This is a genomic window from Limnothrix sp. FACHB-881 (assembly GCF_014698135.1).
In the GTDB taxonomy this organism is placed as follows: domain Bacteria; phylum Cyanobacteriota; class Cyanobacteriia; order CACIAM-69d; family CACIAM-69d; genus CACIAM-69d.
This window is the reverse complement of the sequence record NZ_JACJSN010000020.1, coordinates 1-83521: the sequence shown is the minus strand read 5'-3', so window position 1 is coordinate 83521 and position 83521 is coordinate 1. Positions and strand designations below refer to the sequence as shown.

Annotated in this window: 64 protein-coding genes and 2 pseudogenes; 28 read left to right on the top strand and 38 right to left on the bottom strand. The window is 54.4% G+C overall.

The annotated features are described in order from the left end of the window. Nucleotides 1–476: 476 nt before the first annotated feature. The 3 genes from H6G52_RS16050 to H6G52_RS16040 form a co-directional block, all read right to left on the bottom strand. Nucleotides 477–1058, bottom strand: coding sequence for a pentapeptide repeat-containing protein (locus tag H6G52_RS16050; protein WP_190354693.1), 582 nt, complete (start codon nucleotides 1056–1058; stop codon nucleotides 477–479). Between the two features lie 230 nt (nucleotides 1059–1288). Beyond that, a complete protein-coding gene (locus tag H6G52_RS16045) occupies nucleotides 1289–2236 on the bottom strand; it encodes an alpha/beta fold hydrolase (protein WP_190529605.1) in 948 nt (315 codons plus the stop codon). Between the two features lie 204 nt (nucleotides 2237–2440). Next, a complete protein-coding gene (locus H6G52_RS16040; RefSeq protein WP_190529603.1) occupies nucleotides 2441–3031 on the bottom strand; it encodes a VOC family protein in 591 nt (196 codons plus the stop codon). Nucleotides 3032–3431: 400 nt separating this feature from the next. Here H6G52_RS16040 and H6G52_RS16035 point away from each other — a divergent pair, with 400 nt between their 5' ends. The 3 genes from H6G52_RS16035 (at nucleotide 3432) to H6G52_RS16025 (ending at nucleotide 7059) form a co-directional block, all read left to right on the top strand. Beyond that, nucleotides 3432–3899: a DUF3119 family protein gene (locus H6G52_RS16035; RefSeq protein ID WP_190529601.1), complete on the top strand. Its 468-nt coding sequence runs from the start codon at nucleotides 3432–3434 to the stop codon at nucleotides 3897–3899. A 218-nt stretch (nucleotides 3900–4117) separates the two neighbouring features. After that, complete coding sequence (locus H6G52_RS16030; protein WP_190529599.1) at nucleotides 4118–5554, top strand: DUF3086 domain-containing protein; 1437 nt, start codon at nucleotides 4118–4120, stop codon at nucleotides 5552–5554. A gap of 233 nt (nucleotides 5555–5787) precedes the next feature. Further along, complete coding sequence (locus H6G52_RS16025) at nucleotides 5788–7059, top strand: D-Ala-D-Ala carboxypeptidase family metallohydrolase (protein ID WP_190529592.1); 1272 nt, start codon at nucleotides 5788–5790, stop codon at nucleotides 7057–7059. A gap of 284 nt (nucleotides 7060–7343) precedes the next feature. Here the strand turns inward: H6G52_RS16025 and H6G52_RS16020 are convergent, their stop codons facing one another. The 5 genes from H6G52_RS16020 to H6G52_RS16000 form a co-directional block, all read right to left on the bottom strand. Then, nucleotides 7344–8504 carry a histidinol-phosphate transaminase gene (locus H6G52_RS16020; protein WP_099534619.1) on the bottom strand — a complete coding sequence of 387 codons (1161 nt, stop codon included), beginning with the start codon at nucleotides 8502–8504 and terminating at the stop codon, nucleotides 7344–7346. 746 nt (nucleotides 8505–9250) lie between these two features. Further along, entirely contained in the window at nucleotides 9251–10444 is a 1194-nt protein-coding gene (gene purT, locus H6G52_RS16015; protein ID WP_190529590.1) for a formate-dependent phosphoribosylglycinamide formyltransferase, read from the bottom strand. Nucleotides 10445–10711: 267 nt separating this feature from the next. After that, entirely contained in the window at nucleotides 10712–11620 is a 909-nt protein-coding gene (gene prmC / locus H6G52_RS16010; RefSeq protein WP_190529588.1) for a peptide chain release factor N(5)-glutamine methyltransferase, read from the bottom strand. A 198-nt stretch (nucleotides 11621–11818) separates the two neighbouring features. Further along, on the bottom strand, nucleotides 11819–14647 hold the full coding sequence (gene ileS, locus H6G52_RS16005; RefSeq protein ID WP_242026440.1) for an isoleucine--tRNA ligase: 2829 nt from the start codon (nucleotides 14645–14647) through the stop codon (nucleotides 11819–11821). Nucleotides 14648–14766: 119 nt separating this feature from the next. Next, entirely contained in the window at nucleotides 14767–14919 is a 153-nt protein-coding gene (locus tag H6G52_RS16000; protein WP_190529584.1) for a hypothetical protein, read from the bottom strand. Nucleotides 14920–15375: 456 nt separating this feature from the next. On the opposite strand from H6G52_RS16000, the gene H6G52_RS15995 reads away from it, so the two are divergent. Beyond that, nucleotides 15376–16653, top strand: coding sequence for a DUF6602 domain-containing protein (locus H6G52_RS15995; protein ID WP_190529582.1), 1278 nt, complete (start codon nucleotides 15376–15378; stop codon nucleotides 16651–16653). A 131-nt stretch (nucleotides 16654–16784) separates the two neighbouring features. Here the strand turns inward: H6G52_RS15995 and H6G52_RS15990 are convergent, their stop codons facing one another. The 8 genes and pseudogenes from H6G52_RS15990 to H6G52_RS15955 form a co-directional block, all read right to left on the bottom strand. Continuing rightward, complete coding sequence (locus H6G52_RS15990; RefSeq protein WP_190529580.1) at nucleotides 16785–17393, bottom strand: Uma2 family endonuclease; 609 nt, start codon at nucleotides 17391–17393, stop codon at nucleotides 16785–16787. Nucleotides 17394–17469: 76 nt separating this feature from the next. After that, nucleotides 17470–18093 (bottom strand): type I restriction endonuclease, encoded by a 624-nt coding sequence (locus tag H6G52_RS15985; protein ID WP_190529578.1) that lies wholly within the window; start codon nucleotides 18091–18093, stop codon nucleotides 17470–17472. A gap of 141 nt (nucleotides 18094–18234) precedes the next feature. Next, nucleotides 18235–18600 (bottom strand): chemotaxis response regulator CheY, encoded by a 366-nt coding sequence (locus H6G52_RS15980; protein WP_190354706.1) that lies wholly within the window; start codon nucleotides 18598–18600, stop codon nucleotides 18235–18237. A 409-nt stretch (nucleotides 18601–19009) separates the two neighbouring features. Further along, nucleotides 19010–19231, bottom strand: a pseudogene (yidD, locus tag H6G52_RS18630) (membrane protein insertion efficiency factor YidD); the annotation flags it as partial. An 83-nt stretch (nucleotides 19232–19314) separates the two neighbouring features. Then, complete coding sequence (locus H6G52_RS15970; RefSeq protein ID WP_190529574.1) at nucleotides 19315–19584, bottom strand: YciI family protein; 270 nt, start codon at nucleotides 19582–19584, stop codon at nucleotides 19315–19317. Between the two features lie 117 nt (nucleotides 19585–19701). Further along, nucleotides 19702–21195, bottom strand: coding sequence for a carotenoid oxygenase family protein (locus tag H6G52_RS15965; protein WP_190529572.1), 1494 nt, complete (start codon nucleotides 21193–21195; stop codon nucleotides 19702–19704). A gap of 130 nt (nucleotides 21196–21325) precedes the next feature. Next, nucleotides 21326–21607, bottom strand: coding sequence for a LuxR C-terminal-related transcriptional regulator (locus tag H6G52_RS15960; protein WP_099534603.1), 282 nt, complete (start codon nucleotides 21605–21607; stop codon nucleotides 21326–21328). A 183-nt stretch (nucleotides 21608–21790) separates the two neighbouring features. Then, nucleotides 21791–22609 carry a YdcF family protein gene (locus H6G52_RS15955; RefSeq protein ID WP_190529570.1) on the bottom strand — a complete coding sequence of 273 codons (819 nt, stop codon included), beginning with the start codon at nucleotides 22607–22609 and terminating at the stop codon, nucleotides 21791–21793. 565 nt (nucleotides 22610–23174) lie between these two features. Here H6G52_RS15955 and H6G52_RS15950 point away from each other — a divergent pair. The 4 genes from H6G52_RS15950 (at nucleotide 23175) to H6G52_RS15935 (ending at nucleotide 32606) form a co-directional block, all read left to right on the top strand. After that, the gene (locus tag H6G52_RS15950; RefSeq protein WP_099534602.1) at nucleotides 23175–23762 is read left to right on the top strand and encodes a hypothetical protein; all 588 of its coding nucleotides are present in this window, start codon (nucleotides 23175–23177) and stop codon (nucleotides 23760–23762) included. A 770-nt stretch (nucleotides 23763–24532) separates the two neighbouring features. After that, nucleotides 24533–26293 carry a glycosyltransferase family 39 protein gene (locus tag H6G52_RS15945; RefSeq protein ID WP_190529568.1) on the top strand — a complete coding sequence of 587 codons (1761 nt, stop codon included), beginning with the start codon at nucleotides 24533–24535 and terminating at the stop codon, nucleotides 26291–26293. Between the two features lie 632 nt (nucleotides 26294–26925). Then, complete coding sequence (locus tag H6G52_RS15940) at nucleotides 26926–31146, top strand: PAS domain-containing protein (RefSeq protein ID WP_370567727.1); 4221 nt, start codon at nucleotides 26926–26928, stop codon at nucleotides 31144–31146. A gap of 257 nt (nucleotides 31147–31403) precedes the next feature. Further along, nucleotides 31404–32606 carry a glutathione S-transferase family protein gene (locus tag H6G52_RS15935; protein ID WP_190529563.1) on the top strand — a complete coding sequence of 401 codons (1203 nt, stop codon included), beginning with the start codon at nucleotides 31404–31406 and terminating at the stop codon, nucleotides 32604–32606. 28 nt (nucleotides 32607–32634) lie between these two features. On the opposite strand, the gene dacB is transcribed toward H6G52_RS15935, so the two are convergent. Further along, the gene (gene dacB, locus H6G52_RS15930; RefSeq protein ID WP_190529561.1) at nucleotides 32635–34209 is read right to left on the bottom strand and encodes a D-alanyl-D-alanine carboxypeptidase/D-alanyl-D-alanine-endopeptidase; all 1575 of its coding nucleotides are present in this window, start codon (nucleotides 34207–34209) and stop codon (nucleotides 32635–32637) included. 375 nt (nucleotides 34210–34584) lie between these two features. Here dacB and hrcA point away from each other — a divergent pair, with 375 nt between their 5' ends. From hrcA to H6G52_RS15900, 6 genes are all read left to right on the top strand, one after another. Continuing rightward, a complete protein-coding gene (gene hrcA, locus H6G52_RS15925) occupies nucleotides 34585–35715 on the top strand; it encodes a heat-inducible transcriptional repressor HrcA (protein ID WP_099534280.1) in 1131 nt (376 codons plus the stop codon). Between the two features lie 145 nt (nucleotides 35716–35860). After that, nucleotides 35861–36814 (top strand): ribonuclease Z, encoded by a 954-nt coding sequence (locus H6G52_RS15920; RefSeq protein ID WP_190529559.1) that lies wholly within the window; start codon nucleotides 35861–35863, stop codon nucleotides 36812–36814. Between the two features lie 320 nt (nucleotides 36815–37134). After that, the gene (locus tag H6G52_RS15915) at nucleotides 37135–37962 is read left to right on the top strand and encodes a sulfotransferase (protein ID WP_242026435.1); all 828 of its coding nucleotides are present in this window, start codon (nucleotides 37135–37137) and stop codon (nucleotides 37960–37962) included. A gap of 90 nt (nucleotides 37963–38052) precedes the next feature. Beyond that, a complete protein-coding gene (locus tag H6G52_RS15910) occupies nucleotides 38053–41730 on the top strand; it encodes a Calx-beta domain-containing protein (protein ID WP_190529555.1) in 3678 nt (1225 codons plus the stop codon). A gap of 267 nt (nucleotides 41731–41997) precedes the next feature. After that, entirely contained in the window at nucleotides 41998–43422 is a 1425-nt protein-coding gene (locus H6G52_RS15905; RefSeq protein ID WP_190354718.1) for an NADP-dependent isocitrate dehydrogenase, read from the top strand. Nucleotides 43423–43959: 537 nt separating this feature from the next. Further along, nucleotides 43960–44292, top strand: a complete 333-nt coding sequence (locus H6G52_RS15900) for a rhodanese-like domain-containing protein (protein ID WP_190354719.1) — start codon at nucleotides 43960–43962, stop codon at nucleotides 44290–44292. 211 nt (nucleotides 44293–44503) lie between these two features. On the opposite strand, the gene H6G52_RS15895 is transcribed toward H6G52_RS15900, so the two are convergent. From H6G52_RS15895 to H6G52_RS15885, 3 genes are all read right to left on the bottom strand, one after another. Further along, complete coding sequence (locus H6G52_RS15895) at nucleotides 44504–46501, bottom strand: diguanylate cyclase domain-containing protein (protein ID WP_099534283.1); 1998 nt, start codon at nucleotides 46499–46501, stop codon at nucleotides 44504–44506. Between the two features lie 1111 nt (nucleotides 46502–47612). Beyond that, on the bottom strand, nucleotides 47613–48053 hold the full coding sequence (locus H6G52_RS15890; protein ID WP_099534284.1) for a response regulator: 441 nt from the start codon (nucleotides 48051–48053) through the stop codon (nucleotides 47613–47615). A 399-nt stretch (nucleotides 48054–48452) separates the two neighbouring features. Beyond that, on the bottom strand, nucleotides 48453–52346 hold the full coding sequence (locus tag H6G52_RS15885; RefSeq protein WP_190529553.1) for a PAS domain-containing protein: 3894 nt from the start codon (nucleotides 52344–52346) through the stop codon (nucleotides 48453–48455). 260 nt (nucleotides 52347–52606) lie between these two features. Between H6G52_RS15885 and H6G52_RS15880 the strand changes: the two genes are divergently transcribed. Further along, complete coding sequence (locus tag H6G52_RS15880) at nucleotides 52607–52813, top strand: hypothetical protein (protein ID WP_099534287.1); 207 nt, start codon at nucleotides 52607–52609, stop codon at nucleotides 52811–52813. Between the two features lie 106 nt (nucleotides 52814–52919). Here the strand turns inward: H6G52_RS15880 and H6G52_RS15875 are convergent, their stop codons facing one another. From H6G52_RS15875 to H6G52_RS15865, 3 genes are all read right to left on the bottom strand, one after another. Then, a complete protein-coding gene (locus tag H6G52_RS15875) occupies nucleotides 52920–53228 on the bottom strand; it encodes a hypothetical protein (protein WP_190529552.1) in 309 nt (102 codons plus the stop codon). Between the two features lie 229 nt (nucleotides 53229–53457). Further along, nucleotides 53458–53658, bottom strand: a complete 201-nt coding sequence (locus H6G52_RS15870; RefSeq protein WP_099534289.1) for a hypothetical protein — start codon at nucleotides 53656–53658, stop codon at nucleotides 53458–53460. 262 nt (nucleotides 53659–53920) lie between these two features. Then, on the bottom strand, nucleotides 53921–54091 hold the full coding sequence (locus H6G52_RS15865) for a hypothetical protein (protein ID WP_158234487.1): 171 nt from the start codon (nucleotides 54089–54091) through the stop codon (nucleotides 53921–53923). A gap of 313 nt (nucleotides 54092–54404) precedes the next feature. On the opposite strand from H6G52_RS15865, the gene H6G52_RS15860 reads away from it, so the two are divergent. Continuing rightward, on the top strand, nucleotides 54405–55838 hold the full coding sequence (locus H6G52_RS15860; protein ID WP_190529611.1) for a circularly permuted type 2 ATP-grasp protein: 1434 nt from the start codon (nucleotides 54405–54407) through the stop codon (nucleotides 55836–55838). Between the two features lie 127 nt (nucleotides 55839–55965). On the opposite strand, the gene rpsD is transcribed toward H6G52_RS15860, so the two are convergent. Next, entirely contained in the window at nucleotides 55966–56574 is a 609-nt protein-coding gene (gene rpsD, locus H6G52_RS15855; protein ID WP_099534291.1) for a 30S ribosomal protein S4, read from the bottom strand. Nucleotides 56575–57103: 529 nt separating this feature from the next. Here rpsD and H6G52_RS15850 point away from each other — a divergent pair. Further along, a complete protein-coding gene (locus tag H6G52_RS15850; RefSeq protein WP_099534293.1) occupies nucleotides 57104–57475 on the top strand; it encodes a DUF6464 family protein in 372 nt (123 codons plus the stop codon). A gap of 180 nt (nucleotides 57476–57655) precedes the next feature. Here the strand turns inward: H6G52_RS15850 and H6G52_RS15845 are convergent, their stop codons facing one another. The 7 genes from H6G52_RS15845 to H6G52_RS15815 all read right to left on the bottom strand — a co-directional run bounded on the left by H6G52_RS15845 (nucleotide 57656) and on the right by H6G52_RS15815 (nucleotide 61619). Further along, on the bottom strand, nucleotides 57656–58330 hold the full coding sequence (locus tag H6G52_RS15845) for a DUF3318 domain-containing protein (RefSeq protein ID WP_099534294.1): 675 nt from the start codon (nucleotides 58328–58330) through the stop codon (nucleotides 57656–57658). A 509-nt stretch (nucleotides 58331–58839) separates the two neighbouring features. Next, nucleotides 58840–58959, bottom strand: a complete 120-nt coding sequence (locus H6G52_RS15840) for a photosystem II reaction center protein J (RefSeq protein WP_099534295.1) — start codon at nucleotides 58957–58959, stop codon at nucleotides 58840–58842. Between the two features lie 224 nt (nucleotides 58960–59183). Further along, complete coding sequence (locus tag H6G52_RS15835; protein ID WP_099534296.1) at nucleotides 59184–59303, bottom strand: photosystem II reaction center protein L; 120 nt, start codon at nucleotides 59301–59303, stop codon at nucleotides 59184–59186. A gap of 12 nt (nucleotides 59304–59315) precedes the next feature. Then, on the bottom strand, nucleotides 59316–59450 hold the full coding sequence (gene psbF / locus H6G52_RS15830) for a cytochrome b559 subunit beta (protein WP_099534297.1): 135 nt from the start codon (nucleotides 59448–59450) through the stop codon (nucleotides 59316–59318). A 22-nt stretch (nucleotides 59451–59472) separates the two neighbouring features. Then, nucleotides 59473–59724 carry a cytochrome b559 subunit alpha gene (gene psbE, locus H6G52_RS15825; RefSeq protein ID WP_099534298.1) on the bottom strand — a complete coding sequence of 84 codons (252 nt, stop codon included), beginning with the start codon at nucleotides 59722–59724 and terminating at the stop codon, nucleotides 59473–59475. Between the two features lie 363 nt (nucleotides 59725–60087). Continuing rightward, nucleotides 60088–61119 carry a photosynthesis system II assembly factor Ycf48 gene (locus H6G52_RS15820; protein WP_190529551.1) on the bottom strand — a complete coding sequence of 344 codons (1032 nt, stop codon included), beginning with the start codon at nucleotides 61117–61119 and terminating at the stop codon, nucleotides 60088–60090. Between the two features lie 95 nt (nucleotides 61120–61214). Beyond that, nucleotides 61215–61619 carry a rubredoxin gene (locus tag H6G52_RS15815; RefSeq protein WP_190529550.1) on the bottom strand — a complete coding sequence of 135 codons (405 nt, stop codon included), beginning with the start codon at nucleotides 61617–61619 and terminating at the stop codon, nucleotides 61215–61217. A gap of 437 nt (nucleotides 61620–62056) precedes the next feature. Between H6G52_RS15815 and ndhC the strand changes: the two genes are divergently transcribed. From ndhC to H6G52_RS15800, 3 genes are read left to right on the top strand one after another with little or no spacing between them, the layout of a single operon-like run. Then, nucleotides 62057–62419, top strand: coding sequence for a photosynthetic/respiratory NAD(P)H-quinone oxidoreductase subunit C (ndhC, locus tag H6G52_RS15810; RefSeq protein ID WP_099534302.1), 363 nt, complete (start codon nucleotides 62057–62059; stop codon nucleotides 62417–62419). Continuing rightward, on the top strand, nucleotides 62410–63117 hold the full coding sequence (locus H6G52_RS15805; protein WP_099534303.1) for an NADH dehydrogenase subunit K: 708 nt from the start codon (nucleotides 62410–62412) through the stop codon (nucleotides 63115–63117). Before ndhC ends, H6G52_RS15805 begins: the two co-directional genes overlap by 10 nt. A gap of 12 nt (nucleotides 63118–63129) precedes the next feature. Then, entirely contained in the window at nucleotides 63130–63663 is a 534-nt protein-coding gene (locus H6G52_RS15800) for an NAD(P)H-quinone oxidoreductase subunit J (protein WP_099534304.1), read from the top strand. Nucleotides 63664–63816: 153 nt separating this feature from the next. Here H6G52_RS15800 and H6G52_RS15795 read toward each other — a convergent pair whose 3' ends face one another. From H6G52_RS15795 to H6G52_RS15785, 3 genes are all read right to left on the bottom strand, one after another. Further along, complete coding sequence (locus H6G52_RS15795) at nucleotides 63817–65073, bottom strand: helix-turn-helix domain-containing protein (RefSeq protein ID WP_190529549.1); 1257 nt, start codon at nucleotides 65071–65073, stop codon at nucleotides 63817–63819. A 324-nt stretch (nucleotides 65074–65397) separates the two neighbouring features. After that, nucleotides 65398–66186 (bottom strand): pseudouridine synthase, encoded by a 789-nt coding sequence (locus H6G52_RS15790; protein ID WP_190529609.1) that lies wholly within the window; start codon nucleotides 66184–66186, stop codon nucleotides 65398–65400. A 92-nt stretch (nucleotides 66187–66278) separates the two neighbouring features. Then, the gene (locus tag H6G52_RS15785; protein ID WP_190529548.1) at nucleotides 66279–66608 is read right to left on the bottom strand and encodes a hypothetical protein; all 330 of its coding nucleotides are present in this window, start codon (nucleotides 66606–66608) and stop codon (nucleotides 66279–66281) included. A 341-nt stretch (nucleotides 66609–66949) separates the two neighbouring features. On the opposite strand from H6G52_RS15785, the gene prfC reads away from it, so the two are divergent. From prfC to H6G52_RS15750, 7 genes are all read left to right on the top strand, one after another. Beyond that, complete coding sequence (gene prfC, locus H6G52_RS15780) at nucleotides 66950–68560, top strand: peptide chain release factor 3 (protein ID WP_190354728.1); 1611 nt, start codon at nucleotides 66950–66952, stop codon at nucleotides 68558–68560. After that, on the top strand, nucleotides 68560–69186 hold the full coding sequence (locus H6G52_RS15775) for a class I SAM-dependent methyltransferase (RefSeq protein WP_190354729.1): 627 nt from the start codon (nucleotides 68560–68562) through the stop codon (nucleotides 69184–69186). The genes prfC and H6G52_RS15775 overlap by 1 nt, the downstream gene beginning before the upstream one ends. Before the next feature lie 247 nt (nucleotides 69187–69433). Further along, nucleotides 69434–69730 carry a hypothetical protein gene (locus H6G52_RS15770; protein ID WP_143473083.1) on the top strand — a complete coding sequence of 99 codons (297 nt, stop codon included), beginning with the start codon at nucleotides 69434–69436 and terminating at the stop codon, nucleotides 69728–69730. A 300-nt stretch (nucleotides 69731–70030) separates the two neighbouring features. Further along, nucleotides 70031–72631 (top strand): endonuclease MutS2, encoded by a 2601-nt coding sequence (locus H6G52_RS15765; RefSeq protein ID WP_370567726.1) that lies wholly within the window; start codon nucleotides 70031–70033, stop codon nucleotides 72629–72631. A gap of 21 nt (nucleotides 72632–72652) precedes the next feature. Continuing rightward, entirely contained in the window at nucleotides 72653–74578 is a 1926-nt protein-coding gene (locus H6G52_RS15760) for a hypothetical protein (protein WP_190529547.1), read from the top strand. Next, entirely contained in the window at nucleotides 74575–75012 is a 438-nt protein-coding gene (locus tag H6G52_RS15755) for an NUDIX hydrolase (protein ID WP_190529545.1), read from the top strand. Before H6G52_RS15760 ends, H6G52_RS15755 begins: the two co-directional genes overlap by 4 nt. 35 nt (nucleotides 75013–75047) lie before the next feature. Next, the gene (locus tag H6G52_RS15750; RefSeq protein WP_099534166.1) at nucleotides 75048–75437 is read left to right on the top strand and encodes a RidA family protein; all 390 of its coding nucleotides are present in this window, start codon (nucleotides 75048–75050) and stop codon (nucleotides 75435–75437) included. Between the two features lie 132 nt (nucleotides 75438–75569). Here H6G52_RS15750 and H6G52_RS15745 read toward each other — a convergent pair whose 3' ends face one another. Continuing rightward, nucleotides 75570–78593 carry a glycerol-3-phosphate acyltransferase gene (locus H6G52_RS15745; protein ID WP_190529543.1) on the bottom strand — a complete coding sequence of 1008 codons (3024 nt, stop codon included), beginning with the start codon at nucleotides 78591–78593 and terminating at the stop codon, nucleotides 75570–75572. A 24-nt stretch (nucleotides 78594–78617) separates the two neighbouring features. After that, a complete protein-coding gene (locus H6G52_RS15740) occupies nucleotides 78618–79322 on the bottom strand; it encodes an SHOCT domain-containing protein (RefSeq protein WP_190529541.1) in 705 nt (234 codons plus the stop codon). 310 nt (nucleotides 79323–79632) lie between these two features. On the opposite strand from H6G52_RS15740, the gene H6G52_RS15735 reads away from it, so the two are divergent. After that, the gene (locus H6G52_RS15735; RefSeq protein WP_199312467.1) at nucleotides 79633–80430 is read left to right on the top strand and encodes an ABC-2 family transporter protein; all 798 of its coding nucleotides are present in this window, start codon (nucleotides 79633–79635) and stop codon (nucleotides 80428–80430) included. An 88-nt stretch (nucleotides 80431–80518) separates the two neighbouring features. On the opposite strand, the gene H6G52_RS15730 is transcribed toward H6G52_RS15735, so the two are convergent. Both H6G52_RS15730 and H6G52_RS15725 read right to left on the bottom strand, forming a co-directional pair. Further along, nucleotides 80519–82783 carry a bifunctional (p)ppGpp synthetase/guanosine-3',5'-bis(diphosphate) 3'-pyrophosphohydrolase gene (locus H6G52_RS15730; protein ID WP_099534169.1) on the bottom strand — a complete coding sequence of 755 codons (2265 nt, stop codon included), beginning with the start codon at nucleotides 82781–82783 and terminating at the stop codon, nucleotides 80519–80521. A gap of 621 nt (nucleotides 82784–83404) precedes the next feature. Next, a pseudogene (locus H6G52_RS15725) lies at nucleotides 83405–83521 on the bottom strand (IS1 family transposase); the annotation flags it as partial.

Below are 83521 nucleotides of genomic sequence, written 5' to 3'. Positions count from 1 at the left end.
ACGAGCCAAGCTCCAAGGCTTGAGGGTGCGTCCAGAGTCTCTACCGGATGGGAGATGGTCGATTATGCCTGAGCTTAACCTTCCTTCTCCACCGCCTTCCACATACAAGGGTGGGCAGTGCCCACCGAGCCGTTGCTTCATGGTATCTGTGATATGGTGTGCCAATTATTTTAGGTAAAGGCTGTATCAAGCGAATATCAGAATTAGACTTGAAACTCAGCCTCAAGTAACTGTGTGATCTTGTTGTGACTTTGCAATCAATTCTCAAATAAAAAAGATAAACCCTGATGACTGTCAGACTTTCTTGAGCATCCAAATAGGCATGGTGTCCAAAATTTCTGCCATTTTTGCAATTACTCACAGCGCCAGAAATGATTGATCAATGCCATCGATCCTTTGGATTACAAGTTTATGGCCTGCTTTTTTCACTGATGTACAGAGCGAAAACCACACTCCCAAAAATCAGTCAAGCGCCTTTAGGCCGTTTCAGCACTCGTGTCAGCGCTATGAATTCGATGGCGCTGATGTTGACGTAGTTTCAACATCAGATCGGGAGGCAACTTGGCAGACTTCCAATAGGCATCCTGGAAATTGGACTCGGCTAACTTTGCCATATGCAGGTCGGCCCCGGCAAAATTGGCTCCCAAAATATTTGCTTCTTGTAAGTTCACTCCCACCAACGATGCGCCCACAAAATCAGCCCCCAAAGCGCAGAGTCGATGAAGATTAGCGCCATCAAAGGTCGCCCCGGTGAAGACCGCTTCGATCGAGTTAGTGGCTGATAAATTGGCTCCGGTAAAGTTGGCCCCGATCGCCCTGACCCAAGTGAGGCTAGCTCGACTGAGATTCACCCCAATCAAATCCACCCCAATCAAGTTTGCACCGTTCAGATTGGCTTCACTCAAGTTGGCACGGGTTAGGTTAGCCAACACCAAATTGGCTTCGCTCAAATTAATTCCCGGTAGCTCAGCCGCAATCAGATTAACTTCACTGAGATCTGCACCTCGAAAATTCCGTTCTCCTAAGCGATAGCGCCCCAACAGTTCATCTGCATCCATGACGTTATTCACCCCATTGACTTCACTTGGCTTGGGAATGAGCCAAATCGATCGCCCCTTGTCGTCACAAAGGGCTGTTACTGCTCAATATGACTGAATTATGACGAAGTATTGTCATCAATTCTGGGCAATCGACAATCTCACTGCTTCCCTCTATTCTGTTCAGAATAACGATGAGTAGAAACAAGTTGGCTTAATTATCGATTGATTTAGTTTTTATTCCCTTCCAGTCAATCTATCTTTACAAGCAGTTTGAGGGTGAATTCTGAAACCGCATGGGTGAAAGCTGCCGTGGATTCATAGGGCAAAACATTCCGTCCTGGAAGTTTGTAGCCTTCACCTTGGGGAAGGTTTTCAAGGTAAAGATTGAGACGCTGATCGGGACTTTCCTGCTTGCCGCTTTTGCTGATGCTAGAAGCGGTTTCCCCAAACAAGGCTAAGGTTGGGTAGGGAATTTTGCGAATTTTTTCGGCATAGCCCTTCTGCCAAAACCGAGCCAGAAACGCAAAAACCGCATGGCGACTGGCCGGATCCGCAGCCCCTTGATCCAGCATGGAAAGCCATTCTTCGTCAATATCTGGCAAGGCAGCAAAAAGCTGTTTTGCCGAAAAAGAACTCAAAAATTGCCGCCGCTTCGCATATTGAAAAAAAGCAGCCCCGATCCAAGAGTCAAACAGCCCATTCCAGAGCAATTTCTGTTGCCACTTTGGCGCAACTTCGGCCATCACTTGCCAAGCAGGCGGCCCCGAGAGAATCAGGCCGCGAATGTCGATCGCCCCGTTGGCATTGTTGGCATGGGTCGATCGCTCCACCATCTCGAGCGCCACGGGAAACAACGCCCCTTGCACCACCAAAATCACCGGCCGCTGCACCACTGTTTGCACAAAATGCAGCAGTTGATCGGCCCAATCTTCTGGATAAAGGGCGTAACGAGGCTTGGCCGCATCCCCACAGCCCAACAGATCTGGATTAAAGATGGCTAAGGCACTGCCCGATCGCTCCCAAGCATTAATGAACCGCGTCCAAAAGTGTCGCGATAGGCCAACCCCGATCGGGTGAATTAATAACAAAACTGGCTGATTCGGCTGGGCTGTTCCCCACTGATCATAGCTACAGCGATAGCCTTGCCAATCATAAAATTGAGTGGCGCGATCAGTCGATTTTTGCAGATTAGTCATGGTAATTGCTCGCAAATAATGGCTAAATTCAGGTGTCTATTTTGGCTTTTCAGATATCTTCCGAAATTGCCTCATGAACTCGAGTTTTAAAACTGGCTCATGAACTTGAGTTTTGAAATTGGCTCATGAACTTGAGCTTTGAAATTGAGTTTTGAAATTGGGTTCAAAGATGGGGCGAAGGGTGAATGCAACAGCGGTGATTTCTTAACTGGACTCCGAAGACTTTGGATCCGGATCACAGCGAATTTCTACCATGAATCCGTCAGGGTCGTAAAAGTAAACACCGCGACCAGTGGGGCGAGTGACGGGGCCATGGGCGATCGCCACTTGGTGCTGCTGAAGGACGACAAGGGCGCGATCGAACGCTTCGGGAGCAATATCAAAGGCCAAATGATTGGCGCGGGTAAATTGCTGATCCGGATCCGGGTGCGGCGGCTGTAGGTCTGGCTCCCAAAACAAATCCAAAATCAAGCCATCGGGGAGCAAAAAGTTGGCAACCTTGCCTGCCGCCACCAGGGATTTGAGGGTGCTGGGAACCCGATCGCCCGTTAACTCCTCCAGACCCAACAGGCCGCCGTAAAAGCGACGGGCGGCCGCCATGTCCTTGACGTTGAGGGCGATGTGGTGAACCTTGCGCAGGGTGGCTGGTCCCAATCCAACGGACGTTGACGGGGCGGATGCCAACCCACAAGGCAAAGGAGACAAAGATGGCGAATCAACTTCCGGGGTCACTTCCGGGGTCACTTCCGGCGCGATCGCTTCAGGGTTCACCACTCGATCGACTGCTGTTTCCATCGCTCCATGCTTTCCCAACGCTTCGTGCCTTTCAGGTTAACAGGGCGATCGGGTGGGTGTCGTTGCCGTAAATTTGCGGAGAAAGGTGCTGAGAACCGGCGCATGAGTCACAGACCAGAGGTGAAGGGCAGGATCGATCGCGCCGTTCCAAACATCCTCTTAGAATGGGACAGCGAGTGCTGCCCTTGGTCATCCAATCGCTGCGTTTTGCCGCGTTGAAATGTTTGCCGCGTTGAAATGACTATGCTCAACGCCAAAGCGGTCTGGAGCAATCCCAGAGCCATACCCGGAGCTATTCCAGAGCTATTGCTGTATTTTTTTGATCTCAACTGATCCCAATTGATTTCAACATTGTTTTCAACTCGCGTCCCAATTGATTCCAACTCGCGATCGCCTAAGTATGTCTGAATCCAACGCAACCCCATCCGCTGTCCAGTCGCCCGACTTGTCCCCGATCGCCCCTGGGGAAACCACCGCTGGCTCGCTGCCCGATTCGGAGGTGATCGAACTGCCGCCGGATTTTGTGTTGCCCACGGGTTTGGCGGCCATCTCAATTCTGTTTTTGGCTTGGAACTTGTTGGCGGCGTTGGCGCTGGCGGCGTTTTCGGCGTTTTTGACCCTGCAAGCGGCCACCCTGCGGCTGTTGTTCACGGCAACGGCTTTGGACATTTACCGGGGCGACAAGCTGATTCGGCGCTTTCCTTACCAGGATTGGGAAAACTGGGATATCTTTTGGTACTACCTACCGACCCTGTTCTATTTCAAGGAAGTGAAGAGCTTGCATTTCCTGCCCATTTTGTTTGACCCCAAGCTCTTGCGGGCCTGCTTGGAAGCGAAACAACTACCTAAGCGCCGCGCTTGGCAATAGGGCCGCTGGGGCACGATCGAGCGCTCGGGAAATTTCTGAGGGCGATCGAGCGGGAGCGATGGGATTGGCGAGATCGGTCACTTTCGGGAAACCCGACCGAAAATCGGGTGGGGTTACGAATCATAATCGTTCAAGGAACTGGGATGATGGCGGCCAAGGTTTAAACGCTCAGTGTTGTTCCGCTTGAGCGTTCCACTGTTTGCAATCTAGTGCTTGAAATGTCTGATATTGCTGATCTGTCCGAATCGATCGATCGCCCCTCGGAAACCAACTGGGACGATGAACCGTTGCCCACCCCTGCCCCATCGCCTCAGGTGGGAGAAGCGGCGACGGCCGGAACACCGGTCAGCTCGGTGGATCGATCGAGCACAGCAGCGCTGACAGCCACAGGGGAATCGATCGCCGATTTCGCCGACTCGGTTCCCGAGGCTTCCCCCGCTCCCGAACCGGCAGCAACACCGGAAACGATCGATGCACAATCCCCGATCGACAGCTCCCCGGTGGCTCCGGCCCCGATCGTTGCGTCCCCAGAGTCGGCAGCACCTCCGGTGGCCGATTCCGTAACGGAAGTTAGCGATTTCGATCGGGCAACGCCATCTGATCGAGCAACGCCAGCAGCCACTTTAGGTGCAGATCCCGACCCAGATCCCCACCTCAGTTCGAATCCAAATCAAAATCTAGACCCCGAGCTAGATGCAAATACCAATTCAGCCAACCAAGCCTTGGCCGATCGCGTGGCCGATCTCCAAGAGCAACGCGATCAACTGCTGGCGGAAATTGCCCAAGCCCGTCGCGACCTCAGCCGCATTCTCAGCTTGGGAACTGCCGAGCTGGAACAGCGCCGCCAAAACCTGACCGCCAGCATTGAGCAACTGGAGCGCCGTCAGGAACGAATTCGCCAGGAAATGAAAAGCACGTTTGCCGGTGCATCCCAAAACGTTGCCGCCAGGGTTCAGGGTTTCAAGGACTACCTGGTGGGTAGTTTGCAAGAGTTGGTGGCCGCCGCTGAGGAATTATCCTTTGCGCCGCCGCCCGCCCCAACTCCGGCCCCGGCTCCGGAGCGATCGGCCCCCCCACCGCCCACCGCGATCGAGGGACAATTTCAGGGCGATCGCCGCAAAATTGAGCAAATCCTAGAGCGATATCGCACCCGACCGGACTATTACGGCCCCCCGTGGCGTTTGCGGCGCACCTTTGAGCAGGTTCACGCCGATCGGGTCAGTCAGTGGTTTTTTGACCTCAGTGGTCGAGGGGCCCTGCGCACCATGGGCAGCCGTCTACAAAACATCCTGGTGGTTTCCGCCACCATCTCCGTGCTGCGGGCCATCCATGGCGATCGACTCCGAACGCTGATTCTGATCGACAGTCCTGAGCGGCTGGGCGACTGGCGGCGCGGCCTGCAAGACTCCCTGGGCATTTCCCGTGCCGACTTTGGGGCCGAACAGGGCGTAATGTTATTTGAGTCCCCAGACCCCTTGGCTCAGCGGGCCGATCGAATCCAGCGGGGCGGCGGTGTGCCGTTCATTGTGGTGGATGAGTCTGATGGCCGCATTAGCCTTTCGTTGTTGCAGTTTCCCCTATGGCTGGCAATTGCGCCGGATCCCCGCATTGCGCCCCCCAGCGGCCTCGGCGGCAGCAGTTATGGCTACTACTAACGATGATCTGGCCTACACTGCTGGTCAGCATGGAGTGGCCACTGTGAATGAACTGTCAGGGCTAATCCAAGCGATCGAGGGCTAAAGCCCCATGGCGATCAAGCAACGAGAGTGGCAAAATTCGTAAAAATCCTTGAAGCTTCAAGCCATCCAGCCCATTGATGGCTAGCATGTCCAAGTAAGTGCAACCAGTTCATTGCAACTGGGCGCTGTATTTCGGTGTGGTGCAACCTATGGTGAAGCTGAAAATCGTTCAACCCACGATCTTCAAAAGCCGGCCAGTCTCGTCGAGTGAACTGCCAACCGCAGAAAAACTCTCGGTTGCCCCCCGCGAACTCACGGTAAAGGCGGCGGTCTTGGAAGGGAATCATTATCGGGTGACCCTGATTGAGCCGATCGGGAATCGCCAAGAGTGGTTCATCTTTAAGGATCATTTGGAAATTGCCGCCGTCCCCACCCTGGTTGTCAAGAGCGAAACCGTTTTTAAAACCCGCGTGGCCCTGTCTTCAGCCCTGAGCAGTGCAGAGAAGTTGAGCGTGGCTCGGGGTGAATTTCCCCTTGAAAGCTACGAAGAAGCGCCCGATTCCCACCTGAGCGTGGTGTTGATGCAGCCCCTGCGCGATCGCAAAAATTGGGTCGTGTTTAAGGGGCACATCGAGCTATTGAACGTGCCGCCCTACCCGCCGCCAAAGGACGCAACTAATTTTCCGCCCCTGCCCAAGATTCGGGTCAAAGTGCCCACCATCTTTAAGCAGCGCCCCGTCTCTTCCGCAGAACTCAAGGATGATGAAGAGGTGTCCGTATCGCCGGGCGATTTTCGGATTCGGGCCATCAGTCGATCGGGCAGTCACTATCAGGTGCAGCTCAGTGAACCGGTGGGCGATCGCCAAACTTGGTTTGTGTTTGCCGGCCACGTGGACTTAATCGATGCCGATCAACTGCTCTCGGCCAGTTCGGCTCCTAGCCCTGCCCCGGCTCCCACGCCTAGCCCCGCGCCAACCCCGACTCCTGCCCCCGCCCCAAGACCTGCCCCGACCCCTGCCCCGACTCCTGCGCCCAGCCCTAGCCCCGCGCCTTCCCGCGGCCCCGCTATTCGGATCCCTGGCTATGGTGTGGTGGGAACCCGTGATCCAATTGTTCCCAATGGCTCCTTTTTTTGGGGAGAAGCCACTAAGGAGGGCACCAGAATCCCTGAATCGGAAGAAATTGCCCGCAACATTGTGCGAATGGCTCAACAGATGCAGCGAATTCGCACCAAGTTGGGCGATCGCGCCATCACCATCACCAGTTGGTATCGACCGCCAGCGGTGAACCGGGCTGTGGGCGGCGCTTCCAACTCAACCCACATGCGAGGCCATGGGGTGGATTTTGTGGTGGAGGGTCTTTCGCCCCAAGCGGTGCAGCGGATTCTGGATCCTTGGTGGGAAGGGGGCCTGGGGTATGGCTCCACCTTCACCCATGTGGATAACCGGGGGTATCGGGCCCGGTGGAATTACGGCAATTAATGCCTGAGACAGGTAATCCCATCTAGCGCCTAAGCGGGTGTCTGAGAAGTAACTTGAGAGGCCTGCAAAGCACGAGTCGTCGTGGAGCAAGGGGCTGAAGCCCCTTGTCTTTGTTGATCGATGACAGTTGATCGATGAAACTTGCTCTGGCTCCTCACATCTGGTTCCTGAGACCTGGCTTCTAAAAAAGTGCTTCCCTCCGATCGATCAGGGGGAAGCGCTTTTGTTGCCAATTTCTTCAGCAAATTTTGGCAGCACGGTTCAGCAAATTGCAGCCCGATCGCCTAGCGGGAGGCAACAGTTTGCGCCAAGGCCACCCGCATTCGATCGACAGTACGCGCATTTTCCGCCGGGCTGCCCACGGTAATACGCAATCCGCCTCCTGTGTGACGAATCAGGGTTCCCTGCTGCTTAAGCTGCTGCACCAAATGAGCCATGGCTTCGTCGGTGTTGGCGGCTCCCTTCAAGCGAGCGTAAAGAAAATTCGCTTGGCTGTCCCACAGTTCCAGTCCTGGCAGGGCCCGTAACTGCTGGAGCAATCGATCGCGCTCCGTCAAAATTTCTGGGACGATCGCCAACAGGTCTCGGCGGTGGGCCAATGCGGCGAGGGCGGCCGCTTGGGTAAAGCTGGGCAGGTTGTAGGGTAGGCGTACCTTTTCCAGAATGGCGGACAACTCGGGATTGGCGATCGCGTAACCCACCCGATGGGCCGCCAATCGAAACGCCTTCGAGAACGTCCGCAACACCACCCAGTTGGGCCGCGCTTGCAGTTCGCCCACCACGGTGCGACGACTGAATTCAAAATAGGCTTCGTCAATCACCACCAAAATATTGGGTGGCAGTCCCCGCAACCAGTTGAGTTCCGCCGTCGTCAGGGCGTTGGCGGTGGGGGAGTTGGGATGCACCATCCACACCACTCGCACGGGCGAGGGGGTCAGTTGCGCTTGGGCAATGACCTGACGCGCGGCATCCAGATCAATTTCAAAGGTTTTGGGCGATCGGCCCACCCGTTCCACCGGAATTCCCAGGGTTTGGGCCAAAATCCCATACATGCCAAAGGTGGGCTGGGCCACCAACACGCGACCACGACCGCCCACACAGGTGGCAATCAGGATCGATCGAATTAATTCATCCGAGCCATTCCCCACGGAAATTTGCCCAGGGGCGATCGCCTCCGCCGTGCCGTTGGCAATGGCCGAGCAGGCTTCATTCACGTATTGGGCGATCGCCCGCTTCAGATCCGTATGATCGCCTCCCGGGTAACGGTTGGTTTCAATCAGGTTCTGATAGGTTAAGCAGAGTTTTTCTTTCAGCGCTTCCGGCAACTGATAGGGACATTCATTGGTGTCCAGACGATCAATCTCAACGCCCGTGGGTAACTCTCCCCCCGGGTGAGCCTGATAGGCGACAAACTCAACCAAATCTGGACGCAAAAACTCCAACATGGTGCGGGCTACAAATGGCTGTTAGGGAGGTTGACCGGCCTTCCGTCTTCAAACAACGGAATGGGCTGCACAAAAAATCTGAAACAAACCCCAAAAATTCAATTTCAACTGCAATTAGATGGGCAACACCGATATTGATCTGCTGTTGATCTGTTATTAATCCGTAGTGGGTCTGTGATTTGGCTAGGATCCCCCCCTTGAATCGCGAACTGAATCACAGGTAGAACACAAACTTAATCTAGTTCAAGCAAGCCAGTCTAATCAAGCGAGTTTCATTGGGCTAATTTAGTCGGGCTAATTCGCTCAGGCTCATTCAATCAGACTAATTCAACCGGGCTGATGCAATGCATTGGATAAGTTGATTAGTTGGGGCTTCCATAGCATCGGGTTGAAAAGCCACCAGTTAACGCAAAAATGATCAGCATTGAAACAAGAATTGATTGGCGATTTAACCTAAAGATGACTTGAAGATGGCTTGACCTGAAGGTGGCTGGATGGGGCTGAAGGTTCTTCAAAAATGATCTAGTCCCAAAACCACAGCGGCCAACATTTTTTCAAGATTTTTGAGGATGCATTTGGACGATCGCCCTCATCATACCGAGATTCTCCTTGCAAAAACACTGGACTCCAGAAAACGCAATCGAAAACCGGTTGGGGCCTCCGCTCTGCCCGACCTTGGGGAGCGATCGTCGCTGGCCTCGGGGGCGATCGCTCCCAGCAGCACATTCAGCGGCCCCATCGGCTCCCTATAGCCCCGTCAGGTTGACCTGAACCGATCGCGCCACTCGATTTGCCTTGGCCCGGGCCTGGTCGATCGAGTCAGCCCGCGCCAGGGCCACCCCCATCCGCCGATATTGACGGGTGCTGGGTTTGCCAAACAACCGTACATCCGTGCCCGGCTCCATCAGGGCTTCCGCCAACCCGTCATAGACCACCGACTCTGCGGGATCCGACTGGCGATTGGCCAAAATGGCGGCACTTGCAGCCGGTTCGTAAACCGTAATTTCTGGGATGGGCAACCCCAGAATGGCCCGCAGGTGCAGCTCAAACTCATTCAGGTTTTGGGAGATGAGAGTGACCATGCCTGTGTCGTGGGGACGGGGCGACAGCTCAGAGAAAATGGCAGCGTCAGGCGTGATGAAAAATTCCACCCCAAAAATGCCCGCGCCGCCCAGGGCCTCCGTCACCTGTTGGGCGATCGATTGGGCCTGCTTCAACAGTTCCGGAGCGATCGGGGCCGGTTGCCAGGATTCTTGATAGTCACCGCGTTCTTGACGATGGCCGATCGGGGGGCAAAACAACGTCGGCCCCGCCCACTGCCGAATCGTCAGCAGCGTGATCTCCAGCTCAAAGTGAATAAATTCCTCAACAATCACCTTGGACTGGTCACCGCGCCCCTGTTCGGTGGCGTATTGCCAAGCGGTGGTTAGCTCCTCGGGCGATCGCACCACGGATTGGCCCTTACCCGACGAAGACATCACCGGCTTCACCACATTCGGAAAGCCAATCTCCGCCGCCACGGCCTGCAATTCCGCCAAGGTGGCCGCATAGCCATAGCGAGCCGTGCGCACCCCCAACTCGCCCGCCGCCAAGTCCCGGATTCGATCGCGGTTCATGGTGTAGTGGGTGGCGGCGGCCGTCGGAATGACGGTGATTCCGCGTGCTTCAAACTCCGCGAGCTTTTCGGTGCGAATTGCTTCAATTTCCGGAACGATGAAATCTGGGCGATGCTTCGTCACGATCGACTCCAGCGCATCCCCATCCAACATTGAGATGACCTCTGCCTCGTCGGCCACCTGCATCGCGGGCGCATTGGCATAGCGATCGACCGCAATCACCTGGTTGCCCAGACGCTTGGCCGCGATCGCAAACTCTTTGCCTAACTCGCCGGAGCCAAGCAGCAAAAAGGTTTTAGGCAAAGTAGAACCGGTGACGGACATGAACTTTCAACACACCATAGCTGAACGATCATCAACGCCGCAGCCCCAGACCAGAGGCCACGTTTTCCCTGAACATTTTTGCCTGAACGCTTTCCTGGATGCGGTCAACGCCACTGAACTGGATTCGGCTCTTTCTGGAGGCGGCACTGATTCCAGCGCAACCACCCGATCAAGCACCCATCCCAGTCCCGATCGCCATCCCGATCGCCCCTTAGAAATCGCTCAGGCAACCCAGGGCCAAAGCCCGTTCAGATAACCTTCCTATTATCACGCGGTGGGGGCGATTTCCACAGAGAGCGGGCGACGCAGCGGTTGGTATCTAGCCGAAACAAATCGATCAATCCCCGCCAAATCCCGATGGGCCGTAATCTCCTGATAAGACCCCTTGGCCCACAACAGTTCCATCACCGTCGGAGCTTGCCCAGCCATCACCTCCACCAACCAAACGCCACCCGGTCGGAGATAGGCCGGAGCTGTCTTCACCAAGTGACGCAAGCAATCGAGACCATCGGATCCCCCATCGAGCGCCCCATGGGGTTCATGGTCAGCAACTTCCGGCTGCAACGCAGGCACTTCCGCACTCGGGATATAGGGCGGATTGGAAACTATCCCCGCCAGGTGGCCCGCCAGATCCGTCAGGGGTTCAAACCAGTTCCCCAACGCAAGGTGAATTCGGTGATCCAGCCCTGTGTGCATGGCGTTGAGATGGGCAATTTCCAGCGCCGCTGTCGATCGATCCACCGCCCAAATCGTTGCCTCCGGCATGGCTTCCGCCAGCGCCAGGGCGATCGCCCCGCTCCCCGTCCCCAAATCCGCCCAAACCCCCCGCCGCAAGAGGGCATTCGTCGCCGTCAGCTCCCAAGCCAAGTCCACAATTAACTCCGTCTCGGGCCGAGGAATCAGCACCCCGGGAGACACCTGCAGCCGAAAATTGCGCCAGCCCACCACCCCAGCCAGGTACTGCACCGGTACGCGATCGACCAATCGCCGCTGCCACAGTTGATCCAAGCGTTCTAGGTCGATTCCCGAAGGCAAATCGCCCACCTGGAGCCGCAGCCGCAGCCGATCGACCCCGGCCCATTCAACCAAGAGCCAGTCCAGTTCCCCAATGGGCACTTGCTGCTCCGATGCTTGGCGGCGCGCTTGCGCATACCAAGTCCAAAAATCCGCTGTCATGGATCACACCGCTCCGCAATTGCCACAAAGCCCCGAGTGAACAGTGCCCCGCTGCGATCGCTTTGTACCGCTTCATGGCCCTTCTCGCAATGACCGGGCCACAAATTGTGCCCATGGAACCCGCCCAAAAATCAACGGCAACCATCGGCCCGAGCACCCACTCAGGCGATCGGCAATCCATTTCAGGGATGATTTCGGCTAAAACACACCCGCTAAGGCCGAAATGCAGCGATCGCACGCTAAGGGATGTTCCTCAATCGTGCCGACCGAAGGCGAATAGTTCCAGCAGCGATCGCACTTGTGCCCCTCGGCATCCACCACGCCCACGCCCAGCGGCTCCGATTCAAAACTGTATTTCAAGCCCTGGAGCCGATCGACTCCATCCAGCAATTCCACCTGGGACGTAATGAACAAATAGCGCAATTCATCGACCCCATTGGTGTTATCGCCTAGGGAAGAAACCGGGTTGAATTTTGACAGTTGATCGCGCAGGGAATCATCGGCCACATAGAGCAGCAACTTGGCTTCCAGGCTGGCCCCGATCGCCCCGTCCTTGCGGGCCGCTTCCAAGACCTTGTTGGTTTCCATGCGGATTTGGCGCAGGTTCTGCCACTTTTCCGCGAGGGCCGGTTGTGACCAGGCGGGATCGATCGCCGTCCAACCGGCTTGGAACACCGATTGATGGGATTTGGCGTAGGGAATCGCTTGCCAGATGTCTTCGGCCATGTGGCAAAGCACCGGGGCGATCGCCTTGGCCAGATTTTCCAGGGCGATCGCCAAGACCGTTTGGCAACTGCGGCGACGGAAGGCGGCCGGCGCACTGATGTAGAGTCGATCTTTGGCGATATCCAGATAGAAATTCGACAGATCGACCACGCAGAAATTCTGCACCGTTTGGAAGAATTTGAAGAATTGGAAACTGTCGAAGGCTTCTGTAATTTCGCCAAACACTTCCGAGATCCGATGCAGCAAATAGCGATCGAGTTCCGGCAGTTGATCGTAGGGAACCGCATCCGTTGCCGGGTCAAAATCGTGCAGATTACCTAACAGGAACCGCGCCGTATTCCGGATCTTGCGGTACACATCGGCCATCTGTTTCAAGATCGTTTTCCCGATCGGCACATCGGATGAATAGTCCACCGACGACACCCACAACCGCAGCACATCCGCGCCGTAGGGCGGATTTTGTTTTTGATCCTTGCCGCCGTTGATGATTTCCAGCGGGTCGATGATGTTGCCCAGGGATTTGCTCATTTTGCGGCCCTGTTCATCGAGCGTAAACCCGTGGGTCAGCACGGTTTTATAGGGCGCATGGCCGGAGTTGGCGACGCTGGTGAGCAGGCTCGATTGGAACCAGCCCCGGTGTTGGTCGGAGCCTTCCAGGTAGAGATCCACCGGGTAGCCCAGGCCGCGCTGTTTGGCCACCGCCGCCCAGGAGGAGCCGGAGTCGAACCACACATCCATCGTGTCCGTGCCCTTGGTGTAGGTGCGGCCGTTACTGCGGTAGGGTTCCGGCAACAGTTCCGCCACAGACAGTTCCCACCAGGCATCGGAGCCGCGATCGCGGAAAATGTCGCGCACATGGGCGATCGTCTCGGCGTTCATCAGCACCTCGCCGGTTTCCGCATCGAAGAACGCCGGAATCGGCACGCCCCAACTGCGCTGGCGGGAAATGCACCAGTCCGATCGCTCGCCCACCATCGACTCAATCCGATTTTGGCCCGTGGCCGGAATCCAGCGCACCTCCCCGATCGCCGCCATTGCCGCCTCCCGGAAGCCATCCACCGACGCGAACCACTGCTCCGTGGCTCGGAAGATCGTCGGCTTTTTCGTCCGCCAGTCGTAGGGATATTTGTGAGCATAGGGTTCTCGCTTCAGCAGCGATCCCGCCTCGGTCAGGGCGGCGATTACCGCGCCGTTGGCATCCTTCAGCACGTTCAACCCGGCAAAGGGGCCCGCTTCCTCGGTGAAATTCCCCCGATCGTCCACGGGCGACAGCACGCCCAACCCATACTTTTGACCGGTGATGAAGTCCTCTTGACCATGGCCGGGAGCCGTATGCACCAGCCCCGTCCCCGATTCCGTGGTGATGTATTCGCCGCCGATCACCACGGGTGAAGTGCGATCGAACAGCGGATGCTTGTACTGGCAATGCTCCAACAGCGCACCCTTGAACGTAGCTCGCACCGTCAGGGCCGCCCCCAAGGTCGCCGCCAGCGACTCCGCCAAATCCTTGGCCACCACCAGATAGCGCGGCAGGCCCGACAGTTCCCCGGCCGTATCCACCACCGCGTAATCCAAGGCCCCATTCACAGCCACGCCCAAGTTACCGGGGATCGTCCAGGGGGTCGTGGTCCAAATCGCCACGCCCAAGTCCGCCGCGAACTCACCCAGCACCGGTTGAGCCGCCGCGCTCAGTTCCGTCACCCGAAACGCCGCATAGATCGACTGGGAAATGTGCCCCTCGGGATATTCCAACTCCGCTTCCGCCAAGGCCGTTTGAGAACTGGGACTCCAATGCACCGGCTTCAGACCGCGATAGATGTAGCCCTTGGTGAACATTTCGCCAAAGACTTCCAGTTGCGCCGCCTCGTATTCCGGCTTCAGGGTCAGGTAGGGATTTTCCCAGTCGCCCCACACACCCAGGCGCATGAATTGGGCTTTTTGGATCTCGACCTGTTCGAGGGCGTAGGCTTTGGCTTTTTGGCGCAGGGCGATCGGGGTGAGGCCGGCGCGTTCGTCTTTGCCCAGGGATTGCAGCACCTTCAGTTCGATCGGCAGGCCGTGGCAGTCCCAACCGGGAACGTAGCGCCCTTTGCGGCCGCGCAGCAGTTGGTAGCGGTTGATGATGTCCTTCAGGGTTTTGTTGAGGGCGTGGCCCATGTGCAGCGACCCGTTGGCGTAGGGTGGGCCGTCGTGCAGGGTGAAGGTTTCGCCGGGGTTGCCTGCTGCCAAGGTTTCGTAAATGTTGGCTTCTGCCCAGAAGGCCTGAATTTCCGGTTCGCGCTTGCTGGCGTTGGCCCGCATGTCGAAGGCGGTCTGGGGCAGGTTAACGGTGTCCTTATATTGGCTTTCGGCCTTGGCAGTTTTGTCGGCAGTCACGGCGGTGTCGCTTGCGTCATCAAAGGGTTGCAGTCCCTAAGATTCTACCGGCTGACGGCCGGGCTGGCGGGGTGGCTGAAATTCAGGATCGGTATAATGGTTTGTGAGGTTTTGTTGGCGGGGCGATCGGGGGTGGGGTGATGGATGCAATCATCTACTCGGCGCTGCGGGCGAATTTGGCGGGCACGATAATCCAAGGCAATCAAAAAGGTGATTAATTTTATTGTAGAAAACTTATTTATATTGGCAATATTGGAAGTAACGTCGTAACAGGAAGGGAAGCTTGACTATGGCGATCATTATTAGTATCTGCATAATTTTATTGTTGATAATTATTCTAGGTTCTGCCTCTGACAGTAACGCTTCATCCAATAAGCCTTTTGACGATGCAAGCGATAGAATTCCTGTAAGACCCCATCTTCGTAAAGGTAAACCTGTAAGAGGTCATACTAGGAGGAAAAGACGCAAGTAAAATCACCTTTACATCGTTTTTACACCGTTCCTAGGATCCGCCTAGGAACGATACGGATAAAACATTACTTCGGTTGAAGATTGCCAGTTCCAAAGTTGCAGTAGAAATGCTATCTTGGGAGACAGATTGTACCGCTGAAGAAATTTGCAAGTTAACTAAATAGGTATGAACCTATCAATTCATGAATGAACGTGATCTGACATTAAAAGAAATTCAAGAAGCTGCTGCTCAGCCAACACGAGAACTACAAGAGGTGATTAAAAGTCTCTCATTTTGGTTGAAAAATGTTCATCATCCATCTGAAGGAGGCTATATAGAATATGCAGTTAGATCATATCTACGCAAGCGAATTCCTCGACGTTTTGAAGTTTCTACAGGTTTCATTTCGACTTTACAGAAAAATGTAGTAGCAAATAATCAAAGCCAAATTTCCAGAAGAGTATCTAGACAATTTGATATTCTGATTTGGGATTCTTACAATTTTCCACCACTTTTTCGAGCTGATGACTTCGTGATTTTAGCTCCGGAAGCAGTAAAAGTAATAATTGAAGTAACAAAAAGCTTAGACAGTAAAAAGCTTTCTAAAGACTTAGAAAAATTTGATGATCTACTAGATTTTTATTCTGGAGAGCGACTACTATTTAAACCTTATACAGCAATTTTGGCTTTATCAGGTTCTGAACTTATAAAGTCCTTGCAGAATCTAGAGAAATTTTATTTATTCGAATCAAAAATACCAGTTTTATTTCGATACTTAATTCTTGATTCCTTTCTGAGGACACCGTCTTTCTGTTTGAATTCTTTCCTTTCACTACCAGGTTTCGTAGATTCAATTTGCATACTAGATCAAGGATTAATAAAAGGTCAATTTGAAAATCTAAAGTTCAAGCGAAATCAGACTAATGTTGTAAGATACTATGCTTTGAATAATCAAAATAGCACTGAAGTTACTTTTGGCTGTTTTGAACGAGATATAATTTTTTATCTTTCCAAATCTGCAGCTCAACTATCTGGATTTAGAGAAGTATCTATTGATATTTATAGAGAACTAATACCATCAAATTCTTTGTTGAAACCTTTTGCTTCAATCATCATTGAAAACTGGGCATCAGAATCAATTATGCCCAGCATAAATGCATGGGAAAAATCATCAAGGAAATCACTTACAGATTGTCCAAAAAAGATCAAAAATGTTTCCAGATTTATTGGCGCTGATTTTTCGATAAATCACCCACGTCCAATAAGGTATGTTGAAGAGTCTCCTAATTCAGAAGTTTGGGTATTTGAAAAGCATTCAAGCAAAGTTTTTGCAAGTGGTCGCTACAAAGACAGAAACCGCGTCAAACAATGGCACGTATTCAATATTGACAAAGATAGTGGAACTTCCGAAGAGAAAATTACAGAGATAAATGAATTCGCTGAAACCATCGAGAACTTCAAGATGAGTAATTTTTCTTGACTTTCTTGCTTATACTTTGATTCGATATTGAAAATTTTCAGTGTAAGTTGAATTCCAAAATCAAAAGCACTTAAAAGCTTTGCAACTTATTAAGTCTATTGCAGTACTACAACTGAGCTTGAGCCTAGTTATCAAACAGTGAAGAAGTTTACCCGTCGGTAGATTTCAGCTAAGGGAATCGAGAGTTGCAGATTGCTTAACCAGAGAGCCGCATCGATTTCCCCGTAGCTGGTGAACGTCCAAGCCACCGGGTCAGTTTTGCAATAGTGCTCGATGTAGGGTTCCTCAGCACTAATCAACAAATAATCTTGGAAGCTGGGGAGCGATCGATATTTGCGGAACTTTTCGCCCCGATCGTACCGCTCCGTTGAAGGCGACAACACCTCCACAATCAAACTAGGATTCAGAATTTCATCATCGCGATCGCCGTGAAATTCCGGCTCTCCCCGCACCACCATTCCATTCGTATAAGTGCAGCAGCGATAGTCAGGAGTCCAAACTCGCAAATCGCTGTTATACACCTGCCAATCCGTGTCCCGCAGCGCAAAATGCAGAAACGCCACCAGATTCACCGAAATTTTGCTATGGGCCTCTGATCCGCCCGCCATTTCCACTCGAATTCCATCGTGATATTCATGCCGCTGATCGGCGATCGCTTCCTGTTGCCAATAATCAGCCAACGACAGGCGATCGCCCTGCGATGGTGGAAAGCTCGGAGCGGATGGGGTTGACGCAACCATAGCGAAACCCGAAGGAAACGGGAACTTTAGGTTAATGCTTAGTTTAGCAAGGCGATTGAGAGGCTGCCGGTCGGCGTTATTGATTGCCGAGATTGCGCAGAATTTGAGTTGCGATCGCCAATTCCTCCAGGGAAGTTAGGGGCGAAAAAAGTCGCGAAAGATCGTAACAACGACGCGGTTGCTGTTGCAATTTCACGAAAAACATTTCATCCCCATTGGTGACAAAACCAAAACTGGGGCGATCGGGATCAGGATTCGCTGCCAAATAAGCCAATGATTGGGGCAAAGCTGTCCACACCGAAAGAGCCGTTTTTTTGGACTCAATCACCACAATCCAAAGACGATCGCGCAAGACCAACACATCCAAACGACCTTGCAGGCTTTCATCCCCATCCCCGATCGCCAATTCCACCGAGGGTTCCGCACAAATTTGAAACGGTGGATCGTAAAAACCCGCGATCGCCAACAGGGGTGAAGTGAGCAACAAATTCACCGTTCCTTCCAAAAGTTGCCCGGCCGATCGCTGATAGAGATATCGTCGTCGCAATTGCGCCAAGGCCGCGCGATCGCTCTCCGACAGTGGCGGTAAACGATCGCGCCATTCCGTGAAGAAATCGCCGCCCTCTTCCCAACGCGCCAACGCCAGGGTTTGTTCTGCAACCGCCAGACTTGTGATGGCATCAGTAACCGCGATCGGCATGAAATCAACCGTTAGGAATTGTTAGTGTGGCAGCATCGTTCTGGTAACCAAAGCCGATCGCCCAGATTTGGTTGAGTTTCACGAGCGATCGCCGGATGAATTGTCCCAATGACTAACCGTTAGGAGTTGACCGGGAGCAAACTAGCATCCCAAAACAGCCTGAATTTTTTGCTTCAGCGTCTCGGCATTGAAGGGCTTAACAATGTAGTTGTTAACACCGGCTTCCTTGGCAGCAATCACATTCTCCGTTTTGGATTCTGCCGTCACCATGATGAAAGGTGTGGTGCTTAGCTTGCTGTTAGCTCGCACTTCTTTCAACAGTTGCAGCCCCGTCATTGGCTCCATGTTCCAGTCTGCAATAATCAGCCCAAACTTGCTCTCTCGCAGCTTCTGAAGGGCGCTAACACCATCACCCGCTTCTTCAATATCGTCATAACCAATCTGCCTCAGCAAATTCCTGATGATTCGGCGCATGGTGGCGTAGTCATCAACGACTAGAACTTTCATCTTCTGTTGCTCCTATGGGTGAAGAGATGGTGAGCCATCAGGTTTATACTTGGGCGAAAAATGCAGCGCTTGGCAAATTTGACCGTGATGGCCGCGACAATGAATGAATCTTAATAGATTGGATTGGTTAATGCGGCTAAAAATATCGAGACTCAAAATTAGTTTATGTTTTTTAATTTTTTGGATATCAATCTTTTAGATTTCAATCTTTTGGCTGGATTGTTTCTGAATTTGCCACTTCCGAATTGGCTAAATTAACTGGTTCAATGCCCTCGGTTTCGATCGCCACAGAGGCGATCGACTGGTTGCCCGATCGCTGATATTTGGCCCAAAGGGGATGGGGCCGGCCGGCCATTGCATCGGAGTCGATCGCGCCGGGGCCCAGGGCCGCCCGCCAAGACCAGGTTTCCGGCAAGGGGTCATAGCCTCCCGGTTGGAAGGGATGGCAGCGCAGGATGCGGGCCAAGGCTAACCAGCCCCCGCGCCCCAGGCCAAATCGCTGAATCGCCCCGATCGCGTAGTGGGAGCAGGTGGGGTAATAGCGACAGTTGGGGCCCAACAGGGGCGATAACAGGACTTGGTAAAGACGCACCAGCCCGATCGCCAGTCGGCCAGGGAGCGATCGCAACAGGGAAATATGGTTGGTAAAACCTGTTTGGTAAAACCCGTTTGGTAGCTGTTTAGGCTTTTGAGATATCCTCTCAGGCATCTTTTTTAGAAGGCTTGAATCCATTCTTTGATTTCGTATTCTGTCCAAATACCGTTTTCCCAATAGGGATCGGCTTCGATGAGCTGACGAACGGTTTCTTCGCTGTCTGCTTCATAGATGCCAAATACTTTGCTGTTGTCTTTGGTGGGGCCCAGGGTGATCAAAATGCCTTCTGCTTTTTGTTTGGCTAAGCCGTCTAGGTGCGCTTGTCGATAGGGGGTGCGTTTTTCGAGGGCATCTTCACAGTAGCTGCCAAACAAAATGTATTTAGCCATGGTTCAAGAGTTGCGACGAATTAGGGATTTTGGGGCTGCCCATTGCATGGAAAAGCCAAAGCAAGCATGAAAGCGGTGGCTGAACGTGGCTCCTTTCAGCCACCGCCTTCAGGCAACTTAGGAAGTGGATTTGGGATGCCAAACTCCATGGAATCCGAGGTTAATCGGGTGGGGGAAGGCTAAGCGGGCGATCGGGACATCATCTAGCCGATCGCTCTGCCAGATGCGCAGGTCGCTGCAATCCCGGTTGCCATCATAGACCACGCTCAGGATCCAACCCGATCGCCCGTCGCCGGCCGGGTCGGCCACAAACAACGGCTCCGAAGGATAGCACCCCGGTTCTAGGCTGGCATAGGTGATGCGATCGGTTTGGGCATCGTGGCGGGCGATCGTGCCGAATTGTTCCTGTTTGAAAGCGGCGGGGCGATCGAGGTCGGGTCGATGGGCCGAAAAGTAGCTGTAGCGGTTGGGGGAGCCAACTTCGCTGGGGGCCACGGTCGGGAAGTCCGAATGGCGATCGAACAGGATCCGTTGATCCAGCAATTGCCGCCGCTGGAGATCGAACCGCAATTCCACGTATTGGGATGTTGCGAGGGTGTTGATTTTGCCGCTGGCCGCTTCCTTCAGGTGTTGGTTGGTGGCAAAGTTTGGGTAACGCGCCATGGTCAGGCTGACGGAGCGATCGGGATTCTGCCAACCGTTGCCAAAGTGCCACTGAAACCAAGGTTCCGCTTCAATGGTGGCGGCGAGGGTCAGGGTTTCACGATCGACAAACCAAACTTGCGTGGGCCGATCGCCCTGCCACTTCATCGCGTCACTGAAACATTTGAAGTTCAACAGCGCTGGCAACAGTTCCAAACTCAAGGGCGGAATGCAAAAGACCAGATAGGGCCCCGCTAACACACAATCATGGATTAAGGGCAGGGATCGCAGGGGCAGTTGGCGTTGGGCCAGGAGGCGACCGGCGCGATCGAACCGCAGCAAGTTCAGCTTGGGACGGGGGCCCGGCAACACTCCAAAGTTATAGATTTCGCCCGTGGCTGGATCCACCTTGGGGTGAGCAGAGAAGGCCTGACCCGGCTTCAGCACCCCATCCAAGGAATCGGGGCCGATCGTGGTCAAGTTGTCTAAATCCAGCGCATGGGGCCAACCCCCTTCCCACAGGGCCAGGAGCCGATCACCCCAGGGCAAAACGGAAGTATTGGCGGCATTTTTGAGATCGCGCCCCACCCGTTGCCACCAAGGTTTTGGAGCCAGTTGCCCGTAATTGGCAAACAACCATCGATCGGCCGCTTCTTCCTGTTCGTAGGCCGCCGTTTGCACCATCCGATAGGTGGCTCGGGCCTGGGGTGGGCCTTGGGGGTGATCGGGCGATCGGCCAAAATGCACCGCCAACACCGCCCCATCTCCATCAAACCAATGGCCCGTGGGTTGTCCCGATCGCACTATCCGGCCCGGCCCGTTGCGGTAAAGCGTGCCTTGCAAATTTTCGGGAATTGCCCCAGCGGTCACCGTCAAGGGAGTGAGCGGAAATTCGATCGCCGGTCGCTGCACGGCCGGCAACCACTGAGGATCGCGACTCGTCTGAGCTTGCTCTGTTGCTAAAACCATTAATTTCGCAATCTCCTGACGAATGATGGCCTGTGTTTCGCGGTTCAGCGCGGCCCTACGTCAATCTGGGATGACCTGGGGCGAGCTGACATGAACTGGCATGAATCTGAAGAGTCATCGTCGGCTGTTCCTAGGAAGCCGTTGCGCGATCGTTTTCCACTTCCACGGGCGGCACGTTGGGCAATGTGCAGCAATTGACCTGATCTAGGCAAACCTTGCCCCACTGCAACGCCCAACGCACCAAAGCCACCCGATTTTCGGTTCTGGTTTTGGTCAAGATATTACTGATGTGGTTATCAACCGTTCGCTTGCTGATCTCTAACTGCTCCGCAATATCTTGGTTGGTTAAACCAGCAGCCACTAGCTCAACAATTTGCAGTTCGCGATCGGACAGGGAGATCCAGTTATCCATGGGACGGTAAGACTTTCCGTTTGTTGAATCCGTATATTTACTTATTTTCCCCCAGTTGCTTGCGGCCTGGGGAAGCGACAACCGGGCCGAGCGCCCCGTTGCTTCAGCAACTCAGATCCCTATGAGTGTACTTGACGATTCTTAACATGCCTATGGGGCACGGGCCGATCGATCCCAGCGGCCCTAAATCCAGCCCCGTAACCAGTAAGCCACCATCCCCACATATTCTTTAATGGCCCGAGTGGTGGCCCGCAAATTATCCGCATCGGGCAAGAAATTCAACGCAATTCCCTCTGGAGAACTGCGCCGCTCACGCTCATCTTGATCACTAAAAAGAAAATCCGTGGGAGCCGCGATCGCCTCAATTCCCAGCTTGCGGAAAATGGCGATCGAGCGCGGCATATGCATCGCTGAAGTCACCAACAACACCCGCCGCAACCGTTCCCGCTCCAAAATCTTCTTCACCTCTTCGGCATTTTGGCGCGTGTTCAAGGAGTTGGGATCCTGCAACATGTCCTCGCTCGGAACTCCCATTACTCCCGCTAACTCCGCCATGGCCGCCGACTCCGGCTGACCGCCCCCGCCCCGCCAAGCAATTCGACCGCCACTAAAAATCAGCTTCGGAGCCTTGCGATCGCGATAGAGCTTCACCGCATAGAGGGTGCGATCGCCCTCATCAGCCAGATCAATCCAAGGGCGAGGTGGCTCCGTGGACTTAATGCCCCCACCCAAAACCACGATCGCATCGGCCCGGGGCAGGTCACCGGAGCCGCCCGTTTGTTGCTGAAGCACCAGGGCCCGCGACTCCAGCGATCGGGTCAGGGCCACCGCCACCCACCCATTCGCCGCCGTCCACAAAATCACCAGCGCCAAGGCCACCGCCCAAGCCGCCCAACGCCCGCGCCGCATTGACAGCAACGCCAACGCCGCCACCATCAGAGCGCAACTTAGCCCCAGGGGATAAAAAAACAGTGGCAACAGCTTCGATAAAAACAAAAACATGGGCAGCGATGGCAAGGGCAAAACAAGGACGAAAGCATAGTTCATCATTCATAATTCGCCTTTGCTTGTCAATCGCCGTTTCAGTTCCTAAGCCAGCATAAGACAATGAAATCGATGAGTGATTTTTAAAGGTTTGGCACAAAGTTTAAAGCAATTCTTAAACAGGAATTCAACACAAAAATTACTGGAGCGAGTTGAATCTTGATTTTGGATTGATTTTCGGCAAAACTTAAGATTCAGATTAAATTTTCGGTTATCTATCATCAAAATTGTCAAAAATATTTAGGAAATCATTAATTAATTCAGCAAAAACCATTAAACATCAATCAGTTCATGATCGTATGGATCAAAGCACTTAATACGGGCTTAACCATTCATTGAATAGAAATTAAATGAAAACCAAGCCAGTCAACTCAGTAAAATTCAAGCTATAATTATTGCCGATTATTTTCGGCCAATCGCTTTTGATTGGTTTTAATCACGCTCAGAGTAATTAAGATTACCCTTTTAATTGGTTTTCAGAATTAGTCTGCTGAATTGGCTCAATGAATTGAAATGGGATCCTATGCAAACATCGATGACCTTGCCGGAACCGATAACCTTTGAAGCGGCGATCGAGCTAACGCAAGAATGGCTCGATCGCTGGGCTACTGGATCCTGGACAACAACAGAATTCGCAACGGCGGCCGCTCAGTTAGTGGCCAATGTTGCCGGGGCCCGTGGTTTTTTTGTGGTCTATTTGACCGACGAGCGATCGATTGTGGATCCTGCGCCGGAAGCCCTTGTGGTCACCCTTGCTCAATCGCCAGACCAGGTGTTGGAACTTTTGGTGAAAAATCTGGCCATGGCGGCGGCCATGGTGGTGATTCACGAGCGAGCGGGCGATGGGGCCATGGCTGACCAATCTCGCCGCACCAGCCGCCGATCGGGCAACCTGCTTCAGCAACTGGATCAGTATTTCGCCGCCCATCCGATCCTCCTGGCAAAAGCCGCCAGCCCTTCCATCACAGAGCTGCTGCACCAACTCCGAACCGCAGCCACCGAGCAAACCGGGCCCTTCGCTGACTTCCTGGAACGGTGGGGCTATGACGATTTGCAACGGCGGGCGATCGTGCGGGCGATCGAACATGTGGGTATGCAACCGGGTCGCTAGGGCAACGGCCAAGCGTTTTCGATCGAAAATCCGGCTAGCCACTCAACCAGCGGGGAAGTTTAGCCCCGATCGTCGCACTTGTCTGGGGGCGATCGATCCCGATCGCTCAAATCCTCAACCCTGCGGGAGAACCCCATTGAGGCAAGGGGCTTCAACCCCTTGTCTTCACTAAATTTCAAGCGCTATTACCCATACTGATATCAACACTAAAACTTTGAGATTGATTTTTGAATTAATTTTGGGATTAATTTTTGAATTATTGTGCCCGTTGTTACCGGATTTGCTTTGTTTACGCTTGCTTGGGACTTTCGATGCAACTCCGTAAACTCGTTTGTTTTTGGGTGCTTTTTTTAACCCAACACTTAGACCAATTAGCTTTTATTTTCTAATTGATTATCTAGAATAATCGATCCTCGAAATCCATGACAAGCTCCAAAAAATAATTCGATGGGTAACCGAAAGTTATAAGATGCAAGGCTACCGACGGTAAAACACAGCCTCCACAGTCAAAAATCATTTTGACAATCTCTATCCATACCTTGGTGAATATCTGCGATTCATCAGTCAACTCATTCACAAATCAACCTATTCACAAGTAAAGGCATCACAAGTCAGCTTAAAAAGCAATGGAGATCTCCCTGAAATTTCATCGGGCGATCGCCTGTTTGTGGTTTTTGCTTAACGAAAATTCAAAATCAATGACACAAGAAACGATCGTGACCCGAAGCAAACAACCTTGGGGTAATCGTTGGCTCGCGTGGATTCTAGCCATGCTGGTTGGTGTGGGGGTTGTTCTCCGATTTAGCCATCTCGAAACCAAAGTGTATTGGGGTGATGAAGTATTCACCTCCTTTCGGATTGCGGGCTACACCCTCGCGGAAGTCAACCGGGAACTACTGGATGAGCGCCCCCGCACCGTAGCTGAACTGCAAGCCACCTATCAGCAACCCCATGAGCAGCGATCAATGAATGACACCATTCGATCGCTCGCGGAAGATGACCCCCAACACCCCCCTTTTTTCTATGTATTCGCCAGGATTTGGGAACAAATTTTAGGCAGTGAATTGGGCACGAAACGCGCTTTTGCAGCCCTTTGCAGCCTATTACTCATCCCAGCATCGGCCGGCATTGCTGTGGAATTATTTGGTAGTCAATTGGCTGGCTGGATTGCGGCGGCCATGGTTTCCCTGTCGCCATTTCACTTACTTTATGCCCAAGAAATGCGGGAGTATGGCCTTTGGTCTGCCATGATTGCTCTCACCGGTTGGCTGCTCTTGCGGGCACTCAGAACGGGTGGCGTTTGGGCTTGGGTCGGGTGGAGTTTATCGCTCACCCTGTTGCTCTATACCCATCTGTTTTCAGTCTTAATTGCTGGGGGATATTGCTTGGTTGCGGCCTATTGGCTCTGGCGATCGAGTCAGTCTGTTCCGGCTGATCAATCTACTCTCACTCGATCATCTTCTGCGGCTAATCAATCCGCAATAACCGAGCAAGTTGCTCCAGCAAATGCTCCCCCAGCGCCCCTGTCCAGGCAATGGCAATCCTTTGGAATCAGTACCCTCAGTGCTGGCGTTTTATTTTTGCCTTGGATCATTGCCACTCTCCAAAACCTCAGCACCATTTCCCGCACTAACGGATTTACTGCCCAAGCCGTTCCTCTCAGCACATTGCTTTATAACTGGTGGCTGAATTTGGCCCGACCATTTGCAGATTGGGAGCCAGCAGGACAGATTTTGAGCAACCCGATCGCGGCGCAGGGAATTGTCTTGGGTATTGCCATTTTAGTGGCCATTAGTTTTTGGAACTTGGCTTATCGTCAACCGCTGTTGAGTCGGTTGTTGTTGTGGGCAATGATGGGATCGCAGGGCTTGGCATTGGTGATTTTAGACCTCAGCCAAGGAGGATTTCGATCGGCCATTATTCGCTACCTTGCACCTTGTTATTTGGGCTTACAACTGACCATCACGGGCTATTTGTCAACGCTGTTGCTGCCAAATACCATTCCCGATCGCCCTGCTCAGCAAGCTCATCACTCATCCAAATTCTTGTTCATCAAGCAGAACATTGATCAGAACATTCATTACATTCATCGGCGGCTCATTGCCTATGGGCTTTTGGCTATGCTGTTGGTCGCGGGCGGCAGTTCTTGCGCCATGATTTTGCCTGCCAATACTTGGTGGAACAAACAAGGGAGCTATGCAATTCCTCCCTTGGCTCAAGTCATTGAGCGCTATGAATCACCTTGGATTGTTGCTTACGACACCATGCCGCGCATGTTCTCCCTCAGCTATCACCTCAATTCTCGGGTCGTGATGCAATTTATACATGCTCAGTCACCTGTAAATGTGCCCCCAAATTATGATCTTCTGTTGTTTCGTAGTTCCCTTGAGGTGCGCGATCGACTGCAACGTTCTGGCTGGCAGCTCGATCGCCAATTTCAAACCAACACCATCTATCCCTATCTATCTCCCCTGGACGAACAGGCTCAACTTTGGCTGGATTCGGCGCAACGCAATTCCCTGCTTCCTTGAACGGGCCTTCGATTGACCCAATCTCGATTGGGCGCAGTCAAACTCGATCAGTCTCAATGAATTTCGATCCATTCCGACTCATCCAGACAAGTCGAAATTCATTGGGATTGATCCGACCCAGCCGCGTCAGGCTAAGGGGGAATTTACCGGATTCGGTCTGTGTCGCCTGTCTAGTTAGTTATCAGTAATTTTGAAAGATAATTAAACCCAGAGAGGTGAATTAGTGCTAGAACAAATTTAGAGCGTTGCAGGAAGCTTCTATGCGATCGACTACCATTTAGTCCACAATGGAGAAGGTGCTCAGTTTGTTCTTTGTTTTTTTCGATTCGGATCGCCCTCGAATTCAACTGCCTCGTAATGTATAAAAAAGCTCTTTGCTATCACGGAAATAACGATTAAATGGAAATTGATAGCCACTTTGATAAAATTATCAGCGAGAATTGATACAACTCCTTTGCCCTAGATTTGCAGAACTCTTGGGCTGTTCCAGTCAGCAGCAGCGGATCCAGCAAAAAATCGGTGAAAAAACTTGAATCTCAAATGACGACGATCGACTCATTTTCTTAAAGATAGTAAGGCGCTGATAGTTGCATAATCTTTCAAGGAATTAAACTTCCAAGGAATTAGTAGTCATGAAGCCTATTCTTAGCTTGCTATTGTTTCAAGCCTCAGATGAGGATGTTTTATCGATTATTCGAGAACTCTATCATCATCACTTTAATTTAAGTTGGAAGTGGGTTAAAAACACCAAGCAATTACAAATCGCTTTGGCGAAACAGTCATGGGATTTAATTATTTCTAATCATCAAAATCCTGGATTAAGTGCCTTCGATGTGCTTAAAATCTTGCAATCATCCAAACGTGATATACCGCTGATTGTTATTTCAGAGGCGATCGAGGATAGTCTAGCCGTTGACCTCATGCAGGCGGGCGCGGTGGACTGTTTTGTTAAGGGAAATACAACCCGTCTCCCGGAAGTGATCCGTCGCGAAATTCGCGAAGTCCAAATTCGCAGGGAACAACGCTTAGGGGCATCCCAATTAGAAGCAGTTCAAGAGCGGTTGCAATTGGCGATCGAAAGTTCAGGGTTGGGATTGTGGGATTGGTTTATCGATCGCGGCGAGGTCACTCTCAACGAACGTTGGGCTGAGATGATTGGCTACACCCTCGAAGAACTGGCCCCCATTCAATTAGGAACCTGGCAAAAATACACCCACCCTGAAGATTGGCCGAAGGCAGTCTCGGCGTTGGACAGCCATTTTCAGAATCAAACCAGCGCCTATGAATGTGAATTGCGAATGCGCCATCGATCGGGGCACTGGGTTTGGGTGCTAGCAAGGGGCAAAGTTGTTGAGCGCGATGCAACGGGTCGTCCTCTGCGGATCACAGGAACACATCTAGATATTACAGAGCGCAAAGAATCTGAATCCTTGCTCAGCAAACGGGAGCGTTATCTAACCGCAATTGTTGAGATCCAAAAGCAGCTTTTATCCAACCACACGGATCAGAATATCTATCAAATAATTTTGGAAATTTTGGGCCCAATTGCCGGAGCCGATCGGATCTATGTGTTTGAAAAGCATCAGGATCGGTTTGGCAATTCTCTCATTAGCCAACATGGAGAATGGTGCCGCCCTGGTATCCAACCTCAGCTCAATAATCCCAAATTTCAGAACTTGCGTTGCAACCCTGAGTCAAGCCATTGCCTTTCTCGGCTGACTCAGGGGCAGTCAATTAACAGCTTAGTTTCTGATTTTTTGCAATCGGAATTGCAGTCTTTAATTGCACCAGAGGTGGCGGCGGTTTTGATGCTGCCCTTGATGGTGGATGGCCAATTTTTTGGATTTGTTGGGTTCGATCGCGTCGCTCCAGATTTGTGGGACACGATCGAAATTAATCCCCTCAGTTCCGTTGCGGCTGCGATTGCCCTGTTCAAAGAACGGGAACTGGCGGTGCGGGCCTTGGCGCGCTTAAACCAAGAGCTAGAAGAGCGGGTGGAACAGCGAACCGCTGCCTTGCAGGACAGCGAAGCCCGATTACAAGCAATTATTGATTTTGCACCTGCTGTTATTTATGTTAAAGATCTCCAGGGTCGTCACACTTTGGTTAATCGATCGTTCTTGAAGTTTTTTAGCTGTACCAAGCGCGAGATTTTAGGTAAGACAAACCAAGACCTGTTTGAGCCAGAATTAGCAAAAATTCTGGATGAAAATGACAATGAGGTCTATCGGCTTGGTCGTTTTCAGCAATATGAAGAAGAGGTGGAAATTAATGGCAAACTCTATACGTTTTTGTCGAATAAGTTTTTGTTGCTCGATCGGGACTGGCAGCCCTACGGTCTTTGTGGAATTTCGGTAAACATCACATCCCGCAAAGAAGCTGAAAAAGCCATTCAGCGACAACTGGCAATGATGGAAGCTGCCATTGATGGCATTGCTCTCATCGAAAATGGTCAGTTGACCTATGCAAACCAAGCCCATGCCAATTTGCTTGGTTTTGATCGGGTTGAAGAACTCATCGGTCAGCCTTGGCAACGGTTCTATGACCCTCCAGAAACTGAACGATTTGAGCAGCATATTTTGCCCCAGCTCCAGCGCGATCGCTCCTGGCAAGGAGAGGCGATCGCCCGGCGCAAAGATGGCAGCACGTTCTATGAAGGGCTATCTCTCACACTGTCCGAAGATGGCACTTTAATTTGTGTCTGTCGGGATATTAGTCATCAAAAACACACGGAAGCACAGCTAACTAGTCTTTCTAATCGTTTGGCCTTGGCGTTGCAATCGGCAGCGATCGGGACATGGGAATGGAACTTTCAAGATGAAGTTCAATGGGATCAGCGAATTCGTGAAATCTATGGCTGGCATAACTCTGATCGCAATCCCACTTACCAAGATTGGCTGAACTGCTTACACCCAGAAGATGCCATGGCGATGGAAGCCTTGAAGCAGTGCTCCATGAACCATCAAGAGGAATTAAACCTGGAGCTTCGCATTAATCGCCCCAGTGGGGAACAACGGTTTGTGCAATGTTTTGCGATCATTGAGCACGACACCAACCATCAACCTCTGCGCATGGTTGGGGTTAACTATGACATTACTGAGCATAAACAAGCAGAACATGAAAATCAGTCGCTGAAGGAACGATTGGAATTTGTTCTTTCGTCCAACCCAGCAATTATTTACACTTGTCAGCTAGGCAAAAATTATCGATTTACCTTCGTCAGCCGCAACATTGAATCAATTTTGGGCTATCCCAAAGAAGAATTTTTGCAGAATCATGCCTTTTGGCTAGAGCATATTCACCCAGAAGACTTAGCCTATGTCCTTGACAGCCTGCATAATTTAAACGACCTGAAATATCATGTTCGCGAATATCGGTTTTTGAAGAGCAATGGCAGTTATTGTTGGCTGCATGACGAGTTTCGGGTGGTTTACGATACCCAAGGTAAACCCCTAGAACTGGTGGGTTACTTTGCCGATATCAGCGATCGCAAGGATACTGAAGAAGCCCTCAAGCAAACCAATGCGCAATTGGAACGGGCCACCAGGCTCAAGGATGAGTTTTTGGCCAGCATGAGCCATGAGCTAAGAACGCCTCTCAATGCCATTTTGGGCATGTCGGAAAGTTTGCAGGAAGATATTTTTGGGCCAATTACGCCAGAACAAACGAAGGCCGTTGCCACCATTGAAAAAAGTGGGCGGCACTTGCTGGAGCTGATTAACGACATTCTGGATTTGTCGAAAATTGAAGCCAATCGCCTGGAATTAGATTTGGATTTGGTTTCGGTTTGGGATCTGTGCGAAAACAGCTTGGCTTTTGTGAAGCAGTTAGCTTCGCAGAAAAAAATTGCCCTGAAAGCCTCGATCGCTGAAAATCTGCGGGATTTGTCGATTCAAGTGGATGGGCGACGGATGCGGCAGGTTTTAATCAACTTGTTGAGCAATGCGGTTAAATTCACGCCGGATTCTGGGGCCGTTGAGCTGGTGGTGATGATGGAAGAAGCACCGCAAAAACCACCCTATGAACCGCTCGATCGAGAACCGATCTCAACATCTATTTCAGCGCCGATCGAAGCTTCAAATTCCCAAGCTTCAGGTTCCCAAGCGTTAAGCTCCCAAAGTTCCTATTCAGATTTTCGACCGGCCCAAATTTGCTTCACTGTTCGCGACACAGGCATTGGCATCGCGCCAGAAAACCTATCAAAACTGTTCCAATCTTTCGTACAAATTGACAGCCGCCTCAGCCGCCAATATGCAGGCACAGGCCTAGGCTTGGCGCTGGTGAAGCGCATCACTGAATTGCATGGCGGTCGGGTCAGCGTCAGAAGCGAAGTGGGCCAGGGCAGTTGTTTTCAGGTGTATTTGCCCTGTTGGTCAAAGGGGCCAACGCGATCGCCCAGTGCTTCTGAAGTAGCCCCGGGACTCCATAGCTCACTGCCTGCTTGCAACGGAACCCAATTGATTGACCTACAAGCGATTGAAACCGGTCAGCCATTAATTTTGTTGGCGGAAGATAACGAAGCCAACATTATGACCATTTCCAGCTATCTAAAGGCACAAAACTATCAGATTCTATCGGCCCAAAATGGCCGAGAAGCTATTGAAATGGTGCGATCGCACCAACCCGCTTTGGTGTTAATGGATATCCAAATGCCAGAAATGGACGGGCTGACGGCTATTGCCCAAATTCGCCAAGATCCCGACTTTCAATCCTTGCCGATCATTGCCTTGACGGCCCTCGCTATGGCAGGCGACCAGGAACGGTGCTTGCAAGCGGGAGCCACCGCCTACTTGAACAAACCCGTTAAGCTCAAGCAATTGGCGAATATGATCCAGGAGCTATTAAAGCAATAACCCAAAAATCTGGAGTTAAAGATCTGAAGCTAAAAATCTGGAGTTAAAAATCTGGAATCAAGCCCCTAGAGCAACACCAAGGGCCTACGGCAAAGGCTCAGTCACCAATACTTCAGCAGATATTGAAAAAGCCCAAAAAAGAAAAGCCCAAAAAAGCCCAAAACTAAATTTGGGTATGTTTCACGTTATCAAACCGGGCTGCATATCCTAATCTAGAACTGAATGAAACCTTGAATAGGCTTGCTACATCACCAACCATGACCCGCGACCCCCTATCTTGGACTGATCTAGCAGCGCTGACCCAATGGCAACCGAACTTAGTCCATGGGCCCACCAATTCCCAAGCAAAATTGCGACTCTTTGGGCAGCCAGACGCTGAACCCCGCGTCACGCTCTATCGCGATCACCACGCTTGGTGTCCCTATTGCCAAAAGGTTTGGCTTTGGCTAGAGGAAAAGCAAATTCCTTACCGCATCGAAAAGGTCACGATGTTTTGCTATGGCCAAAAGGAGCAATGGTATAAGCAAAAAGTGCCCTCGGGCATGTTGCCAGCCCTGGAACTAGATGGGTATTTGATCACGGAAAGTGATGATATTTTGCTGGCTTTGGAGCAGGCATTTGGGCCATTGGTCTATGGCATGGAGTCGGCACTAGTGTTGCCTTTGCGCCGTTTGGAACGGTTGCTGTTTCGGGCTTGGTGTTCCTGGCTTTGCTATCCAACCTTGTCTGAGCAGCAGGAGGCTCGAAACCGGCGGCAATTTCTGGAGGTGGTGACCTCCGTTGAGGCGGCCTTGGCGGCAACTCCTGGTCCTTATTTTTTAGATCAATTCAGTACGGCAGATGTGATTTTCACGCCCTATGTGGAGCGGATGAATGCCAGCTTGTTTTACTACAAAGGCTATTCATTACGAGACGAAAATCCCCGTTTGAAAGATTGGTTTGCGGCGATGGAAACTCGATCGACCTATCGCGGAACCCAAAGCGATTTTCATACCCATGCCCATGATTTGCCGCCACAAATGGGCGGCTGTTGGGAAAACCAAGATCCACAAACTGCGATCAATCAAACCAAGGTGGATCATGGCCCTTGGTTGGGCTTGCCGGACGCAACCTATGAGGAGCCAGACACGGCCCGATCGGAGGCCCTATTTCGGATGGTGAAGCATCGGGCGAATTTAATTCGGGTGAATCCCAGTCACGATGAGCTGGTGGATCAGGCGTTGCGCTGTGCCCTGACTCGGATGATGACGGGTGAGGTTTGTGTGCCGCCGTCGGGGTCGGATGTGGCGTTGCGATATCTGCGCGATCGAATCAGCGTGCCTCGGGATATGTCGATTTATGCGGCGAAATATCTGCGTGAAGCCCTGGAGGCGACGGCGGCCTTGGCGGGCGATCGCCAGGGGCCACCGATTCCTACCAAGCACCGCCGCGATCAGGATCCAGCGAATTTTTTGCGCTGAGGATGAATCCAAGACGGTTGGGAATGGCTCAGTTGGCACACGATCGCGCCCCATACAGCCACAGCACCACCTGATCCAGCGCGGCCCGCAGGTCACGGGTGGGGGTGTTGGCGTGGTCAATCATCAAACTGAAGGCCACGGGCCCCCATTCGGGATGGTTCAGATAGCCAGACAGGGCCGCCACGCCGGTCAGCGTACCGGTTTTGGCGAGTAACTGGCCCTCTAGGGGAGTGTCCCGAAAGCGGTTGGCCAACGTGCCGGCTTCCCCCGCGATCGGCAGGGAATTTTCGTAAATCTGGGCATGGGGCGATCGAGCCATGATCGTCAGCAGTTGCACGATCGCCTCGGGGCTAACCAGGTTTTGGCGCGATAGGCCCGCACCGTCCATCAGCCGATAGGCCGTTGGATCCAAACCCAAATCAGTCAAAACGGTTGTGAGCCGATCCATGGGGCGATCGGGATCCAACCAACGCAACAGGGCCTCCGCCCCCAAGTTATCGCTGGCTTGGTTCACCTGGCTAATCACCGCCGCCAGATTGGCGGATGCCAGTTCCGCCGTGGGCTGTCCCAAGGGCCCGGGCGGATTCCGCAGATTCACGATCGGGACAACGGGCGGATTCCGAAACCGATCGTAGGCAGGGGCAGGCAGGGGGGCCACTTCCAAGGGCGATCGCTGCCAATTCACGGTCGGCGGTGGCGGCGGGGCCGCCAACGGGCGCGATCGCACCTGGCGAAAAAATTGCTCCGACAGGCGATCGGCAATCAGCCAAGCGAATTGTTGGCCCGGTCTGGGATGGGCCACTTCCGCTTGGGCCGATGTGCCCATGGGCAGCCCCCCAGTGAACAGAATCAATCCCGTTTGTCGATCGCGTTGCAATTGCCAGGTGGGTTCCGCGTCGGCCGGCAAAGCCTGAAATCCCCGAGGCTGAAACCAATTCAACAACCCTTCCACTGGCTCTTGGGTTTGCACTTCCAAACTCGGCGCACCGTCCAGAACTTGGGGGCGAAAGGTCAAGGAAACGGCGTTGCGATCGACCATGGCCCGGTTCACCACGGGAGCGTAACCATAGGTCAAATCATCCCATTCCCAACTGGGCGGAGTTTCTGAGCGATCGAACACCACCACATCCAGCGCCTCCGTGGGCGGGTGCAAGGTCGCCAGGCGATCGGCCCAAGCCTGGAGTTGTTGGTGGGTGATGGTGGGGTCACCACCGGGCACAATCCACCAAGCGGGCCGGGGTTGGGTGGCGCTTTTGGGTCGCCAATAGGCCCGCGTGGGCGATCGAAACTCGGGGCCCAACGCCGCCAGGGCCGCCGCCGTGGAAAACAACTTGGCATTGGAGGCTGGCACAAAAAATTGTTGAGCTTGCCCCTGAATCAAGGTTTGGGGATTGGCAGGATCCAAGGTGCGGGCCAGGAATCCCCAGTGCGATCGGGCCCAGCGGGGATCCTGTTGCCATTGGGCGATCGCGGAGGGCAAGTCCGCCAAGCAACGGGGGTGGGCTGGCTCCGTGGCCCCGGCAACTCCAGCCCCCAACAGCCCGATCGCCCCGATCGCCGCCAACCCTTGAGCAGCCCAGCGTCCCTTGATTCGATCGTCCATGACGATGTTTATTGACAAGATTGATTGGTAATGTTCGCTTGAAAACGCTCGTTAACCGTCCATTAGACTGCAATTCGCGCACCGGGCTTCAGCTTCAACTCAGCTTTAACTCAACGCCTAGTCAAGTCCTAATTCAGATCCAATCCAGATCCAATCCAGATCCAATTCAGATCTAAGTTGCAGCTATGACAGATTGCTCCCGCCGCCGCCCCCTACAATAGGAGGCAGTCGAGCTTCTGAACCGCCTGCCCAGTGCTAGGCGATCGATCCGCCCGGTCTCATTGGTAGCCATTCTGCCAGGGCGATCGCCCCGATCGCGCCCCCCATTTTCACTGCCCCATCCAACTGATCGCCGTTTTCGATTTTTCCTAATTTATGGAGTTTCAGCTCACCGAACGCCAAGAGCGCATTTTGTTCGCCACCATCCGTCACTACATCTCCACGGCCGAGCCGGTGGGGTCAAAGGTGCTGGTGGAAGAATATCAACTGGATGCGAGTCCGGCGACGGTGCGAAATGCCATGGGGGCCTTGGAAAAGGCCGGCTTGCTCTACCAACCCCACACGTCAGCCGGGCGCGTCCCATCGGACTCGGGCTATCGGGTCTATGTCGATCGTTGCGCTGTCCCGTCCGATCGCACAGCCCAAAAGGTGAATCAACTCCTGAGCGATCGCCTGGATGCTTCGTCGCCCCACTTGGAAGTGTTGCTGAAGGGAGCGGCCCAGTTATTGGCTCGCCTCAGCGGTTGTATTGCGGCGATCGCCTTGCCCCAAACCCGCACGGTTCAAGTGCGCCATGTGCGACTGCTGCCCATGGAGGTCGATCGGGTGATGGTGTTGGTGGTAACGGATGATTACCAAAGCCACTCCGCGATCGTGCCCTTACCGAACACCGAAGAGGCTCCCCTACCGGATCCGGAAACCCTGGAGCGGGAGTTGGTGATTCTGTCGAACTTTTTGGATGCTCGTCTGCGGGATCACTCCTTCTTGGCCGTGGCCCATTTGGATTGGGATGAGCTGGGCCGGGAGTTCGATCGCCGGGGCCAAGCCTTGCGGGAAGCCTTGATTCATTTGGCGCGCCGGGCCCAAACCCCGATCGCCACCCGAATTTTGATTAGCGGCGTGTCGGAGGTGTTGCGCCAACCGGAGTTTTCGGAGCTGCAACAGGTGCAAACCCTGATTCATCTGCTGGAGGCGGAACAGGATCAACTGTGGTCGCTGATTTTTGATGAGCCAGAAGATGAGCGCCGGGTGCGCATCCGCATTGGCATGGAAAACCCCTGGGAACCCATTCAGGGCTACACGCTCATTTCTTCCCTCTACGGCAACGGTCTATCGCCCCTTGGCAGTGTGGGCATTTTGGGCCCGACCCGGCTGGATTACGATCGGGCGATCGCCGCCGTGGGGGCCACCGCCGACTATCTATCCGAGGTGATGGGCGCGTCAGGATCGGAACTGCTAGCAGGTCGCTACCACCCGGCGATCGGCAACCCCGACAGCTCTGGTTAATTGCCCCCAAACCATGGGCATCAGCCCTTGAGACGCGAAATGGGCGTAGTTGCCAGACCCGATCGACCGGGGCGCTTCCGGGTGCAATGAACGGCCCCGCCCGTGGCAAGATAGGGGCGATCGATTCGCAGGAGCAGCGACCATCTTGGAAGTGACGTTTTTGGGCACGAGTTCTGGCGTACCGACCCGATCGCGCAACGTTTCCAGTTTGGTGTTGCGGTTGCCTCAGCGGGCCGAAGCTTGGTTATTTGACTGCGGCGAAGGCACGCAACATCAGCTTTTGCGCAGTGAAGTGCGATCGAGCCAAATCACCCGCATTTTCATCACCCACATGCATGGAGATCATATCTTTGGGTTGATGGGATTGTTGGCCAGTTCTGGCCTCGCGGGGCAACCTCACCCGATCGATCTCTACGGGCCGGCCGATTTATCGGGGTATTTAAAAGCCTGTCAGCGCTATTCCCAAACCCGGTTTTCTTTTCCCATCAAAGTCCACGCCGTGGAACCGGGCAAAATCTTTGAAGATGACGAATTCACGGTGCATTGCCAACTGCTGGAGCACCGGGTTCCGGCCTATGGTTACGCGGTCACGGAAAAAGATCGCCCCGGCCGATTTGATATTGAAAAAGCTCGGGCCCTGGAAATTCCCGCCGGCCCGGTTTATGGCCGTCTGAAGCGCGGCGAAACCGTCACCCTGCCCGACGGCCGCACAATTGACGGCCAAACCCTCTGTGCGCCGCCGGAACCAGGACGCAAATGGGTTTATTGCACGGACACGGTGTTTTGTGAGCGATCGATCGAGCTAGCCCAGGATGCCGATGTGCTGATCCACGAGGCCACCTTTGCCCACGCGGATTCACAATTGGCCTTTGAGCGGCTCCATTCCACCACCACCATGGCCGCCCAAGTGGCCTTGGCGGCGCAGGTCAAAACCCTGATCATCACGCACTTCAGCCCCCGCTACGCCCCGGGCAACGCGATCGACTTTCACGATTTGCTGAACGAGGCCCGAATGATTTTTCCCAACACGGAAATGGCTAAGGACTTTTGGAGCTATGAAGTGCCCCGCCGCCGGGCGATCGACCTGGCCTCGGCTTAGTTAGCTGACAGACGATTGGTATGAGGTTGCCGCGCACTACGACTAGCGGACTAGGCACTTTTCGATCGCGACTGACTGAATTGCTAGGGCTATTAAACTTGCTTGTTGAAAAAACTTGGGAGCCAGAAACTCTGAATGATTTGGTAAAGGTGCAAGCTTAGAGTGGCTAATTTCGATGATGTGGTTTTTGATGGTTTGGTGAGGAATTAGCGATCGCCCTCAAAGCTCGCCTGATTTCCGGATTTTTGTCAGCTTTGGGTTATTACTTTTAAGGCTGTCCTATTTTTCGTCACCAAACTCCTTAGATGCGCCCAGACCAGTTGACTATTGATCGCGCTCTGGTCTGTGTGACTGGCTTGCCGCGTGCCGGTTCCACGCTGCTTTGCCAGCTTTTAGCGGAGCATCCCGAGATTGAGTGCGATCGCATGAGTTCACCGCTATTGGGTGCATTGCAAGCCCTGCGCGGTCACCTTAGCGACAGCGAGTTTTTGCTCTCCCGCCTTGATGGAAACTTTGACTCCACCTATCAACGGCTGGCGCGATCGAGCCGGGCCTTTGCGGCCGCCTGGTGGAACACCGATCGCCCGATCGTGGTCGATAAACATCGCGGCTGGCTGAGTCAACTGGAATTAGCCCTTGAGCTAGATCCCCAAGTCCGGATGTTGGTGTGCGTGCGGGAACTCGGTCAGGTGCTCGGCTCGATCGAAGCCCAACATCGCCGCACCGTCTGGCTCGATTTTCCCGATGATTTGGCGAATTTAGCGCCCTATGGCCGCGCCGAAGCCCTATTTGCACCGGCTGGCGTGGTGGGCGGTCCCCTGCGGGCCATCCAAGGGGTGCAGGATCGATCGCCCCAGGAGCAACAGCGCCTATTTTTCGTCGTGTTTGAGCATTTGATGCAGGAACCGGCGGCCGTGATGGCGGAAATTTTCGCTTGGTTGGGCCTGTCGCCCCAGGCGATCGACCCGCAAAACCTGACGGTGCAGCCCCATGAAGCCGATAGCTACTACCGATTCAAATATCGTCATCAGACCTTTGGGGCGGTGCGATCGCCCCCGGTGCATCCCATTTCACCCCGGATCGCAGCGGAACTGCAAGACACCCATCGCTGGTTCTACGAGCTGTTCTATCCCGGATTACTGACCTGAGCCTCACGGACAAACCAGCCGATGACACTGCCTAGGGGGGCGCTGTCATCGGCTCCTAAAGCTTCCCTAATCCCACTACTCAAGGCAACCATGGCTGATTTTCTCGTTACCCAAGCAAACGATGACGGAACCGGCGCAACCGCCAACACCTTCAGTTGGGCCATCCTGCAAGCCAACACGGCGGCGGGGGCCGATCGCATCATCCTGCAAACCAACGTCACCGTTACGGGGGTGATGAAACGGCTGCTGAACAGCGACATCACGATTACCGGCGACGACCCCGCCACCCCCGCGATCGAAACCCGCACCATCAGCGGTGGTGGCAGCTTCCGTCCCCTGTTTGTGAAGTCGGGAACCATCGCCCTGGACAACCTCACCCTCACCAACGGACGCGCCCAAGGGGGTAGCTCCCGAGAAGGTGGCGGCGGTGCGGGCATGGGTGGGGCGCTGTTCATCTATGGCGGCGCAGTCACCGCTAGCAACATCACCTTCTCCAGCAACCAAGCCCAAGGCGGAAATAGCGGCATTCTCACACCCGGGGCATCCGGCGGCGCGGGGATGTTTGGGAATGGTGGCTTCGGCGGCGGCGGCGGCGGCCTGTTTGCCTCCAACACTGGTGTTACCGGAGCTGATGGTGGTTTGGGCAGCTATGGAGCTGGCTTCGGCATCGGCGGCAACGCCGACAGCACCAGCGGCAGCTTCGGTGGTGGCGGCGGCGGCTATAGCGGCGCCAGCGGCGGCTTCGGTGGCGGTTTCGGTGGCGGCGGCGGCTATAGCGGCGGTGGCGGCTACGGCGGCCGCGGTGGCTACGGCGGCGGTGGTGGCAGCGGTGGCAGCGGCGGCGGTAGCGGCGGCTTCGGCGGCGGTGGCGGCAACGACGTGGACAGCGGCGGCGGCGGCGCAGGCATGGGGGGAGCTGTGTTCATCCGCACCGGCAGCCTAACCATTAGCAACAGCACCTTCACCAGTAATACAGCTACGGGTGGCACGGGCGTAAATCCTGGACAAGGACTCGGTGGCGCGATCTTCGCCATGAAATCCACCACCAATTCCAATGGCAACAACCAAGGGATGCCCGGTAGCAAACCTGCCGTCACCCTGAACAACGTGACCTTTACAGGCAGCAGCGCCGCCAACAACAGCGTTGCGGGTGCAGCCCCGCTATCCATTACCTCCGGTACGAATCAAGACAACGAAGACCTCTTCGGCGACACCATCACCCGCACCTCCCAGCCCACGGTCAACCTCTCCGTTAGCAGCACCAGTGGTTCCGAAGCCGCCACCACTGCGATCACCGTCACCGCCACCGCCAGCGCTGCGGTCGTTGGCGCACAAACCGTCGCCCTCGCCGTGACCGGCACTAACATCACCGCTGGCGACTACACCCTCAGCAACACCACGATCACCATCCCCGATGGGGCAACCACTGGCTCCGTCACCTTCACCGTGGCGGATGATGCCCTGGTGGAGGGCACTGAAACCGCCACCCTCACGATTTCTACCCCCAGCAGCGGCATCGCCCTCGGCACAACCACCACCGCGAACGTCACCATTACCGACAACGACACCGCTGGAGTCACCCTCTCCAAATCCACCGTCGCCGTGGCTGAAGGCGGCGCAACCGACACCTACACAGCGGTGTTGACCAGCCAGCCCACGAGCAATGTGACGGTGAATTTGGCTCCCAATGCCCAGCTCACCACCTCCAGCCCAGCCCTGACCTTCACAACCGCCAACTGGAATACGCCCCAAACCGTCACCGTCACGGCGGTGAATGATGCAGTCGCTGAAGGTGCTCATACCGGCTCGATCGCCCACACCACCACCAGCGCCGACACCAACTACAACGCCATCACCGTTGGCAGCGTCACAGCCAACATCACCGACAACGACACCGCCGGAGTCACCCTCTCCAAGTCCACTGTCGCGGTGGCCGAAGGCGGCGCAACCGACACCTACACCGTGGTGTTGAATAGCCAGCCCACGGGCAGTGTGACGGTGAATCTGACTCCCAATGCCCAGCTCACCACCTCCAGCCCAGCCCTGACCTTCACAACGGCCAACTGGAATACGCCCCAAACCGTCACCGTCACGGCAGTGGATGATGCAGTCGCTGAAGGTGCTCACACCGGCTCGATCGCCCACACCACTACCAGCGCCGACACCAACTACAACGCGCTAACGATCGCTCCAGTCACGGCCAACATCACTGACAACGACACCGCCGGAGTCACCCTCTCCAAGTCCACTGTCGCGGTGGCCGAAGGCGGCGCAACCGACACCTATGCCGTGGTGCTGAACACTCCGCCCACGAGCAATGTAACGGTGAATCTGGCTCCCAACGCCCAAGTCAGCACATCGATTACAAATCTCACCTTCACACCGGCCAACTGGAATATATCCCAAACCGTCACCGTCACCGCCGTGGATGATGCGGTGTTTGAGGGGCCCCATACCGGGGCGATCGCCCACACCACCACCAGCGCCGACACCAACTACAACGCGATCGCCGTCGGCGGCATCACGGCCAACATCACCGACAACGATGTACCACCCGCCCCGCCTGCACCCGCACCGGGCCCGGCTCCTGCGCCTACACCCACGCCTGTGCCCAGCATCCCGATCGTGGCGGCTCCCCCGGCTCCGGCTTACTTCTCCATCAACCTCGGCAACAACGGCCCCACCCTGCTCAACGCCACGGATGTTCCCGTCCGCTTCGGGGATAACCAAGATAGCGGCAATCCCTTCCAAACCCTGACGATCACCAGCCTCAGCCCCAATCCTCTGAAGTTGTTGGGCTTGGAGTTACCCGCCGGATTCAGCTTGGTTGACCCGCTGCCGGAAGTGGTGCTGCCGGGTCAGGCAGTTCCCATCACCCTCAAGCTCAGTGGCAAAGCAGGCGACTACTCAGGACAGTTTGTCCTCAAAACCGATGGCGAACCCCAATCCTATCGCCTCCCGCTCGTTGGCAAACTGCTCGTCGATTCCACGCCGCTTTCGGATCGGACACTGCCCGTTTGTCCCTGCGATACGTTGACGGATCCCACCATTCCCCAGTCCATCTCTCCCAAAACTGGCTCTGAGGGCAATGACTCCTTGGCCGGAACTCCCAACAGTGACCATCTCTTGGGGCTGACGGGCAATGACTTGATCAGCGGCCGACAGGGCACGGATTATCTCTTTGGTGGCGAAGGGGATGATTTCCTGTTTGGCGGTCGGGACTCCGATTGGCTCAATGGTGAGGTAGGTAATGATTTCCTCTCGGGCGACCTGGGCGCAGATACAGTGTTGGGCGGTGCGGGTAATGATGTGATCTTTGGCGATCGCAGCACGCCCGGGGAAACGGCAGAGTCAGGCACGGATCTGCTCTGCGGCGGTGACGGAAACGACACACTTTTTGGCAACCAACAGGCGGATACCCTCTGCGGTGGAATGGGTAACGATCTGCTCTTTGGCGGTCGGGGGGCTGATTGGCTGTTTGGCAGCGATGGCGATGATCTGCTCAGCGGCGATCGGGGCGAAGACACCCTAATTGGCGGCGCGGGGAGCGATCGCTTTGTGATTAGCGAAGGCACTGAGACGATTCTTGATTTTGAAGATGGAATCGATCGCCTGGTCTTACCCGTAGGCGTGGCTTTCGAGTCGCTCTCACTCTCGGTTAGCAACGGCTTCTTGAACCTCAGCAACGGCACAACACTGCTCGCCAAAATCGCCAACCTCACGCCCAACCAACTGACCGCGGCCGATTTGGCTCCAGCTCCGTTCTAGGCGCGTGTCCTAGGCGCGTGTCCTAGGCACGATCAATGGTCGGTGGATGGCAAAACCAGGGTTTTGGGGATTGGACGACAAACCCTGAACCCCTGGCCTGTCATGCTTGCCAAGACTGCCCAGAGCGTCTGGCAGCCCAAGTGTTAGACCTGTTGCGCCCCCAGGGCGATCGGCTCCCATTGGGGTAGAGTCGCCAGTCTGTACGCCATGACCCGCCGAATTGCGAGTCGCACGGTATAGTTACCCCAATCCGTTTTTCGCGCAACCATGTACGACAAGATTACGCCCCCCACCGTCGGTGAAAAAATTCGCTTTGAAAACGGTCAACCGATCGTCCCCGACAACCCGATCGTTCCCTTCATTCGCGGCGATGGCACGGGCATTGACCTTTGGCCCGCCAGCCAGCGCGTGCTTGATGCGGCGATCGAACAAGCCTACGGTGGTCAGCGCAAAATCTCCTGGTTCAAGGTCTATGCGGGCGACGAAGCCTGTGAAGTCTACGGAACCTATCAATATCTCCCCGAAGACACCCTCACGGCCATTCGGGAATATGGCATGGCAATTAAAGGCCCCCTCACGACTCCCGTTGGCGGCGGCATTCGATCGCTCAACGTGGCCCTGCGGCAAATTTTTGATCTCTACGCCTGTGTTCGTCCCTGTAAGTATTACAACGGCACGCCTTCTCCCCACAAAAGCCCTGAAAAACTGGACGTGATTATCTATCGGGAAAACACCGAAGATATTTACCTGGGCATTGAGTGGAAACAGGGCACTCCTGGCTGCGATCAATTGATTGACTTTCTGAACAATCAACTGATTCCCGAAACTCCGGAACTGAAAAATAAACAGATTCGGTTAGATTCCGGCATCAGCATCAAACCCATCAGCATCACCGGTTCCCAGCGCCTAGTCCGTCGGGCAATTCAAAACGCCCTGCGGTTGCCCAAAAATAAACAGGCCGTGACCTTGGTTCACAAGGGCAACATCATGAAATACACCGAAGGAGCCTTCCGGGATTGGGGCTATGCGGTGGCAACCGGTGAATTTCGTGCCGAATGCGTGACTGAGCGGGAATCGTGGATTCTGAGCAATAAAGAGAAGAATCCTGACCTGTCGATCGAGGACAACGCCAAGCTGATTGACCCCGGCTATGACAGCTACCCCGCCGAAAAGCGGGAAGCCATTTGCCAAGAGGTGCGCGAGGTTCTGGAAGCCATTTGGGACAGTCACGGCAACGGTCAATGGAAGGAAAAAGTGATGGTCAACGATCGCATCGCTGACAACATTTTCCAACAGATTCAAATTCGCCCCGATGAATATTCAATTCTGGCGACCATGAACCTGAATGGCGATTATTTGTCCGATGCGGCCGCCGCGATCGCGGGCGGTTTGGGCATGGCTCCGGGGGCTAACATTGGTGACAACGCAGCCATTTTTGAAGCCACCCACGGCACTGCGCCCAAGTATGCCGGATTGGATCAGGTCAACCCGGGATCGGTGATTTTGTCTGGCGTAATGATGTTGGAATTCATGGGCTGGCAAGAGGCGGCTGATCTGATTAAGACCGGTTTGGCCAAGTCGATCGAACAGCGAGAAGTGACCTACGATCTGGCTCGACAGATGGAGCCGCCTGTCAATCCGCCGCTGAAGTGCTCGGAATTTGCCAGCGCCATCATCAAAAACTTCGGCTAGGGCTTCATGGGCCAAGGGGCGAATCCGTTCCCAAAACAGTGGGTTCATCACCTGCTGTGCTGCGGAAGGACTGACCTTGGCCCCGCCTCGATCGGTTCCCGATCGATTTCCCTAATCAATTGCTGGTCAGTCATGGCCATGCCTGGCTGACCAATCCTGATCTCAATTTCCAATCCATCAATACTAATCAGCATGGAACCTGGAACCTCAAAGCGACTGGCTTTGATGGTGATTTTTAAGGGCGATTATTTAATGCTGATCGATGGTATAAACCATGACTTCATAGCCCAAATGGAATGAATTTCAAAGCGGCTTGCTGTTTAAAATTGTTTTGAAATTGGCCGAAGCGTCTACAAAAGACACTGTTAAGTTCTGGTTTATACAATTAGTCGCCTGTTTTTAAAAGTCGGGTTATGGTGATAAAGAATCCCTTCGTAGGGTTTTCTTCTCGGCCAATCTCGATCAAATTCAATTAATCGCAGTTTGCTGCGGTCTTTCGCCCCTTTTGAACAGAAGCGTGATTTGGAACGAATGCTAATGGATACCGTGACTGTGCAAGATTTGGCAGCCTATTTACGCGAACCGACCGGTCTGGTGCAACTGGTGGATGTGCGGGAGCCTCAAGAATTGGCCTTGTCGCAACTCCCTGGATTTATTAATTTGCCCCTGAGTGAATACGAACAATGGAGCACCATGATCGAATCAATCCTGAACTTTAATCAGGAAACCTGGGTGATCTGTCACCACGGGTTGCGATCAGCTCAAATGTGTCAGTGGCTGGAAGGGAAGGGCTGTCAAATCGTGAAAAACATCACAGGCGGCATTCATGCCTATGCCCTAGAGATCGATCGCTCAGTGCCCCTTTACTAGGTTTTCTTTGGAGTTACTGAGGTCTTTCAACTAAACAGATCGCAATTGGTTTGCTGATTGTTTGCTGGAATTCACTGAAGTTAATTGACGTGATCTGAAGTTGCTGAAATTGGCTGAAGTGAAGTGACTAAAGTTAACTGGTGTGATCTGAAAGTTGCTGAAGTTGCTCAAGTTAACTGATGTGATCTGAGTTGATCCCACACCACAAAACTCAGTGGGACAACTCACCGCTTGGGCAAGCTCGGTTGCGACCACGGGTTTTCGCTTCAAACAGGGCCAAGTCAGCCGCGGCCACCAGCGCCGAGGGATCTAAATTGGCACGCGGGATCAGACTGGCGGCCCCTAAGCTCAGGGTCACAATCGAAGCCACGGGCGAATAGGCATGGGGAATTTGCAAATCGCGGATGGTTTCGAGAATGCCATGCGCCACCGTCATGGCTCCGTCGATGTGGGTTTCCGGCAAAATCACCGCGAATTCTTCCCCGCCATAGCGAAACGTGAGATCCGTTGATCGCTTCACGGCCTGGGCGATCGAGCGGGCCACCTGGCGCAGACAATCATCCCCCGCCAAATGGCCATAGCGATCGTTATAGGTTTTGAACGAGTCAATATCACCCACCAAGATTGCCAGGGGCGATTGTTGGCGCAAGGCCCTTTGCCACTCTCGGGCCAGGGCCTCATCAAAACTGCGGCGGTTGGAAATGCCCGTCAGGCCATCCAACGTAGCCAGTCGCTCCAACTTTCGGTTGGCCAACTCCAACCGTCGATATAACTCCGCCTGTTGAATCGCGATCGCCAGTTGGCCGGCCAACTGCTTCAAAAACTCAATTTCCCAGGCTTGCCAACTGTGGGGTTCGTGCCACTGATACACCACCAACAGTCCCCACTGATCATCTCCAAGCGGATTAGGCGGATGTCCCGTGGTGGCCCCGCCCTCTGGGCGATCGTCCATTTTCAGCGGCAACACCGGCACCGCTTCCCCTCGCAAAATGGGCACGGCTAGGATGGCACGCACCCCCGCCTGGGCAATGGCATCCCGGTAAGCGGCCGGCCAGCGATCGTCCGCCAACACATCCTCCACCTCCCAAATCTCATGCTTCACGAGGTAGAGCAACCGCTCCAGGCCCGCCCCGTCGGTCACCGCCTCGCTGCCACAGACTGGAGGAGCGGCATCACGGCAATTCATCGCCGACAGCTCCAGTGCATGGGTGCTGGATGGGTCAGCGTCCGATCGACTCGCCATCCCCGCCGGAGTCAAGTGACGATAGATGGCCGTTTGATCCACCCCCAACACTTCGCGCACCGTTTGCACCGTCGTTTGCAGAATTTCCCCCAAATCTAGCGATCGGCGAATTTGCTGGGTCACTTGGCTCAGAAGTTGTTCCCGTTCCGCCTGTTGCCACAACAGGGCCTCCGCCTGTTGCCGTTCCGTAATATCCGTAATCACGCCCAGCAGTTGCCGTTGGGTTGAATTGGGCAACATCAAGGGCTTTTTAATGGTTTGAAACCAACGCACTTCGCCCGTTGAGCTGCGGCGTGGCTCCTGGGCAATATATTTTTCTTGCATGGTTTCAATGATCGATTCTTCCTCCCGCTGGCTATGTTGCACCTGGGCCGAGTTTCCGCCCAGTTCCGCTTCTGTTTTGCCCAGCATTCGCCCGGGCGTTGTGTTGTAAAACGTTGCCAAAGCTTCATTAACTAGGGTGAATCGCCCTCGTTCATCCTTCACAAAAATAAAGTTTGGGTTCGCGTCAACAATTGCCCGCAAAAACGACTCCTGCCGTTGCAATTCTTCGCGGTTGTGGCGCAGGTCATCCAGAATTTGTTGCCGCTCGATCGCATAGCGCATGGCCCGCGACAGCAAATTTGGCCGCAATTCATCTTTTAAAAGGTAGTCTTGGGCCCCTTCGCGCAAGGAAGCCAACCCGATCGCCTCGTCATCCAACCCCGTCAGCACCACGATCGGCACATCGGCCACCGCCGATCGCACCCGCCGAATCGTATCCAGCCCGTAGCTGTCCGGCAGGGCCAAATCCAACAGCACAATATCGTACCGCCGTTGATTCAACAGCGTCAGGGCATCGCTCAGGCGATCGACCCTTCGCCAACGAAACCCTTGGGTCGTCACCTTCGCCAAAATCATTTCCAATAATCGCGCATCCGTGGGATTGTCTTCCACGACCAGCACTTCAATCGCTGAGTCCCCCACCGCTGAATTAACCTCCTAGATCCTGTGGCCGCGCGATCGTGAGTGGCATAGCATGACTGACCTCAAATGACCTCGATCGTTGTCAACTTCAGCCTAACCACCCAAACCTCAACCCCCAAGGGGATTGATTGGCAAAATTGCCGCCACCGGTTTGCCTAATCATTTCCGCCCATGCGACTCCAGCAGTCCTCCCACCCAGAAAGCAATCAGACCTTGAGGGCGGTTGTCTAGCAGAATCCCAGTGATCCTACTCATTTAACCAACCCCATGACCAGAACTTTCCCAAAGGTAAAGGCAAAGTAAAGGCACAGCCGAACATCCTTGGAAGTTCGGCTCGTTAGGTCTATCTCATGCAAATTCCTGCCCTATACATCATGACCCATCTTTTTAAGACCAACCTTAAACTGGGAAGTCTTAGCAAGTGAGCTGATCAAACTCATGATTTTCGTCTAAGTATTAACGAGAGAAGCCTACCAATCAATATTCTTGGATTGTTTTTACGCTGTGATAGAAACATCACTGTCCTTGAATATTTTCAGGATCAATCATGCGCTCCCGATCGGTCAATTGTTCAGTATTAACCCAAATCAACCCAAGCATGGTCAAGGAATGTCTGGGCAATGTGCGAAATGCTACCAGAGTGATTACAGATTCAAATACAGCTCTTACCTCGCTGACTACGCACAGTTATCTATAGTTATTCGTAGGTATCTGTAGGGTGGCTAATGTCCACCTAATGATTGCTGCATGGCATCTGTGATATGGCGTACCGATTGTTCCGGGTAAAGGCTCTACATCAATTTTAGCTAACGATTCGATCGCCAGTGGTCAAGTTTAGTTATGCAAGCGGCTCATCCAATCTGTTCGGTTTCTTTGCAGGTAACAACCATATTAAAATCAACTAACTCGTCAAAATAAATCATCAAGTAAATAATCAAAATCAAGAACAAGAATTTGTATGATCTTACATCATCACTTCAAGTTTCATGTTGTCAGCAGCGAAAAATTATCTATTTTATTTTCAGAGTTTATTTTTAGGCTTCATTTTCAGGTTTTATTTCTGGTTTTTATTTCTGAGTTTTATTTTCAAACAGTAAACCGATGATGGCTTTTAGAACTTTGGAGAGGGTAATTTCACAGAACGTAACCAAAACGCCTCGATCGCCAATAGCGTTTCTAAAAGACTATGTAAACTATCTGGCTTGGTAATGTAGGCATTGGCTTGCAATTCATAGCATCTGCGAATATCTTCCTCTTGATCAGAAGTGGTCATCACAATGACAGGAATGATTTTGAGTGATGGATGTTTTTTAATTGCTTCTAAGACTTCATAGCCACTGCGACGGGGTAAGTTCAAATCTAACAGAATTAAATCGGGCCAGTATTTTTCAGGAACTAATGCTGTTTTCTCTAAAAACTTGATTGCCTCTTCGCCATCTCGCACCAAGTGTAATCGATGGGGAATGTTCAGCCGCCCAAACAGCCTTTCTGTTAGCCTGGCATCAACCGCTGAGTCTTCAATGAGTAAAATTTCAATATTTTTTGCTGGCATTATAACGACATCCTAACAATCTGGTCACTGCCTGCTCATTTGCTGAAAGGGGTAATGATTCTGAAATTGGGGGTCATTATTAATGGAATTATATTCCTATTGACTCATCATTTCATTCACTCACAAACTCACTCATTCACCAATCCTTCGATCGATCAACAAACCCTGCACAGCCCGATCGAGAACCCCTCAACTGAGAAATCCTGCTGTTGTCTGGCAATTACTCCATTAAACCCACTCAACTAATTCAGCCCCTTGCACTCATGGCACTCATTGGGCTGGCCCAACTCAAACGATTGGGCAATTTAATAACAATCATTGGCTTTAATGACACGGTCGAAAACCCATGGCACGGGCGATCGAGCGGAATTAAACATCAATCCTACAGGGTTGCGATCGCTAGCTGGGGCTAAAACTTAGCTCAGTGATGGGAATGGTTTCGGGCTGGTCGGGAATCGTAAACCAGAATGACGATCCTTGGCCGAGTTGAGATTGCACCCCGATCGAGCCACCGTGACGCTCGATAATTTTCCGACAGATGGCTAACCCAATGCCAGTCCCTTCATATTCTTCACGGTTATGGAGTCTTTGGAAAATATTAAAAATTCGCTCGCTATATTGTGGGTCAATTCCAATGCCATTATCAATGACCTGAAAACGCCAATGATGTTCTTCGTGATTGGCAGTAATGGTAATGACAGGATTGGATTTGCCCCGAAATTTTAGGGCATTGCCAATGAGATTTTGAAAAAGCTGTGCCAATTGCATGGAATCGGCCAAAACAATGGGCAAATTTTTAGCCTGAATAGTAGCCTGATTATCTTGAATTGCTAGTCGTAAATTATTAAGTACGATCTCAATAATCTGGCTGCAATCAACCGGTTCTAGGGTTCGGCCGCGAGTTTCCACTCTGGAATAGGCCAAAAGATCTCGAATCAATTGGCGCATTCGTTGGCCGCTGTCGATGATGAATTGCAAATATTCTTGGGCGTTTTGATCAAGTTGGGGGGCGCATTCTTCCGTGAGCATTTCTGAGAAGGCAATGATGCCACGCAGGGGTTCTTGCAAGTCATGGGAAGCGACGTAGGCAAATTGCTGGAGCTGTTCGTTGGAGCGCCGCAATCCTTCAATGGCTCTGGTGCGTTCTTCAAGGAGGTGGGCTTGGTAAAGGGCAATGCTCAGTTGTCCGGCCAGTTGTTGCAACAGGTCAATTTCAAAGGAAGTCCAATGCCTTGGCCCCTGACATTGCTGAAGGCACAGCAGCCCCAACAGAATGGTGGCCGGTTGTAGCCGATCGGTCAGCACTTCCGGGGGCACAAATCCAAGGGCACTGGGATTGAAGTGAACGGCGGCGATGGTGACGGGGACGATCACTTGGCTACGAATGCTGAGGCTGTCGATGCAACTGCGCTGCTCGGGGGACAGTTGCAGTTGGGTGAGGTCGTCTTCGCAGGAAATTTGCCCCTGCCAGTAGCGATCGAGGTTGGGGTGGGTGTTGTCTAGGTTGAGGGTGCAACACCAGGTGTGGCTGGGGTCGATCGCCCCGAAGGGCTGGGCGATGGCTTCGGCGGCGATCGATCCGTTGCCGTCCGCTTGGCAACGGTAGAACATCACGCGATCGGCTTTGAGGGTTTTTTGCAGTTCGCTGACCGTGCGCCCCAAGATCACTTGAATATCCAAAGATTGGCGAATTTTGAAGGCGATCGAGGCGAGCAGTTGCCGATAGCGGTTTTGGTTGTTGCGCTGGAGGGCGGCTTCTCGCTCTTGGGTAATGTCGCGGGCGCTGCCCAGGAGCTTAATCACGCGGTTCCAGGCATCGCGGATGGGAACTAAGCTGGTGTGCCAAATTCGCTGTTTACCCCGAATCATCAGCTCTTCTTCGCAACGGATGGTGTCCCGGCCGGCAACACAGGCTCGAAACCGAGCAATGATCGGCGTGGCACAACTGGGGGGAAACAGGTCTTGGGGCGATCGGCCGATGATGTGGGTGGCGCGGTGTTCCAAGGCCCGTTCAAAGGCGGGGTTCACGGTTTCGTAGGTGAACCGTCCGTCTGGGTGGACATTGACCAAAAAAATTCGTTCGTCTGATCGCTCAAAAATGCTGGAGTAGAGCGCTTCTGAGGCTCGCAGCCGATCTTGGGTGGCTTGGCGATCGTACCAGGCATAGATGGTGTCCCCAATGGTTTGCAGAATTTGCAGGTCTTGGGCTAACCAGGAACGCGCTTGATGAACACAAAGCACCAAGGCTCCCCAGAGGGCATCCCGGCGATCGTGAATGGCGGCAATGAGCACGGAGTTGGCCCCCAAGCAATTGAGCCACTCGGTCACGGCGGAATCTTCCGATTGCAGGGCCTGTCGGGATTCAATCACCACGGCTCGATCGCGCCCTAATTGCTCAGTCCAAAGGGGCGGCAAATGGCCGCCAAGGCGGTTAAAGTCTCGTACCACGGGCATTTGATTCTCTTCATGCCACTCGCAGGCCAGGTTCAAAAGGGGGCGTTCCATGGGCCCATGGAGCAGCAAGACCCGATCGGCCAACATGGCTCGCCCCACCGCTTCCAAAACAGACCCAAACCGCACATCATCATCGGCAGTCACCAACAGACGCGCCACATAGGCCACCACACTTTCCAGGCTGAGGCGATAGCGCAAGTCTGCCTCAACCCGCTTGCGATCGCTCACATCCCGAATGGCCACGGCATAGGCCGGCTCCCCCAACCACTCGATCGGGGACACATTCAAATCGCCCACGCCCACGGAACCATCGGGGTGCAGAATATCAATTTCTGTGGTTTTCTCGGAGCCGATTGGAATCCCAAGGTGCTCGCCCACCAACTGTTCCGGCGATCGCCCAAAAAGCTGACAGGCCGCCGGGTTGGCATAGTCAATTCGCCCCTCGCGGTTCACAATCACGATCCCATCGATCGTGTGATCCAACACCTGATCCAAGACCGCTAACCAAGATTGGGATGCAGCTTGAGACCAATCGGCTGCTCCCAAGGCTGGCAGGCGATCACCTTGAATAGCCGTAATTTCGCCCTCAGTGGGCACTATTTTCGGCCTGTTGCCCTCGGCACTCGGGGCGAGCGGCATGGCAACCGTCTCGATCGAGTTTTCGGGGTTAATTTCAGGGTTAACTCCGGGGCTGGTATCAACGTTAATTTCGGGGTTAATTTCGGGGCGAATTTCAGGATCAGAGCTGGTTTCCGGTCCAATTTCCGGTTCAATCTCAGGTCTAATTTCAGGGCCGGTTAATAAACTCTCAGCGGCCATCCCGGCCCGATCGCTGCTAGGGCCCGAAAAAATGCCCCCCAAGGCAATTCTCAAGCCAGGTAGCACGGTGGTTGACGGCACTCTGGGCCGCTGACCGGCGGGGTTGGCCGGTGAAGCTTGCGGTTGCCAGCCCATTGGCGCGGATGATGGCAACCCGATCGTCAATTCTGAATCATCACTGGGCTGCAATCCTGATTCTGAACTGGCTGCCAAGTCCGCTATCCATGGGGCGATCGGATGGGTGGAGTCATTATCTTCCCGATCGCGGTCTTCCCGATCGCAACTGGCCGTGGCGAGCAGGGGTTGCTCGATCGAAGGCAACCCTGGGGCGCAATTGATGACCACACCGGGGATGATGCCCGGAGTTGCCCCCGTCTTCGAGTGAGAAGCTGGGTTAATCGTCGAGTTTTCGATCGGGCTTGCGATCGGGCCGCTGGCTAATTGGGTTCCTGAATTTGGTTTCTCCGCACTGGCCCGCACAATCACCGCAGCCGAATCCGCGATTTCACCCATTTCTTCCGCAAAAGGAGCCGCCAACGCCAACTGCCGCTCCCAATTGGCCAACACCCCTTGCACCAACCGCAACGATCGCCCCAACCGGATCAGGCCTCCCGTCGCCGCCAACGCCGACCACACCAAAGCATCCAGCGCACCCGCCTCAATGGCCGCCACCTCCGCAGCGGGCGAGTCCACCAACACCACCAACAAGCGGGCGATCGAAACCTGATATTGTTCATCAACCATCCCGGACAAGGGCATTGCAACCGGTGACCCAGAGGGGAGCAAACACCGCCACAACGGCTCTCCCTGCTCATTCACCACCGCCCCATCCACCACCAACAACCCCGTTGGCCACAGGGAACTATCATTCGCCAACCATTGCTGCTGGGCGATCGCCCCGTCAACGATCGAAGCGGCCTGGGCCCAGTGCGTATCCACCTGCGCCAGCCACTGCACCACCTGCTCTGCCCGATCGCGATCGGCACAGACTACCGTTGTTGGCAAAACCCGATATTCCATCTCCCAATGGTACGCAGAACCGCCAATCGCGTGCTGCAACCTCAAACACCCAAATTAGACTTCAATCACACCACAAATTTTGCCAACTATCAATCTTGGCAGCTATTGTTAACGACCATGCTCCCAAATGCTTTCAGTGGTTAAATGAACCATGAATGCCGATCAAGGGCTAGCGAAAGTCAGCAACTTTCCAGTTCTTGATGCGCCATTCCTCCGCTCTTGTGAACTTTCACTCTTCTTTAGACTTTTTCCTCAGAGCCATGGCCGAATCTCTCGCGCTGATTGACGATGACAACTGGGCTGCCAACTTAGAGCAAGTGATTCGTAATGCTCAAGATGGCGATACCATCATTGTTCCCAACTTCTCAGTTCAAGCCCTTGCTGAACGAGCCAAGGATGAATTATATCCTGATAAATTACTGCTCTTTGTGGTTCCAGAAACTGCCAACTCCGAAGCCAGCAATTAAGAGCAATTAATCTAACTTCATCAAACACTAATCAACAGTCCGTGCAAAATCAATTCAGGAACTTACAGAAACTTAATTGCTCCAAAGCATTCATTTAAGTATCCAGTCAGTTATTGATCTGCTTGATTGTGTTGGATGACTTGATTATGTTTGATGACTTGATTGCGTTTGGTGATGCGTTGGGCTTAGGCCAGAACCAGAGCAACTGTGGCCAAATCGTTTGCAAAACCAAGGCGGTTCCCGATCGCCAGTGGTCGGGAGCCGCCTGTTGTTGTTTGAGGATTTGTAACCGGTGACTCAGCGATCGCCAGTAGGCGATCGAGAACCCCGCCAAATAGGTGGCCAAAATCAAACCCAAACCATGCTGAATGAAAAACTGAATGAGAAAACTTTCCCAGTGATGCCCAAGAATCATCGGAATGGCGACACGATTGCTAATAGTTACTCAATGAGTTCAAAATCTTGAAGAAATTTTGACAAAACTGAGCAAGCCCATTATATCGGAAGGCTAGATATCGTGAGGCCACATATTCCAGGGGCAGATGGTGCAGGGTCAGATATCACGGGACGCAAGCAAGCTAGATATCCAAAAGCTCAGGAGCAAACTAATTGCTCAACCCATTATTGCTCAACCCATTACCGAACTAATTTGCGCAACTGAGCCAGCCACGGCGCACAGCATGAACAATTCGATCGATTGCAGCCAAATCTTCGAGATCTAACGAGCAGCTCAACAGAGCACGGGACAGACCCCAGCGATCGCTCATGGTCAAGCACCGGGATTCCCAAACACGCGAAAACAGTTCTGCCAACATATCTTTGTAGAACCAGGTTGTTTGCGACATGTCTGTGAACCTCCCAGGGCATTTCAGAATTGGATTGCTAACAAAAAATTCGATGTTGATGTATCGGGTTTCAGTGCTCAGTGCCATGATCTTTGGAGTTGGTTAAGGGTTGGCGAAACAGGACAAAAGCCAGCTATGGGAGACAACTAATTTTTAAGAGTGATGAAGGCACTGGGCACTTGCGAATTAGTTATCTCGATGACATTAAATATGCCGTGATTTTGGCTTGAACGTTGTGATTCATCTGTAATTCAAGCCGTGATTATTTCCCCGCAATCGCGTGACGAAAGCCCATGATTGTGGGTGGTAATTTCACAGGCCAAGCGTGATCCACCGACAGAGGTGCTGTGATCCCGATCGCCCGGTGATCCCCCGCCGGGGCCCAACCCCTTGGGGCCGCCACCTCTTGCCCGCTGCCAACCGCAATGCCCATCGCCCATCTGGGATGATTGAGAAGGCTCGTTTGGATTCCGAGATCACCAATGCCTTTCGCCGATTCCTTCAGCCTGGGTTCAAGCTTCACCGCGCGATCGCCCCGGAGCAGTCACACCTTGGCTCAACTTCCATGCATTTCTGGGCAACCGCGATCGCGTCAAAACTTACAGAATCACGGCCAGCCCCTGCGTTATCACGGGCTAAGGGGCGATCGACTCCAACCCCCGAGCCTCGGCCAGCGATCGCCCAACCCGATTCACCCTTTATTGGCCCAACCCCGAAAGCCCATGACTCGGCCCACGCATCCGCCTATGAATGTGGACTCCTACGATCCAGGGGACTTTTACGATGAGATGTTTGCCGGCCCCGGTCAGCCCCGCCCCGAAGCTCAATTTTTGGTCGATCGCCTCCGATCGCTATCGGCCGCCGAGGTAAGCCAACGCCAAGAAGCAGCTCAAATTGCCCTCTTCCGGCAGGGGGTCACCTTCAATGTGTATGGAGCCAGCGAAGGTGTTGAGCGAGCCTTTCCCTTCGATATCATTCCGCGCATTATTAACGCCCAAGAATGGCAAACCCTCGAACAGGGTCTGAAACAGCGAATTCATGCCCTGAATTGCTTTTTACAGGATATCTATAGCGACCAAAAAATTATTTCAGATGGTATTTTGCCCCACGATTTAATCGAATCAGCCAAGGGCTTCTTGCAGCCTTGCATGGGATTGCAGCCCCCCAAGGGCATTTGGTGCCACGTGACCGGAACCGACTTGGTGCGCGATCGCCAAGGGCAGTTTTATGTGCTCGAAGATAACCTGCGCTGCCCGTCGGGCATTTCCTACGTTTTGGAAAATCGGCGCGTGATGAAAAGCACCTTCCCTAAGGTCTTTGAAAACGCCAACATTCAGGCAGTGGATGAATATCCGTCGCGATTATTGGAAACGCTGCTGAACCTTACGCCTGATCGCCTGGCCAATCCCACCGTCGTTGTGCTCACGCCGGGAATCTACAATTCCGCCTATTTCGAGCATTCTTTCCTGGCTCAACAAATGGGCGTGGAACTGGTGGAGGGGCGAGACCTAGTGGTGGCCGATGGTTATTTGCAAATGCAAACTACCAAAGGCCTGCAACGGGTGGATGCCATTTATCGGCGGATTGACGACGACTTCATCGATCCTCAGGTGTTTCGCCCCGATTCTATGTTGGGCGTGCCTGGGCTAACGGATGTGTATCGATCGGGACGAGTGGCGATCGCCAATGCGCTGGGAACCGGCGTGGCCGACGACAAGGCAGTTTATGCCTACGTGCCCAAAATGATTCGCTACTACCTGAATGAAGAGGCCATGATCCCCAACGTGCCCACCTATCTTTGTTGGGAACCGGCGGACTTGACCTATGTGCTGGAACATTTGGATTCATTGGTGGTCAAGGCGGCCAACGAATCCGGGGGCTATGGCATGTTGATTGGCCCCCAATCCACCGCCGAACAACAGGCCGATTTTGCCGATCGAATCCGGGCCAACCCCCGCAACTACATCGCCCAACCCACCCTCTGTCTGTCGCGGGTTCCCACCCTGCTCGATGGGGAGTTTGAGGGCTGCCATGTGGATTTGCGCCCCTATGTTCTCTACGGGGAGGATATCTATGTGCATCCCGGCGGTCTGACACGGGTGGCCCTGCGTCGGGGATCGCTGGTGGTCAACTCTTCCCAAGGGGGCGGCTCCAAGGACACTTGGGTGTTGATGGATTAGGCATTGCAATCGAAAAAAATCACCCAACCGATCGGGCTGGGTGACTCTTGAATTGCCTTTTTGGCACGGGATCCAGAAACCTGAATCCCAAATTTGCATAGAAGTGGGGAATCTGGCCCCAACGAACCTAAGCTTGGCGAGAGTAGTACTCAACCACCAGCAGTTCGTTGATTTGCAGCGCCACCCACTCGCGATCGATTACGCTGTTCACCTTGCCGGTCAACTTTTCCTTGTCAAATTCCAGGTGGCTGGGCATGTTGGCCAAACCGGGGAATTGCAGGTTGTTTTCCACAATTTTGCGCGATTGATCTTTCGGCCGCACCGTAACCACGTCCCCAGGACGGCACTGGTAGCTAGCCACGTCCACGCGCCGGCCGTTGACCATGATGTGGCCATGGTTCACCAACTGACGAGCGGCGGGAATGGTGGGAGCCATGCCCAAACGGAACACGGTGTTATCTAGGCGCATTTCCAGCAGTTGCAACAGCACCGTTCCCGTGGAACCGGCTGCCCGACGAGCTTTCCGAACGTAGCGCAACATTTGGCGCTCGCTGACACCATAGTTAAACCGCAGCTTTTGCTTTTCTTCCAAGCGCACGGCATATTCCGAACGCTTTTTGCGGTTTTGGCCATGTTGTCCGGGCGGGTAGGCACGCTTGGCACTCTTGCGGGTCAAACCCGGCAGCTCGCCCAAACGACGCACAATGCGGAGACGCGGACCTCTGTATCGAGACATAACTAAGACTTTAGATTCCTTTCCTTGTTGCGGTTTTTGCGCCTAATCGACAACGGGAAGGACGGTTGGAGATCAAGCAACGCAAGCTTCTGAGCCAGAAAGCTTATGACAAACGTGCCAGCCGCGGCATACGTTTCCAGACTGACCAGTATACAGGTATTGGCGCGATCGCCCTAATGTTTTGCGCAAAATTCCCGCGCATTTTTTGCGTGGCAACGGCGCAGTCATACGGGCTGAATTTTTGGGGCCATTGCTTGGCGGACTTGGATGATTCTGTTGGCTGGGCCGATCAATCCAAAATCGCCCGGGCTGATCGGTGGTTTGGCCCTGGATTGTGGATCCCTGTGCGATCGACCGGTGAGGTGGCCGCCGGATTCCGGTGAGTCTCGGGCTAGGATAGGACAATTGCGAATGCCGGGCGATCGCCCCAAGGGGCCAGGCCCTCGCGCCGATTTCCCATCATCCGATTGCAAACTGCCCGATCGGGTCTGTCAACCAGGTTCCTTCTGAATCCTTCCCCCGTTTGCCCATGCAACAAGATCCACCCTCATTGCCCACGGAGGTGATCGTCACCCACCCTCGTGAGTCCCTCGGTGATGTGCAACTTGATTGGCATCCTCAGCCCGGCAGCTACTTAGACTTGGCCGGCAAGACCTACGCAGTCTTGGAACGACACCATCGCTATCAACTGCGATCGGGCCGCTACCATCTCTACAAGATTGCGTTGCATGTACAGGCAACCCAGCGCCCCTCGGAGCAAAATTTCTTTGAAGGTCAATGGATCATTGGCGATCCGCGCTGTCGATTCAATGCGCGATCGGAACTGCTCCGTTGTGCCGTGAACCCGTCGGGCCCCTGCTTGGGCTGTCGCTCCTTTGAACTGATTCCTAAGCGGGCCTAATGATCCAGATGATCAAGCCCCATTCAGCCTAGCTGGGTTGAGCTGTCTGGGCCTAAATCATGGGGGGATCCCGCAGTTGGCGAGATCCCCCCCAAATGTTCAAGCGGCAGTTCAGGGCTCGGCCTCAAAGCACTAGCTTCAAAATGCCAGTTTTAAAACGCCAACTTTAAAACGCTACCCTTAAAACTCCAACTGCCGATCCCGATCGCGGTAAAAATTCGGCTCCGATTCTGGGCCACCTTGCATCCGAGCTTTGGCCTTGGCGGCACTGCGCTTCAGGGATTGCAGTCGCGATTCATACCGGCTGCGCAATTTCTTTTTGGGGGTTTGTTCCACCAGAGTTTTCAGGGCGCTGCCCAAACTTTTGTAGGCATTGGGCAAGGAATAGCCAAACCGAGCGGCTAGGGCGATCGCCTTTTCATCGGCCTCGATCGACTCTTTCAGTTGTCGATCGCTGTTGTTTTTCTGATAGAGCCGCCAGCCAGACACCCCACACAGCCCCAAGGCCAACAGCAGCAACAGGCCGTCTTGTACCCACAGTTCACCCACCGCACCGCCTAGCCCGATCGCCAGGGCCGCCATTTCCCAGCCGTCGCGCGGGATGGTGTCGTTTTGAATGCGGGCCACCTCGTGCCAAAACAGCAAATTGCGCTGATCCTTCGCGAATTGCTCCCAGGCCACCAAATCCACCTGAATTTCCACCTGATCCTTGCCGATTTCTTCGCAACGAATCAGGGGCGGATTCACGTCCATGGCCTTTTCAACGGTTACCCAGCTCTGTAGCTCAGGGGGCAACAGGCTTTTGAGTCGTCGAAGTTCGCTGAGATCCGATCGAGCTGTGGAAAACGAGGTCATTGCAACTGGTATCCAAACCGAAAAAGCACCGGAAACAACCCGAATCTAGCTGGGGAGAGCAACCCACCCCGGCATCCGTCGATCAACTGTTCTAAGGTTCTGGGCAAGGTTCTGGACAATGGCGATCGCACCCTGGGCTGGTGGCTCCGTTTAATGGGAATTAATGGAAACCAAGCCATCGATCACTGGGGAACCTTGTCCGGCTCTGGCTGATCAGGGGCCCATGCCAACTTGCGGAACAGTGCTCGTTGATTGGTGATCTGATCGGGTATTTGCAGTATATCGCGCCCCGTTTCCGGCTCCCGGTCGCCAATCGCACATCTTCAGCGGTTGCCATGGGGTTCTGCCACGGTTCCACCACCATTGGCCAGGGTTCGATCGGGTGGGGCGCTGGGCTGGATTGTGCCACTGGCAACCCTAACCGCTGATTCCCATTGACCAGACCCTAATCAGCAAAAACGCCCTTGTGCCAAGCGACAAGAGCGTTCCCAATCAACAGGCAGCCAAAATTACATCGACGAACCAAGACCGACGTAAGCGCCATAGAAAAACAAACCGACAACACCGATGACACCAATACCGGCGATCGTGCCGACAACCCACAGGGGAATTCGTCCGCCTCCAGACACAGCCGTGACCTCCTTAGTAAGGAAATAGGGTTTGATGAGGACGCGCCACTAGAGCGCATCACACTGATAGTTTCCCCAGCTCAGGGCTGGAGGATGTTGATCATTCGTTGATCATTCGTTGACCATTCAACGATCATTCAACGAATGCTTCATCAATTCAGCAGCCAATCAGCAGCCAAGGCTTAAGCCGGAGCTTAAGTGCTTGCGCGGCTCAGTTGACCAGCCTAGTTGAAGAAGTAGCTGGACATCAAAATGCCAATCACGAAAATAAACAGCAGACCTAGATAGAGCGAAGTCCGGTTCAGCTCTACGGGTTGCTTGTTGGGGTTAGGGCTACGTTCCACAGTGACAATCTCCTAGCGCTGAATGAACTGCATGGCCGCGATCGCGCCCAGGAAGAACACCGTCGGTACTGCCAGTGCGTGAACTGACAACCAACGAACGGTAAAAATCGGGTAAACAACGGGCTGGTTGGGATTCTGCGTCGCCATGATTGTTAAAAACGCTCAATAACTACTTCTGCAAGAACTGATCAATCTGAGTCTTAGCGCCTTGACGGATTTGCACGATCGGCACTTCGGTGCGCGTCTCGGTGAAGTATGCGTTGGGGCGGGGCGTTCCGAATGCGTCGTAGGCCAAGCCCGTGCTGACAAACAACCAACCAGCGATAAACAGAGCCGGGATGGTGATGCTGTGGATGACCCAATAGCGGATGCTCGTTACGATGTCCGAAAACGGACGCTCACCAGTTGATCCAGATGACATAGTCTCTTTAGTCTTCTCTCAATGGAAAATTAAACAAGAGCTAGCGGCTTGCCCAATCATTCAACCCGGAAACCGCTGAGTTTTGGGAACTTCAGCGACGGCCGGAGAATGGGCAATTGCTGGTTTCCATGATACAGAACGGGGGAAAAACTCCACAAGCCAATCCTGGGCGATCGAGCTTTTTGCGAGGGGCGGCGGGGATCGGGCGATCGCTGGGGATGCGTCTCGCGATTGTCATGAACCGGCACATGAACCGGCACATGAACCGATGCAGAAACCGGCGACTAATCCACCAGCGATCGAGCACCAACAACGCTCCCGGCCGCAACTCACCGAAAATCGATGGGCAAAGCCGCGATCGCCTTAGCTGGCAGCCGGAGCTGCGGTATTGAGCTTGGCTGTGTCATAGCGCAAGATTACGCCGTTTTGGCCCAGCACAAAGCCCTGATCCTGCCCAAAGAACAGAATTCGGTAGAAATTGGAGGGCACATCGCCGACGGCGCGATCCTTCTGCCAGGTTTTGCCACCGTCATAGCTGGCGAGCAAATCGCCGCTCCCCCCAGTAATCCACAGTTCCTGATCATTGCGATAGGCCAAGTCCAGCAGCCCAAGGCTGTTGCGCAGTTCGGGGCTGGTGGTGGCGGCCCAGGTTTCCACATCGGTGGGACTGCTGAATTGCACCTGGCCCCCGCGTGCGAGAGACCACAGGCGATCGTCAGGGCCAAAGCCCATGTTTTGCAGACGGCGCGAGCTGTTGCGGTTGTGTTGCTGCCAAGCTTCATCGCCAGGAGTCCAGGTGGAGTAGTAGCTCCCCCGCGAGGAAACGGAGACGTATTTACCGCTGCTCGATCGGGAAACGTTGCGCACCACCCCGATCGACTCTTGCACCATGGCTTTCCAGTTGCGGCCGCCGTCTGTGGTGCGGTAAATGGCTCCCAAGTCGGTCATCATTTCGGCCTGCTGGGATCCCAAAGCCACAATCAAGCGTGGATCGCCGGGCAGTTGGTTGCTGAGGGGAATTTCCGACCAGGTTTTACCCTCATCGGTGGTATGCAGCAGGATGGCGGGCTTACCGACAATCCAGCCCTCCTTGCCCGAGAAACTCACGGACTCCAAGTTATAGGGCGAGTCACCCAAATCCAGGGACTTATCGGCCCAAGTTTTACCACCGTCGGTGGTTTCCAGGATGGTGGCCCCTTTACCCACCATCCAGCCGTGGGGCCCCTTGCCCACCAGGGTCACATCCAACATGGTTTGTTCGGTGGGCAGGTTAATCACCTCCCAGGGGTTGGCCGCTACGGAGTCAATTTTGCGAGCGGTGCAGCCCACGCAAAGCAGGGCCGCAAACAGGACAGGCAATAATTTGGGGAATAGATTACGAAGCCAGTGGGTCATGGGATGAATGGGATGATGAGGTGACCGGAATCGAGAGTTTCGGTGCGGTCTGAAAGGGGTGCTCAGCGGGAATTAGCCAAGGGAGCTGCCTTGGGCTAATTCAGACCATAAAAGCTCAGGAGCAACAGAATTCCCAGGCCCAAAACGCTGAAAATGAGGACGTTTTTTGCACCGGGAGTGAGGGTGTTAACCCCAATGCCGTAGCCGAGGTTTTCGTCAAATCCGGAGGCTTTGCCGGCGGGGCCGATGCTTTTGAATTGATATTTTTTCACGCCACAAACGGGACAGCGCCAATTTTCAGGCAGGGTCTCGAAGGGGGTGTTGGGGGCCACGTTCCGACGCTCATCCCCCTTGCCGGGTTCGTAGACATAGCCACAGGAGCGGCATTCATAGCGATCGGGCGGGGCGGGGGCGGCCGGTTCCGAGGAGGTGGCCTCGATCGCGCTGGAGTCGGCAGCCGCGATCGATTCGATCGGTGAGTCCTCTGGTGGATGAGTCATGGGTTGCGACAGGAAGCGTGAAGATCGAAACGACGGGAATTCAACCGAGCCGATCGAGGTCAGGACTCGATCGGATTTAGCCCCATGGAGCCGGGCACAGGCCCATGCTCCGCCACCGTTAACCTGGGCTAGTTAACGTGGGCTAATTACTGGGATTAAAAGATTGTCTTAACGATTATCGCACAGGCGCGATCGCCCCTCTGGTCTAGGCTCTGGGGCGATCGACCCTGCGCAAAATCCCCGAAAAAGCCATCAAATCCCCAGCATCCAAAGTTTTCATCGATTCGTTCATGTCAGAATAATGAGCGCCAGCTTCCAGCAGCTTCCAGCAAGTGATGGCCAGCCCTTGGGTTGGCAAACCCTGGGTGAATCCGACCCCAGGTTGGGAAAAAAGGCGCTGATCCCCGCTTTAGAGTTCTCCAGCAGTACCCCCAGATATGTTTACGCTGAGTGGCTATGAATACTTTCTAGGCTTCCTGCTGCTTTGCGGCATTGTGCCTGTGCTTGCCCTAGGTGCTTCTGCCGTTGTGCGCCCCAAGCGTCCTGGCAAGGAACGGCGCACGACCTACGAATCAGGGATGGAGCCGATCGGCGGAGCTTGGATTCAGTTCAATATCCGTTACTACATGTTTGCACTGGTTTTCGTGGTCTTTGACGTGGAAACCGTGTTTCTATACCCCTGGGCGGTGGCTTTTAGCCGCTTGGGTCTGTTGGCTTTCATTGAGGCCCTGGTCTTCATTGCCATCCTGGTCATTGCCCTTGTTTATGCCTGGCGCAAAGGAGCGTTGGAATGGTCGTAACACCGAACCCTAACCCGATCGAGTCCGTAGGTCGCCCGCAGATCACGCAAGATCTGTCGGAAAACGTGATTTTGACCACGGTGGATGACCTCTACAACTGGGCGAAGTTGTCGAGTTTGTGGCCGATGCTCTATGGCACGGCCTGTTGCTTCATTGAATTTGCAGCCCTGATTGGCTCCCGTTTTGACTTTGACCGCTTTGGACTGGTGCCCCGCTCCAGCCCGCGCCAGGCGGATTTGTTGATCACCGCCGGAACGATCACCATGAAAATGGCTCCGGCCCTGGTGCGCTTGTATGAGCAAATGCCAGAGCCGAAATATGTGATCGCCATGGGCGCTTGCACGATCACGGGTGGCATGTTCAGCGTGGACTCACCTTCGGCCGTGCGCGGTGTGGATAAGTTGATTCCGGTGGATGTGTATCTGCCCGGTTGCCCGCCCCGTCCGGAAGCGATCGTGGATGCGATTATCAAGCTGCGCAAAAAGGTGGCCAATGAGTCGCTGGCGGAGCGCGGAGCCACGGCCCAAACCAACCGCTACTACACGATCGACCACCAAATGAAGCCAACTTCGCCGATTTTGACCGGTCGCTATTTGCAAGAGCCGGGCCGACAAGCCCCGCCCAAGAGCCTGACCGACGCGATCGGGCTGCCCGTGCCGCCCGCGCTGTTGACCGATCGGGCCAAACAGGAAGCTTAGGAGACGCAACGCATGGCCGACGAAACCCAACCCACCGATCTCGCCACCAACGAAGCCGGTGCGATCGCCCTCAAAGGGGACATTTCCCAATGGCTGACCAGCAACGGCTTCGGTAACGAACTGCTGGAAATCGATGATTTGGGCGTGGAAGTGATCAAGGTCGATCGGGACAAATGGCTCCCGATCGCCACCGCCCTCTACGCCTACGGGTTTAATTACCTCCAATGTCAGTGTGCCTACGACCTGGGCCCCGGTGAAGACCTCGTGAGTCTTTATCACCTGGTGCAGGTGGCCGACAACGTGACCAAGCCCAAGGAAGTGCGTGTCAAGGTGTTCCTGCCGCGTGCCAATCCAACCGTAGCCTCGGTCTACTGGATCTGGAAAGGCGCTGACTGGCAAGAACGCGAAGCCTACGACATGTACGGCATTGTCTACGAAGGTCACCCAAGCCTGAAGCGGATTCTGATGCCAGAAGATTGGGTGGGCTGGCCCTTGCGCAAGGACTATATCTCGCCGGACTTCTACGAACTTCAGGATGCCTATTAGGCCGTCCCAATCAACGATACTCAAAGCCCTCGGATCGCGATTTGATCGATCCGAGGGCTTTGCAGCATATGGGGAATAATCAAAAGGTTGAAAAATCAAAAAGTTGAAAACACTCGCTGATCGGCTACACAAGAGCCACGCAAATATAACCGGCTAGTTGGGCAAGCTATTGCGATTTGCGCCGTCCCGCGCCTGATTTTGGTTATTTGCCGGAGTGCCGCCACGCTGGTTGTTAGGGCGATTGTTCGATCGCCCCGGAGCCTGGCCAGCACCGGGTGTGCCAAAGCGAGCCGACTGCACCGCTCCTGTATTACCCAGCTTCCGTTCTGTGCCCTCGTTGTAGCTCAGGAATGTCCCTCCCGCATTGCCCGTCACCACCACCACATTGCGCTGACCCGTCACCAAACGCTGGGTTCCTTCGGGCAAGACCCCTTCATAGGTCACCTTGCCATCGGTCAGAATTCGCACCCAAGAGCGGGCCGTGAGCCGCACATTCACCCGCACTGGGGCGATCGGGGCCAGATTGAGCCGCTGTGGAAAGCGAATTTGGCTAGCAATTCCCTGAGCCACCAACACCCCGTCACCGCCGCTGGCTAGGGCTGGAACGGGCGATCGCGCAGGACTGCTGGTCGCAGCAGGGCGGGGCGACTGGGCCGCCGTACGCCTCGGCGAAGGCGTGGGGGTCGTGGCACGAGGACTCGGACTCGTGGTTGGCTTCGGTGTGGCAGAAGCCGTAGGAGTCGGGCTGGGCGAAGGGCTAGGTGACGGACTGGGGCTAGGAGTCGGTGAAGGGCTGGGGCTAGGGGTAGGAGTCGGTGAAGGACTGGGGGTAGGAGTCGGTGAAGGGCTAGGCGAAGGCGTGGGGCTAGGTGAAGGGCTAGCGGCCGCCGTCGGGCGAGCTGGGGTACTGGGGCTGGCAGTCGATCGGGGAGTAGGCGTAACCGCCGGGCTGGGTGAAGCAACCGGCGGCTGCACAATCACCGTGCTGGGGGCCGGCTGGCTTTGGCGCAACAGGGCCGACAGACCCAACACCGACGCAATCAGGACACCGATATACAGCATCACCAAATGGGCCGGCTTGAGCTGGGGAGCCGGAATCACCGACAGCACCCGTTGAGAACGCACGGGGACTATGCCATTTTGCAGCGGATATTCCTGGGCAATTTCGGAACCATCCAACCCCAAAGCCGTGGCGTACTTGGCAATAAACCCGCGCACATAAACCGGCTCGGGCAGCGAGGACGAATCGGCCGCCTCAAGTGCTTGCAGGATACGACGTTGAATTTTGGTGGTTGCCGCGACGGACTCGATCGTTAAGCCTTGGCTTTCGCGACATTCCCGCAGTCGAGCGCCGATTTCAACAAGGCGCTCAACTTGGGGCGAGTCAGCAGGCATCGTGCTGTCGTTCATATCCTTGTGGCTGCTGCGGTGCGTGATGCGGCGGAACGGGGAGGAGTTGGAAGATTGTACCGAGAGTTGGGGAGACGAAGACTCGTGACTATCCTAGCGACCGAGAGGCCATCTTGCGAAGGTTTAGACAACCACCATCAGAATTTTGAGGTCAGATTTTTGAGGTCAGAATCTTGAGGATGGTATTTGGGTCTGAGATTAGGATTGTCCCATGGGCTGGGTCTTGACCGATACCGCTCGCGACGCTTTTGGGAATTCAAGGGGAATTCCGGCCAGCATGATGATCAATCATGATCAATCGACGGGGAATGAGTCGGACTGGGATTAATGGGCTGATCCTAAGCCGGACTGGCGGCGCAACTGCTGAATTTCAGCGTCTGTCAGATGCCGATAAGTGCCGATCGGCAGCTCTTGACCCTGCTTTGATTTCAGGGTGAGCGAACCAATAGTAATACGGTGCAACTTTATCACCGGATGACCGAATAATTCGGCCATGCGTCGAATTTGCCGATTTCGACCTTCCACCAAAGTGATTTCCAGTTCCGTGCGATCGCCCTGGGGGTGATGCCCGCGCCCTTGCACCTCGCGGACTTGGGCCGGCAGCGTTGGGCGGCCATCCAATAAAATGCCCTGTCGCCATTGCGCCAACACTTGGGCGCTGGGCTGTCCCTGCACCCACACGCGATAGGTTTTGGGTTGGTGAAACCGAGGATGGGTGAGGGCGTGGGTCAGTTCCCCATCGTTGGTTAACAACAAGGCCCCAGTGGAATCCCAATCTAAGCGGCCCACGGGGTGCAGTCCCGTTTGTTCAACGAGCGATCGGGGAAGTAAATCCAACACGGTTCGCCGCTGTCGATCGTCTGCACAAGCCGACAGCACCCGAGCGGGCTTATTCAACAGTAGATAGATCAGTGTGGGGCGATCGGCTGGATGAACGGGCCGACCATCAACCTCAATGTGATCCACTGCGAGATTGACCACACAGCCCAATTGCGCCACCTGGCCGTTGACCCGCACTCGCCCTTCCGTAATCCAAACTTCCGCATGGCGACGGGAAGCCAAGCCCCATTGGGACAATACCTTTTGCAACCGTTGCCCAGCTTGGGGCGTGATCGCGTGGGGGGTAGCCGTTGCCCCTGGGGCGATCGGCTGGGTCAAGTCAGAGGCGGACGATCGGGCAGGGACAGTAGGACGGCGGCGACGACTCACGGGCGGGATGCTGAGGTTGGGGTAGGTGATGGGGTTGGGGTGGGTGATGGGGGCGGTTCGCAGCCTATCGTATGGCCCCGCAGCCAATCCAGCGCCCCTTGAGGACTGGGAATGGTATTGGTTTCCAGGGTGGCGATCGTCCAAGGATCATCAAGCTGCTGCGATTGCCCCAAGGAAACCCCAAACCAGCGCCCGGAAACCGCCGCCTGGGTGCAAGCTGTTGTTTGGGGAATTTTGGCCGTGGTGCTCGATCGCGGTAGCAACAGAAGCTGCAAACCAACCACGGTCATTAGGGTGGTGATCGCAAGGCTGAGATTGTTTCGCATGTCGATCGCACCTCAAAACGCAGGACTCCAACGCGGCCCAGCCGCTGGGTAATCGTCGGTCAGCCTAAGGCCGCCAGATGTCAGGGGGTTGTCAATGGCATGTCAGACGGCGTTTCAATCCATTAGCTTTCAGCAACTTTCGGATTTCAGCCAATTCTGACTGCCATTGAAAACCGGATTCTGATCCTCAGAAGATACAGGGATTGATTCGGTTCCCGTGCGATCGATTTAACAGGATGGTTGCGATCGAGATCGGTTGCGGCGGCTGCAATCGATCGGGCCCCAGCCGCCCACACCGGCCCAAGCCCCTATAATCTGAAAGCCAATCCTTCCGTTGAACCATGGTCGTTGAATTCGCCGACTCCGCCAAACTGGCTGTGGAAGTTAACCGCCGCCGCAACTTTGCCATTATTTCCCACCCGGACGCGGGGAAAACCACCCTCACGGAAAAGTTGCTCCTGTATGGCGGTGCAATTCACGAAGCCGGTTCCGTGCGGGCCCGTCGCGACCAGCGCCAGGCCACCTCAGACTGGATGGAATTGGAAAAGCAACGGGGCATTTCCATCACCTCCACGGTGTTGCAGTTTGAATATCGTGACTGCCAAATTAATTTGTTGGATACGCCCGGTCACCAAGATTTCAGCGAAGACACTTACCGCACCCTGGCCGCTGCGGATAATGCGGTGATGTTGATTGATGCGGCTAAAGGGTTGGAGCCACAAACGCGCAAACTGTTTGAGGTTTGCCGGTTGCGGAAATTGCCGATTTTTACCTTTGCCAACAAGCTCGATCGCCCCTCTCAAGAACCGCTGAATCTATTAGATGAAATTGAAAAGGAACTAAAGCTCGCCACCTATCCAGTGAACTGGCCGATCGGGACGGGCGATCGCTTCAAGGGAGTGTTCGATCGCCGCACTCGGAAAGTGCATCTGTTCCAGCGATCGCGCCACGGCAGCAAAATGGCCGGCGAAACCACCCTGGATTTGGACGCACCGGAACTGCTGGAACTGGTGGAACCAGATGTTTATCAAGCCTTTAGGGATGAACTGGAACTAATTGAAGAAGTGGGTTCTGAGTTGGATCTCGAAGCGGTTTTGGCCGGCGAACTCACCCCCGTTTTCTTCGGCAGCGCCATGACCAATTTTGGGGTGCAACTGTTTCTCGATGCCTTCTTGGACTATGCGGCCAAGCCAGGCCCCCGCACCGCCCGCACTGGATCCGTTGACCCAACCCATGAGCATTTTTCGGGCTTTGTCTTCAAGTTGCAGGCCAATATGGATCCGAAACACCGTGATCGGGTGGCCTTTGTGCGGGTTTGCTCCGGCAAATTCGAGAAAGACATGGTGGTGACCCATGCGCGATCGGGCAAAAGCTTACGATTGGCTCGGCCGCAAAAACTCTTTGCCCAGGATCGCGAATCCGTTGAGGAAGCCTACGCGGGCGATGTCATTGGCTTAAACAATCCTGGAGCCTTCTCGATCGGGGACACCATTTACATTGGCCCCAAAATTGAATACGAAGGCATTCCCTGTTTTTCGCCGGAACTCTTTGCCTATTTGCGAAACCCTAACCCCTCTAAATTCAAACAATTTCAGAAGGGAATTTCGGAACTTCGCGAAGAAGGAGCCGTCCAAATCATGTATTCCACCGACGAAGCCAAGCGCGATCCAATTCTGGCGGCCGTGGGGCAACTGCAATTTGAAGTGGTGCAATTCCGCCTGCAAAGTGAATACGGCGTGGAATCACGGGTTGAGCTGCTGCCCTATTCCGTAGCCCGTTGGGTCACTGCCGGTTGGGATGAGCTAGCCAAAGTGGGCCGGTTGTTTAATGCTATGACCGTCAAAGATATGTGGGATCGTCCCGTTTTGTTGTTCAAGAATGAGTGGAATTGTCAACAGGTGGAGGGAGATCACCCCAGCCTACAACTCCAGTCGATCGCACCCTTAACCTAATGACTTCACGATCTGCGACGTTTGGCTATTTTGGGGGCTGGTTTGACCAACGCTTTGGGTCAGCCCCCCAAGCCCGCTATCCAACGTTTAAGTCAGCGATCGGGCTATTTTTGCAGCACTTGGGCGATCGGCGGGATGGGGTGATTGTGGAAACCGGCACCCAGCGACTACCCGACGACTGGGGAGCTGGCTGCTCAACCACCATCTTTGGTGAAACCCTAGAAACCTTTGATGGCGGTCGCCTTTGGACAGTGGATCTGTCGCCGGAAAATCTGACCACTTCCCAGCACTGCACCCAGCATGTGGCTCAGCGAATTGAGTATGTTTGCAGTGATTCGGTGACCTTCCTCAAACAGTTTGATCGCCCGATCGACTTGCTGTATTTGGATAGTTTGGATTGGTGGGATGATCCTCAAATTCAACAACAATCCCAGGCCCATCAACTGGCAGAAATTGAAGCCGCCTGGGATAAATTACGCCAAGGTTGCATCATTTTGCTCGATGACAATGGGTTGCCGGGCGGTGGCAAAGCCCGACTCACGAAGGAATTCTTAAGCCAGCAGGGTTGGAGCTGCATCCTCGACTATCAACAGAGTCTTTGGATTTCTGAGAAAGTCATGTTTTAAGTACATGTTCCAAATTTGTGTTCTAAATTTATGTTTTAGATACATGTTTTAGATACATGTTTTAGATGCAGGTCTTAAATTTATGCTTCAAAGTGCTGTTTGTAGGACTTTGATGGGATCACTGAAAAATTGAGACTGGAATTCTGTCACCATTTGAGGTAAACCTGCAATTAGAGTGCCTTGATGATGGGTGATGGGGCACTTCCCCGCGTTCCTTTGCTTGTTTCCTTCACCTTGGTTCTGCCCTGTGCCATACTCATCCACCCGATCGCGTGCCTTGTCTAAACGGTCTCAGCCGCCCGAGACCGACTATGCAGACTACCTGGAACTGCCGCCAGAGGGGCCAGAGCTGGACTTGTTGCGAGCAGCCCGAGCCATCTATGAGGCCTACTGCGTGATTATGGTCGATCGCGCTCGGCGGCCCTATGGAATTGTGGTGAATCGGCACACCTTTCGCGGGCGACCGATTTTTCAAGATCGAGTGATTCTTTTGCCGGACGAACGCTTCATTTCGATTCGGCAAATTGAATTGCAAATGTATTAGATCAATCAAGTTGGATCAGTCAAGTTAGATCAATCAAAAATTGGAGCCGTCAGCGATCAGACGATCAACGCGGCCAGCCAACGCAATGGCGGAAAATGCAATCAGGATCAACACAGTTAGACCCAAGAATATAGCCAGATTAATCCTTGAGTCAAAATCAGGTCTGAATTAGAAAATTTGATCAAGGACAAAGCAGGACAAGATCAGCAATTTCTGAAATTTCCTAGATCTGTCTTTTGAGCTTGACCTTTACAATAGAAGAACCGCGCCGTTTTTCATCGCAATAACGTTAGGTTGCCTGTGTCTCCGTTGCCATCATCACTGATTGCCAATCAAGCTGAGTCAATCCAGATTGAAACCCTGGAATTGTTGGAATGGCCGCGCCTTTGCCAGCATCTGGCAACCTTTACGGCAACCAAGCTGGGGGCGATCGTGGCCCGACAGTTACCGATTCCGGGCGATCGCCGCACCAGCGAAGCCCTGTTGGCCCAAACCCGCGAGGCCTGGGAGCTGGAACGCAGCGCCACGGGGGGCCTGAATTTTGGCGGGATTGCGGATATTGGCTCGGCGCTCGATCGGGTCACACGGGGCGGTGTGCTGGCCGGTGAGGAATTGCTGGAAGTGGCGACGACCCTATCGGGGGCCCGCAACCTGCGCCGGGCGATCGACCAGCGGGAAGATTTGCCGGCCCTGGCGGCCCTGGTCGAAGAACTGCGGACTTATCCGGAGCTGGAGCAGGAAATTCACTACTGCATTGACGATCGGGGCGATGTGACCGATCGTGCCAGCCCCAAGTTGGCAGAAGTCCGCGAAAAGCTGCGGGCCGGCCGCGATTGGATTTACCAAAAGCTGCACAACATCATGCAGCAGCATTCCAACGCGATTCAGGAACCAAATATTAGCCAACGGGGCGATCGCTTCGTGATTCCCGTGAAGGCCAGCCACAAGGATGTGATTCGCGGTATTGTCCACGACACCTCCTCCACGGGCGCGACCCTCTACGTGGAACCCCATACGATTACGGAGCAAAACAATCGCCTGCGCCAATGGCAACGGCAGGAGGCGATCGAGTCGGAAATCGTCCGGCGGCGGTTGAGCGAGCAGATTGCCGAGGTGGCTCCGGATCTGGAGCGACTGTTGGCAGTGGCCACGGAGCTGGATTTAGCCGCCGCGCGGGCCCGCTATTCCTTTTGGATTGAGGGCAATGCGCCGCGTTTTATTGAATCGGGTGAAACCCTGACCCTGCGGCAGTTGCGCCACCCGTTGCTGATTTGGCAACAGAAGCACGAGCAAGGGCGGGACGTAATCCCGATCGATGTGCGGGTGGATCCGACGATTCGGGTGGTGGCGATCACGGGGCCGAACACGGGGGGCAAAACCGTCACCCTGAAGACCCTGGGACTGGCGGCCCTGATGGCGAAGGCGGGGTTGTTTGTGCCCGCGCGGGAGCCGGTGGAGTTGCCGTGGTTTAGCCAGGTGTTGGCGGATATCGGTGATGAACAGTCGATCGAGCAGAACCTGTCCACCTTCTCGGGCCACATCCGCCGGATCGTCCGCATTCTGGATGCCCTCCAGCCCGATCGCCCTGCCACCAACGACGGGTTGGGGGCGATCGCTACGGAAAGGGCGCACGGCGGTGCGCCCCTACAGGAACCTGGTTTGGACGATTCAAATGGATCAGAATCCGATGGAAACGAAACCGTAGGGGCGCAAGGCCTTGCGCCCTCCGCCGATCGCCCCGCCACCAACGACAATCCACCCGAATCGTTGGTGTTGTTGGACGAGGTGGGCGCGGGAACCGACCCGGCTGAGGGCAGCGCCCTGGCTGCCGCCTTGTTGGAAGCCCTAGCTGATCGCGCCCGCTTGACCGTGGCCACGACCCACTTTGGGGAACTGAAAACCCTGAAATATCGTGACAGCCGGTTCGAGAACGCTTCGGTGGAATTTGATGACCAAACCCTCAGCCCCACCTATCGGTTGCTGTGGGGGATTCCGGGGCGATCGAATGCCTTGAGCATTGCCCGCCGGTTGGGGTTGGATGAAGCCGTGGTGACGGCCGCGGGCGATCGGGTTGGCGGCCAATCAGAAGACATCAACCGGACGATCGCGGGACTGGAAGCCGAACGCCGCCGCCAGGAAGCCAAGGCCAACGAGGTGGCGCACCTGTTGCAGCGAGCGGAGTTTTTGCATGAGCAAATCGATCGTAAGGCCCAAACCCTGAAGGAGCGCGAAGAACAGCTCAAACAAACCCAGGAAGCCGCCGTCCAAAAGGAAATTGAGCGGGCCCGCAGCGAAATTGCCCAGGTGATCCGGCAGTTGCAGCGGGGCACACCCACGGGCCAGCAAGCCCAGCAAGCCACGGCCCAGGTGGGCGAAATTGCCCAAAAATTCCTACCGTCCCAGCAGCCAAAACCGAAACCCAAGGGCTACAAACCCCAGGTGGGCGAACGGGTGCGCGTGCCCAAGCTCGGCGGCGCGGCGGAGGTGTTGGCGATCGATGAGGCCGACGAGGAAATCACGATTCGGATGGGGCTGATTAAGGCAACCCTCAGTTTTGCCGACGTGGAATCCCTCGATGGCAAGAAAATCGAGGTGCAAAAACCGGAGCCGAAACCCGCGCCCCCACCAAAAACCAAGGAGCGATCGATCCTCCGCACCAGCAGCAACACCCTGGACATTCGTGGGGCCCGGGTAGCCGACGCGGAAATCGAAGTGGAACAGGCGATCGATCGGGCGATTTCCGCTGACTTTGGTTGCCTGTGGATCTTGCATGGCAAGGGAACCGGTAAACTGCGAGACGGCGTGCGCGCCCACCTCAAAACCCATCGACTGGTGGAACGGTTTGAGGATGCCCCCCGCGAGGATGGCGGCGCGGGCGTGACGGTCGCCTATTTGCGTTAGGGTTCTGGCGAGGAGTGGTGTGTGTTGAATGCCGTTCGATCGAAGGGCTGGCCGTGGCTGGTGGTTTGGGTGCTGCCCGCGCTGCTGCTGGCGGCCTTGATGGTGCGTTATGGCGTAAACCTCCCCACCTACGACCAGTGGGACACGCCGGGGGTGTTGTTCGTGAAGTTGGCGGAGCATCAGCCGCTGACCTTCGCGGATTTTATTTCCCAACACAATGAAAGCCGCAAAGTCTTTCCCCGGCTGATCTTTTTGGGATTGGCTTATCTGACGGGCTGGGATATTCGGGCCGAGTTGGCGGTGATTTTTGCCCTGGTTTGTGGGGCGGCGGGGGCAATTTTTGCCTTGGGGCGATCGACCGTTTTAGATCGTAAATTTCAGGCGATCGCCTTTGCCTTAGCCAGTTGCTTACTCTTCAGTCCGTCCCAATGGGAAAACTGGGTTTATAGCATTCAAATTGTTGTTTTCCTGCCGATTTTTTGCATCACTACTAGTTTGTGGTTGGCGCAATCATCGCTAAAGTTTTGGCAGAAAATCGCGATCAATATTCTGTTAGCCACGGTCAGCACCTATTCCAGTGCGAGTGGAATGTTTTGCTGGTTTCTGTCATTTCCAGCGCTGTTCTTAAAGGACTGGATCGTTGGCTTGGGTCGGGAAGATACTGGTGGGCGCACGGCGGTGCGGGATGCTGGTGAAACTGGATCGTTAGGTGACAAAGATAGTGGTGGGCGCACCGCCGTGCGCCCCTACGGGATTGTTGGGGATTTGGGGCGATCGATTCAATCGTTAGGCGCGACGGCTCGCCAGTCCTGGATTGGGTTGGGGGTGTGGCTCGCGGCGATGGCGGCGAATTTACTGCTCTATTTTTGGGATTATTACAAACCCCCCAGCCATCCGAGTTTTGCGGGGCCGCTGCAACAACCGATCGCCGGGATTAAATATTGGTTTGCCTTGATGGGGGCGATCCTGGGATTTGATGATTTGGGGTTGAGTCAACTGCTGGGGGGCTTGGGGCTGCTGGGCTTTTTGGGGTTAGTAATCCTGGCTTGGCGAGGCGATCGGGCGCGATCGTTTGAGTGGGTGATTTTTGGGTGCTATGCGATCGGGACTGATGCGATCGTTACCCTCGGGCGGTTTGGGTTTGGGCCCGATGCCGCCCTGACTTCCCGTTACCAAACTTTCTCGCTTTATCTGTGGATTGCGATTATCCATCTGTCTGCGATTTTGTTGCCCCAATTTACTCAGCACCGCTTACCCAAACCTTGGCGGAAAGGGCTGGTGATTTTTGCATTAACCCTGTTTTTGGTGTTGCATTACGCCAGCTTTGCGATCGGGTCGCGCAACTTGGCGAACTTCAGTCGCGATCGCCATCAGGGCAAAGCTTGCTTAACGTTCATCAACAGTTTCCAAGATGAACGCTGCTTCACCGAGTGGATTTATCCTGAACTGAATGACCATGTTCTCAACACCATTCGCGACACCAATCAGCTTGGGTTTGTGCGTCCGCCAATTGTTCCCCCAATTCCCGAAAAAACGGATCTGAAAGCCTTAGCCCAAAATCAACCGATCGCTGGAAACTTACAAACTCTCACGATTCAAAAAAATGATGAGACCTGGGAATATGTGGCCGGTGGTGAGCTGACCTTGGGCGGCGGTTGTCAACCCACGCGATCGGTTCTGTTGGCCTATGAAAAAGACGGCGCAACGATTCCGTTCACAGCGGCCAAAGTAGGCAAAAATTATCGCGGAATGGGGCAAATTCTCGGCGATTTTGTTTGTCCTAATAATCGCTGGAGTAAGAGTTTTGAGCTAGAGAAATTGGTGTCTAATCCCCAAAAGCGGCTGGAGATTGTGCGATCGCCCAAGATCACCGCCTGGGCCTTCGACACCGATCGCGGCACGGTCTATCCCCTCGCTGGTTCCTATTCTTTCCCACAAAAATCATGAGTGAGCCAACCTACCGCAATCCAGCCCCCACGGTGGATTTGATTATTGAACTGGTCGATCGCCCCCACCGCCCGATCGTGTTGATTGAACGCAAATACGATCCGCTGGGTTGGGCAATTCCCGGCGGTTTTGTGGATTATGGCGAATCGGTGGAGGATGCGGCCCGGCGGGAAGCTCTCGAAGAAACCTGCTTGGCGGTGAATTTGGTCGAGCAATTCTATGTCTATTCCGACCCGCAGCGGGATGCGCGCAAACACACCATGAGCGTGGTGTTTATTGCCACGGCCACGGGCAATCCCCAAGCGGCCGATGATGCCCAAAATTTAGCGATCTTTAATCCTTGGGAATTACCCAAAAATCTTTGCTTTGATCACGATCGCATCCTCGAAGATTACCTCCGTTACCGCTATTATGGACAGCGACCTCGCCCCTGATTTTGATTACTAATTCTCTGGTTGCCCATTAGATCATGCCTAAACAAGTTATTCAAACCGACAAAGCACCCAATCCTGTTGGCCCCTATAACCAAGCGATCGTCGCTAATGGAATGCTATTTGCTTCGGGGCAAATTTCCATTGATCCGGCTACCAATCAACTCGTCCATGAAGGCGATGTGGTAGCCCAAACGGAACGGGTGCTGCAAAATCTGGAAGCAGTTTTGGAAGCCGGAGGAACCAGTTTTGCCAATGTGGTGAAAACCACGATTTTCCTGGCGAATATGGATGATTTCGCCATGGTAAATGCGGTTTATGCCAAATACTTTTCCGAGGTAACGGCTCCGGCGCGGGCAACCGTGGAAGTGGCTCGTTTGCCCAAGAATGTATTAGTGGAAATTGACTGCACCGCCATTGTTGATTAACCGAACTCACCAGATCACAGCCCGATCGAGTCAAAGCCCGATCGAGCTGTGATGAATGGGCTGTTCATGCGGATTAACAGGGCGGTATTTTCCAGCCGACAAACCGGACGATCGAGCCGGCCCCAAGGTCAATCAATCTAAGATCTCGATCGTGCCGGTTGTGCCATCCAGCCGCAACAGTTGCCCCGTGCGGAGTCGTTGGGTGGCGTTGGGAATGTCCATCACCGCTGGGATTCGATATTCCCGCGCCACGATCGCTCCGTGGGATAAGCGCCCCCCCGCCTCGCAAATGAGGCCGCCAGCCCGCACCAGAAGGGGCCCCCAAGCCGCATCCGCATGGGGAATCACCAAAATGGATCGTTGATCGATCGCCGGAGCCAGGGTCAGTTCACTCAGCGACCGAATCACAATCACACGCCCCTCCACCCGGCCGGGACTACCGCCCAACCCACGGAGGGTCGATCGCGCCGCCGCCGCACTCCACTCCAGCGCACAAAGGGGCGGCTCTTGGCCATAAACCAACGGAGCGGCCGGCGTTTCGCACCAATCGGCAAAGGCTTGGCGGCGTTGGGCAATCCGAGCGGTCAGAATCCGTTGCAGGTTTTGGTTTTGGGGGTGAGCCACCCATTGCCGAATTTCAGCTAATTCCAGATAAAAAATGTCGCCTTCCTGCTGCAACAGGCCGATCGCCTGCCACTGCTGCTCTAGGGCCACAAAAGTCCATCGCAGTTGCGCCAACAGCTTGTTGTAGAGTTCGGCCACCTGTCCTTTCAAATCAAGACGGCGCTGGGCGATCGAGGTTTGACGGCGGGGGTTGCTAGGCTGGGTGATTGGGGTTTTGGCCAACTGCAACAGCATGGTCTGTGGAATTTCCACCGCCTCGCGCCAGGTGGGCACGGCCACATCGGTTCCCACTTCGCTCAAATAGCCATAGGTGTCCAGAAACACTTGAAAGCTGGCGAGAATTTCCCGCCCTTCCGGTGACTCCGCCAAGGCGGCCCAAACGGCCGGGGCCTGATCCAAGGCGCGAATTCGCTCCAAGGACAAAACCGCTTGCATCCGTTGAGCCAAATTCTGGAGCCAGCGGGTGGCGGCCACTTCCGGGTGGCGGCTGGGATCCAGTTGCTCCGGTTTGCGACGGCCGATCGCCTGGCGCAGGGCCGCACTCAGGGGGGCCAAAATGCTGTACTCGGTGGCGCGATCGAGCAGCCCCATAATCTGTTCTGCCCGTACTAGAAGGCGTTCTGGCTCTGAAAACTGTTCTGCTGGCAGGGTTTCCAGGTTTTGGAGTCCGGGTTCAAACCACTGTTCCCAGTCGCGCTGAAACGATCGATCCAAATTCCACTCCCGACCCAACAGCCGCCAAAGACCCGGCAAGTTACGCAGGGTGGCCGTGAGGGGTGGCCGGCTCATTTTGCCCCCGTGGGTGAGGGCTTCCAAGCTCTCGGGCGGCAAGCCCATCCGCCGAAACAAATCCGCCAACAGGGTGACGTTGAAATAGGCGCGGCCGTGGAACAGGGTGGCCGTTTCCAAAAAATCCAATCCCGCTGCCCGATCGCCCAAAACCAGCGTGAACAGTCGCCCCCAAGCCCCACAGGTCATGGGCCGGTTAATGGACCAAGTGAGGGGCCGAATTACGCCGGGAATGGCTTCCGCGGCCATCCGCCGCGTCCAAATGGGTAGCAGAGTGGTGATGGGGCGAGCCTGCAAAATCCACAGGTGCTGGCCGTCAAATGTCCATTCCACATCCTGGGGAACGCCATCAAAGTGAGATTCCAAATCCCGCGTCAACAGGGCCACTTCGCGCACCAACCAACCGGGCACATCGCCGGTTCCGGTTTCGGCGGCCAGGGGGCGCGTGCTGGTGGCGAGGGCCCGCAATTCTGACTCGATCGACTGGGGCGGATTGGCCGGGCCCGGAAAGGCAACCGATCGGGACTCGCGCCAGGCCGTCACATCCAATTCACTCAAATCAATTCGGTACGATTCGGGGGTGATGCGTCCGGAAACCACTTGGGCAGCGGAACCGGGCAGGGCTTCCACCAAAACCGCTTCGCCCTGTTGCGTCACGGGATCGCGGCTGAAGGCTACTCCCGAAAAGGCTCCGGCAATTTGTGGTTGCACCAGCACGGCCATGCTGGCATCGGGCAGGTTGCGATCGCGCCGATACTCGATCGCCTCCGGTGCGTCATAGGACACAAAAACCACCGCCGCCGCTTCCACCAACTCCAAGGGGGTGCGCACATCACTGACGGTGCAATACAAGCCAGCGGCGGCCGAGCGATCGCCGTCCTCCCCGATCGCGGACGATCGCACAATCAAAGGCGGATCAAAAATGGCTTGGGCCACCCCTTCAGTTAACTCGCCCTGGCCCGCCAAGCGGTTAGCCAACAGCACGGGATCATCTCCCGGCAGCAAAATCCAACCGGGCAAAACCGGATAGCCCCAAGCCTTCAAGCGGGACAGGGTAGCGGCCTTCGTGCCGGCCCGTTGTGGATCCAGTGGTTGATCGAGAGAGAGCATTGAATCTGCCTTGCCTTGAAAAAAGCCCATGGCCCCTTGGGAACCGGCGGCCGCTCCCGATCGCCCCAAGGCCAGATCCTCGGGCATGGTTTGGCAGATCCAGGCCAGCAAAGCCGCCACCAACACAGCCCCCACCACCCGATCGACCCCATTGGGATTCAGCAACCCCAACATCAACGGATAGAGCGCCAGGGCCAGCAGCCGACTGGTTTGGCGATCGCGCGTGAAGGCAAACCCAGACACCGACAGCAACCCCGTCAGCAACGCCGCACTGGGTTCATGGGCGATCGCCCCCCAAGTGGCGTTGGTCATGCCCGCGCCTCGGCCCACCCAGTAGCGCCCCAACACGACACCCCCGATCGTCAGCCATTCCCAGCCCGACTCGATCGGAAAAAACTGTCGAGCCAACCACACCGCGCCCAATCCCTTCAGGGCCTCCCCCGACACGGCCAACAGGCCCCACCAAGGCCCCGCATGGTAAAAAGCCGCCGAGACGCTGACATTTCCCGTGCCCAACCGTCGCAACCGTTTGCCCGTGCCCCAACGCACAATCCAGTCCGTGAGCGGCAAAGCTCCCAAAGCCGGACAAAGGGTTAGCAACAGTAGAAGGCCCAAGGTCTGTTCGCTGGTCATGGATGGCAACGGTCGAGGCAATGCTCAAACTAACTGTGGGAACTGACGAACCGCCACCTGTCCCCGGGAACTGAAACAAATCAGCCCCTGGCTTTCCGTCGTTTGTTGCTGGCTGAATCCCGTAATCTGATAACCCGTGGTGTCATAAAAGGTCACCATTCCGCCCTGTCGCAGGGCCAGGCGATTGAACGGCGCAAAATAAGCATAATCCAGATGGTTTTGGCGGCCTTGGATTGAGGGCTGGCCCCAGTCCCTTGGCCACCAGCAATCGACCGCTCCGAAGTCCATGGGCGGCATGGGGTTCCAATCGACCGCTCCGAAGTCCATGGGCGGCATGGGGTTCCAGGGGAGCGGCGACTGGCCGGGGGTTGCTTGACTGGGGGGCTGGCGAGATGGCTGACTGGGTGGGGCGATCGGGGCGCTTTGGTATTGCACCTGGGTTGAGTGGGCAACACCTGGAGTGGTTGGCAATTCTGCCGCCCAGGTCTGGCACAAGTCCTGGTACAAGTCTTGGCACAGGTTAGCCACCCGAGCTTTCAGGGACTGATTAGACAGATCCCCAATCATCACCATCCCTCCCTGCATCCATTGGCCCGCCCCGCCCAACTCCGGGTGATTAAACTGGGCCATGGTTCCGCGTCCCGATCGAATCTTGTCGGCCAAATGGCTGACCGCTGCCACCGAGAACCCGTGGCGATCGGCGATCGACTGTAGCCTTTGAACATCCATGCCCCTACCTCAGTCCCTGACGATTGGATTTACGGTTTTTGATCTACTTTCGATCTACTTTTGATCTACCTTTTTTGACTATGCTTTTCTGGTCGTTCTTCTTGATTGCTTTTCTTAATTTCTCTGTTTGATGACTCTCTGATTACAATTTGATCACTATTTGATCTACGTTTTGATTGATTGACAGTTGGATCATCGAAAATTCATCCATCAAAAATTTATTCATTGGGAACTGCTCAATTAGAAATTCATCATCACTGCGCCCATGCAATCTACTCCTCAAGCCCCTAAATCCTCCCCTAAGTCCTTAATGGCACAAATTCGGCGATCGGGAGCCATCTTCCGCGCCCTGAGCACCACTTATTACGCCTATATGTTGGAATATCGGGCGGAATTATTGCTTTGGGCCCTTTCGGGGGCCGTGCCGTTCATTTTGATGGGTGCTTGGGTCAAAGCGGCGGAAACGGGGCAATTCGGGCTGTCTTCCATCCAATTTGCTCAATATTACCTAGCCGCATTCATTGCTCGGCAAATGAACGTAGTTTGGGTGGTTTGGGAATTTGAAAAAGAAGTGAACCAAGGTCTCCTTTCGCCCAAGCTTTTACAGCCGATCGACCCAGTTTGGCATCACCTGGTTTCCCACCTCACGGAGCGATTTGTGCGATTGCCGATCATTGGGTTGCTCGTGATCTTATTTTTTGTGCTCTATCCCCAATCATTTTGGCTGCCCAGCGCCACAAATCTCTTGGGGTTTATGATCATTACGCTTTTGGCCTTTGGCCTGCGATTTTTAATTCAATACACCTTTGCCATGGGGGCGTTTTGGATGGAAAAAGCGGCCGCCCTGGAACAGGCTTGGTTTTTTATTTATCTGCTGGGTTCAGGAATTTTGGCTCCGTTGGAAGTGTTTCCGCCCCTGGTGCGATCGATTGTGGAATGGACTCCGTTTCCTTATCTGATCCACTTTCCCGCTGCGTTGTTGATGGGTTTACCGGTGGATTGGGGCAAGGGACTCTTGGCGATCGGGCTGTGGAGTGGCTTTTTTTATGGCTTGAATCGTTGGCTCTGGCGACGGGGTCTGCGGCAATATTCCGGCATGGGAGCCTAAGCAGCAGGCCTCAGCAACAAAAGCGCCCAAGTAGGAGCGTACGGGTGTACGTACGGCCGTGCGCCCCCACAAGCATTGCCGTTGATCGCTATTCCGCGTTTTGGAAAACCCGCCGCAGATCAATCACGTCGCTCATCTTGCGAATGTGGGTAAAGACCCGATCGAGCTGGGTTCGATCGCAGATGTCAATGCCCAAGGTGATCATGGCCGTTTCACCCGGCTTGGTTTTCACGGCGGCCCGGTTCACGTTCACATTCGAGTCCGCCAGTCGGGTCAGGATATCCTTGAGCACCCCCACCCGATCGATTGTTTCCACCCGAATTTCCACGGGATAGGTGGGCTGGCGACCCACATTGGTCACCTCGGGGTTCCAACTCACCGGAACCAGGCGATCGCCCGGCACATTGGCCAAATTGCTGCAATCTTGGCGGTGAATGGCCAAGCCCCGGCTGCTGCGGGTCACCACCCCCACGATCGGCTCACCCGGCACCGCGTGACAACAGCCCGCCATGTGATGCAACAGCCCTTCCACCCCCAGAATGGGCGACAGGCGATGGCGATTTGACCCCGAATCCCCGTGGGGGCGCGGGCTGGACGACGGCATAATCACCGCCTCGGCCACCGGTTGCGCGGTTTTCACCACCTCACGAATCCGCCCCAGCAGCATATTCAACGTAATTTCCCCGTAGCCCAACGCGGCCAGGGTGTCATCCACGCTGTGGTAGTTGCAGCGCTCCGCCACCGCCTGCATGGGTGCGGATTTCAGAAAACTTTCAAACCCTTGCTTACCCAGTTCCTTTTCCAGCAGCTCGCGGCCGCGGCTGATGTTTTCTTCCCGGCGCGATCGCTTGTACCACAGCCGGATCCGGTTGCGGGCCGTGGCCGTCACCACAAAATTCAGCCAGTCAAGGCTGGGGTGCGCATTTTTCTGGGTGATGATTTCAATGATGTCGCCGTTTTGCAGGCCCGTGTCCAGGGTCACCATCCGGCGATTCACCAGGGCCCCCGCGCAATGGTTGCCCACCTCCGTATGAATCCGGTAGGCAAAATCCACCGGGGTTGCATGGTTGCTGAGGGCAATCACATCGCCCTTGGGTGTAAAGACATAAATCTCATCCTCAAAGAGATTTTTCTTAACATTTTCCAGATACTCATGCGCATCCTTCAGATCGCTTTGCCATTCCAGCAGTTGCCGCAGCCAAATAAACTTTTCATCGTCGGTGCTAGCGGCTAAATGGCTACCACCCGTTTCCTTATATTTCCAGTGGGCTGCAATCCCGTATTCCGCCACCCGATGCATTTCTTCGGTGCGAATTTGCACCTCCAAGGGCCGTCCCGTCAAGCCAATTACTGAGGTATGAAGCGATTGATAGCGGTTGGGTTTGGGCAGGCCAATGTAATCCTTGAACCGGCCAGGAATGGGGCGAAATTCATCATGAACCACGGCTAAAGCGCGGTAACATTCATCAACCGATTGGACAATGACGCGCACGGCAGCAATGTCATAAATTTCCCAGAAACTTTTATTCTGGCGCTGCATCTTTTGGTAAATGCCATAGAGATGCTTGGGCCGGCCGCTGGTTTCGGCGCTTTGAATGCCCAGTTGGTTGAGCCGATCGCGCAGAATTTGCAACACCCGATCGAGCCGGGCCTCGCGATCGGTGCGTTTTTCCGCCACCAGTTCTTGAATTTCCCGATAGGCATCCGGTTGAAGATATTTAAACGACAGATCTTCCAGTTCCCACTTAAAGCGCCCAATGCCCAGACGATTGGCCAAGGGCGCGAAAATATCCATGGTTTCTTGGGAAATTCGGCGCTGTTTTTCCGGAGCCAGATGCTCCAAAGTTCGCATATTGTGCAGGCGATCGGCCAGTTTCACCACAATCACACGAATGTCCTTGGCCATCGCCAAAAACATGCGCCTGAAATTTTCCGCCTGCTGCTCTTTTTTACTAGAGAAATTAAACTTAGAAAGCTTCGTGACCCCTTCCACCAAAAATCGCACTTCTGCACCAAACTTGGCTTCCAAATCTTCCGGGGTTGTAGCCGTGTCTTCCACAATATCGTGTAGAAAACCCGCTGCAATCATCTCGGGGCTGCCCCCCAATTCTCGCAGCAAACCAGCCACGGCCACCGGATGGGCAATGTAGGGTTCACCGGAAGCCCGATATTGATCTTGATGCAGATCATAGGCAAATTGAAAGGCTCGACAAATCAAGCTGTTGCCTAGGGGGCGTTCTGTGCCTTGGGGATGATGAAAATCCTCCATTAAACATTGGCTGAGCCAGGTGGGCAACGACAGGCTGGGATATTCATCAATGGGCGAGTAATGGTGGGAAACGGCGACAACCATAGGATTTTTGAGGGAAAAAAGTTAGGGTCTGGGATGGGGGGTGAGGAGCGATCGAACGAGTGAGGGTCATTCCAGTGGCCAATTCCCATTGATGAGAATGATCCCCAGCCTGAAGGGTGTGCAATTAAGCCCAATCTGCGCAAAGGGCGATCGGAAACAGCGATTCTTCAGGGCTGGAGCTGAACCAATGGCCAACCAAAGTGAATGCTTAGACGGGGAAAAGGCTGGCTGAAATGGGGCCAAGTGATGACCCCAGGCTGAGGGAACATCACACATCAACTCAGCAATTCAAAACAAAGAGCCTGAAAGCAAAATGACCTGCGAAAACGACAAAAAGAGCCTCAAACTGCTAGGGTGCTGTTAACCCCCTGGCCCTGGCTGGAACATAGCGGCTGAGGCCGTTATCGCTAAAAGGAGTTTTAAATTTAGAGAACGCTGTAATTAGGTCTAACTTAGAAAGCTGGTTTCTGTCATGCTTCGACCAAATTTTCTAAGCATCCCTGACCCTTGGACTGTGGTTTGTGAACGGCCCGAAGGTTGGAGGAAATTTTTATGAAATGCAATAGATTCTACTAAATTCTCTTCGGTTTCACGCAATTGGGAATGATGTTTGGTAGTGAATCAGATTAATGTGGGATAGGTAGCAATGTCATGCCAAGTCCATGCCCTAGTCGCTAATCCCGCTCGTTCAGCAGCCGTGGTTTTGAAACGACTATGCTGCCAAATCCAGTTGAAATA

Excerpts from the sequence above, each read along its gene's own strand:
- H6G52_RS16050 (WP_190354693.1), bottom strand. The coding sequence starts at position 1,058 with ATGGATGCAGATGAACTGTTGGGGCGCTATCGCTTAGGAGAACGGAAT.
- H6G52_RS16045 (WP_190529605.1), bottom strand. The coding sequence starts at position 2,236 with ATGACTAATCTGCAAAAATCGACTGATCGCGCCACTCAATTTTATGAT.
- H6G52_RS16040 (WP_190529603.1), bottom strand. The coding sequence starts at position 3,031 with ATGGAAACAGCAGTCGATCGAGTGGTGAACCCTGAAGCGATCGCGCCG.
- H6G52_RS16035 (WP_190529601.1), top strand. The coding sequence starts at position 3,432 with ATGTCTGAATCCAACGCAACCCCATCCGCTGTCCAGTCGCCCGACTTG.
- H6G52_RS16030 (WP_190529599.1), top strand. The coding sequence starts at position 4,118 with ATGTCTGATATTGCTGATCTGTCCGAATCGATCGATCGCCCCTCGGAA.
- H6G52_RS16025 (WP_190529592.1), top strand. The coding sequence starts at position 5,788 with ATGGTGAAGCTGAAAATCGTTCAACCCACGATCTTCAAAAGCCGGCCA.
- H6G52_RS16020 (WP_099534619.1), bottom strand. The coding sequence starts at position 8,504 with ATGTTGGAGTTTTTGCGTCCAGATTTGGTTGAGTTTGTCGCCTATCAG.
- purT (WP_190529590.1), bottom strand. The coding sequence starts at position 10,444 with ATGTCCGTCACCGGTTCTACTTTGCCTAAAACCTTTTTGCTGCTTGGC.
- prmC (WP_190529588.1), bottom strand. The coding sequence starts at position 11,620 with ATGACAGCGGATTTTTGGACTTGGTATGCGCAAGCGCGCCGCCAAGCA.
- ileS (WP_242026440.1), bottom strand. The coding sequence starts at position 14,647 with ATGCGGGCCAACGCCAGCAAGCGCGAACCGGAAATTCAGGCCTTCTGG.
- H6G52_RS15995 (WP_190529582.1), top strand. The coding sequence starts at position 15,376 with ATGAATGAACGTGATCTGACATTAAAAGAAATTCAAGAAGCTGCTGCT.
- H6G52_RS15990 (WP_190529580.1), bottom strand. The coding sequence starts at position 17,393 with ATGGTTGCGTCAACCCCATCCGCTCCGAGCTTTCCACCATCGCAGGGC.
- H6G52_RS15985 (WP_190529578.1), bottom strand. The coding sequence starts at position 18,093 with ATGCCGATCGCGGTTACTGATGCCATCACAAGTCTGGCGGTTGCAGAA.
- H6G52_RS15980 (WP_190354706.1), bottom strand. The coding sequence starts at position 18,600 with ATGAAAGTTCTAGTCGTTGATGACTACGCCACCATGCGCCGAATCATC.
- H6G52_RS15970 (WP_190529574.1), bottom strand. The coding sequence starts at position 19,584 with ATGGCTAAATACATTTTGTTTGGCAGCTACTGTGAAGATGCCCTCGAA.
- H6G52_RS15965 (WP_190529572.1), bottom strand. The coding sequence starts at position 21,195 with ATGGTTTTAGCAACAGAGCAAGCTCAGACGAGTCGCGATCCTCAGTGG.
- H6G52_RS15960 (WP_099534603.1), bottom strand. The coding sequence starts at position 21,607 with ATGGATAACTGGATCTCCCTGTCCGATCGCGAACTGCAAATTGTTGAG.
- H6G52_RS15955 (WP_190529570.1), bottom strand. The coding sequence starts at position 22,609 with ATGTTTTTGTTTTTATCGAAGCTGTTGCCACTGTTTTTTTATCCCCTG.
- H6G52_RS15950 (WP_099534602.1), top strand. The coding sequence starts at position 23,175 with ATGCAAACATCGATGACCTTGCCGGAACCGATAACCTTTGAAGCGGCG.
- H6G52_RS15945 (WP_190529568.1), top strand. The coding sequence starts at position 24,533 with ATGCTGGTTGGTGTGGGGGTTGTTCTCCGATTTAGCCATCTCGAAACC.
- H6G52_RS15940 (WP_370567727.1), top strand. The coding sequence starts at position 26,926 with ATGAAGCCTATTCTTAGCTTGCTATTGTTTCAAGCCTCAGATGAGGAT.
- H6G52_RS15935 (WP_190529563.1), top strand. The coding sequence starts at position 31,404 with ATGACCCGCGACCCCCTATCTTGGACTGATCTAGCAGCGCTGACCCAA.
- dacB (WP_190529561.1), bottom strand. The coding sequence starts at position 34,209 with ATGGACGATCGAATCAAGGGACGCTGGGCTGCTCAAGGGTTGGCGGCG.
- hrcA (WP_099534280.1), top strand. The coding sequence starts at position 34,585 with ATGGAGTTTCAGCTCACCGAACGCCAAGAGCGCATTTTGTTCGCCACC.
- H6G52_RS15910 (WP_190529555.1), top strand. The coding sequence starts at position 38,053 with ATGGCTGATTTTCTCGTTACCCAAGCAAACGATGACGGAACCGGCGCA.
- H6G52_RS15905 (WP_190354718.1), top strand. The coding sequence starts at position 41,998 with ATGTACGACAAGATTACGCCCCCCACCGTCGGTGAAAAAATTCGCTTT.
- H6G52_RS15900 (WP_190354719.1), top strand. The coding sequence starts at position 43,960 with ATGGATACCGTGACTGTGCAAGATTTGGCAGCCTATTTACGCGAACCG.
- H6G52_RS15890 (WP_099534284.1), bottom strand. The coding sequence starts at position 48,053 with ATGCCAGCAAAAAATATTGAAATTTTACTCATTGAAGACTCAGCGGTT.
- H6G52_RS15885 (WP_190529553.1), bottom strand. The coding sequence starts at position 52,346 with ATGGAATATCGGGTTTTGCCAACAACGGTAGTCTGTGCCGATCGCGAT.
- H6G52_RS15880 (WP_099534287.1), top strand. The coding sequence starts at position 52,607 with ATGGCCGAATCTCTCGCGCTGATTGACGATGACAACTGGGCTGCCAAC.
- H6G52_RS15875 (WP_190529552.1), bottom strand. The coding sequence starts at position 53,228 with ATGATTCTTGGGCATCACTGGGAAAGTTTTCTCATTCAGTTTTTCATT.
- H6G52_RS15870 (WP_099534289.1), bottom strand. The coding sequence starts at position 53,658 with ATGTCGCAAACAACCTGGTTCTACAAAGATATGTTGGCAGAACTGTTT.
- H6G52_RS15865 (WP_158234487.1), bottom strand. The coding sequence starts at position 54,091 with ATGGGCATTGCGGTTGGCAGCGGGCAAGAGGTGGCGGCCCCAAGGGGT.
- H6G52_RS15860 (WP_190529611.1), top strand. The coding sequence starts at position 54,405 with ATGAATGTGGACTCCTACGATCCAGGGGACTTTTACGATGAGATGTTT.
- rpsD (WP_099534291.1), bottom strand. The coding sequence starts at position 56,574 with ATGTCTCGATACAGAGGTCCGCGTCTCCGCATTGTGCGTCGTTTGGGC.
- H6G52_RS15850 (WP_099534293.1), top strand. The coding sequence starts at position 57,104 with ATGCAACAAGATCCACCCTCATTGCCCACGGAGGTGATCGTCACCCAC.
- H6G52_RS15845 (WP_099534294.1), bottom strand. The coding sequence starts at position 58,330 with ATGACCTCGTTTTCCACAGCTCGATCGGATCTCAGCGAACTTCGACGA.
- psbF (WP_099534297.1), bottom strand. The coding sequence starts at position 59,450 with ATGGCGACGCAGAATCCCAACCAGCCCGTTGTTTACCCGATTTTTACC.
- psbE (WP_099534298.1), bottom strand. The coding sequence starts at position 59,724 with ATGTCATCTGGATCAACTGGTGAGCGTCCGTTTTCGGACATCGTAACG.
- H6G52_RS15820 (WP_190529551.1), bottom strand. The coding sequence starts at position 61,119 with ATGACCCACTGGCTTCGTAATCTATTCCCCAAATTATTGCCTGTCCTG.
- H6G52_RS15815 (WP_190529550.1), bottom strand. The coding sequence starts at position 61,619 with ATGACTCATCCACCAGAGGACTCACCGATCGAATCGATCGCGGCTGCC.
- ndhC (WP_099534302.1), top strand. The coding sequence starts at position 62,057 with ATGTTTACGCTGAGTGGCTATGAATACTTTCTAGGCTTCCTGCTGCTT.
- H6G52_RS15805 (WP_099534303.1), top strand. The coding sequence starts at position 62,410 with ATGGTCGTAACACCGAACCCTAACCCGATCGAGTCCGTAGGTCGCCCG.
- H6G52_RS15800 (WP_099534304.1), top strand. The coding sequence starts at position 63,130 with ATGGCCGACGAAACCCAACCCACCGATCTCGCCACCAACGAAGCCGGT.
- H6G52_RS15795 (WP_190529549.1), bottom strand. The coding sequence starts at position 65,073 with ATGAACGACAGCACGATGCCTGCTGACTCGCCCCAAGTTGAGCGCCTT.
- H6G52_RS15785 (WP_190529548.1), bottom strand. The coding sequence starts at position 66,608 with ATGCGAAACAATCTCAGCCTTGCGATCACCACCCTAATGACCGTGGTT.
- prfC (WP_190354728.1), top strand. The coding sequence starts at position 66,950 with ATGGTCGTTGAATTCGCCGACTCCGCCAAACTGGCTGTGGAAGTTAAC.
- H6G52_RS15775 (WP_190354729.1), top strand. The coding sequence starts at position 68,560 with ATGACTTCACGATCTGCGACGTTTGGCTATTTTGGGGGCTGGTTTGAC.
- H6G52_RS15755 (WP_190529545.1), top strand. The coding sequence starts at position 74,575 with ATGAGTGAGCCAACCTACCGCAATCCAGCCCCCACGGTGGATTTGATT.
- H6G52_RS15750 (WP_099534166.1), top strand. The coding sequence starts at position 75,048 with ATGCCTAAACAAGTTATTCAAACCGACAAAGCACCCAATCCTGTTGGC.
- H6G52_RS15745 (WP_190529543.1), bottom strand. The coding sequence starts at position 78,593 with ATGACCAGCGAACAGACCTTGGGCCTTCTACTGTTGCTAACCCTTTGT.
- H6G52_RS15740 (WP_190529541.1), bottom strand. The coding sequence starts at position 79,322 with ATGGATGTTCAAAGGCTACAGTCGATCGCCGATCGCCACGGGTTCTCG.
- H6G52_RS15735 (WP_199312467.1), top strand. The coding sequence starts at position 79,633 with ATGGCACAAATTCGGCGATCGGGAGCCATCTTCCGCGCCCTGAGCACC.
- H6G52_RS15730 (WP_099534169.1), bottom strand. The coding sequence starts at position 82,783 with ATGGTTGTCGCCGTTTCCCACCATTACTCGCCCATTGATGAATATCCC.